Source organism: Escherichia sp. WS568 (genome assembly GCF_046486085.1).
Taxonomy (GTDB): Bacteria; Pseudomonadota; Gammaproteobacteria; order Enterobacterales; family Enterobacteriaceae; genus Escherichia; species Escherichia coli.
Genome location: NZ_JBJQMC010000007.1, coordinates 173,015 through 261,603, shown reverse-complemented (window position 1 = coordinate 261,603; position 88,589 = coordinate 173,015). Strand labels below are relative to the sequence as shown.

Sequence of the window (88,589 nt, the reverse complement as noted above, 5' to 3'; positions counted from 1 at the left end):
TTTAACTTGTTCTTCAAGTTCCCGGATATGTTTAGACTGTCTGTAGATGCTGGTTCTGACAAAGGGAGATAAACCATTTTCGCCATCCTCCAGAATGGCTGGCAGCTCACGGGTTAAATGGTTTTGTCCGGCCGCAATCGTAATACCAAACTCAGCAAGTGTGGCTCTTAAACTATTGGCACAGGCAATCCGCTCACGGATAAGTATTCCCCGTTCAGTGTGTAACGCTAAAACGGCCTGCTGCTCTTCGGTTTTTATCTGAACAAAACGCATATTCGGACGTGTTACCGCTTCGCAGATTGCTTCAGCATCTGTTGCATCCGTCTTGTTCGTTTTCACATAAGGCTTCACATACTGCGGAGGTATGAGTTTTACCTCATGACCATAGCGGGTGAATAATCGCGCAAAATAATGACTGGATGAGCAGGCTTCCATGCCAATCAGACAAGGTTCCAGTTGAATCACAAACTGAACAAACTTAGCCCGGGTGAGCTTTTTACGCAAAATAGTATGGCCTTCATGATCGACACCATGAAGCTGAAAAACGTTCTTTGCCAGGTCGATACCAAGAGTTGATACTTTCATGTGGACGCTCCTAATTTTTCAGGACGTATTGCAACGATCCAGTCTGGTACTTTGATACCGTAAAATCTGGAGCGTCCATCTCATTATCCCTGTAAAACGCGCCCTCAGCCCACATCCATGTGGGCTGCCCCGGCCTTCAGGGAACGCCTCGGCGATTTTGACGCCACCAAACAACCGTGCGGCCTATTGATAAAGAGCTAACACATTGTCAAAAAACATCACTATGTTTCTTAGAGTTTCTCGATATCAATTGCCTGAATAGCCCTTGCAATATCAGGGGAATTATTCAACATCCGAACATGCTGAAATAATTCTGTTGCTTCATCGTATTCTTTACGCAAATAACTCAACCACTGTTTAATCCGCGCTACGTGATATAACCCGGTATCGCCCTGCTTTTCCAGACGGGTATATTTTTGCAGCAAAGCAACTACCTCCGGCCACGGCATTCGCGGTTCGTTATATTTTACCACCCGGCTCAGGTTGGGAATATTGAGCGCCCCGCGACCAATCATCACTGCGTCGCATCCGCTGATCGTCATGCATTGTTGCGCACTCTGCCAGTTCCAGATTTCACCGTTGGCAATCACCGGAATATTCAGCCGCTGGCGAATCTCGCCAATCGCCTGCCAGTCAATATGCTCCGCGCGGTAACCCTGCTCTTTCGTCCGCCCATGCACCACCAGCTCTGTAGCACCAGCCTGTTGAACCGCATCGGCGATTTCAAATTTCTTCTCACCGCTGTCCCAGCCCAGACGCACTTTTACGCTGACGGGCAAATGCGCCGGTACAGCTTCGCGCATCGCTTTTGCACCCTGATAGATGAGTTCAGGATCTTTGAGTAACGTCGCCCCACCGCCGCTACCGTTAACCGTTTTCGACGGGCAGCCGCAATTGAGATCCACGCCCCAGGAACCTAACTCGACCGCACGGGCGGCATTCTCTGCCAGCCATTGTGGGAACTGACCTAACAACTGCACGCGCACCAGCGTACCGGATGGTGTCCGGCTGGCGTTTTGTAGCTCAGGGCAAATGCGATGAAAGACTTTTACCGGCAGCAGTTGATCCACCACGCGGACAAACTCGGTGATGCACAGATCGTAGTCGTTAACTTCGGTCAGCAATTCACGCACCAGAGAGTCGAGTACACCCTCCATCGGTGCCAGTAACACACGCATATCATCACCCGCAAAAAAATGAGGCGCTATGTTAGCGCCTATAGTCAACGGATTAAAGGTCTGCAAAGAGGGATTGCTGCAAACTGCAATCCCTCTCTATGCTTGATGTATGCCTGAGTTCGCTGCGCATTGCGTAATGCCCGGGAGCGAAAAAATAAGCGCTGATTTCTTAATGTGATCGGTAGCACGTTTTACGAATTAATTGTATGATGAATCCATCTCATCTGGGGTGTTGATTATGAGTAAGACACTGAACATTATCTGGCAATATTTACGTGCTTTTGTCCTGATTTATGCCTGCCTGTATGCAGGCATTTTCATTGCTTCCCTGCTACCGGTAACCATTCCGGGCAGCATCATCGGGATGCTGATCCTGTTTGTCCTGCTGGCCTTGCAAATTCTTCCGGCAAAATGGGTCAATCCGGGGTGCTACGTACTGATTCGCTATATGGCGCTATTGTTTGTGCCGATTGGCGTAGGCGTCATGCAATATTTTGATTTGCTCCGCGCACAGTTTGGCCCGGTAGTGGTTTCCTGTGCAGTCAGTACGCTGGTGGTTTTTCTGGTGGTGAGCTGGAGTTCGCAACTGGTGCACGGTGAACGTAAAGTCGTAGGTCAGAAAGGATCAGAAGAATGATGGCGAATATCTGGTGGTCATTACCGCTGACATTGATTGTCTTTTTTGCCGCCCGCAAACTGGCGGCACGGTATAAGTTTCCCTTGCTTAACCCGTTGCTGGTAGCAATGGTGGTGATCATTCCTTTTTTAATGCTGACCGGCATCTCTTACGACAGCTACTTTAAAGGTAGCGAAGTGCTAAACGATCTGCTGCAACCGGCGGTCGTTGCGCTGGCCTATCCTTTATATGAGCAGCTACACCAGATCCGCGCGCGCTGGAAATCGATCATCACCATCTGTTTTATCGGCAGCGTGGTTGCGATGGTGACGGGGACTTCCGTGGCATTGTTGATGGGCGCTTCACCGGAAATCGCCGCGTCAATCCTGCCGAAATCAGTCACCACGCCTATTGCAATGGCGGTTGGCGGCAGTATTGGCGGTATTCCGGCAATCAGCGCAGTTTGCGTGATTTTCGTCGGTATTCTGGGCGCAGTGTTTGGTCATACGTTACTTAATGCGATGCGTATTCGCACCAAAGCAGCGCGCGGTCTGGCGATGGGGACAGCCTCGCACGCCCTCGGTACGGCACGCTGTGCTGAGCTGGATTATCAGGAAGGTGCATTTAGTTCGCTGGCGCTGGTGTTATGCGGGATTATTACTTCGCTGATCGCACCGTTCCTTTTCCCGATTATTCTGGCAGTAATGGGCTAAAATTTGCGATGCGTCGCGCATTTTTGATGTAAGTTTCACGCGTTGCATAATTAATGAGATTCAGATCACATATAAAGCCATAACGGGTTCGTAAACTGTTATCCCATTACATGATTATGAGGCAACGCCATGCATCCACGTTTTCAAACCGCTTTTGCCCAACTTGCGGATAACTTGCAATCTGCACTGGAACCTATTCTGGCAGACAAGTACTTCCCCGCTTTGTTGACCGGGGAGCAAGTCTCATCGCTGAAGAGCGCAACGGGCCTGGACGAAGACGCGCTGGCATTCGCACTACTTCCGCTGGCGGCGGCCTGTGCGCGTACGCCATTGTCGAATTTTAATGTTGGCGCAATTGCGCGCGGTGTGAGCGGAACCTGGTATTTCGGTGCCAATATGGAATTTATTGGTGCGACAATGCAGCAAACCGTTCATGCCGAACAAAGCGCGATCAGCCACGCCTGGCTGAGTGGTGAAAAAGCGCTTGCAGCCATCACCGTTAACTACACGCCTTGTGGTCACTGCCGTCAGTTTATGAATGAACTGAACAGCGGTCTGGATCTGCGTATTCATCTTCCGGGACGCGAGGCACACGCGCTGCGTGACTATCTACCGGATGCCTTTGGGCCGAAAGATCTGGAGATTAAAACACTGCTGATGGACGAGCAGGATCACGGCTATGCGCTGACTGGTGATGCGCTTTCTCAGGCAGCGATTGCGGCGGCAAACCGTTCGCACATGCCTTACAGTAAGTCGCCAAGCGGTGTCGCGCTGGAATGTAAAGACGGTCGTATTTTCAGCGGCAGTTACGCTGAAAACGCCGCATTCAACCCGACTCTGCCACCGTTGCAGGGAGCGTTAATTCTATTGAATCTCAAGGGTTATGATTACCCGGATATCCAGCGCGCGGTTCTGGCAGAAAAAGCCGATGCGCCGTTGATTCAGTGGGATGCCACCTCCGCAACGCTGAAAGCTCTCGGCTGTCACAGTATCGACCGCGTACTTCTCGCTTAAGCCTGGTGCCGGATGCGGCGTGAACGCCTTGTCCGGCTTGCCAGCCCTCTCCTGGTGTCGAAAATCCCGGCAAACAGTTTGCCGTTTCTTGCGCAAAACCAGCGGGTAAAGTAGCCTGATGGAAATTTTCCCTAGATCGAGTCTCCTGCATGTTAAAGCGCGTGTTCCTCAGCCTGTTAGTCCTGATCGGCTTGCTGCTGTTGACTGTGCTCGGCCTCGATCGCTGGATGAGCTGGAAAACCGCGCCTTATATCTACGACGAATTGCAGGATCTCCCCTACCGCCAGGTCGGCGTGGTGCTCGGCACAGCAAAATATTATCGTACTGGCGTAATTAATCAGTATTATCGCTACCGCATTCAAGGAGCGATTAATGCCTATAACAGCGGTAAGGTAAATTATCTATTACTGAGCGGCGATAACGCATTGCAAAGTTATAATGAGCCGATGACCATGCGCAAAGATTTAATCGCAGCTGGTGTCGACCCATCAGATATTGTTCTCGATTACGCAGGCTTTCGTACGCTGGATTCCATCGTGCGTACACGCAAAGTTTTCGATACTAATGATTTCATTATTATCACCCAACGTTTCCACTGTGAGCGGGCATTATTTATTGCGCTGCATATGGGGATTCAGGCTCAGTGTTATGCCGTACCGTCACCGAAAGATATGCTGTCAGTACGTATTCGCGAATTTGCCGCCCGTTTCGGTGCGCTGGCTGACCTTTATATTTTTAAACGTGAACCGCGTTTTTTAGGGCCGCTGGTCCCTATTCCGGCTATGCACCAGGTGCCGGAAGATGCGCAGGGGTATCCCGCCGTCACACCCGAACAGTTACTTGAATTACAAAAGAAACAAGGAAAGTAGTTATGGATGTACAGCAGTTTTTTGTCGTTGCCGTTTTTTTCCTTATCCCGATATTTTGTTTCCGCGAAGCATGGAAAGGCTGGCGCGCAGGCGCGATTGATAAACGGGTTAAAAATGCACCGGAACCGGTGTATGTCTGGCGAGCAAAAAATCCCGGACTCTTCTTCGCTTATATGGTGGCATATATCGGCTTCGGAATTTTATCTATCGGCATGATTGTTTATCTTATTTTCTATCGTTAATATTTTCTCTTTTCTGTTAATTATTGAGAATAATTATTACTTCACTCAATAAGCTGCGGATATAACATTCTGAACCGCAGCTATTTGTGAATCCTTTCACAGTTTAAATTTCCCCACGCGCATAGCCTTAATATCAGCACGCAATATTTATTTAGCGTTCGCCTTAATTACTCATAGCATTAAGGAAGATCACATGCCGCAACAAAATTATCTGGATGAACTCACTCCGGCTTTTACGCCTTTACTGGCGATTAAAGAAGCCTCTCGCTGTTTATTATGCCATGACGCCCCCTGTAGTCAGGCTTGTCCGGCGCAAACTGACCCAGGGAAATTTATCCGCTCAATTTATTTTCGTAATTTTAAAGGTGCTGCCGAGACAATTCGTGAAAATAATGCCCTCGGTGCCGTTTGTGCCAGAGTGTGCCCGACGGAGAAATTATGCCAAAGCGGTTGTACACGTGCTGGTGTTGATACTCCCATTGATATCGGTCGCTTACAGCGTTTTGTTACTGATTTTGAACAACAAACCGGGATGGAAATTTATCAGCCCGGTACTAAAACGCTCGGCAAAGTCGCCATTATTGGCGCGGGTCCTGCCGGATTGCAGGCCAGTGTGACGCTGACAAACCAGGGTTATGACGTCACGATCTATGAGAAAGAAGCACAACCCGGTGGCTGGTTGCGTAACGGCATTCCGCAATTCCGGTTACCGCAATCGGTGCTGGATGCAGAAATCGCCCGTATAGAAAAAATGGGCGTGACCATTAAATGCAATAACGAAATCGGTAACACACTCACCCTGGAGCAGCTGAAAGCGGAAAACCGCGCGGTACTGGTCACCGTGGGGTTATCGAGCGGTTCGGGGCTACCACTGTTTGAGCATAGCGACGTTGAGATTGCCGTCGACTTCCTGCAACGTGCACGACAGGCGCAAGGCGATATCAGCATTCCACAAAGCGCATTAATTATCGGCGGCGGTGATGTCGCGATGGACGTAGCCAGCACGCTGAAAGTTCTCGGCTGTCAGGCAGTAACTTGCGTAGCGCGTGAAGAGTTAGATGAGTTTCCGGCAAGCGAAAAAGAGTTTGCCAGCGCCCGGGAGCTGGGCGTTTCGATCATTGATGGATTCACGCCAGTAGCCGTGGAAGGCAATAAAGTCACGTTTAAGCATGTACGGTTACCGGGCGAACTGACGATGGCGGCAGATAAAATTATTCTCGCCGTCGGTCAGCATGCCAGACTGGATGCCTTTGCGGAGTTAGAGCCGCAGCGTAACACCATCAATACACAAAATTACCAGACCCGCGATCCGCAAGTCTTTGCTGCTGGCGATATTGTTGAGGGGGACAAAACCGTGGTCTATGCCGTGAAAACCGGGAAAGAAGCCGCCGAGGCGATTCATCACTATTTAGAGGGAGCTTGCTCATGTTAACGAAAGATCTTTCGATTACTTTTTGCGGCGTGAAGTTTCCCAACCCGTTCTGCCTCTCTTCTTCGCCGGTAGGCAACTGCTATGAGATGTGTGCCAAAGCCTACGACACTGGCTGGGGCGGCGTGGTGTTTAAAACGATCGGCTTTTTTATCGCCAACGAAGTCTCGCCGCGTTTTGATCATCTGGTGAAAGAAGATACCGGTTTTATCGGCTTCAAAAATATGGAGCAGATTGCTGAACATCCGTTGGAAGAGAATCTGGCCGCCCTGCGTCGGCTGAAAGAAGATTACCCGGACAAAGTATTGATCGCTTCAATCATGGGCGAAAATGAGCAGCAATGGGAAGAGCTGGCGCGTCTGGTGCAAGAAGCTGGCGCGGATATGATCGAGTGTAACTTCTCCTGTCCGCAAATGACTTCTCATGCGATGGGTAGCGATGTCGGGCAAAGCCCGGAGCTGGTAGAAAAATATTGTCGGGCAGTAAAACGTGGTTCCACGCTGCCAATGCTGGCGAAGATGACGCCGAATATCGGTGATATGTGCGAAGTGGCGCTGGCGGCGAAGCGCGGCGGCGCAGATGGCATTGCGGCGATTAACACCGTTAAATCCATCACCAATATCGATCTTAATCAGAAAATCGGTATGCCGATCGTTAACGGTAAATCGAGTATTTCCGGATATTCCGGTAAAGCGGTAAAACCGATCGCCCTGCGCTTCATTCAGCAAATGCGTACCCATCCAGAGCTGCGCGATTTCCCGATCAGCGGTATCGGCGGTATTGAAACCTGGGAAGATGCGGCGGAGTTTTTATTGCTCGGTGCAGCGACGTTGCAGGTGACCACCGGCATTATGCAGTACGGGTATCGGATAGTGGAAGATATGGCGAGCGGGTTGTCGCATTATCTCACCGATCAGGGATTTGATTCGTTGCAGGAGATGGTAGGTCTGGCGAATAACAATATTGTCCCGGCGGAAGATTTAGACCGCAGTTATATTGTCTATCCCCATATCAATCTCGATAAATGTGTTGGCTGTGGACGCTGTTATATTTCCTGTTACGACGGCGGTCACCAGGCGATGGAATGGAGCGAGAAAACCCGTACACCGCATTGTAATACCGAGAAATGCGTGGGTTGTCTGCTTTGTGGTCACGTCTGCCCGGTGGGTTGTATTGATCTCGGAGAAGTGAAGTTTAAGAAAGGCGAGAAAGAACACCCGGTAACGTTGTAGAACCCGCGTCACATCCGGCATTTGGCACCGAATGCCGGATGCAGCGCATCCGGCAATACCCACATTCACATCATTTCTTACGCGCGTATTTCAGTGAATCCAGCGCTACGGCGAAGATAATAATCGCCCCTTTGATGATGTACTGCCAGTATGGGTTTACGCCGATATACGTCAGGCCATAGTTGATGACGGTAAAAATAATTACCCCGGTCACCACGCCAATCACCGTCCCCACACCGCCGCTGAACGATACGCCGCCTACCACGCACGCCGCGATAGCATCCAGCTCATACATAAAGCCGAGGTTATTGGTGGCTGAGCCGATACGTCCGGCTTCTAACATCCCGCCGAAGGCATAGAACACACCAGACAACGCGTAGATCATCAGCAGGTTCAGGCCGACGTTGACACCAGATACTTTCGCCGCTTCCGGGTTACCGCCAATGGCAAAAATGTTCTTACCGAAGCGGGTTTTGTTCCACAACACCCAGACAAACACCACCGCAATCAACGCATAGAAGGTGATGTAAGAGAGACGGAAACTCCCCAGCGCGACAAAGCCCTGAGCAAAGGTAGAGAAGCCACTGTCAAAACCAGAAATTGGCGACGCCCCGACAAAGTCGTAATAGAGCGAGTTGATGCCATAGACGATGATCATCGTGCCGAGCGTGGTAATGAATGGCGTCACGTTGAGATAAGCGATAATCAGGCCGTTAATCAAACCGATCACCGCACCAATGGCACAGACAATCAGAATAACCAGCGCAATCGGCATCGTCGCCATTTCCGGGAACACTTTGTTGGCGTTATCCATGGACTGCAACAACGTCGCCGCTACTACTGCCGCCAGCCCCACCTGGCGACCTGCAGAAAGGTCGGTCCCCTGGGTGACAATTAACCCTGCCACACCGAGCGCGATAATAATACGCACCGATGACTGGGTGAGAATATTACTTAAGTTCAACAGACTTAAAAATGTTGGGTCCTGGAAAATAATAATTGCCAGCAAAACTAAAAGAACGACGTAAATACCGCCTTCTTTCAGGTAAGTAAGAAAACTTTTCTTATTTAACGCACTCATGGGAAGCCCCTAATCTTAAAGGTGCAAAGACGCAAGACGCAGAATTTCGTTTTGCGTTGTTGTTTTTGTATCGACAATTCCGGAAACGAGACCATTGCTCATGACCAGAATACGGTCTGTTATCCCTAACAACTCAGGCATTTCAGAGGAGATAATAATAATCCCCTTGCCTTTCTTCGCCAGTTCGGCAATTAACTGATAAATCTCAAACTTAGCCCCAACGTCAATACCGCGCGTCGGTTCATCGAGCATTAATATTTCTGGTTGCGTTAACAGCCAGCGACCAATAATCACTTTTTGCTGATTACCACCGGAGAGCGAACCTATTTGCGTCCGATGACCTGGCGTTTTTACCCGCATCGAATCAATGACCCACTGGGTATCGCTTTTCATCCGCGAATTATCCAGCAAGCCAACTTTGTTTTTGTAATTGCGAATATTGGAAATTAACGAGTTAAAGCCAATATCCAGATAGGCATAAATTCCCGTTGAGCGGCGCTCTTCAGTTACCAGTGCAAATCCGTGGTTTATGGCTTCGTTGGCATTATGGTTATTGATCTTTTTGCCGTGCAACGTAATGGTGCCAGCCGATTTCTCGCGAATACCAAATAACGTCTCAACAATATCGGTACGTTTCGCTCCCACCAGACCGGCTATACCGAGAATCTCCCCTTTATGCAGATCAAACGAGACATCACGGATCGACGGCTGGCGCAGCGACGTCAGGTTACGCACTTCCAGAATCACTTCGCCCGGCTTGTTTTCTTTGTCAGGGAAACGCTGGTTAAGAGAACGCCCAACCATCATGGCGATGATCTTGTCCATCGTCAGCCCTGCCAGCGGTTCGGTGGCGATCCACTGACCGTCGCGCAATACGGTAACTTCATCACATAACTGGAAGATTTCTTCCATTTTATGTGAGATATAAACAATACCGCAGCCGCGCTCTTTTAATTTACGAATAATAGTGAACAGATGATTGACCTCTTTTTCGGTTAACGAAGAAGTCGGTTCATCCATAATCACAATTTTCGCGTTATAGGAAAACGCTTTGGCGATTTCGATCATCTGCATTTGCGAAACGGATAATGTGCCGACGCGCGCACGCGGATCGATATCAATATCCAGTTCATCAAAAATCGCTTTGGTTTCGCGGTACATTTTGTCCTGATCGACAAACATGCCTTTGGTGGGATATCGCCCCAGCCACATGTTATCCATCACCGAACGTTGTAATACCAGGTTTAACTCCTGGTGTACCATCGAAATACCATTTTCCAGCGCTTCTTTTGCAGAATGGAAATCGATCTCTTTACCCTGGAATAAAATGGTGCCGGAGTCTTTTTGATAAATACCAAACAGGCATTTTAATAATGTTGATTTTCCTGCGCCGTTTTCCCCCATTAATGCATGGATAGAATGTGGCCGGACTTTTAAATTAACGTTATCAAGTGCCTTAACACCAGGAAAAGACTTGTTGATACCGCTCATTTCCAACAAGTATTCCCCGGAAGACGGAGTCGTTGAGCTGACCATATAATTTTACCTTGTTGGCCCTACAATAAGGGCGCAGTAAACGACTGCGCCCAATCAGTCTTATTTCTTGCTGAATTCAGCCAGGTTGTCTTTATCTACGCCAACATAAGGTACGCGGACCACTTTGTTGTCGATTTTCCAGTTGGTGCCATCAGCCGCACCTTTGCCATCGGCCAGGTTTTTCGCCAAATCAAAGGTCGCTTTCGCCTGGTTGTTAGCATCGTTCAGTACGGTGCCCGCCAGTGCACCGGATTTCACCAGCGCCAGCGCTTCTGGCAGCGCATCGACGCCAAACACCGGAATGCTGGACTTGTTGTGTGCTTTCAGTGCTTCTACCGCGCCCATTGCCATCGCATCGTTGTTGGCGATAACCACTTCGATTTTGTTGGCGTTCGGGCCAGATAGCCAGGCGTCCATCTTATCTTTCGCCTGAGCGGTATCCCACATAGCGGTATCTAACTGTAACTGTTCAGTTTTGATGCCTTTGTCGTTCAATTCTTTAATCACGTAAGTGGTACGTGCTTCTGCATCCGGATGGCCCGGCTCACCTTTCAGCAGTACGAACTGAATCTGACCGTCTTTGTTCAGATCCCAACCCTGATTCGCCGCCCAGTGTTTAGCAATCAAATCGCCCTGAATAATGCCGGACTCTTTGGAGTCAGTGCCAACGTAGTAGGCTTTGTCGTAGCTATCCAGCGCCTTACGAGACGGTTCTTTGTTGAAGAAAACCACCGGCACGTTTTGCCCACGCGCTTTCTCAATCACCGTACCCGCAGCTGCCGGGTCAACCAGGTTGATTGCCAGTGCCTTCACCCCTTTCGCCAGCAATACGTCGATCTGATCGTTCTGCTTGGACTGGTCATTCTGAGAATCATTCATCAGCAGCTGAACATCTGGCGCGGCTTTCGCATCTTGCTCAATAGCCTTGCGCACCACAGACATAAAGTTATCGTCGTACTTATAGATTGTTACACCAATGCGAGTATCAGCAGCGTGTGCAGCGGCACCGAATAACATGCTGGCCATCACAGCAGACAGGGTTAACACCTTCTTATTCATGGTATCTCCGGTTTTTCTTATGCAGGGTAGTGCTTGAGATAAATGCTCGGCGGGGCAGTAGAGTTAATGAAGTGTTACTGAACGCCGAAGCTCACTTTTTAAAATTCGTTCTTCCATGCCCGGTAACGCTCCAGAAAACGGCTTTAATTGTTGTTATGACGCTATTACCTCGGTGAAAGTGATTATTCACTGTTACATACGGGTTACAACGTTAAAACGGTGCAATCATAGCTATCACATTGTTAAGATACTGTGAAATCACTCACAGATTGAAAGCGGTTACATCGCCTGATTTGTTGAGTTAGTGATCGCCGCCGCATTCTGGCGCGTTGCGACAGAATGACGACGCACTAACGTTGGCATAAAACAGTGGCTGGCACGAGGATCAATATTGCCTGCTGCCCCCTGCAAGGCCAGTTCGGTGGCTAATTTAGCCATTGAAGCAATGGGATAACGCACGGTCGTTAATTGCGGGTCGGTGTAACGGGCGATGGGAATATCATCGAAACCGATGATTGAGAGATGTAACGGAATCGCAATGCCATTATCTTTTAATGCTGTCAGTGCGCCAGCAGCCATATTGTCGTTATAAGCAAATACAGCGGTAAGTTGTAGATTGCGCCCCAGCAGTTCAACCATCGCCGCCTCACCGCCCGGCATGTCCGGCGTGCCAGTGCCAATCCAGCTTTCCGGCGGAATAATATCCTGCTCTTTCAACGCACTCATCCAGCCTGCTTTACGCATGGCGTCATCTTCAATGCCGTGGCTGGAAGAAAGATAACCAATACGTTGATGACCGTTATTCAGCAACATGCGCGTCGCCATTCGGGCACCGCTGAGATTATCCAGGCAAACGCAACGATGGGCGTACCCCGGCACAACGCGGTTGATTAACACCATACCGGGAATGTTATCCATAAATTGTGCCAGTTCATCATCACTCAATGCTTTTGAGTGAACAATCAACGCATTACAACGCTGGCGAATTAACACCTCAATGGCGTGACGCTCTTTTTCCGCTTCATGATAGCTATTGCCGATTAGCACGTATTTCTGATGCTGCTGGGCGACCAAATCCACCGCTTTTACCAGCGCGCCGAAAAACGCATCAGAAACGTCCATCACCACCACGCCAATGGTGTCGCTAACCTGAGTTGCCAGCGCCTGGGCATTGGCATTTGGTCGATAATCCAGCTCACTCACGGCTTTCATTACTGCTTCACGCGTGTCGGCACTGACCAGCGTGCTGTTATTGAGCACTCGGGAAACCGTTGCCACAGAGACGCCAGCCTGACGCGCTACATCACGAATGGTGATCATATTCACTACCTGTTATGAGATTGCAGTAAATGACTGCTTGCTGGCGGCTATTTTGTCAGCACTGAATACAGGACTTCGTGAATCGAGTCACAGCAATGGAAACGGTTACAGCCGTTTTGTTAACGAATGTGATCCAGATCGTTATCTTGATGTTTTAGATCTTGCCGGCCCAGCTGCACGCAAAGTTAACTGACGCCAGAGCCATTCCACCGGCCCCTGGCGGAAGTAACGCAGCCAGATAACAGAGAAGAGAATATTCGCCAGCCATACCGGAATAACAAACGCCAGCAATTCCAGACGGTCAAACAGCATAAACAAACCGAGGTGGTAAAAAAGCGTGGTACAAATCAGCGTTTGCAATAGATAGTTGGTCAGTGCCATCCGTCCGACACAGGCGATTGCCAGCACCAGCTTAAAGCGGCTTAATTGCGGCCAGAAGCCATAAAACAGCGACGCATAGCCAATCGCCTGAAACGGCGCACTCAGTTCCCGCGGCATTTGAAGTAAGAATGCACACCAGCGATACGCCCAGTCCAGCTGCCATTGCAGGGCGATGGCAGGAAGGTTAATGGTCACCCCAATCGCCACCAGCACAAAACCAGTACGACGATAGTGACGTAAGCTGAACTGCCCTTTCAGCCAGCCGCTGCGCATCAATGCGGCACCAATGAGCATCATCCCTGCCAGTTGCCAGCCATACTGTGCGCCCAGTGCCAGTAAACTGTTGCCAACACCATCGGCACGATTACTGATCGCTTCAACGCCGCCGTGAAGCTTCCAGTATTTTTCATACAAAATAGCCGATGCATCCGGCGTCCAGGCGCGGCTGGTCTGGCTGTCGGAAATCAGCCCCAATAACAGCAAAACGCCAAGCCCCACCAGATAAAGCATGACGCCTGTATTAAACAGGCTTTTTACCGATGGCGCATCGCGCACCAGCCGCCAGCAGATTAAGCCCACCAGCCCGTAAGCCAGCAGAATATCGCCGTCCCAGAACAATAAACCGTGAATAAAGCCCAGCAAGACTAACAGCGTTAACCGCGACTGGATCCAGCGTCTGCCACGGGGCAGCAACATTTGCAGGCCCGCACCAAACAGCAGAGCAAAAAGCGTGAGGAATTTCACCTGGCCGATGAGATCGAGAAATGCCCAGGTCCATGCATCCTGCGACGTAATAGCGCCGTACCAGGCGGGATTGAGATAAGCCGCCTTTGGTAGCCCAAAGGCGCTGATGTTTAATAGCAGGATCCCCAGAATGGCGACGCCGCGAACAAAATCGAGCGTGACGTTGCGCTCCATGGTTCCTGCCTTTTAATCAGTTGTGATGACGCACAGCGCGCAGAAACTCGTGGCGCGTATTCTGACTGGATTTGAACAATCCACCAAGAGAGGTCGTTGTTGTGGCACTGGTTGCGTCGCGGATGCCACGCGCTTTCACGCAGTAATGCACCGCGTCGATAGAGACAGCCACGTTATTGGTGCCCAGCAGCGTTTGTAGCGCAATGAGAATTTGCTGGGTCAGACGTTCCTGCACCTGCGGACGCTGGGCAAAGAACTGCACGATGCGGTTAATTTTTGACAGACCGATCACCGAATCTTTCGGGATATAAGCCACCGTCGCTTTGCCATCAATGGTAACAAAATGGTGTTCACAGGTACTGGTCAGAGTGATATCGCGCACCGTAACCATCTCATCGACCTTCATTTTGTTTTCAATAAGGGTAATTTTCGGGAAATTGGCGTAATCCAGACCGGAGAAAATTTCATCGACATACATTTTGGCAATACGATGCGGCGTTTCCATCAAACTGTCATCAGCCAGGTCGAGATTCAGCAACTGCATGATTTCCGTCATATGACCGGCGATAAGGCTTTTGCGCGTTTCGTTATCCATTTCATGCACGGGCGGGCGCAGCGGTGTTTCCAGTCCTCGCGCAACCAGCGCTTCATGAACCAGGGCCGCTTCTTTACTGAGTGATGGCATTTATTTTTCTCCTGCAGGTGTGACGCCTCTGCCCTGCGTGGGGCAAAGTTATTAAGCTGATTAGCAGCCTGATTATTGTGCGTGAGGCGGCACACATAATCCAGTATTCACCGCGATAATTGTTGTAATTGCCGCTGCCTTACAAAGGTGTAATGTTAAAACACGGTTATGTAAATACGGAAGTGAAAGTTACTCACGACACAATGAATTAACGGTATGATGGAGGAATTGCAAACAACACAACAAGGAGCCACGCATGGAATTGCTCGAAGAGCACCTCTGTTTTGAAGGCTGGCAACAACGCTGGCGACACGACTCCAGTACCTTAAACTGCCCGATGACGTTCAGTATCTTTCTCCCACCACCTCGTGATCACACCCCGCCACCAGTGCTGTACTGGCTTTCCGGATTAACCTGCAATGACGAGAACTTCACCACCAAGGCGGGTGCCCAGCGCGTGGCGGCGGAACTGGGGATTGTACTGGTGATGCCAGACACCAGCCCGCGCGGCGAACAGGTTGCCAACGACGATGGCTACGATTTAGGCCAGGGCGCAGGCTTTTATCTTAATGCCACGCAACCGCCTTGGGCGACGCATTACCGGATGTATGATTATCTGCGCGATGAATTACCGGCGCTGGTTCAGTCGCAATTTAATGTCAGCGACCGCTGCGCCATTAGCGGTCATTCCATGGGTGGTCACGGTGCGCTGATTATGGCGCTGAAAAACCCGGGCAAATACACCAGCGTTTCCGCCTTTGCGCCGATTGTGAATCCGTGCAGCATCCCGTGGGGAATCAAAGCGTTTAGCCGCTATTTAGGTGAGGACAAAAATGCATGGCTGGAATGGGACAGTTGCGCGCTGATGTATGCCAGTAACGCGCAGGATGCGATCCCGACGCTTATCGATCAGGGTGATAATGATCAGTTTCTTGCCGATCAGTTGCAACCCGCAGTGCTGGCAGAAGCCGCGCGCCAGAAAGCGTGGCCGATGACGCTGCGTATTCAGCCGGGGTATGATCACAGTTACTACTTCATCGCCTCTTTTATAGAGGATCACCTGCGCTTCCATGCGCAGTATTTACTGAAGTGAAAGTCCGCCCGGTTCGCCGGGCATCTTCTCATCAGAAGCGATAATCCACTGCCATAAAGTAACGACGTCCGTCTTCGTTATAGCTGTAGTCGTCACGACTGAGATCCTTGTCGCCAAGGTTCAGCACGCCTGCGCGCAGTTTGACGTCTTTAGTCACCTGCCAGGCCGCACCGGTATTCCAGATGGTATAACCGCCCGGTGTTTTAGCCGTCGCGCTGTCGGCGCGTTTCTGCCCGGTATAGTGACCAGAAACATAGAATGACCAGTCTTCCAGCGCCAGCGGTTTCCAGTCCAGCGTACCGTTAGCAGTATGGAACGGCAGATCGGATAGCGGTTTGTTTTCGCCGTTGCTGACATCACGACCATCGTTGTAGGTGTAGTTGATCGACAGTTTCCATTCATCGTTGAACGGAATTTTCAGTTCGGTTTCCACGCCCTGAATACGAGCTTTGTTAACGTTGTAGTAGCTAAATACCGGTATGCGCCGTCCGTTAGCGCCCGTCTCAAAACCGACAAAGTTTTGGTAGCCCGGTGCAGCGTTGACGTCAGACGTACGGCTAATGCTGATACGATCTTTCACATCGTTACGGAAAACGGTAACGCTGGATTCAACCCCTTCCAGCCAGCCTTCTTCGCCCATGTAGTAAAGCCCCAGTTCCCAACTTTCGCTGGTTTCTGGTTTCAGATCCGGGCTACCCACAATCTTACATGCGCCACGGCAGGAATTGCTCGTCCAGTCAGGGCTAAGTTGCAACAGAGAAGGCGCTTTAAATGCCGTCGCCCAGCCCCCTTTCACCGTTACGGTGTCGGTGGCGTTATAAACCAGGTAGGCACGCGGACTCCAGTGTTCACCGTAGGTTTCATGATCGTCCATACGTACGCCGGTCGTCAGCGCCAGCGGCTCGAAGATCCGCCATTCATCTTCCACAAACAGCGCGTACTGGCTGGCAGACGTTTTGGAGCTGGTTCCCCCGGTCAGGTTCACCGCATCGCTAAGTTTGTCGTGACGCCATTCACCGCCAACCGTGAGAAACTGATTAATCGCCGTCAGCGGCAACGTGTATTTGCCGTCGACCGTATTGCTTTCGGAAGTTATCGGGCTGCTGTAGCCAGGGTTTTTGTTCTCGACTTTCTCACCGTAGTATTTCAGTTCGCTGGTGCCGTAATCCCAACGCCCATTATGGCTGACGGAGTAGTTCTGGCGTTCCAGGCGGTTTTTGTCCAGCGAGTCGGAATCACGATCCTGACGGTCGAAACCGTATCCGGCAGTAAAATCGTGATTTTGATTCGGTGTCCAGGCAAATTCGACATTGCCGTCGCGGCTGGAGAATCCTTCAATACGCGGCGTTTCTCCGGTATCGGTGGTCGTTGAGTTTTGCGGGTCATCCTTTTCACGTTTTGCCAGGCTGCCGTAAGCTTTCATTCCCAGCACGCCGTCAATTAATGGTCCGCTGGTAAAGAACTGACCGTTATAGGTATCACCGCGATCGCGATGTTCCTGAACGGTGGTATCGACGGTAACGGTGCCCGACCATTTCTGACCGATTTTTTTGGTGATGATATTCACTACACCGCCGAGCGCATCGGAACCGTACAGCGACGACATCGGGCCACGGACCACTTCAATACGTTCGATGGAATCGACCGGGATCCAGTTCAGATCGAAATCATTGTGGCGGAAGACGGCATTGCGGGAGTTAACGCGTTTACCGTCGACAAGAATCAGGGTGTAGCTGCTGTCCAGACCACGAATACTTACGCCCTTACGGTTATCCCCTTCGTTCGTCAGTTGTACGCCAGGCACTTCTTTGAGGACATCCTTCAGATTCTGTACCGGTTTTCGCTGCAGGTCTTCCTGGGTAATGACGCTGATACTGGCGGGTGCATCTTTAAGGTTTTGCTCAACGGAAGATGCAGTGACAACCATCGTTTCGCCATCATCATCGACCGCTAACACAGGCCATGCACAAGAAATAGCGGACAAACACAGCCCGACCCGTACGAAAGGGTTCAACCTAAACATTCCATATCTCCATGAGGTAACTACGAAAATAAAATGGGTATCGCTCACATCTTCTTTACGTCCCCTTGCGTACGGCAGCATCGCGGTGGACTTATTTGTATGCAGGTGATCATCCCAGAAAGCCGGAACAGCCTCTGATTTGTCAGCCTTTTTTGATTGCGGCGTAACGATAATGCAAACGATAACAATTATCAATCCAAATGTTAAATTTTATATCCGCATGATTTGTCAGGGAAATGGAATTGAAAAAGCCCTCTCGGTTGAGAGGGCTTAGCAAGGAAGGGAGGAAACTTATTTCTTATCGTTCTGCGGGAACTTCATTTCGCTGTAGCGTACGAAGTGAGTTCCTTTAATCAGCTTGTATCCGAACCAAATAATCAGGAACAGCGGGATACCAATATACGTTGCCGCTACGCCGCCCCAGTCAATGGTATCTTTCAGGAACGCTTCGTAGTTCTGGCCCAAAGTGATAATCAGACACAGAATGAATGCGAAGATCGGCCCCAGTGGGAAGAAACCTGAACGGTACGGCAGATCGTTAATGTCGTGTCCCTGCAATACGTACCCGCGACGGAAACGATAGTGGCTAATGGCAATCCCCAGCCAGGCGATAAAACCGGTCATCCCGGAGGTGTTCAGCAGCCACAGGTATACCGTCTGGTTGCCAAACATGGAGGTCAGGAAGCACAGACCTGCAATCACCGTCGTCGCATACAGCGCATTACGCGGCACGCCACCACGCGACAGTTTAGCGAAAATGCGCGGCGCTTTACCGTCACACGCCAGGGTGTACAGCATACGAGTAGACGCATACATACCGGAGTTACCCGCTGACAGCACCGCCGTCAGAATAACTGCGTTCATCACCGCCGCCGCAGAGAGCAGACCCGCGTGCTGGAACACCAGGGTGAACGGACTGACGCTGATGTCTTTAACATCGTTACGCAGCAGGCTCGGATCGGTATACGGAATAATCAGGCTGATAATCAGGATCGCGAACACATAGAACAACAGGATTCGCCAGAATACCTGACGTACCGCGCGTGGAATGTTTTTCGCCGGATCTTCGGACTCGCCTGCAGCAATACCGATCAGCTCGGTTCCCTGGAAAGAGAAGCCGACAATCATAGCTACGCCGATCATCGCCGCAAAACCACCAGCAAACGGCGCTTCGCCGATTGTCCAGTTGCTCCAGCCCGCAGGCTGCGCGCCTTTGAAGATACCGATAATCATCAGCACGCCAACGATGATAAAGACAATAACTGTCGTGACTTTGATCAGTGAGAACCAGTATTCCGCTTCACCAAAGCCACGAACTGAGATGTAGTTCAGCAGGAAGATAACGCCGAGGAACAGCGCACTCCAGATCCAGCCCGGTGTATCCGGGAACCACCAGCTCATGACCAGCTGAGCTGCAACCAGGTCAACGGCGATAGTCACCGCCCAGTTGTACCAGTAGTTCCAGCCCAGCGCGAAGCCAAAGCCTTCTTCAACATAGTTCTGACCGTAAGTGGCAAACGAACCGGAAACCGGCATATATGCAGCCAGTTCACCGAGACTGGTCATCAGGAAGTAAACCATCAGGCCAATCAGCATATACGAGAGCAATGCCCCGCCCGGACCTGCCTGAGAAATCGTTGCGCCAGAGGCAACAAAAAGACCTGTACCGATGGAACCGCCAATGGCAATCATCGTCAGGTGACGCGCCTTTAATTCACGGCGTAAGCCCGGCGCTTCTGTAGTTTTAGTTTCGGAACCCATACAAAAATGCTATCCATCTTAAAAATGAGGCGCGATTGTAGCAGACGATTGGCAATCCTTCCGGCAGAAATACACGGTTATAAGACACCTTCATGATCGCCCAGGGATTATAAGTAAAGCAGCCAATCTCTTTTCTGGCGAATGCATGCTGAGGGCGCTGCGTCACGAAATCGACACAGCACCAGCATGTTCTTGTACAGCACCTTAACGCGGTACATTCGCGGGATCGCAATAGTCCAGGAAGCGCCGTAGCGCGTTGGAAAGGTGTTTTTGCCGATGATGTATACGCCACAACGTACGCATCAGGCGCGGAAGAGGGACCGCAACTTCACTTAATGTGCCTGCCTGCAATTGATCTTCAATCACCCGTCGCGACAGGCAACTAATACCCAACCCATGACGCACCGCATGTTTGATTGCCTCGGAGTTACCTAATTCCATCGCCATCTCAAACTTCGGTAAATGTGACAGCAACAGATAATCGACAATCTCCCGCGTGCCGGAACCGCGTTCACGCAGGATCCACGGCGCAGCGGCCAGCTGTTCTAAGGTGACCGGACCACGAGCCAACGGCGAAGTCGGCGCGGCGAAAACCACCAGCTCGTCTTCCAGCCACGGTTCAGAAATGATTTCAGTGCTGTGGCACGGTCCTTCAATAAAGCCAATATCAACGCGGAAATCCAGCACCGCTTGCATCACGTCCTGGCTATTCCCAACGCTAAGTTCAATCGGCAACTGCGGATAATCATGGCGATAACGGGCGATAACTGCAGGCAGAATGTAGTTACCGATGGTACTACTGGCATAGATACGAATCGCGCCGTTGTCTTCGCGAAACAGTTGTTCGATTTCAACCGCCTGTTCAAGCAGTGCCAACGCGCGCGGATAGAGCAGCCGCCCGTGTTCATTAACAACCAGTCTTTTCCCCACGCGATCAAACAGTTGCACGCCAAGCTGCCCTTCCAGGTCGGTCAAGGCTGCGCTCACTGCTGATTGCGACAACGCCAGCATCACCGACGCCTGGGTGGTTGATCCACTTTTCAATACTTCTGCAAAAACTTCCAACTGCCGGAGGGTGATGTGCATAGTCGCTTACCACTTATAAAGATTAATTATAAATATATAATCAATTTTATTTTTAAACCAGTTAGTCGTAACCTTATGCCCGGTTAAAGGAGAGGGTTATGACGAATATCACCTTACAGAAACAACATCGTACACTGTGGCATTTTATTCCGGGGTTAGCCCTGAGTGCAGTTATCACCGGGGTCGCCCTGTGGGGTGGTTCCATTCCCGCGGTTGCGGGTGCCGGGTTTAGTGCCCTCACCCTCGCAATTTTGTTGGGGATGGTTTTAGGCAACACCATCTATCCGCACATCTGGAAAAGCTGTGACGGTGGCGTGCTGTTTGCCAAGCAATATTTATTACGTCTGGGTATCATTCTTTATGGCTTCCGTCTGACGTTCTCGCAAATTGCCGATGTCGGTATCAGTGGGATCATCATTGACGTGTTGACGCTGTCCAGTACCTTCCTGCTGGCTTGCTTCCTGGGGCAGAAAGTGTTTGGTCTGGATAAGCACACGAGCTGGTTGATCGGTGCCGGTAGCAGTATCTGTGGTGCTGCCGCGGTACTGGCGACTGAGCCGGTAGTGAAAGCAGAAGCCAGTAAAGTAACCGTGGCTGTTGCAACCGTTGTTATCTTCGGGACCGTCGCGATTTTCCTCTACCCGGCGATATATCCGCTGATGTCTCAATGGTTTAGTCCGGAAACTTTCGGTATCTACATTGGTTCTACTGTGCACGAAGTGGCGCAGGTGGTGGCGGCAGGTCATGCCATCAGCCCGGATGCAGAAAACGCAGCAGTTATTTCCAAAATGCTGCGCGTGATGATGCTGGCTCCGTTCCTCATCCTGCTGGCGGCGCGTGTTAAACAGCTGTCTGGGGCGAACAGCGGCGAGAAAAGCAAAATCACTATTCCGTGGTTTGCCATCTTGTTCATCGTAGTTGCCATCTTTAACTCGTTCCACCTGTTACCGCAGAGCGTAGTGAATATGCTGGTAACGCTGGATACCTTCCTGCTGGCAATGGCGATGGCGGCGCTGGGTCTGACCACTCACGTCAGCGCGCTGAAAAAAGCCGGGGCGAAACCTCTGCTGATGGCTCTGGTACTGTTTGCCTGGCTGATTGTTGGTGGTGGTGCGATTAACTATGTGATTCAAAGCGTCATCGCATAAACCACTACATCTTGCTCCTGTTAACCCGCTATCATTACCGTTTTCCTCCAGCGGGTTTAACAGGAGTCCTCGCATGAAATACATTGGAGCGCACGTTAGTGCTGCTGGCGGTCTGGCAAATGCCGCAATTCGCGCCGCCGAAATCGACGCAACCGCGTTTGCCTTGTTCACCAAAAACCAACGTCAGTGGCGTGCCGCACCGCTCACGACGCAAACCATCGATGAATTCAAAGCCGCCTGTGAAAAATATCACTACACATCGGCGCAAATTCTTCCCCACGACAGTTATCTGATTAACCTCGGACATCCGGTCACTGAAGCTCTGGAAAAATCGCGCGATGCCTTTATAGATGAAATGCAGCGTTGCGAACAGCTGGGGCTTTCTTTGCTCAACTTCCACCCTGGCAGCCATCTGATGCAGATTTCAGAAGAGGATTGCCTTGCGCGTATTGCCGAATCCATCAACATTGCGCTGGATAAAACTCATGGTGTGACAGCGGTGATTGAAAACACCGCCGGTCAGGGCAGTAACTTAGGGTTTAAATTCGAACATCTCGCGGCGATTATCGACGGCGTGGAAGATAAATCCCGCGTCGGCGTCTGCATTGATACCTGCCATGCTTTCGCTGCCGGGTATGATTTGCGTACTTCTGCCGAATGCGAGAAAACGTTCGCGGATTTTGCCCGTATTGTCGGCTTTAAGTATCTGCGCGGGATGCACCTTAACGATGCGAAAAGCACCTTTGGCAGCCGCGTTGACCGCCATCATAGCCTCGGTGAAGGCAATATCGGTCATGATGCGTTCCGCTGGATCATGCAGGACGACCGTTTCGACGGCATTCCGCTGATCCTTGAAACCATCAACCCGGATATCTGGGCAGAAGAGATCGCCTGGCTGAAAGCGCAACAAACTGAAAAAGCGGTAGCCTGAAGATGAATAACCGGGAGAAGGAGATCCTTGCAATATTAAGGCGTAACCCGCTGATTCAGCAGAACGAAATTGCGGATATGCTGCAAATCAGCCGTTCGCGTGTTGCAGCGCATATTATGGATTTAATGCGCAAAGGACGGATTAAAGGCAAAGGTTACATTCTCACCGAGCAGGAATACTGCGTAGTGGTGGGGACAATCAATATGGATATTCGCGGGATGGCGGATATCCGTTACCCGCAAGCGGCTTCTCATCCCGGTACCATTCATTGCTCGGCAGGCGGCGTTGGACGCAATATCGCCCACAATCTGGCGCTGTTAGGCCGCGACGTTCATTTGCTTTCAGTGATTGGCGATGACTTTTATGGCGAAATGCTCCTGGAAGAAACGCGCCGCGCCGGCGTGAATGTCTCCGGCTGCGTTCGTTTACATGGTCAAAGCACATCGACGTATCTGGCAATTGCCAATCGAGACGATCAAACCGTGCTGGCGATTAACGATACCCATCTGCTGGATCAGTTGACACCGCAACTACTGAACGGGTCGCGCGATTTACTTCGTCATGCGGGCGTGGTACTGGCAGATTGTAACCTGACAGCCGAGGCGCTGGAATGGGTCTTTACCCTCGCTGATGAAATCCCGGTGTTTGTCGATACCGTTTCAGAATTCAAAGCGGGCAAAATCAAACACTGGCTGGCGCATATTCACACTCTGAAACCCACTTTGTCGGAGCTGGAAATTTTATGGGGCCAGCCGATAACCCGCGATGCTGATCGTAATGCCGCAGTGAATGCGTTGCATCAGCAAGGCGTTCAGCAACTGTTTGTTTATTTGCCCGATGAGTCTGTTTATTGCAGCCAAAAGGATGGCGAACAATTTTTGCTGACTGCGCCAGCGCATACGACGGTAGACAGTTTTGGTGCTGACGATGGTTTTATGGCGGGCCTGGTGTATAGCTTTCTGGAAGGAAGCAGTTTCCGTGACAGCGCCCGTTTTGCGATGGCCTGCGCGGCAATTTCACGCGCCAGCGGCAGCTTAAACAACCCTACCCTGTCTGCCGATAACGCGCTTTCATTAGTGCCGATGGTGTAACAATCTTGCCGGATTCGACGCTTGACCGCGTCTTATCCGGCTCATAACTCGCGCACTACGCTAAGCCAATAAAGAATCCTGCAATGGTGGCACTCATCAGGTTAGAAAGTGTCGCCGCCGCCAGCGCGCGTAAACCAAGCTGGGCGATTTCCGGCGCGCGGTGTGGCGCAACCGCAGAAAATGCCCCAACCACTACCCCGATAGAACCAAAGTTAGCGAAACCGCACAACGCGAAGGAAATAATCGCCACGGTTTTAGCATCGAGCGTGCCAGCTGTTTGCAGATAAGGTGAGAAATTGAGGTAAGCGACAAATTCATTGATCGCCAACTTCTGCCCAATCAAACTCCCGGCAAGATTTGCATCACTCCAGTCAACCCCCATCACCCACGCCAGCGGGGCCAGCAGATAACCTAAAATGGACTCCAGCGAGGCTTGCTCAAAACCAAACCAGCCGCCAACGCCGCCGATAATACCGTTAATTAACGCAATGATGGCAACAAATGCCATCACCACTGTTGCCACACCCGCAGCGATTTTCAGCCCGGTCATTGCCCCTGTCGCAGCGGCCTCAATAATACTTTTTGGCGGTGTTTCGGTGAAAGAGAGGTTATTAAAAGAAACCTGCGAAGATTCCGTAGCCGGGCTTAACAGGCGGGCAAACAAGATCCCGCCTGGGATCGCCATTAACGATGCCGCCAGCAAATATTCCACAGGTACGCCCAGTGCGGCGTAACCAATCATTGTCGAACCAGCAATCGAGGCCATGCCACTACAAATCGCTGTAAATAATTCATTGCGATTCAGCCGATCGATAAAGGGTTTGACGATTGCCGGAATTTCGTTTTGCCCGAGGAAAATGGTAGTGACCGCGACGAATGACTCGATCTTGCTGATATTTAATGCTTTCTGGAAGATACCGCCGAGAATGCGAATTAAGATCCCCATCACACCGATGTAGTAGAGAATACTCACCAGCGCGGTGACGAAGATAATTGCCGGTAATACTCTGAAACCAAAGATAAATCCTGCACCATCAAACAGCGTGTCCATTTTCGGCCCGACCAGCGAACCGAAGATAAATGCGCTACCCGCGTCGCTGTACGCCATCACTTTATGGACGCCAAAAGCGACTTTTTCAGCGACCCAACGCCCTGGCGGTAACCAAAGCATAATGCCGCCAATCACGACCTGTAACACTAACGCCGCGCCAACGGTACGCAGGCTGATCCTCTTCTTGTTTACTGACAGCAAAAATGCAATTGCCAGCAATACCACCATTCCCAGAACACTTCTCATGACATCCATAGTTATTATCTCTTCATGTCATTTTGGGCGACGGCTTTCTGCCCATCAGAAATCGCCGGGCCTGCATCTTGCGATACTGTCCCGGCTTGTTATCAACACTTAATGGGTTTTGATGTAGCCGCGCACGCACTCTTCGACTAATCCCCAGAACCAGTCGGTATCAATAGTGATGCCGACTTTGGTATTGGCGGGCTTGCCAAGAACGCCCAGCTCGTCGCAGACGGTACGCCCATAGCAAGGGCCACTGTTAACATCCACTTCGACGTACATCTCCTGGGTTTTAATGCCATCGGGGTTAATCAGATAACCGATACAGGTGGCGTCATGTACCGGGCCGCCAGCCAGACCGTAGTTTTCGAACTGCGTTTTCAGAGTGAAGTTCATGATGTCGCTGAACAGCTCTCCGGCGGGGCCGCCTGCCCTTTCCATCCTAGCAATCACGTCCGGGGTGCAAACGGTCTGGTTGGTGAGATCGAGGCCCATCATCACTAATGGAACGCCGGAGGTGAACACCACTCGCGCCGCTTCCGGGTCCGCAAAGATGTTGAACTCGGCAGATGGCGTGAAGTTGCCAGTACCATAAGCGCCGCCCATCAGTACAATTTCACGGATTTTTGGCAGGATCGCGGGCTGCATACGCATTGCCACCGCGATATTTGAAAGCGGACCAACCGGCACCAGAGTGATATCGCCATCGCTTGCCATCAGGGTATCGATGATATATTTCACCGCATGAGTGCTTTCTGCCTGGCGGGTCAGCGGCTCGAATACCGGGCCATCCAGTCCGGTTTCACCGTGAATATTATCGGCAACGATTTGTTGCCGCATAATGGGTTGTGGCATCCCCGCATAAACCGGAACATTAATCTCCAGTTTCTGGCAAACATTCAGGCCATTAATTAATGTTTTATCAAGCGTCTGATTACCCGCTACAATGGTGATACCTAATAAATCAATCGCCGGATGTTTCGCTGCCATCATCATTGCAATAGCATCATCATGACCCGGATCACAATCCAGAATAATTTTTCTCTTTTCCATTGTTTATTTCCTCTGTTTCCAGTTGCGTTATTTTTTCTACAGCAAAGAAAATTCGACCGGGCCGATGATTGAATCTTAACAACAGCGTACGTATGCTAAATATGAGAAATCTCATAGCGGATAAATATCGTGAAAGAAATCCACAATAATGATCTTAAGCAGCAATTGATGAGTGAATCCGCGTTTAAGGATTGCTTTTCAACGGATGTTTCAGCCGATGCACGGCTGTTTCATTTTTTAGCACGTGACTACATTGTGCAGGAAGGGCAACAGCCGTCATGGCTGTTTTACCTGACGCGAGGCCGCGCCAGGCTTTACGCCACGCTTGCTAATGGTCGCGTGTCGCTGATCGATTTCTTTGCCGCCCCCTGTTTTATTGGTGAGATTGAGTTAATCGATAAAGACCATGAACCACGTGCGGTGCAGGCGATTGAAGAGTGTTGGTGCCTTGCACTCCCCATGAAACATTACCGTCCGCTGTTATTAAACGACACGCTATTTTTACGAAAACTCTGCGTTAGTTTAAGCCATAAAAATTATCGCAATATTGTTTCTTTAACTCAGAATCAATCATTTCCGTTAGTGAATCGCCTGGCAGCATTTATATTACTCTCACAAGAAGGTGATCTTTATCACGAAAAGCATACGCAAGCGGCAGAGTATTTAGGCGTTTCTTATCGACATCTTTTATATGTTCTCGCGCAATTCATTCACGACGGTTTATTAATTAAAAGCAAGAAAGGATATCTAATTAAAAACAGAAAGCAGTTGTCAGGACTGGCGCTGGAGATGGACCCGGAGAATAAATTCTCCGGGATGATGCAGTAAAAAATAATCTGCAATAGCGCGATTGCCGGATGCAACGCTTAATAAGGCGTACATCCGGCAATGAAACTCAAGCTAAACCAATAAAGAACCCGGCAATGGTCGCGCTCATCAGGTTGGAAAGCGTTGCTGCTGCCAGCGCCCGTAAACCAAGCTGAGCGATTTCCGGTGCGCGTTTTGGCGAAATAGCCGAAAATGCCCCAACGACAACACCGATAGAACCAAAGTTAGCAAAACCACAAAGCGCAAAGGAGATAATCGCAATGGTTTTCACTTCCAGCGTGCCGCCCGTTTGCAGGTATGGGGAGAAACTCAGGTAAGCGACGAATTCGTTAATTGCCAGTTTCTGCCCAATCAGGCTACCCGCAAGGTTGGCATCACTCCAGTCCACACCCATGATCCACGCCAGCGGTGCCAGCACATAGCCAAAAATACTTTCCAGAGAAGCATTGGCGAAGCCAAACCAGCCGCCAATTCCGCCGATAATGCCGTTGATCAGCGCAATAATTGCCACAAATACCATTACCACCGTCGCCACACCAGCGGCGATTTTCAGCCCGGTCATCGCACCGCTCGCCGCCGCTTCGATAAAGCTTTTTGGCGGCGTTTCGCTGAACGATAAATTTTCAAATGTGACCTGCGAAGGCTCGGTTGCCGGGCTAAGAATACGTGCAAACAAAATCCCGCCAGGGATCGCCATCAGCGATGCCGCTAACAGGTAGTCAATTGGTACGCCCATTCCGGCATAACCAATCATCATCGAACCCGCAATGGACGCCATCCCGCTACAAATTGCGGTAAACAACTCGTTGCGATTCATGCGATCGATAAACGGTTTAACGATCGCCGGGATCTCATTTTGCCCGAGGAAAATAGTGGTAACCGCAACAAAAGATTCGATTTTGCTGATGTTGAGGGCTTTCTGGAAAATGCTGCCAAGGATGCGAATCAGCAGCCCCATCACGCCAATGTAGTACAGCAGACTAATGAGCGCAGTGACGAAGATAATCGCCGGGAGTACGCGAAAGGCGAAGATAAAACCCGCACCGTCAAAGAGGACATCCATTTTCGGCCCAACCAGCGAACCAAAAATGAAGGCGCTACCGGCATCACTGTAAGACATCACTTTATGAACGCCTAATGCCGCCTGTTCTACCGCCCATTTTCCTGGTGGAAAATAGAGCATGATTCCGCCAATGGCGATTTGTAGCAGCAACGCGGCTCCAACCGTGCGCAAACTGATGCTCTTTTTATTCACTGACAACAAAAATGCTATTGCCAGTAACACCACCATCCCCACAACACTTCTCATTATATCCATAATGATTTTCCCTTCATGCCAGTAAACCCGGCGTCAGCGCCAGGTTTTGGTATGTATGATCAGTACGGGCGACGGCTTTCTGCCCGTCAGAAATTAACCCGCGAGACGCTGGTATTCTTTGGCAATTTCGCTCGCCAGAATGGCGTTGTTGAACACCAGTTGGATGTTGGATTTCAGGCTGTCACCGCCAGTCAGTTCAGCAACACGAGCCAGCAGGAACGGTGTGCTTTCTTTACCAATAACGCCCTGCTCTTCGGCTTCGGCGACGGCTTGATCTATGGCTGCATTGATAGATTCCTCCGGCATCGCAAACTGTTCCGGGATCGGATTTGCCACCACCAGGCCACCGTTCAGACCGCTTTGCCATTTCACCGCCATTGCACGAGCGATTTCCGTGGCACTATCAAGGCGAATACTAACTTCAAATGGGCTGGTACGGCAGAAAAACGCAGGCAGCGCTTTTGTCTGATAGCCAATTAACGGCACACCGAAGGTTTCTAAATATTCTGTTGTTAATCCTAAATCGAGAATAGATTTTGCACCGGCACAAACAACGGTGACATTAGTATTTGCCAGTTCTTGCAAATCGGCAGAAATATCGAAGGTATGTTCCGCCCCGCGATGCACACCACCAATTCCCCCGGTGGCAAATACTTTAATTCCGGCAAGCGCCGCAATAATCATCGTTGAAGCCACAGTGGTTGCGCCATTTTTTCCGGCGGCAACGACAAAAGGTAAATCGCGACGACTAACTTTGGTCACGTTATGCCCTTCGCGACCCAGCAATTCAATTTCTTCTTTGCTTAAACCCACTTTCATCACGCCGCCAATAATGGCGATAGTGGCAGGTACAGCGCCCTGTTTACGAATAGTTTCTTCAACTTCAATTGCGGTCTGGGCATTTTGTGGGAACGGCATCCCGTGAGAAATAATAGTCGATTCCAGCGCCACAACCGGTTTTTTGTTTTTTAAAGCGTCCTGCACTTCCGGGGAGATTTGTAATAATTCAGGGGAAATTTTTAATTCAGACATTCTACGTTCTCCACTAACGATATAACGTTGGCAATCGATAAATCGGGGTTATTGGTGTATTCACAGGAGAGCGCCATTGACGAACATCCCTGTGCGAAACGAACAGATTCGGCAAACGGCATTCCGTCTACCCAACACGAAGCAAGTCCCGCCATCATGGCATCGCCCGCTCCGGTAACATTAATGACATTGGTTTTGATCGGCGCAGACCAACCACTTTCACCGCTGATATCACTGTAATAAACGCCGTCGCCGCCCATGCTCAATACCAGTCGGTTCAGGCCATGTTGATGGAACCAGGCGGCAACCTTTGCCACATCTTCACGCCCTGACAGCGCAATCCCACTCAGGGTTTCCGCTTCAAGGCGGTTTGGCTTGAGAGTGTGGATTTGATTTAGACGGTCGCGCACTTTGACACATTTCCACGCTGAAACCGGATCGACAAATACGGGTACGTTGGCGGCATTATCCAGAATCCATGCCAGTGCCTCTTCACTGATATTACAGTCCGCGACAATGACCTTTGCCCTCTGAATAAATTCACGGTGCTGTGCGAGATATTCAGCTGTAATAGCGTTGCTAATATTCATGTCATTTATAGCAACCAGCATTTCACCGGTATTATCGAGTAATGATAAATAGCTCGACGTATTTTCTCCCGGCACAATCAGGCATTTATCGACATAAACGCCAGATTGATTGGTTTGCGTTAGCAGCGATTGGCCATAAAAATCACTGCCTACGGCGCTCAGTAGCCAGGCTTTATTACCCAGCAACGCCAGGTTTTGTGCAATATTGCGCCCTACCCCACCAGGCGTAAATTTTATTTTACCTGGATTTGAATCCGCATAATTTAATGATTCATGTGAATATCCGGCGACATCAATATTCGCCGAACCTATAATTACGACATAATCCTTTTCGCGCATAGCACGTCCTCTGGTAAAAAATTACCAACCCTGTCAATCCACAAGAATATTGATACTGCAAAGACGGTTTAAACATGTGTTCATATTTAAACATGTGCTCATAGTATGCATGTTTTACGTAAAGTAAATTACCGCCAGAGAGGCAAAATGGGCAGATTTGAGCAGGCTCACAAAACGCGATTAAATGCCTGAATTATAAAAACGGGGAATTTGTGACGGGATGCACAGAACAGGAACACTAAAAAAGGGCAGAAATTAATCTGCCCTTGAGGAAATAACCTTAGTGTTTGATGAAAGTTTCAGGTTTCCACTAAAAGATAAAACCATTTAAATTCATAAAATTACATTCACAAACCGGTCATTCCCTTTGCGCTCATCAAATGTTACAGGGCAGGAAATTTCTGCCCTGTAACACACCTTTTATTACGCTGCTTTCGCTACTGCGTCCACTTCCGGACGTTTCAGGAAGGCATAGGCCAACCCCGCCACCAGCGTACCGGCAATAATGGCTACCAGGTAACCCAATACCGGCGTAATCGCGCCAGGGATCAGCAGAACAAACAGACCACCGTGCGGTGCCATCAGTTTCGCACCAATCGCCATTGAGATTGCGCCAGTCAGCGCCCCACCCACGATACAGCACGGCAGCACACGCATCGGATCACGGGCAGCAAACGGAATTGCACCTTCCGAAATAAAGCACAGTCCCAGTACCAGAGCAGCTTTGCCCCCTTCCTGCTGCGCCTTGTCGAATTTGCGACGCGCCACCATTGTTGCCAGGCCCATTGCCAGCGGTGGCACCATACCTGCCGCCATAATCGCCGCCATCGGGCCATAGGTTTGAGTACTCAGCAGACCCACACCGAATGCGTACGCTGCTTTGTTTACCGGACCGCCCATGTCAGTACACATCATGCCACCGAGGATCGCCCCCAGCAGAACCGCATTCGCAGTCCCCATGGTCTGCAGCCAGTGAGTCAACCCTTCGAGAATGCCAGCAACCGGTTTACCGATCAGGTAGATCATCGCCAGACCGACCACCAGACTGGAAATTAGCGGAATGATCAGAATCGGTTTCAGCGCCTCCATACTCTGTGGCAGTTTCAATTGCGTACTGATTAACTTCGCAATGTAACCAGCCAGGAAGCCCGCAATAATACCGCCAATGAAGCCAGAACCGGTGCTGACCGCCAGCATACCGCCAATCAGACCCGGCGTGAGACCCGGACGATCGGCAATGGAAAAGGCAATATAACCTGCCAGTACCGGCACCATCAACGCAAAGGCTGAACCACCACCAATCTGCATCAGCGCCGCAGCCAACGTACCCGGCTCTTTAAACGCTTCGATACCAAAAGCAAAAGAAAGCGCGATACACAGACCACCTGCAACGACCATCGGCAGCATGTAAGAGACGCCCGTCAGCAAGTGACGGTAAGCGCCTGCACTCTCTTTCTTACCTTCAGTGGTCGCTGTTTGAGCTTTGCCCGCTGGTTCATACGGCGTTGCTTCAGCAACCGCTTTATCCAGTTCCTGCGCAGTTTTCTTCAGCGCCAGACCGGTAGAGGTGCGATACATCGGTTTACCAGCAAATTTCGCCAGATCCACTTCGATATCTGCCGCCACAATCACCAGATCCGCTGCTGCGACTTCTTCAGGGGTGATTGCATTACCCGCGCCAACAGAACCACGGGTTTCAACTTTCACCCACCAGCCACGTTTTTTCGCTTCGGTTTCAATGGCTTCAGCCGCCATAAAGGTGTGTGCTACGCCAGTCGGGCAAGCAGTCACCGCAACTACGCGTTTCGGACCGCTGGCGGCAACCGGTGCTGTCGCAGCGACCGGCGCAGTGTAAGGTTTCGCATGGCCTTTGGCTTCACTCAGGAACAGCTCAGGGTGCGCAACTGCCCGGGAAATATCGCCCAGCCAGACATTTTTACCGTTCAGCGCGCTGTCATTCGGGATGGAATCACCGAGAACAATCGCCATTTCTGCGTCGTTCGGATTGTCGATGATTTCCAGTTTTGCTTTTCGCGCCGCCGCGCCCAGCAGGGTCTTCGCCATATAGGCGCGTGCCTGACCGAGATTAGCGTCAATAATCAGCAGCGTTTTCATTATGCCTCTCCTGCTGTCAGTTAAAAGGTTGTAAGTCGACGCGCGCCATCATTGCGGCCAACTGCGGACGATCGGTAATACCCACATTGCTTTGACTTACCGCCAGGGCTGCAACAGCTGTCGCCAGACGCAGTGTGTGTTCACTGGATTCACGCATCAGCAAGCCATAAATCAGGCCACCAACCATAGAATCCCCTGCGCCAACGGTGCTTACGACATCGACTGACGGTGGTTTGGCGATCCATTCGCCGGAGGCATTAACCCAAAGCGCGCCTTCGGCACCCAGTGAAATAACGACATGCGCGATACCTTGTTCACGCAGCGCATGCGCAGCTTCAATCACATCTTTCATTTCAGGCAGTTTACGGCCCGCCCAGATTTCCAGCTCGCGGCGGTTAGGTTTCACCAGCCACGGTGCCGCTTTCAAACCTGCTACTAACGCTTCACGGCTACTATCAAAGATAATGCAAGGACACTGACTACGCAGGCGAGTCATCCAGTCGGTGAACGCTTCCGGGCTGACGCCTGACGGTAAGCTTCCGCTGACACAGACCATATCGAACTGACCGAGCCAGCTCAGAGAATCAGTCACAAAGCGTTCCCAGTCGGCGGGGGTGACTTCAAAACCCGAGAAGTTGAAGTCGGTCACTTCGCCGTCTTTTTCCGTCAGCTTAACGTTAATTCGGGTGCGCCCCTGTACAACCTGGAAACGGTTGGCAATGCCCAGCTCGCTGAACAGTTGCTGAAAACCATCCTGATTGTCTTTACCCAGGAAGCCGCCAACGGTGACATCAATTCCCAGGTCTTTTAATACTTTGGCCACGTTGATGCCTTTACCCGCCGCATGCAGACCGGTGGTTTTCACCAGGTTCACTTCGCCGCGTTCAATTTCCGGGCAGAAACCAACAAGGTCATAAGCCGGATTAAGGGTGATCGTAGCAACACGTCTGCTCATTATGCGCCCTCCCCAAGACCAGCAGCGATAGCGTCGCCAATGGCTTTCAGCGCCTGTTCAGCATCTGCACCCTGGGCGGTAAAGCGTAGGCGATGACCTTTCTTAACGCCAAGTGCCACAACTTTCATCAGACTACGTCCGTTTGCCGGTTTGCCGGTGCCATCAAGGTTTGTCACGGTAATATCACTGTTAAATTGTTTAATGGTATTGACCAGCATGGTACCTGGACGAGCATGCAGGCCGTGTTCATTGCGCACCACAAACTCCGCGCTTAACACGTCGTCGGTCGGCGCATCATCGCTGGTCAGCAGCGCCAGCAACGTTGCCGCATCCGCTTTCAGCAAGCGGTCAGCTTTATTATCGAGCAACAAATCAGCGAGACGCTTAAGAACCGCAATGGGCTGATCGTCATTCATCGCCACACTCACCAGCATGGCTGCCGTTTCGCCGTCCACATCAAAAGCATTTGCCGCACGGCTTACCGCAATCGCGCTACGCAGATTGCCTTCAGCGCTATCGCTCAGCCAGATGCCCTGTCCGAGGTTCAGCGGTTGTTCATTGATGGCTTTAGTGACGAAGGTGGCGTCAACTGCCCCTGCTTCTTTCAGACGCGCAGCGTTAAGCGCCTGAAGCGTCAGCAGATCGCTGGCGACAATATCCAGCGTCAGCATTTCGTTATCGAGCTTCAGCTGCTCACTCTGCTTTTCGCCCATCAGCAATGCGCGAAGTTCTTCTGCTGTCGTTGCTGACTTCAGCTGTTCAGCAACGGAATCATCGCTTAGTACGTGGGTCAGCTGGCGTAACAGACCCAGATGTTCATCCGAGCTGGCAGCAATACCGATCGCCACGTACGCTACCTGGCCGTCACCCCAGGTGACGCCTTCCGGGAACTGAAATACCTGAACGCCGGTTTTCAGCACCTGATCGCGGGTGTCGGTAGTGCCGTGTGGAATAGCAATACCATTGCCGAGGAACGTAGAGGTTTGCTGTTCGCGCGCCAGCATGCCATTGACGTAGCCTTCAGCTACATTACCGGCCTGCACCAGCGCCGCAGCGACCTGGCGAATCGCCTCTTCTTTGTCTCCGGCCTTTTCGCCCGGATGGATGTCCTGTACGGATAACTGGAACATAGTTCTCCTCTCTTGCTGAATTGAAACGATTCAGCTTCTATGAGAAAAAAAGCGCCAACCTGGCTTAGGGTTAAAGACAAGATCGCGCTGAAACGTTTCAAGAAAGCATAATACTTCTGTTTCAGCACGCAAGGAAAGCCGCAAACTAATGAGCAAAAGTTTGATGTGCTGCACAATTTTTTGTCATTTTTCCTAATTGCTGATGGGAAAATCCGTTATCAGCAATTTCATTTCAGCAGCGTCAGCAGCCAATCAGCAACAGTGAAATGGCATTTTGATTATTCGTGGCGCTTTTGATTTCGCTGTCTGTTTATTTTCTAACAAGCAGCGTAAACTCCGCGTCTTCCTCTTCCAGTGATCGACCAGCATGCATAACTCCCCCGCAGTCTCCAGCGCGAAATCGTTTGATCTGACCTCGACGGCGTTTTTAATCGTTGCCTTTCTCACCGGTATTGCGGGCGCTTTGCAAACCCCGACACTCAGTATTTTCCTTACCGATGAAGTACATGCCCGTCCGGCGATGGTGGGATTCTTCTTTACCGGCAGCGCTGTCATTGGGATTCTGGTCAGTCAGTTTCTCGCCGGGCGCTCTGATAAGCGCGGCGATCGCAAATCGCTGATTGTCTTTTGCTGCCTGTTAGGCGTGCTGGCCTGCACCCTTTTTGCCTGGAATCGCAACTACTTTGTTTTGTTATTCGTTGGCGTCTTTCTTAGCAGCTTTGGCTCGACCGCTAACCCGCAAATGTTTGCCCTTGCACGTGAACATGCCGACAAAACCGGACGTGAGGCGGTGATGTTCAGCTCTTTTTTACGCGCTCAGGTTTCACTGGCATGGGTCATTGGCCCGCCGCTGGCTTATGCCTTAGCGATGGGTTTCAGCTTTACGGTAATGTATCTGAGCGCAGCGGTAGCGTTTATTGTTTGCGGCGTGATGGTGTGGCTGTTTTTACCGTCGATGCAAAAAGAGCTTCCGCTGGCGACCGGCACGGTTGAAGCGCCGCGCCGTAACCGTCGCGATACGCTGCTGCTGTTTGTCATTTGTACATTGATGTGGGGCTCGAACAGCCTGTACATCATCAACATGCCGCTATTTATTATCAACGAACTGCATCTTCCCGAGAAACTGGCAGGCGTGATGATGGGGACCGCCGCCGGGCTGGAAATCCCGACCATGTTGATTGCCGGATATTTTGCCAAACGTCTGGGTAAGCGTTTCTTAATGCGCGTTGCTGCCGTGGGTGGCGTCTGTTTTTACGCAGGAATGCTGATGGCGCATTCACCTGCCATTCTGTTGGGCTTGCAGCTGCTAAATGCTATTTTTATTGGCATTCTGGGCGGCATCGGGATGCTTTATTTTCAGGATTTGATGCCCGGTCAGGCAGGTTCAGCCACCACGCTCTATACCAACACGTCGCGCGTGGGCTGGATCATCGCAGGATCTGTGGCGGGCATCGTCGCCGAGATCTGGAATTATCACGCTGTGTTCTGGTTTGCGATGGTGATGATTATCGCCACTCTGTTTTGCTTACTGCGGATTAAAGATGTTTAAGGCGCGGTCAGCATTTCCAGATCGATAAGCCAGGTCATTGCCTGCTGACGCGAGTTACCGCACATTTCAGCGCTGGCTTGTAAGCCTGCACAGACTTTCGGCCGCAGTGGCGAGGTGAAAATTTTACAGCGTTGCTGTTCATCAAGCTGAATGCAGGGCGTATTGGCGGGCTTGCCATCTGGCATACCGGGAATAGGGCTGGAAATTGAAGGGGCAGTGCAACACGCCCCGCAACCCGGACGGCATTCCATACGTTGTTCTCTTAAGGTTAACCACCGGATTGATGAGCGCGCACAGTACCACCTTTTTTGCACCAGCAAAAGTGCGAATACCACTTGCCCGAAAGGCCCGTCGCGAGTACTTTGTCGCGATATTTTTGACATTTTCGACTACAGGAATTTTTCGATGCCAAGAGCGAACGAAATTAAAAAAGGTATGGTACTGAATTACAACGGCAAACTGCTGCTGGTTAAGGATATTGATATTCAGTCGCCCACTGCCCGCGGTGCCGCTACGCTGTACAAAATGCGTTTTTCTGATGTCCGTACCGGGCTGAAAGTAGAAGAGCGTTTCAAAGGTGATGATATCGTTGACACCGTGACGCTGACCCGCCGTTACGTTGACTTCTCCTATGTCGATGGCAACGAATATGTCTTTATGGATAAAGAAGACTATACCCCGTATACCTTCACCAAAGATCAGATTGAAGAAGAGTTGCTGTTTATGCCTGAGGGCGGCATGCCGGACATGCAGGTGCTGACCTGGGACGGTCAACTGCTGGCGCTTGAGCTACCGCAGACCGTTGATCTGGAAATCGTTGAAACCGCACCTGGCATCAAAGGGGCATCTGCCAGCGCCCGTAACAAACCGGCGACATTGAGCACTGGTCTGGTGATTCAGGTACCAGAATACTTAAGCCCGGGCGAAAAAATTCGTATCCATATCGAAGAACGCCGTTATATGGGTCGTGCTGACTAACTTCAGCCGCATGCAGAAAAGGGATAGCTCAGGCTGTCCCTTTTTTAATTTATTATACCAATCTTCTATTTTGCGCTTCCTGAACACCTTACGCCCGCAATTTTCACTCGTTGATTGATCGCCCTCACACTTCATCGCATTAACAATCCAGACCAATTTCAATTGCTGTCATATAACTTTACACTGTCATTGTTAATTAATCGTTACTAAGACGTGACTCCTATGAATACAATCGCCTCCGTTACGCTCCCGCATCATGTACACGCTCCACGCTACGATCGCCAGCAGTTGCAATCACGTATCGTTCATTTTGGCTTTGGAGCCTTTCACCGCGCTCATCAGGCGTTACTGACCGATCGTGTGCTGAATGCCCAGGGCGGCGACTGGGGGATCTGTGAGATCAGCTTGTTCAGCGGCGATCAACTGATGAGCCAGCTCCGCGCACAGAACCATTTATATACCGTGCTGGAGAAAGGTGCGGACGGCAATCAGGCGATAATTGTCGGTGCCGTTCACGACTGCCTGAATGCAAAACTGGATTCCTTAGCGGCAATTATTGAGAAATTTTGCGAGCCACAGGTGGCAATTGTTTCCCTGACGATTACCGAAAAAGGCTATTGTATTGACCCGGCCACCGGTGCACTCGACACCAGCAATCCGCGGATTATTCACGATCTTCAAAATCCTGAAGAACCTCACTCCGCGCCGGGTATTCTCGTCGAAGCACTGAAACGACGCCGTGAACGCGGCCTTGCACCGTTTACCGTACTCTCCTGCGACAATATTCCCGACAATGGCCATTTGGTGAAAAACGCGGTGCTGGGGATGGCGGAAAAACGTTCACCAGAACTCGCCGGGTGGATAAAAGAACACGTCAGTTTTCCGGGAACCATGGTCGACCGTATTGTTCCGGCAGCAACCGACGAATCACTGGCGGAAATCAGCCAGCATCTGGGGGTGAATGATCCCTGTGCGATTAGCTGCGAACCGTTTATCCAGTGGGTGGTGGAAGATAACTTCGTCGCTGGGCGTCCTGCCTGGGAAGTCGCAGGTGTACAAATGGTGAATGATGTCCTGCCATGGGAAGAGATGAAACTGCGTATGCTTAATGGCAGCCACTCTTTTCTCGCTTATCTGGGTTACCTCTCAGGATTCGCCCATATCAGTGATTGCATGCAGGATCGCGCATTTCGCCATGCCGCCAGAACATTAATGCTGGATGAGCAAGCGCCGACACTGCGGATTAAAGATTTCGATTTAACACAATATGCGGATAAGTTAATTGCACGTTTTGCTAACCCGGCGCTGAAACATAAGACCTGGCAAATCGCGATGGATGGCAGCCAGAAATTACCGCAACGTATGCTGGCAGGTATTCGCATACATCTGGCGCGCGAAACGGACTGGTCGTTGCTGGCATTAGGCGTTGCAGGCTGGATGCGTTACGTCAGCGGCGTTGATGATGCCGGAAATGCCATTGATGTTCGCGATCCGCTTAGCGATAAAATTTGCGAACTTGTTGCGGGCAGTAACAGTGAACAACGCGTAACCGCCCTGCTTTCTCTGCGTGAAGTTTTCAGTGATGATCTGCCAGATAACCCGCATTTTGTGCAGGCAATCGAACAAGCCTGGCAACAAATCGCACAATTCGGCGCGCATCAAGCGCTATTAAACACCCTCAAAATTTAACGATTTCTGCGGTTAAAGCGGATGAAGCTCGCCTTCGTCCGCTCTCCCCTTCTCTTTTCTGCCTTTTTTAGCCAGGATTAACGCTCAGTTAACTTTTAAGAGTATTGCGGAGCCGTTGTGACCAGAACCAACCTCATCACCGGTTTTCTCGGCAGCGGGAAAACTACGTCGATTCTTCATCTGTTAGCCCATAAAGATCCCAACGAAAAATGGGCGGTACTGGTTAATGAATTTGGGGAAGTCGGAATTGATGGTGCTTTGCTCGCCGATAGCGGCGCATTGTTGAAAGAGATCCCCGGCGGCTGTATGTGCTGCGTTAATGGTTTACCCATGCAGGTAGGGTTGAATACCTTACTGCGTCAGGGAAAACCAGACCGCTTGTTGATAGAGCCGACCGGGCTGGGCCATCCGAAACAGATCCTCGATCTCTTAACCGCGCCCGTGTATGAACCGTGGATAGATCTGCGCGCCACGTTGTGCATTCTCGATCCACGCCTGCTGCTGGACGAAAAAAGCGCCAGCAATGAAAACTTCCGTGACCAGCTGGCTGCCGCAGACATTATTGTCGCCAATAAATCCGACCGTGCGACGCCCGAAAGTGAGCAAGCGCTACAGCGCTGGTGGCAGCAAAATGGTGGCGATCGGCAATTAATTCACAGCGCGCATGGGAAAGTTGACGGTCATCTTCTGGATTTGCCGCGTCGCAATTTAGCCGAGTTGCCCGCCAGCGCCGCGCATTCTCATCAGCATGTCGTGAAAAAAGGGTTAGCAGCGTTAAGCCTGCCAGAGCATCAACGCTGGCGTCGCAGTCTGAACAGCGGGCAAGGATATCAGGCCTGCGGCTGGATATTCGACGCTGATACGGTATTCGACACCATTGGCATTCTGGAATGGGCGCGACTTGCACCGGTAGAACGCGTCAAAGGCGTGCTGCGTATTCCCGAAGGGCTGGTGCGAATCAACCGTCAGGGCGATGACCTGCACATTGAAACGCAAAACGTTGCGCCACCGGACAGCCGTATTGAGCTGATTTCCAGCAGCGAAGCTGACTGGAATGCCTTGCAGAGCGCGCTGTTGAAGCTTCGTTTAGCGACTACCGCGTAAGGTTGCCTGCGTTTTTCAGTAAGATAATTAGAGAAAATATGATTAAAAATTTGCCGCAAATAGTGTTGTTGAATATTGTCGGCCTCGCGCTGTTTCTTTCCTGGTATATTCCCGTTAATCATGGATTCTGGTTGCCGATTGATGCGGATATTTTTTATTTCTTTAATCAGAAACTGGTCGAAAGTAAGGCCTTTTTGTGGCTGGTTGCATTGACCAACAATCGCGCCTTCGACGGTTGTTCACTGCTGGCGATGGGTATGTTGATGCTGAGTTTCTGGCTGAAAGAAAACGCCCCTGGCAGACGACGTATCGTGATTATTGGTCTGGTCATGCTATTAACTGCAGTAGTATTAAACCAGCTGGGTCAGGCATTAATTCCTGTAAAACGGGCCAGCCCAACATTGACTTTTACCGATATTAACCGCGTCAGCGAACTGCTCTCTGTTCCCACGAAAGATGCCTCACGAGATAGCTTTCCCGGCGATCACGGTATGATGCTGCTTATTTTTTCGGCATTCATGTGGCGTTATTTCGGCAAAGTTGCAGGCCTTATCGCCCTTATTATTTTTGTGGTTTTTGCATTTCCCAGAGTAATGATTGGCGCACACTGGTTTACTGACATCATTGTTGGTTCGATGACCGTGATATTGATCGGTTTGCCCTGGGTGTTGCTGACGCCATTAAGTGATCGATTAATCACCTTTTTTGACAAATCACTACCGGGAAAAAACAAACATTTCCAAAACAAATAACTCACAGTAATTAACATCATCAGGGTTATTTTTATAGTGAGGATAATCCTGATGATGCGCACCGTGCTTTCATCTATCGAACGCAAAAATCATTCTCTAAGTAAATGAATGTATTGCATGCGTTTCACTCAATCGTACTTTAATTGACCAATCCCGCTTATTAACTTTCTGTATCACTTTTTCTTATAAAAAATCATGTAAAACCGCTCGCCAAGACCGCACCAATCGGGTAATCTCGAACTCGTTTTGCCTCGGCGGTAGATTATCCTCACAGCATATAATTTTGTGCGTTAGTCCACAGATTTGGCCTTAAGGAATTGTTTCAACATGCCCAGGTAATTAGTCTCGTGTCGCTTGGCATTTTTTTATAACGATATTTGTCGTTAAGGACTTCAAGGGAAAACAAACAACATGGTCAAATCTCAACCGATTTTGAGATATATCTTGCGCGGGATCCCCGCGATTGCAGTAGCGGTTCTGCTTTCTGCATGTAGTGCAAATAACACCGCAAAGAATATGCATCCTGAGACACGTGCAGTGGGTAGTGAAACATCATCACTGCAAGCTTCTCAGGATGAATTTGAAAACCTGGTTCGTAATGTCGACGTAAAATCGCGAATTATGGATCAGTATGCTGACTGGAAAGGCGTACGCTATCGTCTGGGCGGCAGCACTAAAAAAGGCATCGATTGTTCTGGTTTCGTACAGCGTACATTCCGTGAGCAATTTGGCTTAGAACTTCCGCGTTCGACTTATGAACAGCAGGAAATGGGTAAATCTGTTTCCCGCAGTAATTTGCGTACGGGTGATTTAGTTCTGTTCCGTGCCGGTTCAACGGGACGCCATGTCGGTATTTATATCGGCAACAACCAGTTTGTCCATGCTTCCACCAGCAGTGGCGTTATTATTTCCAGCATGAATGAACCATACTGGAAGAAGCGTTACAACGAAGCACGCCGGGTTCTCAGCCGCAGCTAATAAACCGTTTGGATGCAATCCCTTGGCTATCCTGACGAGTTAACTGAAAGCACTGCTTAGGCAGTGCTTTTTTGTTTTCATTCATCAGAGAAAATGATGTTTCCGCGTCTTGATCCAGGCTATAGTCCGGTCATTGTTATCTTTTAAATGTTGTCGTAATTTCAGGAAATTAACGGAATCATGTTCATACGCGCTCCCAATTCTGGACGTAAGCTCCTGCTTACCTGCATTGTTGCAGGCGTGATGATTGCGATACTGGTGAGCTGCCTTCAGTTTTTAGTGGCCTGGCATAAGCACGAAGTCAAATACGACACACTGATTACCGACGTACAAAAGTATCTCGATACCTATTTTGCCGACCTGAAATCCACTACTGACCGGCTTCAGCCGCTGACCTTAGATACCTGCCAGCAGGCTAACCCCGAACTGACCGCTCGCGCGGCGTTTAGCATGAATGTCCGTACGTTTGTGCTGGTGAAAGATAAAAAAACATTCTGTTCATCTGCGACTGGTGAGATGGACATTCCACTAAAAGAATTGATTCCGGCGCTCGACATTAATAAAAATGTCGATATGGCGATCTTACCCGGTACGCCGATGGTGCCGAACAAACCCGCAATCGTCATCTGGTATCGCAACCCTTTGCTGAAAAATAGCGGCGTCTTTGCCGCTCTGAATCTCAACCTGACGCCTTCACTCTTTTATAGTTCACGGCAGGAAGATTACGATGGCCTCGCCCTCATTATTGGTAATACTGCGCTATCTACCTTTTCTTCACGTTTGATGAATGTTAATGAATTAACCGACATGCCGGTCCGTGAAACTAAAATTGCGGGCATTCCTCTGACCGTTCGGCTTTATGCGGATGACTGGACATGGAACGATGTGTGGTACGCATTTTTACTGGGTGGCATGAGTGGAACTTTCGTTGGACTTCTCTGCTATTACCTGATGAGTGTGCGTATGCGCCCAGGCAGAGAAATCATGACCGCCATCAAGCGCGAACAATTTTACGTGGTATATCAACCGGTGGTTGATACACAAGCTTTGCGGGTAACGGGCCTGGAAGTACTGCTACGCTGGCGGCATCCAGTAGCAGGAGAAATCCCCCCGGATGCCTTCATTAACTTTGCCGAAGCGCAAAAGATGATTGTGCCACTGACTCAGCACCTGTTTGAGTTGATTGCCCGCGATGCCGCAGAATTAGAAAAAGTACTGCCGGTAGGCGTCAAATTTGGCATTAACATTGCGCCGGCCCACTTGCACAGCGAAAGCTTTAAAGCGGATATCCAGAAACTGCTCACTTCCCTGCCCGCACACCATTTCCAGATTGTGCTGGAAATTACCGAGCGCGATATGCTGAAAGAGCGAGAAGCCACACAACTCTTCGCCTGGCTGCATTCGGTCGGCGTAGAAATTGCTATTGATGACTTCGGCACCGGGCACAGCGCGCTTATCTATCTTGAGCGTTTTACGCTCGATTATCTGAAAATTGATCGTGGATTTATCAACGCCATCGGTACGGAAACGATCACTTCACCCGTACTTGACGCGGTGCTGACGCTGGCGAAACGTCTCAATATGCTGACAGTTGCTGAAGGGGTCGAAACGCCAGAACAGGCACGATGGCTAAGCGAACGCGGCGTTAATTTCATGCAAGGCTACTGGATTAGTCGCCCGTTACCGCTGGACGATTTTGTTCGCTGGCTGAAGAAACCGTATACGCCGCAGTGGTAAGGTGTGCTTACGTCCCTTATTATTCATAGTGAAAGCATGCCGGATTGCGGCTAATGATGAGTAAAAGGAAATCCGTTGCAGATGATTGTGCGCATACTGCTGCTGTTTATCGCTCTGTTCACCTTTGGTGCGCAGGCGCAGGCTATCAAGGAAAGCTATGCCTTTGCCGTACTGGGCGAACCCCGGTACGCATTTAATTTCAACCATTTTGATTATGTGAACCCCGCCGCGCCAAAAGGTGGGCAAATAACGTTGTCCGCCCTCGGCACCTTCGATAATTTCAACCGCTATGCACTACGCGGCAACCCGGGCGCACGCACCGAGCAGCTGTACGACACGCTATTTACGACTTCCGATGACGAACCAGGCAGTTATTACCCGCTGATTGCTGAAAGCGCACGCTATGCTGACGATTATTCCTGGGTGGAGGTCGCTATTAATCCGCGCGCCCGTTTTCATGATGGTTCGCCCATTACTGCCCGCGATGTAGAGTTTACTTTTCAAAAATTTATGACCGAAGGCGTGCCGCAATTTCGTCTGGTCTACAAAGGCACCACCGTCAAAGCCATTGCGCCGTTAACCGTGCGCATTGAGTTAGCTAAACCCGGCAAAGAAGATATGCTGAGTCTGTTTTCGCTGCCGGTATTTCCAGAAAAGTACTGGAAAGATCACAAACTTAGCGACCCGCTCGCCACGCCTCCGCTTGCCAGTGGTCCGTACCGCATTACGTCCTGGAAAATGGGGCAAAATATTGTCTATTCCCGCGTAAAAGATTACTGGGCAGCAAACTTACCGGTAAACCGTGGACGCTGGAATTTCGACACCATTCGCTACGATTATTACCTCGATGATAATGTCGCCTTTGAAGCGTTTAAAGCAGGTGCCTTTGATTTGCGTATGGAAAACGACGCCAAAAACTGGGCCACGCGCTATACCGGTAAAAATTTCGATAAAAAATACATCATCAAAGATGAGCAAAAGAACGAATCAGCCCAGGATACGCGCTGGCTGGCGTTTAATATCCAACGTCCGGTATTCAGCGATCGCCGGGTGCGGGAAGCGATCACTCTCGCCTTTGACTTTGAATGGATGAACAAAGCGTTGTTTTACAATGCCTGGAGTCGCACGAACAGTTATTTTCAGAATACCGAATACGCGGCCAGAAATTACCCCGACGCCGCGGAGCTGGTGCTTCTGGCACCAATGAAAAAAGATCTACCGCCAGAAGTCTTCACGCAAATCTACCAGCCGCCGGTATCCAAAGGCGATGGCTACGATCGTGACAACCTGTTAAAAGCCGACAAACTTCTTAACGAAGCAGGCTGGGTGCTGAAGGGTCAGCAACGCGTTAATGCCACAACGGGTCAGCCACTCAGCTTTGAATTATTGCTTCCCTCAAGCAGTAATAGTCAGTGGGTATTGCCGTTCCAGCACAGCCTGCAACGTCTGGGTATCAACATGGATATTCGCAAGGTGGATAACTCTCAAATCACCAACCGCATGCGCAGTCGCGACTATGACATGATGCCGCGCGTATGGCGGGCGATGCCGTGGCCCAGTTCCGATTTACAGATTTCCTGGTCATCGGAATATATCAATTCCACTTATAATGCCCCCGGCGTGCAAAGCCCGGTTATCGACTCGCTGATCAACCAAATTATTGCCGCGCAGGGAAATAAAGAAAAATTACTGCCGTTGGGGCGAGCACTGGATCGCGTATTAACGTGGAATTATTACATGCTGCCAATGTGGTATATGGCGGAAGACCGTCTCGCCTGGTGGGATAAATTCTCCCACCCCGCTGTACGCCCTGTTTACAGCCTGGGTATCGATACCTGGTGGTATGACGTTAACAAAGCGACGAAACTGCCGTCAGCCAGACAACAGGGAGAGTAGATGGGCGCTTATCTGATTCGCCGTCTGTTGCTGGTGATCCCAACGCTATGGGCGATTATCACTATCAACTTTTTCATCGTGCAAATTGCGCCTGGCGGTCCGGTCGACCAGGCCATCGCCGCCATTGAGTTTGGCAATGCCGGAGTATTACCCGGCGCAGGCGGTGAAGGTGTTCGCGCCAGCCATGCGCAAACGGGCGTCGGCAATATCAGCGACAGTAATTACCGTGGCGGACGCGGATTAGATCCAGAAGTGATCGCCGAGATCACTCATCGCTACGGTTTCGATAAGCCGATCCACGAACGTTACTTCAAAATGCTCTGGGACTACATCCGTTTTGATTTTGGCGACAGCCTTTTTCGCAGCGCCTCGGTGCTGACGCTGATTAAAGACAGTCTGCCGGTTTCCATCACCCTCGGATTGTGGAGCACGCTGATTATCTATCTGGTGTCGATTCCGTTAGGCATTCGCAAAGCTGTTTATAATGGGAGCCGCTTTGACGTCTGGAGTAGCGCATTTATCATCATCGGCTACGCCATTCCGGCCTTTTTGTTTGCCATCCTGCTGATTGTCTTCTTCGCGGGCGGCAGCTATTTCGACCTGTTCCCTCTGCGCGGCCTGGTTTCCGCTAACTTTGATTCGCTGCCGTGGTATCAGAAAATCACCGATTATCTGTGGCATATCACGCTGCCGGTGCTGGCGACTGTGATTGGTGGCTTTGCAGCGCTGACCATGCTGACAAAAAACTCATTCCTTGATGAAGTGCGCAAGCAATACGTGGTGACCGCGCGCGCGAAAGGGGTAAGTGAAAAAAATATTCTCTGGAAACATGTGTTCCGCAACGCCATGCTGCTGGTGATTGCCGGTTTTCCGGCGACGTTTATCAGCATGTTTTTTACCGGCTCGCTGCTGATTGAGGTGATGTTTTCACTCAATGGTCTTGGTTTACTGGGCTACGAAGCGACCGTCTCGCGCGATTATCCTGTAATGTTTGGTACCTTGTATATTTTCACCCTGATTGGCCTGCTGCTGAATATTGTCAGTGATATCAGCTATACGCTGGTCGATCCGCGTATAGATTTTGAGGGACGCTAATGCCGCGACTCAGCCCCGTCAATCAGGCCCGTTGGGCGCGTTTTCGCCATAACCGTCGCGGCTACTGGTCGTTATGGATTTTCCTCGTCTTGTTTGGTTTGAGTTTGTGTTCTGAACTTATCGCCAACGATAAACCGTTGCTGGTACGTTATGACGGCAGTTGGTATTTCCCGTTGTTGAAAAACTACAGCGAAAGCGATTTTGGTGGCCCGCTGGCAAGTCAGGCTGATTATCAGGACCCGTGGCTGAAACAACGGCTGGAAAATAACGGCTGGGTACTGTGGGCACCGATTCGCTTTGGTGCTACCAGTATCAACTTTGCTACCGATAAGCCCTTCCCTGCTCCACCCTCCCGGCAAAACTGGCTGGGAACGGATGCCAATGGCGGCGATGTGCTGGCGCGCATTCTCTATGGCACGCGGATCTCAGTTCTGTTTGGCCTGATGCTGACCCTCTGCTCCAGCGTGATGGGCGTGTTGGCGGGGGCGCTACAAGGCTATTACGGCGGTAAAGTCGATCTCTGGGGGCAACGTTTTATTGAAGTATGGTCGGGGATGCCGACGCTGTTTTTGATTATTTTACTTTCCAGCGTCGTACAGCCTAACTTCTGGTGGCTGTTGGCAATTACGGTCTTGTTTGGCTGGATGAGTCTGGTCGGCGTGGTGCGGGCGGAGTTTTTACGTACCCGTAATTTCGACTACATCCGTGCGGCGCAGGCGCTTGGCGTCAGCGATCGCAGTATCATCCTGCGTCATATGTTGCCAAATGCCATGGTCGCTACCCTCACCTTTTTACCGTTTATTTTATGTAGTTCGATCACCACCCTGACCTCACTCGATTTCCTCGGCTTCGGTCTGCCGCTCGGTTCACCGTCACTCGGCGAACTGCTGTTACAAGGGAAAAATAACCTTCAGGCCCCGTGGCTTGGGATCACCGCCTTCTTGTCGGTGGCGATATTGTTGTCTTTGCTGATCTTTATTGGTGAAGCCGTCCGCGACGCATTTGATCCTAATAAGGCGGTGTAGCATGACGCAAACTCTGTTAGCGATTGAAAATTTGTCGGTGGGTTTTCGCCATCAGCAAACCGTACGTACAGTAGTCAATGATGTTTCACTTCAGATTGAGGCTGGCGAAACGCTGGCGCTGGTGGGTGAGTCAGGTTCAGGCAAAAGCGTTACCGCGCTGTCAATTTTACGCCTGCTCCCTTCCCCGCCGGTTGAATATCTCTCCGGCGATATTCGTTTTCATGGCGAATCGCTGCTTCATGCCAGCGATCAAACGTTACGCGGTGTACGCGGTAATAAGATTGCCATGATTTTTCAGGAGCCGATGGTGTCATTAAATCCATTGCATACCCTGGAAAAACAGCTTTATGAAGTGCTTTCACTCCACCGCGGGATGCGTCGGGAAGCGGCTCGTGGCGAAATTCTTAACTGCCTTGATCGCGTCGGTATCCGCCAGGCGGCAAAACGGCTAACAGATTATCCGCATCAGCTCTCCGGCGGCGAACGCCAGCGGGTGATGATTGCGATGGCGCTGTTAACGCGACCGGAATTATTAATTGCCGATGAACCGACCACCGCGCTGGACGTCTCTGTCCAGGCGCAGATTTTACAGCTGTTGCGCGAACTGCAAGGCGAGCTGAATATGGGCATGCTGTTTATTACTCATAACCTCAGCATTGTCAGAAAACTGGCCCACCGCGTGGCGGTAATGCAAAACGGTCGCTGTGTCGAGCAAAATAACGCTGCTACGCTATTTGCCTCACCCACTCATCCTTACACACAAAAGCTACTCAACAGTGAACCATCTGGCGACCCGGTGCCATTGCCAGAACCTGCCTCTACGTTGCTGGATGTTGAACAGCTTCAGGTTGCCTTCCCCATTCGCAAAGGGATTTTGAAGCGCATTGTGGATCATAATGTGGTGGTGAAAAACATCAGTTTTACGCTACGGGCGGGTGAAACACTGGGTTTAGTGGGCGAGTCCGGTTCCGGGAAAAGCACGACGGGACTGGCGCTGCTGCGACTGATTAATTCTCATGGCAGCATCGTCTTTGACGGTCAGCCACTGCAAAATTTAAATCGCCGCCAGCTGTTACCTATTCGTCATCGCATTCAGGTGGTATTTCAGGATCCAAACTCCTCACTCAACCCACGACTCAACGTTTTGCAAATTATTGAGGAAGGCTTACGGGTTCACCAGCCGACGCTTTCTGCCGCACAACGCGAACAACAAGTGATAGCCGTGATGCATGAAGTGGGATTAGATCCTGAAACACGCCACCGTTATCCGGCGGAGTTCTCTGGTGGTCAGCGGCAACGTATTGCGATTGCCAGGGCGTTAATTCTTAAGCCCTCGCTGATCATTCTTGATGAACCAACATCATCACTCGACAAAACGGTGCAGGCGCAAATATTGACGCTATTGAAATCATTGCAACAAAAGCATCAACTGGCCTATTTGTTTATCAGTCACGATTTGCACGTTGTCCGCGCGTTATGTCATCAGGTTATCGTACTGCGACAAGGGGAAGTAGTGGAACAAGGACCGTGCGCGCGCGTGTTTGCCGCACCGCAGCAGGAGTATACGCGTCAGCTACTGGCGTTGAGCTGACGCTTAAAAAGGATTGTAGTTTGAGAAGGGTTCGGCAATTGCCACACCAAAATTTTTCAATCGGCATGTTGCAGCAAACTCGTCCTGGCGATTTACAAACAGGCACGGCTCACCTTCACACTCCAGTACCGAGCATGGAACTTCGATGTCGCTTAACGCCTGGCTTAGTTTGTACATCACCGACCATGCATTATCACCATCCGGGCTAAGCAATTTAAGCGCCACCAGGCTGTTGTCACCGCACGGTCCATTTTGCGGAATCGGTTCAACCTTCGAACCTGCGAAACCAGCAGACCAGCGATAGTTCTGCGGCAGTCGATGGACGATTGAGAGTTGTAATGAAGTCACTTATTTTCCCCGGAAGCATATTTTAATTCACAATTTATTTACATCAATTTTAACACATCATCAACAATCCGTCTTTATACAGATCGTAAAGATTGATGCCTCGCCTGCGTGGCCTCTATGGCTCTGATTTAAATAATATCTGCGGGCGTGGTCACGTTTGCGGGGCTATATGTACCCGTTTCTGCGATCTAACTCAACCTTTTTAACTACAATGATGTGACTTTTTACATAAATTGATTTTACATAAAATAAACATATATCGGGGGAATGATAGATTTGTGGTTGACATGCATCAACAAAGGAAGCCTTTTAGCTTCCTCGTTGTGCAATAGATCACCGTTTTTTCGGCCGACTGGCGTACAGACAGAAGAGAATGGAACTGGTTGCGCAGAATGCAATTGACCAAATCATCGGCCATGCAGAGTTAAAGGTCGCAAGAGAAAGTAATGCGCCAACAATTGCCCCTATGCCGAAACGGAAGGTTCCTGCCAGCGAAGATGCCGTTCCCGCCATATGGGGAAACTCATCAAGAATGACCGCCATCGCATTGGATGACACCATCGACACGCAGCCCACAAACGCCGCAACGCCAACCACCAGCGACCAGAATCCCAGCCCCAGCAGCGCACTGATGACCATCCACGCCGCCATAATAAACTGTATCCACAACCCCGAGCGGAACATATTTAACGCGCCAATACGGCGAACGAAGCGGCTGTTAAAGATAGTCATCACGAACAGAAAAACAATGTTTAGCGCAAAGTAATAACCAAAGTTTTCCGGCGCGACGTGGTTAATTTCAATGTAGACAAACGGTCCGGCGCTTAAGAACGAGAACATCCCGGCAAAGCTGAAACCACTGGCAAGCATATAACTCAGGACACGCTTATGACGGAACAGCGCCGCAAAGTTACCAATAGTAGTACGAATGTGAAAAGGCTGGCGACGCTCCGGTGGTAAGGTTTCTTTGATCAGAAAGAAGATCATTGCCGAAGCCAGAATCGCCGCCACAGCGAGGATCCAGAAGATGTAATGCCAGCTCAGCCACACCAGCACCCAGCCGCCAACTATCGGTGCCATCAGCGGTGCAATGGTCGTCACCAGCATGACAAACGACATCATCCGCGAGAACTCTTCTTTCGGGTAGATATCACGCATCAAAGCGTTGATAACCACGCTGGCCGCAGCCGCAGCCAGCCCGTGGAAGAAACGCATCACAATCAGCTGATCGATGGTTTGTGCCAACGCACACGCCACCGCGGCGGCGGCAAACACCAGCGTACCGCCAAGAACCACCGGCTTACGCCCGAAGCTGTCTGCCATCGGCCCGTAGATTAACTGCCCCAACGCAAAGCCCAGAATATAAGTACTGAGGGTCATCTGCGTACTGCCCGCCGGTACACCAAACTGCGCTGAAATTACCGGTAGCGCAGGCAGATACATATCAATCGACAGCGGCATCAACATGGCCAGCAGGCCAAGGATAAAAACAATAGCAAACGACGAATGCTGTCGGGTGGTCACAACGGGCTCCTGAAAGTCATTGAAAAGTTAGACGACGCTGGCAATTTCTTCTTCAGTTAACGGACGATATTCACCGGGGGCTAAATCAGCATCCAGCGTAATGCCGCCAATACGTTCACGATGCAGCTCAACCACATGGTTACCCACGGCGGCGAACATGCGTTTCACCTGATGATAACGCCCTTCGCTGATGGTCAGACGAACCTGCGTTGGGGTAATCACTTCCAGCACCGCCGGCTTAGTGAGATCTTTTTCGTTATGCAGTTGCACGCCTTTAGCAAATTGCTCTGCCGTATCGTCAGCTACGGGTGATTCCAGCGTCACCAGATAGGTCTTCTCGCAATGATGGCGCGGGGAAGTAATGCGGTGCGACCACTGACCATCATCAGTCATTAGTACCAGACCGGTGGTATCGATATCCAGCCGCCCTGCGGCGTGCAGTTTCCACGCCACTGGTTCATCAAGAAAATAGAGCACCGTTGGGTGATCAGGGTCGTCCGTGGAGCAAACATAGCCCTGAGGCTTATTGAGCATGAAGTAACGTGGACCGTGTTGCTGCGCCAGCGGATTGCCATCGTAAGCGACATCATGTTCAGGGAGCAGTTTGAACGCTGCATTACGGACGATTTCGCCATCGACGGTGACACGATTGCCGCGGATTTCACGCCCGGCAATAGCACGGCTAACGCCGAGTTGCTGTGCGATAAATTTATCAAGTCGCATGTGTGTGATTTTGCCTGTAAAAAACGGAGGTCGGGTAATGACCCGAAAATCTGAACTGTTGTCTGCCCAGTATAGCGGTCTAATAACTTCCCTCAAGGGAAAAAGATCCGTGGCATACTATTAGCAGAATAATCTACCTACGCGAGACCATGATTTTTACACTCCGCCCATATCAGCAAGAAGCCGTGGATGCCACGCTCAACCATTTTCGTCGTCATAAAACCCCTGCCGTAATCGTGCTGCCCACCGGTGCAGGTAAAAGCCTGGTGATAGCGGAACTGGCGCGGCTGGCACGTGGTCGCGTGCTGGTGCTGGCACACGTTAAAGAACTGGTGGCGCAAAACCATGCAAAATATCAGGCGCTGGGGCTGGAAGCCGATATTTTTGCCGCCGGGCTAAAGCGCAAAGAGAGCCACGGTAAAGTGGTATTTGGCAGCGTGCAGTCGGTCGCCCGTAATCTTGATGCCTTTCAGGGTGAATTTTCGCTGTTGATTGTCGATGAATGTCACCGTATTGGTGACGATGAAGAGAGCCAGTATCAGCAAATCCTCACTCACCTGACCAAAGTGAATCCCCACTTACGCCTGCTGGGGCTGACTGCCACGCCTTTTCGACTGGGCAAAGGCTGGATTTATCAGTTCCATTATCACGGCATGGTACGCGGCGATGAGAAAGCCCTTTTCCGTGACTGCATTTATGAGCTGCCGCTGCGTTATATGATTAAACACGGCTATCTGACGCCGCCAGAACGACTGGATATGCCAGTAGTGCAATACGATTTCAGCCGCTTGCAGGCACAGAGTAACGGGCTGTTCAGCGAAGCCGATCTCAACCGTGAGCTGAAAAAACAACAACGTATTACCCCGCACATCATCAACCAGATTATGGAGTTTGCTGCAACGCGCAAAGGGGTGATGATTTTCGCCGCCACCGTTGAACACGCAAAAGAGATTGTGGGATTACTACCCACCGAAGATGCTGCACTGATTACTGGCGACACCCCCGGCGCTGAGCGCGATGTGTTAATTGAAGATTTTAAAGCCCAGCGTTTTCGCTATCTGGTCAACGTCGCGGTACTGACCACCGGATTTGACGCCCCGCACGTCGATCTTATCGCCATTCTGCGCCCTACCGAATCGGTGAGTCTTTACCAACAAATTGTCGGGCGAGGTCTGCGTCTCGCTCCTGGCAAGACTGATTGCTTAATTCTTGATTATGCGGGTAATCCTCACGATCTCTACGCGCCGGAAGTTGGTACACCGAAAGGCAAAAGTGACAACGTTCCGGTACAGGTTTTCTGCCCTGCCTGCGGTTTTGCCAACACCTTTTGGGGGAAAACGACCGCCGACGGGACATTGATTGAACACTTTGGTCGCCGCTGTCAGGGATGGTTTGAAGATGACGACGGTCATCGCGAACAGTGTGACTTCCGTTTCCGTTTTAAAAATTGCCCGCAATGTAACGCAGAAAATGATATTGCCGCCCGCCGTTGCCGCGAGTGTGACACCATTCTGGTTGACCCGGATGATATGTTAAAAGCGGCGCTACGACTGAAAGACGCGCTGGTATTACGCTGTAGCGGCATGTCTTTGCAGCATGGGCACGACGAAAAAGGCGAATGGTTGAAAATCACCTATTACGATGAAGACGGCGCGGATGTGAGTGAGCGTTTCCGTCTGCAAACGCCCGCCCAGCGAACTGCCTTCGAGCAGCTTTTTATCCGCCCGCATACGCGCACACCGGGCATCCCGCTGCGCTGGATCACCGCCGCCGATATCCTCGCCCAGCAAGCCTTATTGCGACACCCGGATTTTGTCGTTGCCCGCATGAAAGGTCAGTACTGGCAAGTGCGTGAAAAAGTGTTCGATTACGAAGGTCGTTTTCGTCGGGCGCACGAATTACGCGGTTAATGGTAGTTTTGATTGATGTATAAGGCGATTGAGTATAGAATCTCGCCCGCTTTTGCATACGCAAAGCAGATCACTTACCTGTTGCTGGGTCGCCTGTAGCAGGATTAATTTAAGAGAGAAAGAAATGTTTACTATCAACGCAGAAGTACGTAAAGAGCAGGGTAAGGGTGCGAGCCGCCGCCTGCGTGCCGCTAACAAGTTCCCGGCAATCATCTACGGTGGCAAAGAAGCGCCGCTGGCTGTCGAACTGGATCACGACAAAGTCATGAACATGCAAGTTAAAGCTGAATTCTACAGCGAAGTTCTGACCATCGTTGTTGACGGTAAAGAAATCAAAGTTAAAGCTCAGGACGTACAGCGTCACCCGTACAAACCGAAGCTGCTGCACATCGACTTCGTTCGCGCTTAATTGCTGAATAAGTTGTAAAAAACCCCGCTCCGGCGGGGTTTTTTGTCTCTGCAAATTATGCCTGATTACGGTATTGCTATTTTTTGCAGGCCAGATAAGGCGTTCACGCCGCATCTGGCATTCAGAACACAAAACCGATTAATTGCCGCCAGACGTCCGGCGCTGCAATTGGTCACGCAGGTTCGGCGGCGTGCCTTTAATGGTCAGGGTATCGGTCGCCGGATCCCAGAAGATGCGTTCACCTAACAGCATCGCATCAAAGTTAATAGTCAAGCCACCGCCGCTACCGGCAAACTTCGTCAACTGACGCAGTGTGCTACGGTCTGCCGGGAAGCTCTCTTCCAGTTCGTAGCCTTTTTCAGCCGCAAACTCCGTGAAGCTCACTTCGCTGACGCCAGCCAGCTCTTTCGACAGCGATTCCAGTTCAATCTCTTCACCTGCCTGCAGCTGCTCATTACAGTAGCTATAAACCTGCTGGCGCACGTTCTGTCGCTCTGCTTTATCCAGTTGTGCTTCGGCAGTGAAATCATCGACCGCTTGCAACAGCCCACGGTTTTGCGCTTTCGCGTTTAACCCTTCGCTGGCACCGAGGAAATCCATAAAGAAATCCGCCACTTTGCGCCCTACTCGCCCTTTCAGGAAAGTGAGATAGCGGGTCGACTCTGGATTGGTTTCCCACTCGGTTAAATCGATACGCGCAACAATATCCGCATGATTGATATCAAGATAATGAGTTGGGTTGATGTCGAGATTTTCGTTAACGCGCATACTGCTCAGATTGCTCAGAACTGCCACCAGCAAATACTCCACCGCCAGATAGCGATAGTGGCAAAACAGCACGAATCCACCGTCAGCAAAAGGATATTTCGCTAATTCGTCACGCAGGCGACCGGTTGCCGCGCGGCTAAATGCCAGAAAGTCCTCTTCGCCCTGACGCTGTAAGCGCAGCGTCTGCGCCAGTTCACTCTCTTCGCTAAACAAGCCGTAAGCTTTATTTTTGGCGCTATAGACCCGATGCAGTTCTGCCACCATCTCAACGACGGTTTCTGTCGGTTCCAGCAATGAATCGCGCAACACCAGCTCAAGGTTCTGCTCATCACGCTTGATAAGCTGGTGCAGAGCAATCTGGTTGATATCCAGACTCATGATAAACTCTCCTTTAAGACCGGGCGGTATTCAACCACCGCCGGTTAAGCGACGCAATAAAAGATGGCGGTCATTTTACAGAAGGCAGCGTAACGAGAATGATTTAACGCATAAAAAAGCAGAAAAAAAACCGTTGCTACGGTAATATGTTGCCCTTTCATCAACTAACTGATTTCGATTTATGCCACAAATTTCCCGCTACAGTGATGAACAGGTTGAACAATTGCTCGCAGAGCTGCTCAACATACTGGAAAAACATAAGGCTCCGACCGACCTTTCCCTGATGGTGTTAGGCAACATGGTCACTAACCTTATCAACACCAGCATTGCCCCGGCCCAACGCCAGGCAATTGCCAACTCTTTTGCCCGCGCCTTACAGTCCTCTATCAACGAAGACAAAGCGCACTAAGGGAAACAGATAACAGGTTATGGTAACTCATCGTCAGCGCTACCGTGAAAAAGTCTCCCAGATGGTCAGTTGGGGGCACTGGTTTGCACTGTTCAATATTCTGCTTTCGCTCGTCATTGGCAGCCGTTACCTGTTTATCGCCGACTGGCCGACAACGCTTGCTGGTCGCATTTATTCCTACGTAAGCATTATCGGTCATTTCAGCTTCCTGGTGTTCGCCACCTACTTGCTGATCCTCTTCCCGCTGACCTTTATCGTCGGCTCCCAGAGGCTGATGAGGTTTTTGTCCGTCATTCTGGCAACGGCGGGAATGACGCTATTACTGATCGATAGCGAAGTCTTTACTCGTTTCCATCTCCATCTTAATCCCATCGTCTGGCAACTGGTTATCAACCCAGACGAAAATGAGATGGCGCGCGACTGGCAGCTGATGTTCATCAGCGTGCCGGTTATTTTATTGCTTGAACTGGTGTTTGCGACGTGGAGCTGGCAAAAGCTGCGCAGCCTGACGCGTCGTCGACGCTTCGCGCGCCCGCTGGCCGCATTCTTATTTATCGCCTTTATCGCCTCGCATGTGGTGTATATCTGGGCCGATGCCAACTTCTATCGCCCGATCACCATGCAACGCGCTAACCTGCCGCTTTCGTACCCGATGACGGCGCGACGTTTTCTTGAGAAGCATGGTCTGCTTGATGCGCAGGAGTATCAACGCCGTCTCATTGAGCAAGGTAATCCTGACGCCGTTTCCGTTCAGTATCCGTTAAGCGAACTGCGCTATCGCGATATGGGCACCGGGCAGAATGTGCTGTTGATTACTGTCGATGGCCTGAACTACTCACGCTTCGAGAAGCAGATGCCTGCGCTGGCAGGTTTTGCTGAGCAAAATATTTCGTTCACGCGCCATATGAGCTCCGGCAACACTACAGACAACGGCATCTTTGGCCTGTTCTATGGCATCTCGCCGAGCTATATGGATGGCATTCTGTCGACCCGTACGCCTGCGGCATTAATTACTGCGCTTAATCAACAAGGCTATCAGCTGGGATTATTCTCATCAGATGGCTTTACCAGCCCGCTGTATCGCCAGGCATTGTTGTCAGATTTCTCGATGCCGAGCGTACGCACCCAATCCGACGAGCAGACCGCCACGCAGTGGATCAACTGGCTGGGCCGCTACGCACAAGAAGATAACCGCTGGTTCTCGTGGGTTTCTTTCAATGGCACTAACATTGACGACAGCAATCAGCAGGCATTTGCACGGAAATATAGCCGGGCGGCAGGCAATGTCGACGACCAGATCAACCGCGTGCTCAATGCACTGCGTGATTCTGGCAAACTGGACAATACGGTGGTGATTATCACTGCCGGTCGGGGTATTCCGCTGAGCGAAGAGGAAGAAACCTTTGACTGGTCCCACGGTCATCTGCAGGTGCCATTAGTGATTCACTGGCCAGGCACGCCGGCGCAGCGTATTAATGCTCTGACTGATCATACCGATCTGATGACGACGCTGATGCAACGCCTGCTACATGTCAGCACACCTGCCAGCGAATATTCGCAAGGTCAGGATTTGTTCAACCCTCAACGCCGTCATTACTGGGTTACCGCCGCGGATAACGATACGCTGGCAATTACCACCCCGAAAAAGACGCTGGTGCTGAACAATAACGGTAAATACCGTACTTACAACTTACGTGGTGAAAGAGTGAAAGATGAAAAACCACAGTTAAGTTTGTTATTGCAAGTACTGACAGACGAGAAGCGTTTTATCGCTAACTGATTAATTATAAATCAGTTAGCAAAATATCTTACTTGCAATCGGTGTGGAAAACGGTAGTATTAGCAGCCACGAGTCGGCACGTAGCGCAGCCTGGTAGCGCACCGTCATGGGGTGTCGGGGGTCGGAGGTTCAAATCCTCTCGTGCCGACCAAAAATCCCAAGAAAAAACCAACCATTACGGTTGGTTTTTTTATATCTGCAATTAATTCGATAAACAGACCGTGACACATCACAGCCTGTTTATTTTCTGTTATCAGAACGTCCAGACCACACCCGCCTGAGTATTCCACGGCGATTCTACCCCTGCGCCATTGCCATAACTGACTGACAAATGACCGCTTAACGTCGGGGTAAACGATGACCTTATCCCAGCCTGATAAACGCCACGGGTTCCAGCCACATCATTATTAAATTTGCCATCGTCATTAACTTTCACCTGGTTAGAATCGGCGTATTCCTGACGTACGGCGGCTTTCAGCCAGGGTTCCAGCGTCGTACCGTTTTGCAGGTCCATGTGATAGCTTACCGCCGTTCCCGCTTCAGCCCGTAATATGCGGGTATTTCCCACATCCGCGCGCATGCCGTTTGATAACGTGTAGTCCTGACCATCTGTGGTAAAGCCGGTAAAGGCCAGATAAGGTCTAACACTCCACAATCCGTCAACCCAACGGAACCCGCTCTCGACATGAGCACCCGCGCCGTTACTATTGTAATCGCCAAACGCTGTTGCCCCATTACTCATCTTGCCATGGATGGTGTTGGCAAAACGGTCAACTTTCACCACCCCATCAACATAGGCACCGTTCTGATGCTCCCAACCGGCATAAGCCCCCAGGGTATAGCTATCGATATTGCCTTTGCCGCCGCGATCAAAACCAATATCAGAATGAGAGTAACCAAAGAACAAGCCGCGAATTGTACTGCTTTCTTCACGGGAGAAACGGCTATCGATACCGAGCGTCAGCCCCGTCAATGTTTGCTCAAAGCCAGCTCCCGCATCAGTGGTCACGTTGTTGCGGGTGTTAATTGCCGAACTCCACATCGCCGTATCGTAATTAACGCCTTTTACGCTACCAAGACGCTCACGCACGGTGTCCAGTTCTGCATCAAATACCAGCGGTTGTGCTGCCGCCATATTCAGCACATCAGTGGTTGAAGGGGTAATTTGCGCGCGATTCTCTGCCAGACTCCAGCTATGGTTGCCATTATCCAGCAAGGTATATTCATACGTACCGATATCAACAACGCCTCCGGCATTGCCCAACGTAAATGCAGCATCACCGCCGCCCGTCGTTACCAGTGTAAGGCTATCTCCTGCTGCCGGGCTGGCACCGGTGTCCGTAACGAATATTTTGAAATCACCTGTTGCCTGACCGGTGACGTTGAGCTGATCGCTCTGATGATTAGCCATATCGGTACGCATATAAAAATTGCCGTTTCCCGACAGGGTATTGGTGGTCAACGTAATGAAATTTTCCGCACTTGCCGTCACTGATGAACGAGTCACTGGCTCATCCATCATAATCACATTTGCGTCAGACATCGCAAGGTTGGCTAAGTTGAGGAGGGTGTTTTGGTTCGTCGTAGTGATATCGGCAATGATGGTCCATGAGCTACCATCGAGCGAAACATCCGCTTTGCTGGTATCCACGGCACCATGCGTTCTTAAAGAAGCGCCCTCAGAAACCACGACACTACCCACCAACATAGCGGGTGCATAATTTATTTGCGGCTTCATGACCTCAAGAATGCCATCATTCCCTCTGACTGAAACGTTAACCATTGTGCCAGCCCAGACATTAGCGCGGCCATTGTTGATAACCATATTTTCAGAGATGGCTTTAGAGGAATACGTGATACTTCCATTCTGATCTGATCGACCGAGATCATATACCGCATTTGCCTGCACTCTCGTACCAGTATCCTTTCCCAGCGATTGCATAGTGGCATGCTCATCAAGGATAGTATCAATGGCCTGCGTGTCCTCCATAACAATGAGCCCGGAACCATCATCCAGTTCATAATTTTTTGACACACCATCTTTTATACTAAATTGGCCTTTACTGTTTGTACCACTCACTTCCAGCGCATTCGTTGAGACAATTAATTTTCCGCCTGCTTTTTTATCAACGCCAGTTGCAGTCCCGCCATCCATAACCTCCAGTAAGCCGCCATTATCCACAGTGGTATTATAAGCGAAGTCATTTTCTTCAACTCGCAAACTTCCGCCGTTTTCCAACAGCATATTATTAGCAATACCATTCTTGATATCGAACTGACCGAGACGGTTTGTTCCGAATACCTCCATGGCCCGCGTGGTTGTTTTAATCGCACCGCCTGCTTTCTGATCTACCGCAAGCGCAAATCCCCCCTCTTTAACCTCCAGTAGTCCTCCCTTTTCGATAGCGGCAAAGACGGTCCCCCCATCTTTTTCAACGATTAAGCGCCCGCCTTTAATCGTAGGTTCATTCGCCGCGCCATAAACCTGTAGCACACCATTATTGAGGGTAGTCTGGTTTGCCGCGCCACCCATTTGAACAATTTGATAACCATCATTTAATACTGAGTATTCTGCGGTGCCATTCATTTCAATGTACTGATACCCGCCGTTAATTTCAGTATTACTACTTATACCAAATTCTTTAATATGCTGTTCTCCGCCAGGATTGATTTTCGTATTATTGGCGGTCCCATAAACCAGCTGGATATCTTTTTCCAGGACAACACCATCAACTGTCTCACCATACTCAACTGTTGATGCCAATGCTATGGGTGAATATAACGCTGTAGCCACCAGAACAGATATTGCGGAACGACAAAGAGAAACAGAACCAGATTGATGCATTGAGCTTTCATCCTATGAAATTAATTGCTGTTAAAAGCATTGGGTAAAGAAAATACCCATAGCTCCATACCCGGAGTCAGTTTTTAAAAACTGTTTAAAGAAATGCACAAGTATTGTGATTGATTTTTTAGTTGTTTTTCTTGATGAGAAGCTGATGCAAAATTCCGTCTTTATAATGAAAATGATGCCAAAGCGAACGACAAGGTTGTAGTTTTCACTACATGTCCATACATAAAATGGGGTAACATTCACGCGCCTGGTAGCGTTACCAACGCTACGCTCAAACATAATGATTCTAATAAAACCTCAGGAGACTACTATGCCTGAAGCAACGCCTTTTCAGGTGATGATTGTGGATGATCATCCACTTATGCGACGCGGTGTTCGTCAGTTACTGGAGCTTGATCCTGGCTTTGAAGTGGTCGCCGAAGCGGGCGACGGCGCGAGCGCGATCGATCTGGCGAATAGGCTGGATATCGACGTGATCTTACTGGATCTCAATATGAAAGGTATGAGTGGCCTGGATACCCTCAATGCCTTGCGCAGGGATGGCGTTACCGCGCAAATTATTATCCTGACCGTATCAGATGCCTCCAGCGATGTCTTTGCGCTGATAGACGCAGGCGCAGACGGTTATCTGTTGAAAGACAGCGACCCGGAAGTGTTGCTGGAAGCGATTCGTGCCGGAGCGAAAGGCAGCAAAGTCTTTAGCGAACGCGTCAATCAGTACTTACGTGAACGTGAAATGTTTGGCGCAGAAGAAGATCCCTTCAGCGTGCTGACGGAGCGCGAGCTGGATGTTCTGCACGAGCTGGCACAGGGGCTGTCAAATAAACAGATTGCCTCGGTGTTGAATATTTCCGAGCAGACAGTAAAAGTACACATTCGCAATCTGCTGCGTAAACTCAATGTCCGCTCACGCGTGGCGGCCACCATTCTGTTCCTGCAACAACGCGGGGCACAATAAAAATAGCCCGATGGCATCACCATCGGGCCTCTTTTTATTTACTCTCCTGCGGCGACAAATGTTGCATCGCCTGCGCGATACTACGTTCAATCACCGCACGGCGAGTATCATTGGCAGGTAAGAGTTTCAACATCATCTCCCACGCGGCAACGGCTTCGCCAAATCGCTGCTGCTCAAAGGCATTAAACGCATACATGCTTAACACACGGATATTGCTGTGGTCAGTTCTCACCAACTGGCGTAGCAGTTCACCACCCAGGCGGTTGTCGTTGGGATCAGATGAACGTGTCAACGCTTCAGCGTATCCGAGCGCCGCATCACTGTTCTTCGGATCGAGGCGATATGCAGTAGCGTATGCATCGGTGGCAATACTGGCGTTACCCAGCGCCATGCCAACGCGGCCCAACATAATCCAGCCTTCTATATCTCCCGGATTTTTTTGCAGTTGAGTACGCATCCCCAGCGCCAGGCGCGACATCTCTTCTTCGTTGAGCGGATCGGCTTTCGGATCCAGCGCCCTGTCCAGTAACGCCGGAGCCTGTGCCGTGGCCTGCTGCCAGATTTTCACCTGCTGATAATTGCCCGTCTGGTAGTAGCTGACGCCAGCCACAATTAACGCCACCACAATACCCGGCAGATAAACAATATATCCGGCACGCTTACCTTCCGGCACGCTTTGTTCAGGAAACGCGTCCGGCACCACGCGTACCCGACGCCGCGAACGGGCGTAAATGACCCAACCGCCAATGCCAATAGCCACTACCGGAAGCACCCACAGCAGCACGGTCAGCGGCGTTAACGGCGGATCGTAAGTGACGAAGTTGCCGTAACGCGCCACCATATAATCGACAATCTCTTTCTTACTTTTACCTTCCTGCATCAGTTCATACACTTTCTGGCGCAGGTCGGTGGCAATCATCGAGTTGGAATCGGCAATGCTGTTGTTCTGGCATTTCGGGCAGCGTAGTTCTTCAGTGAGTTGGCGGAACTGCTGCTCCTGCGCTTCATCCTTAAACTGCAACACGTCGATGGTCGCCAGCGCTGAGCCGGAGATCATCAGCATCAGCACGCCCAATAAAAACCTCATTGTGCGGCCTCCTTACTGTATTTCTCCCACAGCGGCTTGATCTCTTCTTCCCAGACGCGAGGATTGAGATCGCCCGCATGGCGATAGCGAATGATGCCGTTGCCGTCGATGAGGAACGTTTCTGGCGCGCCATAGACACCGAGATCCAGCCCTAACATGCCGTCGCCATCAAACAGGCTTAGTGCGTAAGGATTGCCCAGCTCTTTCAGCCAGCTGATTGCCTTCTGGCGATCGTCTTTATAGTTCATGCCGACCACGCGAATGCCCTGCGCAGAAAGCTGATTCAGATATTGATGTTCCGCACGGCAGGTCGGACACCAGGTCGCCCAGACGTTAAGCAGCACAGGTTTGCCCTGAGTCAGCACATCCGCCTGATAAAACTGCCCCGGATTGTCCAGTGATTCGAGGCGAAACTTCGGCACTGGCTTGCCAATGAGCGCCGATTCCAGATTGGTCGGATCATCCCCTTCGGCATTACGCGCCAGCTGCCACAGCAGCGCCGCGGCAATCGCCAGGAAGATAATCAACGGAATTAACAATACTTTGCGCTTCATACAGCCTCCGGCGCAGTTTTTTGCGGACTCACGCGCTTACGATAGCGAGGATCAAACAGACACAGCAGTCCGCCCAACGCCATCATCAGCCCGCCCGCCCAAATCCAGCGAACAAACGGTTTGTAGTAAAGACGCACGGCCCACGCGCCGTTTTCCAGCTCTTCACCGAGCGCGGCGTACAGGTCACGCGTGATGCCGCCGTCAATCGCCGCTTCGGTCATCATCGACCCGGCAGTGTTGTAATAACGTTTTTCCGCATACAGCACCGTTTCCGGCTTGCCATCGCGCGTTACGCCGATAGTCGCCACACCGCCACGCCAGTTCGGGCCAGTCACCTCTTTGACATCACGGAAGGTGAAGCGATATTCATGGATATCGACACTATCGCCGGACTTCATGCGCACATCACGCTCAACGCTATAGTTCTGGCTAAAGGCAATACCAACAATTGTCACTGCCAGCCCCAGGTGAGCCGCCACCATTCCCCAATAACTGAAGGTGGTTTTCGTGCCGCGTGAAATACGCAGCGCAGCTTCCGCAATTGCCAGCACCGCAATCCAGCAGGCCATTGCCAGGCCGAGCACCGTCATCGCCACCACTTTGCTTTCGAACAGCCACGGCAACAGCAGCGACAGCACCAGCGTAGAGATGAAGGCGATAATCAACAAATTGCGGATTTTACGTGGGCGATCGCGCCCCCAGCGCACCAGAGGACCGACACCAAGCAGCAGCGCAAACGGCACCATCAGCCAGGTAAACATGGTGTTGAAGAACGGTTCGCCAATCGAAATACTGCCCAGTCCCAGTTGCTTGTGCACCAGCGGCAGCAGCGTCCCCAGCAACACCACCAGCATCGCGGCGACCAGCAAAACGTTGTTCGCTAACAGCAGAGATTCCCGCGACCACAGCGCATTGTTTACGCGTGAGCGAACTTTGTGTCCACGCGCGGCAAACAGCAGCAGCGAACCACCAATCACCAGTACCATAAAGGCGAGGATAAACATACCGCGTGCCGGATCAGAGGCAAACGCGTGTACCGATACCAGCACGCCGGAACGCACCAGGAAAGTCCCCAGCAGACACAACGAGAAGGCACTGATTGCCAGCAGTAATGTCCACGCTTTGAAGCTGGCGCGTTGTTCAGTGACCGCCAGTGAGTGCATCAGCGCAGTCCCCACCAGCCACGGCATAAACGAGGCGTTTTCTACCGGATCCCAGAACCACCAGCCGCCCCAGCCGAGTTCGTAATAGGCCCATGCGGAACCGAGCACAATGCCGAGCGTCAAGAAGATCCACGCCGCCAGCGTCCACGGACGAGTAAAACGCGCATAAGTGCTGTCCAGACGCCCGCTCAACAAAGAAGCAATGGCAAAAGCAAACGCCACCGAGAAGCCGACGTACCCCATATAAAGCAGAGGCGGATGGAAGATCAGCCCCGGATCCTGTAACAGCGGGTTAAGATCGCGACCTTCAATCGGGAAGTTCGGCAACGTGCGTGAGAACGGGTTAGAGGTAAAGAGAATGAACAGCAAAAAGCCGACGCTGACCATCCCCATTATCGCCAGTACGCGGGCCACAATATCCAGCGGAATACGCTGACTAAAAATCGCTACCGCAAAGGTCCAGCCGCTCATCAGCAGCACCCACAGCAGGAGCGAGCCTTCATGCGCGCCCCAGGTGGCCGCCACGCGATACCACACCGGAAGCTGGGTATTGGAGTTGCTGGCAACATAGGTGACGGTGAAGTCGTTGACCACGAAGGCATTGACCAGTACCAGAAATGCGCCAGCCACAGACATAAACAGCAGCCAGGCAAACAAGCGGGAAGATGCCATCATGCGCGCATCTCCGCGCGCTACGCCCCATAGCGGATACACGGACAGCAGCAGCGCAATTCCTAGCGCCAGACACAGCAGCCCGTTACCAATTTCCGGCATCATGATGCTGGGTCCTTATAAACACTCGCCGGGCGACGGTGATTGGCTTCCATCGCTTTCTCAACTTCTGGCGGCGTGTAGTTTTCATCGTGTTTCGCCAGCACTTCTTTCGCGAGGATATGATTGCCTTCTTCCAGTTCGCCCTGCACCACAACGCCCTGCCCTTCACGGAACAGATCCGGCAAAATGCCTTCGTAAGAGACATCTACTGAACCTTCAGCGTCGTAAATGGTGAAAGTTACTTTTAGCGAATTGGGATCGCGCTGCACACTACCCGGCATCACCATCCCGCCAACGCGCAGACGCTGACCGACTTCCGGCATTTGCTGAGTTTCACGCTTGCCGTAGAGAATTTCCCCCGGCGTATAAAAGAGATCGATATTCGAGCGCAGCGCATATAGCACCAGACCGATAGTCAGCGCCAGCCCCGCCAACACGGCACAGGCAATCCACAAGCGGTTTTTACGGCGAATATTCATGCAGCCTCCTGCTGTTGCGCAGCACGTAAACGCGCCTCACGCGCCCGCTGTTGCGCCACGCCACGCAGAATTGCGCGATGCTGCATCACCGAGTGCACGACCAAAACCACCAGCGGAATGACGGTCATCACCACCGCCAGCCAGACAAAAAAGGCGTAACCGCCCATTGCGAAAAATTCATTCCAGGAAGCAAATGCAGGGGTCATTTACGGCCTCTTTTCAGTATCAGTTCACTCACCCACGGACGGCGTTTTTCCATCAGCAAAATCAAATTACGCATCCGCATCAGCGTCAGCGTGGCAGACAGGAGCAGGAAGCCAAAAATCGACCAGCGCAGCGGCGAACGCATCGCCGGATCGATACTTTGCTGCATCCGCGTTGATCCCTGGTGCAGGGTGTTCCACCACTCCACGGAGTAATGAATAATCGGCAGATTCACCACGCCAATCAGCACCAGGATACCTGCCGCACGGCCCGCCAGACGGCGGTCGTCGAAGGCGTGCCACAGGGCAATCACACCCACATACAAAAACAGCAGCACCAGTTCAGAAGTCAGACGTGCATCCCATACCCACCAGGTGCCCCACATCGGTTTTCCCCATGCAGAGCCGGTAACCAGGGCAATAAAGGTAAACACGGCACCAATGGGGGCCATCGCCGCCACCGCCAGGTTGGCCATTTTCATCTGCCAGACAAGGCCAATAAACGCCGCCACCGCCATTGATGCATAAATGCCCATCGACCAGATCGCCGCAGGCACATGCAGGTAGATAATGCGGTAGCTATTTCCCTGCTGATAATCAGCCGGAGCAAAGCCGAATCCCCAGATCCAGCCGACGGTAAGCACGACCACACTGGCAATTGCCAGCCACGGTATAAACCAGCCACAGATTTGATACAGCCGTGGTGGGATCGCCAGTTGATGCAGTGTTTTCCACATAGTTTCGATACCAGACTCGAACAAAAATCAGTAATCCAGCGTTATTGAATGCTGATTCGTAACGCTGCCGCCGTCGCAAAAGGACTTAATGTCGCGGTGCCTGCCAGCAACGCGCCTAAAATTGCCAGATACCCATCAACGGGCAAATGCATAGAAGCCGCGTCCATCGCGGCGGTGGCAAAGATGAGTAATGGGATAGTCAGCGGTAACACCAGTATGCTGAGCAGCACACCACCGCGCTTAAGTCCCACTGTCAGCGCCACGCCCGGTGCACCGAGAAAGCCAAGCGTAGGCGTTCCCAGCAGCAGCGTCAGCGCCATCACTTGCCAGCCATAAACATCCATTCCCAGTAGCATTGCTACCAGGGGCGAAAGGATGAGTAACGGCAGACCGGTTACCATCCAGTGCGCCATCACCTTCGCCAGCACAACGGCGGGCAAGGGTAACGGCAACAACATCAATTGTTCAAGACTGCCGTCCTGCAAATCGTCACGGAACAGTCGCTCGAGTGCCAGCAAGGATGAAAGCAGCGCGGCAACCCAGATAATGCCCGGTGCAATACGCGCCAGCAGTTGCGGCTCCGGACCGATACTGAGCGGAAAAAGGGTAATGACAATCAGGAAGAACCACAGCGGGTTGGCGATTTCGGCGCTGTGGCGAAACGCCACGCGCAGCTCAAGACGGAAAATGCGCCAGAACATCATGCGGCCCCCGTTTGCGTCAGTGAAATGCGGCGAATTTTACTTTCAGCAACGTTGAGCGGCTGGTGGGTAGTCAGAATCACAGTCCCCCCCTGCTCCGTATGCTGCGCCATACGCTGGGTCAGACGATCGACGCCGTTAACGTCAATCGCGGTAAAAGGCTCGTCGAGGATCCATAACGTGGCACGGGTCAGCCACAGACGCGCTAAAGCGACGCGGCGTTGTTGCCCGGCAGAAAGTTGATTTACCGGAATATCTTCGAATCCGGCAAGCCCAGCCTGCGCCAGGGCTTCCAGACATTGTGCGGTATCGCCATCGCGATGATAAAAGTGCAGATTTTCTAACGCCGTCAGCCGGGTTTTGATCCCCGGCTGATGGCCTATCCATAACAGGTTTTGATGGTAGCTGTCGCGTACCTGATGCAAGGGCTGCCCTTGCCAGAGAACGTCACCCGCATCAGGGCGAGACAACCCCGTCAGCAAACGGAGAAGCGTTGTCTTCCCCGCGCCGTTGCTACCGGTGATTTGTACCCACTCTCCTGCGTTCAGCGTAAATGACAAGCCACTAAATAAGGTTCGTTCATCCCGCTCGCAAAGTAACTCTCTGGCTTCAAGCATACCCACGCAATAACCCTGTTAAAAACCTGGCTCGACTTCGCGCATATCGGGCAGCTTGTGCGCTATCCCTTTATGGCAATCAATACAGGTTTGCCCATCTTTCACCGCCTGGTCATGCATCTTCGCGGCAACCGATTTCTGGGCGGTTGTATCCATATACTCGAAGTTGTGACAGTTACGGCACTCCTGCGAGTTATTGTCCTTCATGCGCCGCCACTCATTCTGTGCCATCGTCAGGCGATGAGCTTCAAATTTCTGCGGCGTGTCAATAACGCCAAAAATTTTACCATACAGCTCTTTACTTGCTTTGAGCTTGCGTATCATCTTCGGCACAAACTCGTGCGGAACGTGACAATCCGGACAGGTCGCACGAACGCCGCTACGGTTGTTGTAGTGCACGGAATCCATGTATTCCTGATACACCGTGTTACGCATTTCGTGGCAGCTAATGCAGAACTCTTCGGTATTGGCTTTTTCCATCCCGGTGTTAAAGCCGCCCCAGAAGACGATGCCGCCGACAAAACCGATCAACAGTAGCGTCCCCAGCGCCAAACGGCTGGGGGTACGCCACCATTTCCACAGGCGCTTAATCAGACCAGGCTTACGGTCAGAATTTCCCATAATAACCTCTTATTTCCCGTAACCTTTTGATGGGGTAAAGGTATTCCCCACGATTGGCGCGGTATCGGCCTGCGGTACGTGACATTGCAGACAGAAATAACGACGCGGAGCCACTTCCGCGCCCACTTTGCCGTCGCTGTCCATAAAGTGAGTAGGACTGATGCGCGGCGCGCCAGTGGTGCGATAGCTTTCGACACCGTGGCACTGCAAGCAGCGGTTGGTATTGGTCGTTACCTGATAACCTTCAACGCTATGCGGGATCATTGGCGGCTGATTCACATAGTTCAGCGGCATCCGTTCCTGCTCTTTTGGCATCCGAATGGCCCCTTCCTGCGTCCCGGATACTTCCGGCGACTGGCTAAAATCGACGCCATTAGCCGCCCAAACCGCGCCGCTCACCACCAGGGCCAGCATCGCCGTCCATTGACACAGCGCTTTCTTCAGGTCATGGCTTTTCATGATTTCGCTCCCGAACTCCATCGTGTAGTTATTGTAAATACATCCTCAGAACAGACATCCACGCAGCGACCGCACGTCATGCAATCGCGGCTGGTGACCTGCACCGGGCTTTGTTCATCCAGCACCGGGGCACGTAGCACATGCGGTTCCGGGCAAACATGAAAACAATCCATACAGCGGTTACATTTCTGCCGATCGCTGGCCGCAACGGTAATCACACCTTTGCTACCCAGTACGCCATACAGCGCGCCAACCGGACAAATGTGACCGCACCAGCCGTGTTCAACGACCAGTAGATCAAATAAAAACAGCGCGAGAATAAGCAGCGCGCCGCTACCGAAGCCCATTACCAGGCTGCGCCCCATCAGGGAAACGGGGTTGATCCATTCCCAGATGAGCGTGCCGGTTAAGGCCGATCCCAGCAGAATGACCACCAACAGCACGTAGCGAATGTGGCGAGGGATCGTCGCAGACTGATTGAGGTCAAAGCGCCTGCGTAACCAGTTCGCTAAGTCGGTAATCGGGTTCAGCGGGCAGACCCAGCTGCAAAATAATCGCTTTCCTGCCAGGGCGTAGAGCACGGTGATAATTACCGCACCAGTCAGTGCTACCGTGGCAGGCAGATGACCGCTGGCAAGGCTTTGCAGCGTCATCAGCGGATCGGTCAGCGGAACGGTGTCGAATAACAGGCTACTGCTGTAGTTGCCGTGCAAGATCCACACACCAAACCACGGACCGCTCAAAAACATCCCCAGCACGAAGAACTGACAAAGGCGACGTAACACTAACCAACGGTGACTGCGCCACCAGCCTTTTTTCTCCAGCGCCTCGCGCCCGGCGTCACGTTTACGATTTGCCATTGTTCCCCTCCAGCCAGCCGAAGCGGTAATGGTGACCTAACTCCCCTTTCGCTAGTGACAGCGGTAACACCTTGATTGCCGGTTGTTCCAGCACGCACACTTTTTCGCACTTACCGCAACCGGTACAGGCGTCGCTGTGAACCGTCGGCAGAAAGCGGGCGTGCTTACCGGTACGCGTGTTGCGCTCCAGCTCCAGGGTGATGGCCTCATCAATTTTCGGGCATTCGCGATAACAAACATCGCAGCGCAGCCCCTGAAAGTTGAGACAGTTTTCCTGGTCCACCAGCACCGCCAGCCCCATCCGCGCGTCGTCGATCGATTCGATCTCACGATCCAGCGCACCGCTCGGGCACACTTTGGCGCACGGAATGTCCTCACACATTTCGCAAGGAATATCCCGCGCAACAAAATATGGCGTGCCCGCCGACAGGCCAGAAGCCAGCGTCGCCAGTTTTAAGGTGTCGTAAGGGCAAGCCTGAACACACTGACCGCAACGCACACAGGCACTGGCAAAGGCGTTCTCGTTTATGGCTCCGGGCGGGCGCAACCGCACACCAGATGCGCGTGCGGTTTGCTGTTGTAACCCCAGCGCCACACCCACGGCAGCCAGCCCGCCTGCTGTGCGAACGACATCGCGCAGAAAGCGGCGGCGACCATTTTGAGGTTTCGCTGACCGGGACATAATGGCTTACACCTTCTCCAGTTTGACCGCGCACTTCTTGAAGTCCGTCTCTTTCGAGAGCGGATCGGTCGCGTCCAGCGTCAGTTTGTTAACCAGCTGTGCGGCGTCGAAGAACGGCATGTACACCAGGCCCTGCGGTGGACGGTTACGGCCGCGCGTTTCGACAATCGAGATCACTTCGCCACGGCGAGAAACCACTTTCACTTTGTCGCCACGACGCAGATCGCGCGCTTTCGCATCCAGCGGGTGAATAAACAGGACCGCTTCAGGGAAGGCGCGGTGCAGTTCCGGTACACGGCGAGTCATACTGCCGGTATGCCAGTGCTCCAGGACGCGTCCGGTAGAGAGCCACAGGTCGTACTCTTCATCCGGTGCTTCCGCCGCAGGTTCGAACGGCAGCGCGAAGATCACCGCTTTGCCATCCGGTTTACCGTAGAACTTGTAGCCTTCGCCCGCTTTCACGTACGGGTCGTTACCTTCGCTGTAACGCCACTGCGTTTCTTTACCGTTCACCACCGGCCAGCGCAGACCGCGTGCTTTGTGGTAGTCATCGAACGGCGCGAGATCGTGACCGTGACCGCGACCAAACCATGCGTACTCTTCGAACAGCCCTTTTTGCAGATAGAAGCCCAGCTCGCGGGATTCATCGTTCAGCTGATCTTCCGCCAGTTCGGATAGCGGGAATTTGCTCACTTCCGGAGTGGCATACAGAACCTCATACAGCGTTTTGCCACGCAGTTCAGGTTTCTTCGCCAGCAACTCTTCCGGCCACACTTCTTCAGTTTTGAAGCGGCGGGAGAACTGAACTAACTGCCAGAGATCCGATTTCGCTTCACCCGGTGCCTGTACCTGCTGACGCCAGAACTGAGTACGGCGTTCGGCATTACCGTAAGCGCCCTCTTTCTCTACCCACATTGCGGTCGGCAGGATCAAGTCCGCTGCCAGCGCACTGACCGTCGGATACGGATCGGAAACGATGATAAAGTTGCGCGGATCGCGCCAGCCCGGCATACGCTCTTCATTAATGTTCGGTCCGGCCTGCATGTTATTGGTACACATGGTCCAGTAAACATTCAGTTTGCCGTCTTTCAGCGCACGGTCTTGTGCCACCGCGTGCAGACCGATTTTCGCCGGAATGGTGCCACTCGGGATATTCCACTTCTTCTCGCAAATATCACGATGTTTCTCGTTAGTCACCACCATGTCCGCAGGCAGACGGTGAGCAAAGGTGCCCACTTCACGCGCAGTACCACACGCGGAAGGCTGCCCGGTCAGGGAGAACGGACCGCAACCCGGCTGGGAAATTTTGCCGGTCAGCAGGTGCAGGTTGTAGACCAGGTTGTTGGCCCACACACCACGGGTATGCTGGTTGAAGCCCATCGTCCAGTAGGAGATGACTTTCTTGTTCGGATCGGCATACAGCTGCGCCAGTTGTTCTAACTGGTCTTTCGGCACGCCGGTCATTTCGGCGGTTTTTTCCAGCGTATATTCAGCAACGAAGGCTTTGTAATCTTCAAAGCTCATCGGTTCGGAGGCGTCAGAACCCGGATTCTTCGCTGCTTTTTCCAGCGGATGGGTCGGACGTAAACCGTAGCCGATGTCCGTCGCCCCTTTGCGCAGGTTAACGTGTTTGCTGAAGAAGTCCTGATTTATCGCATTGTTTTGAATGATATAGTTGGCGATATAGTTCAGGATCACCAGGTCAGATTGCGGCGTAAAGATGATGCCGTTATCCGCCAGCTCGAAGCTACGATGCTGGTAGGTAGAAAGCACCGCCACGGTAACGTTCTGGTTAGAGAGACGACGGTTAGTGATGCGCGACCAGAGGATCGGGTGCATCTCCGCCATGTTTGCGCCCCACAGCACAAACGCGTCAGCCTGCTCGATGTCGTCGTAGCAGCCCATCGGCTCATCCATACCAAAGGTACGCATAAAGCCAACTACTGCCGACGCCATACAGTGACGCGCGTTCGGGTCGATGTTGTTCGAACGGAAGCCCGCTTTGAACAACTTGGACGCGGCATAACCTTCCCAGATAGTCCACTGACCAGAACCGAACATACCGATCGATTCCGGCCCTTTTTCTTTCAGGGCAGTCTTAAATTTCTCTTCCATCACATCGAAGGCCTGATCCCAGGTGATTGGGGTAAATTCGCCTTCTTTGTCATATTTACCGTTTTTCATACGCAGCAGCGGCTGCGTCAAACGGTCTTTACCGTACATGATTTTGGGCAGGAAATAGCCCTTAATGCAGTTCAGGCCACGGTTAACCGGTGCGTCCGGGTCGCCCTGACAGGCCACCACACGCCCCTGCTGCGTTCCGACCAGAACGCCGCAACCCGTACCGCAGAAACGGCACGGCGCTTTATCCCATTTAATGGCTTCCTGCTGACCAACAACGGCGCGGGCAACGCCCGGCACGCTGAGACCGGCAGCCGCCGCAGCGGCCGCAACGGCGTTAGCTTTCATAAAGCTACGACGACTGAGTTTCATGGTGTTTCCTCACCTTGCTCTTCCTGCTGGTGATAAACCAGCGACACCGCCAGCACGCCCTCTACGTTGCGTACTGACTCAATGGTTTGGATCAGCGTTTCGCTGTCTTCTGCTTCCACCACCACAATCAACTGACCGCTCGGCGCGTCGCTGACAGCAACTTCACAGCCGGTAAAGGCGTTCAGTTGGGTGCTGATGTCTGAAATTCGTTCGCTTTTGGCCTGCACGACCAGGCTGCAAACTTGCCAGTTAGTGTGCATGGAGATACTCCGCAGTTATGGCTGATACCGGACAGCTGGCTGCACATGCTCCACATCCGTTGCAAAGTTGGCTATTAAGTTGCGGCTGGTAGATCCCGGAGAGCGTCGGGCGAAAGATAATTGCCATTGGCTCACAGCTATCCTGACAGCGGCGGCATTCAACTGACTGATACGCCAGGCACGCGTCCCCAATGGTGAACTGCAAATCCCAGGCCCTGGTGTGGCGCGGAGAAAATAGCGATTCGGGGCAAGCCTGCGCGCAGGCGTAACAGAAGCTGCACTCGTTATTTTTGAAATTAACGCTCGGATAGCCACCCGCGCCGCGTTGCAGAATGTTGTTTTCACAAGCATTAATACAGACATCACAGCGGGTGCAATGGGTCAGAAAATGAGATTCATCACCGGACCAGGGCGGACGGATACCGTTACTGGCTTTGCGCCAGCGACCAGTGAGTATGCCCCGACGGGATGCATCAATCTTCACATTGACCTTCCATCATTAACGCGCTCTGAAAATTGAGAGCGACCAAATAAACCGCATAATTAATAAGCCATTTTTATAGCCGCTAAGATATTAAAGGATGTGTCAAAGATGCATACCCCGATCGGGGTAAAACCTGTAGCAGGATCAAAAGAGTGGCGGGAAGCGTGGCAAAAACGGGCTTTTGCTCACATTTCAAATGGTTATAAACATATTTATATAGCGATTAATTCGCCAGAGATATTTCTGCTGGTTTGTTTTCTCATCAGAATTTAACACTAAAAGAGCAGGTAAAATTATCTGAATGTTCTTTAAGTTATTCATAAAGCAAATTAATAAATCTGATGAATATGTTAACCTTCAGCGACATCATCGGTGAAAACCTATAAATGAAGAAGGAAAGCAAAAAAATGAAGACCATTCTACCTGCAGTATTGTTTGCCGCTTTCGCCACCACTTCCGCCTGGGCGGCAGAAAGCGTCCAGCCACTGGAAAAAATCGCACCTTATCCACAAGCTGAAAAAGGCATGAAGCGTCAGGTGATTCAGTTAACTCCGCAAGAAGATGAATCTACCCTGAAAGTAGAACTGTTAATCGGTCAGACGCTGGAAGTCGACTGCAATTTGCATCGTCTCGGCGGGAAGCTGGAAAGCAAAACGCTGGAAGGCTGGGGCTATGATTATTATGTCTTTGATAAAGTTAGCTCGCCGGTTTCCACGATGATGGCTTGCCCGGATGGCAAGAAAGAGAAGAAATTTGTCACCGCGTATCTGGGCGATGCTGGAATGCTGCGTTACAACAGCAAGCTGCCGATCGTGGTGTATACGCCAGACAATGTGGATGTGAAGTACCGTGTCTGGAAGGCGGAAGAGAAAATTGACAACGCGGTTGTCCGCTAAACTGCTGTGAAGTGCTGCAACCTGTAGGCCGAATAAGGCGGTTACGCCGCATCCGACATCTAACGCCCGAGCCGGTTGCCTGATGCGACGCTGACGCGTCTTATTAGCATACGCCACATCCGGCAAACCATGCCGGATGTGGCACATCATTACAACGCAATATCCGCCACTTCTTTTTGAACGGGTTGCGGTTTCAACTGCGGTTTCGGCGTACTATCTGCTGCCTGCGGCTTGTCGTATTTCAGCCCCAGCACTTCGCTGGTGTACTGCAACTCGCGTTCTGTTGCCGCTACATCACCGTTCAGCTTGCGTCCATAAGACGGAACGGTCGCCTTCAACGTTGCCTGCCATTGCGGGCTGGAAACGCGATCGCCAAATACTTTTTCCAGCAGATTCAACATAATCGGCGCGGCGGTTGACGCACCTGGCGATGCCCCCAGCAGCGCGGCAATGGTCCCTTGCTGGTCGCTGACCACTTCGGTACCCAGACGCAGTACGCCACCTTTCTCGGCATCACGCTTGATAATCTGTACGCGCTGCCCCGCTTGCCACAAACGCCAGTCCTCTTTTTTCGCCTGCGGATAGTACTCTTTCAACGCTTCAAAACGATCCTCTTCACTCAACATCACCTGACTCACCAGATATTTCACCAGATCGAAATTATCCAGCCCGACGTGCATCATCGGCATCACGTTAGAGGTGGTGGTGGAACTCATCAGATCCCACAATGAACCGTTTTTGAGGAATTTGGTTGAGAAGGTGGCAAATGGCCCAAACAGCACGACGCGTTTACCGTCCAGAACACGGGTATCGATATGCGGAACCGACATCGGTGGTGCGCCAACGGATGCTTTACCGTAAACCTTCGCCAGATGGTGATTAACCACGTCCGGGTTTTCCGAAACAAGGAACTGTCCGCCCACCGGGAAACCGGCGTAGTCTTTCGCTTCCGGAATCCCCGATTCCTGTAACAGCTTCAGCGCCGCACCGCCCGCGCCGATAAAGACAAATTTGGCGCGGATGTTCTGTGCAGTGCCATTTTTCAGATCGGCAACGGTAACGGTCCAGGTGTTATCGTCATTACGCTTTAGGGCGCGGACTTCGCTGCTGAGTTGCAGCGAAAAATTAGATTTCTTCTGCAAGGAAGCAATTAACTGGCGGGTGATCTCGCCATAGTTCACATCAGTACCAATTTCCGTACGCGTGGCTGCCACTTTCTGTTGCGGATCGCGCCCTTCCATCACTAACGGTGCCCACTCTTTGATCTGCGCGTGATCTTCAGAGTAACGCATACCGCGAAACAGCGAGCTTTGTTGCAACGCGGCGTAACGGGCGCGCAGGAAATTAACATTATCCTCGCCCCAGACAAAGCTCATATGCGGAACGGTATTGATAAATGAACGCGGTGTACGCAGCACGCCGCGCTCGACCTGGTGCGCCCAGAACTGGCGCGAAATCTGAAATGCTTCGTTAATGGCGACTGCTTTTTCAATACTGATGCTGCCATCGGCGTTTTGCGGGGTGTAGTTCAGTTCCATCAGTGCAGAATGCCCGGTTCCGGCGTTGTTCCAGCCGTTCGAACTCTCCTGCGCGACACCCTCCAGGCGCTCCACCATGGTCATCGACCATTCAGGCTCCAGCTCGCGTAAATAGGTCCCCAACGTGGCGCTCATAATGCCGCCGCCAATCAACAGTACATCAGTTTCCTGCTCCTCGGACGCTTTCGCTTTTGCCGCCATCGAAACGGCATTAAGCCCCACGGCCATCGAGAAGAGCATGGCAGTCACTTTTTTCATCTTGTTAATGCCTTACTTTTAGTCGCTTTATTGCAGGTGAGATTTGCGCGGCACCAACGGTAACACTTAAGTAACAACATTTAAATAATGTTTATAAATTATATTCTAATTTTAGAAACATTATAATTTCGTTGATTAATTATAGGGTTATTAGAAACGAAGGGATTTTTAGCATATTGACCTGGCGGCAGCAGTCCGCCAGGTCAGCGTCGAAATATTATGCCGTCCGGGCAACGGCATCACGCGAAGCAGCATCGCGCTCTTCGCCTGTCAGCTCGCTAAGTTGCCCGTTGCGCATTTCCAGCAGGCGGTCAGCGTGGATAAAGTAATGATCATCATGACTGATGGCGAATATGGTTTTACCCATCTCCTGCATCAGCGGCAGCAGCACCTGATAAAACTCACGGCGGAAGTGTGGGTCCTGATCCGCCGCCCATTCATCCAGCAGGATAATATCGCGTTCTTCTGCCAGCGCCAGCAACAGCGCGACGCGTTTTTTCTGCCCTTTTGATAACTTCAGGTTAACAATACGCCCGTTGCTTAACTCAAGCTTATGAGCCATTTTCAGTTGCGCCAGCCACTTCTCAATCAGTTGCGGGTTAGCGGGTTGACCCTCCGGCCCCAGCAGTTGATCGAACAGCCAGACATCGGTAAACACTGCCGAAAACAGTTTGCGATAATCTTCCGGTTGTTCGCCGCTGACAGGTTTGCCATCCAGCAAGATTTCGCCGCTTTGTGGCTGATACAAGCCCGTCAGCAACATCGCCAGCGTCGATTTTCCACTACCGTTGCCACCAATCAGAAACAGCAGTTCGCCACGTTTGATGGTGAGGTTAATCGGCCCAACGGAAAACGCGTTATCCTGATAAGCAAACGTAACATTGCGCAGCTCCAGCGTTTGCCAGTTGGGAAACGTCTGCGGACGCGGAAACTCTGCTTTGAAAGGCGCGAGCGCGAATTTGTTCAGCTTGTTAAACGCCACCTGCGCCGTCAGCAGCGTCGGTAATGCGCCAACCGCCGAAAGCAGCGGCGTACGCAGGAACAACAGCGTCAACGAATAGGTCGCGGCAACGTTGGTATCAGCCCAACCGAGACTGTTCGCCATCCAGAACACCAGGCCGATAGCGCCCAGCATCATGATGTTTGACCAGTTCACGGCACTAAGATGGAAGGTGTCTGCGCGGATAATATGATGGCGATACTCTTGCGCATCAGGAATGTAGAGGTTGTTAAACACATACTCGGCGCGTTCCCGGTTCAGAGTCAGCTCTTTGCGCCCTTCGAGTACGGTTTGAAAATCCGTGTACAGCTTATCTTCGGTTTCACGCAGGGTCGCCATATGTTTGTACACCCGCGCCACCAGCACAAAACCGCCCCAGATGGTGACTGCCATCCAGATAGCCGTTACCAGCAACATTTTGCCCGACAGCATCCACAAATACGCCGCGGAACCGATAGTGAGAATGATCCCCTGCACCAGTTCCGGCAGACGCACAAAAGCAATGGTGATATTGCGCACATCGCTGGTTAACCCCGCCAGCAACGAAGCGCTACCAAGTTGTTCAATGCGCTCGACGTGGGTATCCAGAATCCGCTTGATAAATTCACTACGCAGTCGGTAAACGAAGTGATGCCCCAAAGTGGTGAGCGCCAGTTGCGATCCGAGAGTGACTGCCATCAACAGCAACAATAATCCCAGAAACTCCGGCAACACCAGCAGACTGGTATCCGCCGTTTCGATAAGGCGCTGATTGATAAAAGCAATTAAGCCAATGCCTAATGCCGCACTGGCGAGGCTTAGCGCCATCACACTGATAAATGGCCAGCGATACTGCCGCCAGACAAGTACAAGAAGTTCCATGCAGAAAACCCGGACAATGAATTACAGCCCGCAGTTTAAACATCTTCGCGCGCACAGCAATAATAATTCTTATTTTTATTCTTTTTTACCTGCCTGACGGAATGTCAGGTTGTAGCGGCAGTCGCCGGCGAGTGGATGAAACCCCGCTTTCAACGGTTGAATGCCATGATAAAACAGCCGCGATTCACCGCCCCATACCACCACATCGCCATGTTCCAGCAACAATCTTTTTAGCGGATCATTTCGTTTCAGGCCGCCAAATTGAAAAATCGCGGGTAAGCCCAGAGAAACAGAAACAATTGGCGCGCGCAGATCCGGTTCGTCTTTATCCTGATGCAGCGACAGTTTCGCGCCAGGAACGTAGCGGTTGATCAAACAGGCATCTGGCTGGAAATCTGGATAGCCCCCCGCCGTAGCCGCACGTTGACATAAATGATGAAAACTCTGCGGCATGGCGGGCCACGGTTTATTTGTTTGCGGATCAATGGGCGAATAGAGATAACCTTGCCGATGGGTCGTCCAGCCCAGATGCCCACAGTTGGTCATCGCCACCGACATGGTATATCCGCCTGGAGTGACCATCTGGCGAAACGGCGACTGGCTGGCAACGTCATTAATATCGCGGATTAGTTGCTCCGCAGCGTTAAAAGCGAAACGCCGTAAAATTACCGCACCAGCCGCCAGTGGCTCTTGCCACGGTTCAGCATCGGCAAACAGATCCAACATTACCTCTCCTCATTCTCAGCTTCGCGGCGCAGCAGTTGCGCTTTGCGCGACACGCCCCAGCGGTAACCGGAAAGTGTGCCATCACCACGGACCACCCGATGACAAGGTATAACGATAGCTAGCTTGTTGGCGGCACAGGCGCTGGCAACAGCCCGTACCGCTTTCGGTTTGCCGATGGCATTAGCCAGTTGCTGATAACTGACGGTTTCACCGCAAGGTATCGTGCGCAGTGCCTGCCAGACTTGTTGCTGAAAAGCAGTGCCGCGAATGTCCAGCGGTAACGTCAGCGGCGTATCGCGTTGATTGAGGCTGGCGATCACTTCACGCACATGTTGCTGAAACGTCAGATCGGCAGGCGCGCTGTCGGCAGCGGGAAACATCTGCTGTAACTCGCTGATTAGTGTCGCGTCATCATCGCCCAGTAATATCGCGCAAATCCCCCGCTCACTTTCTGCCACCAGGCAACGGCCCAGCTCACAATCAGCCAGCGCGTAACGCACCGCCAGATTTTCGCCACCGTGACGGAATTGTTTAGCCGTCATGCCCAGCGTTTCGTCAGCTTTGCGGTAGTAACTGCTGCTGTCGGGGAATCCGGCGTTAAGAATAGACGTCGTCACGCTCTCCCCTTTCGCCAGCGATTCGCGCAAACGGCGAGCGCGCCAGGCCTGTTGCCAGGCTTTAGGCGTCATTCCGGTAGTCGCTTTAAACAACCGATGCAGATGGAACGGACTCATCGCCACATGGTCGGCTAAGGCTTCCAGCGTTACAGGCGTTTCCTGTTCCAGAAGTCGGCAGGCGTGGGTAATTTTATCAAGGCGATGTTGCTGGGCATTGGCTTTGTCTGGCTGACAACGTTTGCAGGGGCGAAATCCGGCGGCGAGTGCCTCGCTGGCATTTGCGTAGAAGGAGACATTTTCCCGCAAGGCATGTCTGGCGCGGCAAGACGGACGGCAAAAGATACCTGTGGTGCGCACGGCGAAAACGAATTCGCCGTCGGCATTCGGGTCGCGGGCTAAGACAGATTGCCAGCGTTGATCGTCTGTTAAGCATGTGGCGTTTTTCATAATCAGCTCCCTGGTTAAGGATAGCCTTTAGTCTGCCCGGTCACCATCGCGCAAAAACCAACAATCTTGCGCTTTAATTTTTTTCGCTGATAAGGAAGCTTTTAAACTGCGGCGACATCCAGGTTTTAAAGCTATCGCCCTCTTTGGTGATCATATAGACCGCCAGCCCTTCCCGGCGAACAACTTCTTTGGCTTTATCCGGCCCGAGCACCATCAAACCTGTGTCCCAGGCGTCGGCTTCCAGCGCCGTCGGGGCAATCACCGTCACGGATACCAGATTATGTTCAATGGGACGCCCGGTTTGCGGATCGATAACATGAGAAAGACGTTTGCCGTCCAGTTCGTAATAGTTGCGATAGCTGCCGGAGGTGCTGATACCGTGGCCGTTGATATCCACCACCGCCTGAACCGCGTTTTCTTTATCGGTTGGTTTTTGAATCGCCACTCGCCACGGCTGGCCTTCACCGTTCATACCACGGCTGTTCAGCGCGCCGCCCACCGACACCAGATAGCGGGAAATCCCTTCCTGCTCCATCAAGCGTGCCAGATGATCCGCCGCATAACCTTCACCGACGGTAGAGAGATCGACATATAAATCCGGCAGGTCTTTTTGCAGATATTGCTGGTGGGACTGATTAATCACCGTCAGGTGCTGTAAGCCGGTTTTGGCTTTCATCGCATCGATCTGTTCCTGACTCGGAATTTGAACCGGCTGTTGTTCCGGGCCAAAGCCCCACAGATTCACCAGCGGCCCGACGGTTATATCCATCGCACCATCGGTCCTTGCGCCAATGCGCAGCGAGGTGGTGACGATATCGGCCATCGCTTCACTTACCGGCCACGGCGACAAACTTTGCGAGTCGTTAAAGCGCATCAGCGCGGAATCTTTTTTATAGGTCGAAAGCAGCTGATCGTCGGCGTCCAGCTGGGTCTGAATCTTTTCTTTAAGTTCGGCACTGCGTTTGGCATCAATGCCCGGGATGCTGGCACGCCAGAAGGTACCCATGGTTTTGCCTTCAAGAACGGTAACTTCAGTAGCGTGGGTTTTGGCGGGTTGTGGTTTTTGATCGCAACCAACAAAGAAGAGCGCGGCAGCCAGCAGTGCCACGCGGGTAAAGCTTATTTCCATACGTGATTATCCTCATGCGAACGGTCGCAAGAGTACACCAAAAAACTGTGTTTGTACGCTGAAAACAATGAAAAAAGGGCCCGCAGGCCCTTTGTTCGATATAAATCGAGATTAGAACTGGTAAACCAGACCCAGAGCTACGATGTCATCAGTGTTGATGCCAGCAGCGCGGGTGAACTGGTTGTCGTCCAGCAGGTTGATTTTGTAGTCAACGTAGGTGGACATGTTTTTGTTGAAGTAGTAGGTCGCACCAACATCAACATATTTCAGGATATCTTCGTCGTCGTAGCCACGACCCAGGTTTTTACCTTTAGACTGCAGGTAAGCCAGGGACGGACGCAGACCGAAGTCGAACTGGTACTGAGCAACAGCTTCGAAGTTCTGTGCTTTGTTCGCCCAACCCAGGGAACCTACGCGAGTTGCGTTGTAGGTCTGGGTGTACTGAGCAGCCAGGTAGATGTTGTTAGCGTCGTATTTCAGACCACCAGTGTAGGTTTCAGCACGGTCGCCAGTACCGATCAGGCCAGTGTTGTTCTGATCCCAGGTACGTTTGGAGCTGGAAACTGCAGCACCGATACCAAAGCCTTCATAATTGTAAGTAATAGAACCACCAACACCGTCACCGTTCTGCTCAAATACATCATCACGGCCATTAGTGGTCATACCTTCGCCATGAGCACTACCGTTTTTACCCTGATACTGAACAGCAAAATCAAGACCGTCAACCAGACCGAAGAAGTCGGTGTTACGGTAGGTCGCGAAACCGTTACCACGCTGCTGCATGAAGTTATCAGAATCGTAGGTATCACCACCGAATTCTGGCAGTACGTCGGTCCAGGAAGTAACATCGTAAACAACGCCGTAGTTACGACCATAGTCAAAAGAACCAACGTCCTGGAATTTCAGACCAGCGAATGCCACACGGGTCCAGGAACTATTGTCACTTTCAGGTTCGTTACCTTGAATCTGATATTCCCACTGACCATAACCGGTCAGTTGATCAGTAACCTGAGTTTCACCTTTGAAGCCAAGACGCATGTAGGTCTTGTCGCCATCTTTAGAGTCGTTATCGGAGAAATAGTGCAGGCCGTCAACTTTACCGTACAGATCTAATTTGTTGCCGTCTTTGTTGTAAATTTCAGCAGCGTTTGCTGCGCCTGCTACCAGCAGAGCTGGGACCAGGAGGGACAGTACTTTAACTTTCATGTTATTAACCCTCTGTTATATGCCTTTATTTGCTTTTTTATGCCACTGCATACTGATTAACCCTCATTAATCAGTCGGCAGGTCCATTCTCCCCAAAAATGCAGAATAATCCAACACGAATATGATACTAAAACTTTTAAGATGTTTCATTTATCGCTATAGATGTTTCAAAATGTAAATGCAAGGGAACTTTTTAAGATTATTGCGGAATGGCGAAATAAGCACCTAACATCAAGCAATAATAATTCAAGGTTAAAATCAATAACTTATTCTTAAGTATTTGACAGCACTGAATGTCAAAACAAAACCTTCACTCGCAACTAGAATATCTCCCGCTATCATCATTAACTTTATTTATTACCGTCATTCATTTCTGAATGTCTGTTTACCCCTATTTCAACCGGATGCCTCGCATCCGGTTTTTTTTACCCTTCTTTACACACTTTTCATTATTCTGTGCTACCACAGAAAAACTATAACGCTTGTTAACTATTTCACAAATAATTAACATCAGCATAATTTCCAGCAATCTTCGTTTATTTGCAATTAATTTCATTGGGCTTTTTGTAGGTTATTTGTACAGCAAAATGGCGCTTGTACATCTATTTCCCCCAATGCAGGATGATAAATATCACGGGAGAATAGAGAATCATCAATCAGGTAAGAGTCTGGAATTTCACACTGTACCCTTTATACTGCCCTATCACTTCGCGAAGTTTTAACAGGTCATAAACACGAATGCGTCAGAAAGAGACAACGGCCACGACCCGCTTTTCACTCCTACCGGGGAGCATTACCCGCTTCTTTTTACTGTTGATCATTGTGTTACTGGTGACGATGGGAGTAATGGTACAAAGCGCTGTTAACGCCTGGCTGAAAGATAAAAGTTACCAGATTGTCGACATTACCCACGCTATCCAAAAGCGCGTCGATACCTGGCGTTACGTGACCTGGCAGATCTACGACAACATTGCCGCGACGACCTCCCCCTCCTCCGGCGAAGGTTTACAAGAGACGCGCCTGAAACAGGATGTCTACTATCTGGAGAAACCACGCCGCAAAACGGAAGCGTTAATCTTTGGCTCTCACGACAACTCAACGCTTGAGATGACTCAACGGATGTCCACCTATCTGGACACATTGTGGGGCGCAGAAAATGTACCGTGGTCGATGTATTACCTGAATGGTCAGGATAACAGTCTGGTGCTGATCTCAACCCTGCCCCTCAAAGATCTCACCTCCGGATTTAAAGAATCGACCGTCAGCGACATTGTTGATTCACGTCGTGCAGAGATGTTGCAACAGGCCAACGCCCTCGATGAACGCGAAAGCTTTTCTAACATGCGCCGCCTGGCCTGGCAGAACGGTCATTACTTTACCTTACGTACCACCTTTAACCAGCCGGGACATCTGGCAACGGTTGTGGCTTTTGATCTGCCGATTAATGATTTGATCCCACCGGGCATGCCGCTGGACAGTTTCCGCCTTGAGCCAGACGCGACGGCAACGGGAGACAATGATAATGAGAAAGAAGGGACGGATAGCGTCAGTATCCACTTTAACAGTACGAAGATTGAAATCTCCTCGGCACTCAACTCTACCGATATGCGACTGGTCTGGCAGGTTCCTTATGGCACCTTATTGCTGGATACGTTGCAAAACATTCTGCTGCCACTGCTGCTGAACATCGGTTTGCTGGCGCTGGCGTTATTTGGCTATACCACATTCCGCCATTTCTCCAGCCGCAGTACAGAAAGCGTCCCCAGCACGGCGGTCAATAACGAATTGCGCATTTTACGGGCAATTAATGAAGAGATAGTCTCACTGCTGCCGCTCGGCCTGCTGGTTCACGATCAGGAATCGAACCGCACAGTCATAAGTAACAAAATTGCCGATCATTTGCTGCCGCATTTGAATCTGCAAAACATCACCACCATGGCGGAACAGCATCAGGGGATTATTCAGGCGACGATCAATAACGAGCTGTATGAGATCCGCATGTTCCGCAGCCAGGTTGCGCCGCGCACACAAATTTTCATTATTCGCGATCAGGATCGCGAAGTGCTGGTAAACAAGAAACTCAAGCAGGCGCAGCGTCTGTATGAGAAAAACCAGCAGGGGCGGATGACCTTTATGAAAAACATTGGCGATGCGCTGAAAGAACCCGCACAGTCCCTGGCGGAGAGCGCGGCTAAACTCAACGCCCCGGAAGGCAAACAACTGACGAATCAGGCGGATGTGCTGGTGCGGCTGGTCGATGAAATACAGTTAGCGAACATGCTTGCGGACGATAGCTGGAAAAGTGAGACGGTGCTGTTCTCCGTGCAGGATTTAATTGATGAAGTTGTGCCTTCAGTGTTGCCTGCCATCAAGCGTAAAGGTCTGCAACTGCTGATTAACAATCATCTGAAAGCACACGATATGCGCCGCGGCGATCGCGATGCCTTACGACGTATTTTGCTGCTACTGATGCAATATGCCGTGACCTCAACGCAATTGGGAAAAATCACCCTTGAGGTTGATCAGGATGAGTCCTCCGAAGACCGCCTGACGTTCCGCATTCTGGACACGGGAGAAGGCGTAAGTATTCATGAAATGGATAATTTGCACTTCCCGTTTATCAACCAGACCCAAAACGATCGCTATGGCAAGGCGGACCCGCTGGCATTCTGGCTGAGCGATCAACTGGCGCGTAAACTGGGCGGTCATTTAAACATCAAAACGCGGGATGGGCTTGGTACACGCTACTCTGTGCATATCAAAATGCTCGCAGCTGACCCGAAAGTTGAAGAGGAAGAAGAGCGATTACTGGATGATGTCTGCGTAATGGTGGATGTTACTTCGGCAGAAATTCGGAATATTGTCACTCGCCAGTTAGAAAATTGGGGTGCAACCTGTATCACACCCGATGAAAGATTAATTAGTCAAGATTATGATATCTTTTTAACGGATAATCCGTCTAATCTTACTGCCTCTGGCTTGCTTTTAAGCGATGATGAGTCTGGCGTACGGGAAATTGGGCCTGGTCAATTGTGCGTCAACTTCAATATGAGCAACGCTATGCAGGAAGCGGTCTTACAATTAATTGAAGTGCAACTGGCGCAGGAAGAGGTGACAGAATCGCCTCTGGGCGGAGATGAAAATGCGCAACTCCATGCCAGCGGCTATTATGCGCTCTTTGTAGACACAGTACCGGATGATGTTAAGAGGCTGTATACTGAAGCAGCAACCAGTGACTTTGCTGCGTTAGCCCAAACGGCTCATCGTCTTAAAGGCGTATTTGCCATGCTAAATCTGGTACCCGGCAAGCAGTTATGTGAAACGCTGGAACATCTGATTCGTGAGAAGGATGTTCCAGGAATAGAAAAATACATCAGCGACATTGACAGTTATGTCAAGAGCTTGCTGTAGCAAGGTAGCCTATTACATGAACAATATGAACGTAATTATTGCCGATGACCATCCGATAGTCTTGTTCGGTATTCGCAAATCACTTGAGCAAATTGAGTGGGTGAATGTTGTCGGCGAATTTGAAGACTCTACAGCACTGATCAACAACCTGCCGAAACTGGATGCGCATGTGTTGATTACCGATCTCTCCATGCCTGGCGATAAGTACGGCGATGGCATTACCTTAATCAAGTACATCAAGCGCCATTTCCCAAGCCTGTCGATCATTGTTCTGACCATGAACAACAACCCGGCGATTCTTAGTGCGGTATTGGATCTGGATATCGAAGGGATCGTGCTGAAACAAGGTGCACCGACCGATCTGCCGAAAGCTCTCGCCGCGCTGCAGAAAGGGAAGAAATTTACCCCGGAAAGCGTTTCTCGCCTGTTGGAAAAAATCAGTGCCGGTGGTTACGGTGACAAGCGTCTCTCGCCAAAAGAGAGTGAAGTTCTGCGCCTGTTTGCGGAAGGCTTCCTGGTGACCGAGATCGCTAAAAAGCTGAACCGCAGTATTAAAACCATCAGTAGCCAGAAGAAATCTGCGATGATGAAGCTGGGTGTCGAGAACGATATCGCCCTGCTGAATTATCTCTCTTCAGTGACGTTAAGTCCGGCAGATAAAGACTAATCACCTGTAGGCCAGATAAGACGCGTTAGTGTCTTATCTGGCATTTGCACTGAATGCCAGATGCGGCGTAAACGCCTTATCCGTCCTACGATTCCCGCGATTTCCTGACCCTCTCGGCATATACCGTCAGCGTCTGTTTTATCACATCCAGCGTTACCGGCTTCGACAGGCAGCTGTCCATACCGGACTCCAGACACCGCTGCTTCTCTTCAGCCAACGCATTAGCAGTTACTCCGATTACCGGCAACGTCAGTCCCAACTGACGAATGCGTTGCGTCAAGCGGTAACCATCCATATTTGGCATGTTGACGTCGCTAAGCACGATATCAATATGATTCTTGCTAAGTACATTAAGCGCATCGACGCCATCATTCGCGGTTTTACATTGATAGCCCAACGATCCCAACTGATCTGCCAGAAGACGCCGGTTAATCGGATGATCATCCACGACCAGAATCATCATATCGTCGTTATCGCTGACCGCTTTGTCCGTCGACGGCAGAGCGTTAGCAGGATCATCGCTCTCCATCTCGATCAAATAAATACGCGCCAACAATGCCGGTAGCTCATGCGGGGCCGCCACACTGTGTACCCACTCCCCTGGCGCTTTCTCCAGCGGAATACCAATATGGCGACGACAGAAGGTCACTACCGCTCTACCCTGCCATTTTTTACTCACTACCTCGTCAGTAATTAACACATCTTCGGGAGTCGGTTCCTGCCCTTCGTATGTTGTAACGACGATGCCGCTGCGCTGCAAACTGGTTTCCAGGAACTGACAGAGCGACGCATTGCGGACCGCCAGCCAGCAGCGTTTACCACTCAACCCTTCCACGCCTTTTTTCTGCGGGTACTGAGCGCCGTACAACGGAATACGCACGGTAAACTGGCTGCCCATTCCCGGTTCTGAATCTACCGAGATGTCGCCGTCCATCATGCTGATCAGTTTTTCACAAATCGCCAGACCCAGACCGGTCCCCTGGAAGTTTCGCTGTACGCCCGTTCCGACCTGGAAGAAGGGATCAAACAAGCGCACGACTTCTTTCGCCGGAATCCCCACGCCGGTATCGCGAACACGGATAGAGAGATAATCGCCATCAGCGCGAACTTGCAAAACTATACAGCCGGTATCGGTGAATTTTATGGCGTTACTCAACAGGTTGGAGATGACCTGCTGTAAACGCATCGGGTCGCCATTTAAGGCCACTGGCACATCCGGTTCAATAAAGCAGTACAAGCCTAACTGCTTGCGTACCACCAGCGGTAAATAGTTGGCGGTGATGTGGTTCATCACTTCACGCGGTGAAAACTCACGCGGTTCGATCTTCAACTGTTCTGATTCAATCTTCGAGAAATCGAGAATATCGCTGATAATTTTCAACAACAGGCTGGAAGAGTTGTTCATTGCCGTCACCAGACGATCGACGCCTTTCGGCAACTCTTTGGTTTGCAATAGATCCAGGTTACCGATAATGCCATACAGCGGCGTTCGCAGCTCATGACTGACGGTGGCAAGGAACATCGATTTTGACTGACTCGCCTGTTCCGCTGCTTGTGCCATCTCCTGCAACGACTCTTCCATCTTCACGCGCGAAGAAACATCCACCAGCACACAAATGGCCACGTTTTCATTACGATAGCGCGAATGGACGAAGCTGATTTGCAGATTGGTATTGTTGCTGGTCAGGACATCAACAAAATTGACCTGCTGCCCACAGATAATTTGTGTCAGCCGTTGGCGATCCTCATGCGTAAGCATATTGAGATAGGTATGCGCCAGTTCGTTACTTAAAATATTGACGCCATCAGCGGTACGCAAAATGCAGATACCCACTGGCGCGGAGGCGACAATCTTGCGATTAAACTGCTCATGTTCTTCCAGTCGCAGGGCGTCGCTTTCCGCCGGAATGAAAATACGTCGCTCGTACATCCGCGCGAGAGTAAACAATGCAGCTCCGGCAAGCACATTCAGCAAAATTGCGTTAAGGATCAACATGCGAATGCGTTCCAGCACCTTATCAACCGGCACCGAATACACGATGCTTAGCGATGAGGGTGGCAGATTTTTCTTCAGCACCAGCTCCCGGAACCCTTCCGTATAGCCAAACCAGGAGCGTTCCTGCATCCAGCGAGGATCGCCCTTAATTTTGCTTTCTGGTCCGGTAAGCGAAATCAGGGTATGACCATTTTCATCAAGAATGGTAACCCCCATCGGCAACGTACCAGGCAAGAAAAAGTTCTCCATCCGGATGGTCTGCTCGACACCCAAAAGCGCCTGCAACCGGTTCGCCAGATAAACTGGCGTCAACGCGTAAAAATACCCGACGCCAGGGCGCGGACCTTCGCTGATCCAGTAGAGGTTACTGCCACTATCATCTTGTGGTGCATTTCGATATTTATTAATGCGTTCATGCAAAGCTTTTAGCGCGGTATCGCGTTCCACTGGCATATCACGCAGACCGAAATTGGCCATGCAGAGGTTATCGCTGCCGATTAAAAATACCCGGTTGAGATCGTAAGCCGCAGAAAAATTATCGCGCCAGTAGCGCATAAACCACG

79 protein-coding genes and 1 tRNA gene (1 of these 80 cut by a window edge) are annotated in these 88,589 nt (G+C 51.2%); 33 read left to right on the top strand and 47 right to left on the bottom strand.

The features are described 5' to 3' along the window. Together ACJHWR_RS10785 and dusC are read right to left on the bottom strand one after the other, a co-directional pair. On the bottom strand, positions 1-585 hold a 585-nt coding region (locus ACJHWR_RS10785; protein WP_410224059.1), incomplete at its 3' end, for an IS110 family transposase. A 230-nt stretch (positions 586-815) separates the two neighbouring features. After that, positions 816-1,763 carry a tRNA dihydrouridine(16) synthase DusC gene (gene dusC, locus ACJHWR_RS10780; RefSeq protein WP_001264877.1) on the bottom strand — a complete coding sequence of 316 codons (948 nt, stop codon included), beginning with the start codon at positions 1,761-1,763 and terminating at the stop codon, positions 816-818. 238 nt (positions 1,764-2,001) lie between these two features. Between dusC and ACJHWR_RS10775 the strand changes: the two genes are divergently transcribed. From ACJHWR_RS10775 to preA, 7 genes are all read left to right on the top strand, one after another. Next, the gene (locus ACJHWR_RS10775; RefSeq protein ID WP_001295452.1) at positions 2,002-2,400 is read left to right on the top strand and encodes a CidA/LrgA family protein; all 399 of its coding nucleotides are present in this window, start codon (positions 2,002-2,004) and stop codon (positions 2,398-2,400) included. Beyond that, positions 2,397-3,092 (top strand): CidB/LrgB family autolysis modulator, encoded by a 696-nt coding sequence (locus ACJHWR_RS10770; protein WP_000968208.1) that lies wholly within the window; start codon positions 2,397-2,399, stop codon positions 3,090-3,092. The genes ACJHWR_RS10775 and ACJHWR_RS10770 overlap by 4 nt, the downstream gene beginning before the upstream one ends. 129 nt (positions 3,093-3,221) lie before the next feature. Further along, the gene (gene cdd, locus ACJHWR_RS10765) at positions 3,222-4,106 is read left to right on the top strand and encodes a cytidine deaminase (protein ID WP_000553555.1); all 885 of its coding nucleotides are present in this window, start codon (positions 3,222-3,224) and stop codon (positions 4,104-4,106) included. A 149-nt stretch (positions 4,107-4,255) separates the two neighbouring features. Next, positions 4,256-4,975, top strand: a complete 720-nt coding sequence (gene sanA, locus ACJHWR_RS10760; RefSeq protein ID WP_000920064.1) for an outer membrane permeability protein SanA — start codon at positions 4,256-4,258, stop codon at positions 4,973-4,975. 2 nt (positions 4,976-4,977) lie between these two features. After that, positions 4,978-5,217 (top strand): DUF2542 family protein, encoded by a 240-nt coding sequence (locus ACJHWR_RS10755; RefSeq protein WP_000383096.1) that lies wholly within the window; start codon positions 4,978-4,980, stop codon positions 5,215-5,217. Positions 5,218-5,410: 193 nt separating this feature from the next. Then, on the top strand, positions 5,411-6,649 hold the full coding sequence (gene preT, locus ACJHWR_RS10750; RefSeq protein WP_001136381.1) for an NAD-dependent dihydropyrimidine dehydrogenase subunit PreT: 1,239 nt from the start codon (positions 5,411-5,413) through the stop codon (positions 6,647-6,649). Then, positions 6,643-7,878: an NAD-dependent dihydropyrimidine dehydrogenase subunit PreA gene (gene preA / locus ACJHWR_RS10745; RefSeq protein ID WP_000956073.1), complete on the top strand. Its 1,236-nt coding sequence runs from the start codon at positions 6,643-6,645 to the stop codon at positions 7,876-7,878. The genes preT and preA overlap by 7 nt, the downstream gene beginning before the upstream one ends. A 70-nt stretch (positions 7,879-7,948) precedes the next feature. On the opposite strand, the gene mglC is transcribed toward preA, so the two are convergent. The 6 genes from mglC to folE all read right to left on the bottom strand — a co-directional run bounded on the left by mglC (position 7,949) and on the right by folE (position 14,858). Further along, positions 7,949-8,959, bottom strand: a complete 1,011-nt coding sequence (mglC, locus tag ACJHWR_RS10740) for a galactose/methyl galactoside ABC transporter permease MglC (protein ID WP_001275119.1) — start codon at positions 8,957-8,959, stop codon at positions 7,949-7,951. A 15-nt stretch (positions 8,960-8,974) separates the two neighbouring features. Then, positions 8,975-10,495, bottom strand: coding sequence for a galactose/methyl galactoside ABC transporter ATP-binding protein MglA (gene mglA / locus ACJHWR_RS10735; RefSeq protein WP_000255032.1), 1,521 nt, complete (start codon positions 10,493-10,495; stop codon positions 8,975-8,977). Positions 10,496-10,555: 60 nt separating this feature from the next. Continuing rightward, positions 10,556-11,554 (bottom strand): galactose/glucose ABC transporter substrate-binding protein MglB, encoded by a 999-nt coding sequence (gene mglB / locus ACJHWR_RS10730; RefSeq protein WP_001036964.1) that lies wholly within the window; start codon positions 11,552-11,554, stop codon positions 10,556-10,558. A 279-nt stretch (positions 11,555-11,833) separates the two neighbouring features. After that, positions 11,834-12,874 carry an HTH-type transcriptional regulator GalS gene (gene galS / locus ACJHWR_RS10725; protein ID WP_000628659.1) on the bottom strand — a complete coding sequence of 347 codons (1,041 nt, stop codon included), beginning with the start codon at positions 12,872-12,874 and terminating at the stop codon, positions 11,834-11,836. Between the two features lie 141 nt (positions 12,875-13,015). Beyond that, positions 13,016-14,173 carry a DUF418 domain-containing protein YeiB gene (gene yeiB, locus ACJHWR_RS10720; protein WP_000440933.1) on the bottom strand — a complete coding sequence of 386 codons (1,158 nt, stop codon included), beginning with the start codon at positions 14,171-14,173 and terminating at the stop codon, positions 13,016-13,018. A 16-nt stretch (positions 14,174-14,189) separates the two neighbouring features. Then, on the bottom strand, positions 14,190-14,858 hold the full coding sequence (gene folE / locus ACJHWR_RS10715; RefSeq protein ID WP_001139613.1) for a GTP cyclohydrolase I FolE: 669 nt from the start codon (positions 14,856-14,858) through the stop codon (positions 14,190-14,192). Positions 14,859-15,114: 256 nt separating this feature from the next. Between folE and yeiG the strand changes: the two genes are divergently transcribed. Beyond that, on the top strand, positions 15,115-15,951 hold the full coding sequence (yeiG, locus tag ACJHWR_RS10710) for an S-formylglutathione hydrolase (protein WP_000421369.1): 837 nt from the start codon (positions 15,115-15,117) through the stop codon (positions 15,949-15,951). 31 nt (positions 15,952-15,982) lie between these two features. On the opposite strand, the gene cirA is transcribed toward yeiG, so the two are convergent. The 3 genes from cirA to yieE all read right to left on the bottom strand — a co-directional run bounded on the left by cirA (position 15,983) and on the right by yieE (position 20,821). Further along, positions 15,983-17,974 (bottom strand): catecholate siderophore receptor CirA, encoded by a 1,992-nt coding sequence (cirA, locus tag ACJHWR_RS10705; RefSeq protein WP_000489281.1) that lies wholly within the window; start codon positions 17,972-17,974, stop codon positions 15,983-15,985. 291 nt (positions 17,975-18,265) lie between these two features. Continuing rightward, a complete protein-coding gene (gene lysP / locus ACJHWR_RS10700) occupies positions 18,266-19,735 on the bottom strand; it encodes a lysine-specific permease (RefSeq protein ID WP_000534384.1) in 1,470 nt (489 codons plus the stop codon). Positions 19,736-19,939: 204 nt separating this feature from the next. Then, positions 19,940-20,821 carry a DNA-binding transcriptional regulator YeiE gene (gene yieE, locus ACJHWR_RS10695; RefSeq protein ID WP_000548294.1) on the bottom strand — a complete coding sequence of 294 codons (882 nt, stop codon included), beginning with the start codon at positions 20,819-20,821 and terminating at the stop codon, positions 19,940-19,942. A gap of 98 nt (positions 20,822-20,919) precedes the next feature. Between yieE and ACJHWR_RS10690 the strand changes: the two genes are divergently transcribed. The 3 genes from ACJHWR_RS10690 (at position 20,920) to ACJHWR_RS10680 (ending at position 23,991) form a co-directional block, all read left to right on the top strand. Then, positions 20,920-21,969, top strand: a complete 1,050-nt coding sequence (locus ACJHWR_RS10690) for a YeiH family protein (protein ID WP_000182053.1) — start codon at positions 20,920-20,922, stop codon at positions 21,967-21,969. A 73-nt stretch (positions 21,970-22,042) separates the two neighbouring features. Further along, on the top strand, positions 22,043-22,900 hold the full coding sequence (gene nfo, locus ACJHWR_RS10685; protein WP_000873886.1) for a deoxyribonuclease IV: 858 nt from the start codon (positions 22,043-22,045) through the stop codon (positions 22,898-22,900). A 2-nt stretch (positions 22,901-22,902) separates the two neighbouring features. Then, positions 22,903-23,991, top strand: coding sequence for a sugar kinase (locus ACJHWR_RS10680; RefSeq protein WP_001064992.1), 1,089 nt, complete (start codon positions 22,903-22,905; stop codon positions 23,989-23,991). A gap of 55 nt (positions 23,992-24,046) precedes the next feature. Here the strand turns inward: ACJHWR_RS10680 and ACJHWR_RS10675 are convergent, their stop codons facing one another. Together ACJHWR_RS10675 and rihB are read right to left on the bottom strand one after the other, a co-directional pair. Further along, positions 24,047-25,297 (bottom strand): NupC/NupG family nucleoside CNT transporter, encoded by a 1,251-nt coding sequence (locus ACJHWR_RS10675; protein WP_000382954.1) that lies wholly within the window; start codon positions 25,295-25,297, stop codon positions 24,047-24,049. A gap of 99 nt (positions 25,298-25,396) precedes the next feature. Beyond that, complete coding sequence (gene rihB, locus ACJHWR_RS10670; RefSeq protein WP_000415455.1) at positions 25,397-26,338, bottom strand: ribosylpyrimidine nucleosidase; 942 nt, start codon at positions 26,336-26,338, stop codon at positions 25,397-25,399. A gap of 129 nt (positions 26,339-26,467) precedes the next feature. Here rihB and ACJHWR_RS10665 point away from each other — a divergent pair, with 129 nt between their 5' ends. Next, on the top strand, positions 26,468-27,166 hold the full coding sequence (locus tag ACJHWR_RS10665) for a transcriptional regulator YeiL (protein ID WP_000658592.1): 699 nt from the start codon (positions 26,468-26,470) through the stop codon (positions 27,164-27,166). Positions 27,167-27,233: 67 nt separating this feature from the next. Here ACJHWR_RS10665 and ACJHWR_RS10660 read toward each other — a convergent pair whose 3' ends face one another. The 6 genes from ACJHWR_RS10660 to fruB all read right to left on the bottom strand — a co-directional run bounded on the left by ACJHWR_RS10660 (position 27,234) and on the right by fruB (position 34,645). After that, a complete protein-coding gene (locus ACJHWR_RS10660; protein WP_012311781.1) occupies positions 27,234-28,484 on the bottom strand; it encodes a NupC/NupG family nucleoside CNT transporter in 1,251 nt (416 codons plus the stop codon). 93 nt (positions 28,485-28,577) lie between these two features. Continuing rightward, positions 28,578-29,516 carry a pseudouridine-5'-phosphate glycosidase gene (gene psuG / locus ACJHWR_RS10655; protein WP_001292462.1) on the bottom strand — a complete coding sequence of 313 codons (939 nt, stop codon included), beginning with the start codon at positions 29,514-29,516 and terminating at the stop codon, positions 28,578-28,580. After that, positions 29,504-30,445: a pseudouridine kinase gene (locus ACJHWR_RS10650; RefSeq protein ID WP_001208139.1), complete on the bottom strand. Its 942-nt coding sequence runs from the start codon at positions 30,443-30,445 to the stop codon at positions 29,504-29,506. The genes psuG and ACJHWR_RS10650 overlap by 13 nt, the downstream gene beginning before the upstream one ends. A gap of 423 nt (positions 30,446-30,868) precedes the next feature. Beyond that, complete coding sequence (fruA, locus tag ACJHWR_RS10645) at positions 30,869-32,560, bottom strand: PTS fructose transporter subunit IIBC (RefSeq protein ID WP_000854446.1); 1,692 nt, start codon at positions 32,558-32,560, stop codon at positions 30,869-30,871. 16 nt (positions 32,561-32,576) lie between these two features. Continuing rightward, complete coding sequence (gene fruK / locus ACJHWR_RS10640) at positions 32,577-33,515, bottom strand: 1-phosphofructokinase (protein ID WP_000091263.1); 939 nt, start codon at positions 33,513-33,515, stop codon at positions 32,577-32,579. After that, positions 33,515-34,645 (bottom strand): fused PTS fructose transporter subunit IIA/HPr protein, encoded by a 1,131-nt coding sequence (gene fruB / locus ACJHWR_RS10635; RefSeq protein ID WP_000487246.1) that lies wholly within the window; start codon positions 34,643-34,645, stop codon positions 33,515-33,517. The genes fruK and fruB overlap by 1 nt, the downstream gene beginning before the upstream one ends. Positions 34,646-35,012: 367 nt before the next feature. Between fruB and setB the strand changes: the two genes are divergently transcribed. Beyond that, positions 35,013-36,194: a sugar efflux transporter SetB gene (setB, locus tag ACJHWR_RS10630; RefSeq protein ID WP_000551973.1), complete on the top strand. Its 1,182-nt coding sequence runs from the start codon at positions 35,013-35,015 to the stop codon at positions 36,192-36,194. On the opposite strand, the gene ACJHWR_RS10625 is transcribed toward setB, so the two are convergent. Beyond that, positions 36,191-36,445 carry a YkgJ family cysteine cluster protein gene (locus tag ACJHWR_RS10625; RefSeq protein WP_000389030.1) on the bottom strand — a complete coding sequence of 85 codons (255 nt, stop codon included), beginning with the start codon at positions 36,443-36,445 and terminating at the stop codon, positions 36,191-36,193. The genes setB and ACJHWR_RS10625 overlap by 4 nt on opposite strands. Before the next feature lie 154 nt (positions 36,446-36,599). On the opposite strand from ACJHWR_RS10625, the gene yeiP reads away from it, so the two are divergent. The 10 genes from yeiP (at position 36,600) to yejF (ending at position 49,039) form a co-directional block, all read left to right on the top strand. Further along, on the top strand, positions 36,600-37,172 hold the full coding sequence (yeiP, locus tag ACJHWR_RS10620; RefSeq protein WP_001136827.1) for an elongation factor P-like protein YeiP: 573 nt from the start codon (positions 36,600-36,602) through the stop codon (positions 37,170-37,172). A gap of 222 nt (positions 37,173-37,394) precedes the next feature. Continuing rightward, positions 37,395-38,861 (top strand): mannitol dehydrogenase family protein, encoded by a 1,467-nt coding sequence (locus ACJHWR_RS10615; RefSeq protein ID WP_012311624.1) that lies wholly within the window; start codon positions 37,395-37,397, stop codon positions 38,859-38,861. A 117-nt stretch (positions 38,862-38,978) separates the two neighbouring features. After that, positions 38,979-39,965 (top strand): zinc-binding GTPase YeiR, encoded by a 987-nt coding sequence (gene yeiR / locus ACJHWR_RS10610; RefSeq protein WP_000198803.1) that lies wholly within the window; start codon positions 38,979-38,981, stop codon positions 39,963-39,965. 38 nt (positions 39,966-40,003) lie between these two features. Next, positions 40,004-40,717 (top strand): Kdo(2)-lipid A phosphotransferase, encoded by a 714-nt coding sequence (lpxT, locus tag ACJHWR_RS10605; protein ID WP_000594599.1) that lies wholly within the window; start codon positions 40,004-40,006, stop codon positions 40,715-40,717. A gap of 411 nt (positions 40,718-41,128) precedes the next feature. Then, positions 41,129-41,695, top strand: a complete 567-nt coding sequence (mepS, locus tag ACJHWR_RS10600) for a bifunctional murein DD-endopeptidase/murein LD-carboxypeptidase (protein WP_000241011.1) — start codon at positions 41,129-41,131, stop codon at positions 41,693-41,695. A 180-nt stretch (positions 41,696-41,875) separates the two neighbouring features. Then, the gene (locus ACJHWR_RS10595; RefSeq protein ID WP_000470582.1) at positions 41,876-43,432 is read left to right on the top strand and encodes a cyclic di-GMP phosphodiesterase; all 1,557 of its coding nucleotides are present in this window, start codon (positions 41,876-41,878) and stop codon (positions 43,430-43,432) included. Between the two features lie 81 nt (positions 43,433-43,513). Next, positions 43,514-45,328, top strand: coding sequence for an extracellular solute-binding protein (locus ACJHWR_RS10590; RefSeq protein ID WP_012311712.1), 1,815 nt, complete (start codon positions 43,514-43,516; stop codon positions 45,326-45,328). After that, positions 45,329-46,423, top strand: a complete 1,095-nt coding sequence (locus ACJHWR_RS10585) for a microcin C ABC transporter permease YejB (RefSeq protein WP_000501604.1) — start codon at positions 45,329-45,331, stop codon at positions 46,421-46,423. It abuts the gene before it with no gap. After that, on the top strand, positions 46,423-47,448 hold the full coding sequence (locus ACJHWR_RS10580) for an ABC transporter permease (RefSeq protein ID WP_001137750.1): 1,026 nt from the start codon (positions 46,423-46,425) through the stop codon (positions 47,446-47,448). The genes ACJHWR_RS10585 and ACJHWR_RS10580 overlap by 1 nt, the downstream gene beginning before the upstream one ends. Before the next feature lies 1 nt (position 47,449). Next, positions 47,450-49,039, top strand: a complete 1,590-nt coding sequence (gene yejF / locus ACJHWR_RS10575; protein ID WP_000194913.1) for a microcin C ABC transporter ATP-binding protein YejF — start codon at positions 47,450-47,452, stop codon at positions 49,037-49,039. Positions 49,040-49,042: 3 nt separating this feature from the next. Here yejF and ACJHWR_RS10570 read toward each other — a convergent pair whose 3' ends face one another. The 3 genes from ACJHWR_RS10570 to rsuA all read right to left on the bottom strand — a co-directional run bounded on the left by ACJHWR_RS10570 (position 49,043) and on the right by rsuA (position 51,634). Beyond that, a complete protein-coding gene (locus ACJHWR_RS10570) occupies positions 49,043-49,387 on the bottom strand; it encodes a YejG family protein (RefSeq protein WP_000202798.1) in 345 nt (114 codons plus the stop codon). 333 nt (positions 49,388-49,720) lie between these two features. After that, positions 49,721-50,911, bottom strand: coding sequence for a multidrug efflux MFS transporter Bcr (gene bcr / locus ACJHWR_RS10565; RefSeq protein WP_000213385.1), 1,191 nt, complete (start codon positions 50,909-50,911; stop codon positions 49,721-49,723). A 27-nt stretch (positions 50,912-50,938) separates the two neighbouring features. Beyond that, positions 50,939-51,634, bottom strand: coding sequence for a 16S rRNA pseudouridine(516) synthase RsuA (rsuA, locus tag ACJHWR_RS10560; RefSeq protein WP_001234850.1), 696 nt, complete (start codon positions 51,632-51,634; stop codon positions 50,939-50,941). A gap of 149 nt (positions 51,635-51,783) precedes the next feature. Between rsuA and ACJHWR_RS10555 the strand changes: the two genes are divergently transcribed. Both ACJHWR_RS10555 and rplY read left to right on the top strand, forming a co-directional pair. Next, positions 51,784-53,544, top strand: a complete 1,761-nt coding sequence (locus ACJHWR_RS10555) for a DEAD/DEAH box helicase (RefSeq protein ID WP_000578049.1) — start codon at positions 51,784-51,786, stop codon at positions 53,542-53,544. 124 nt (positions 53,545-53,668) lie between these two features. Continuing rightward, the gene (gene rplY / locus ACJHWR_RS10550; protein ID WP_000494186.1) at positions 53,669-53,953 is read left to right on the top strand and encodes a 50S ribosomal protein L25; all 285 of its coding nucleotides are present in this window, start codon (positions 53,669-53,671) and stop codon (positions 53,951-53,953) included. Positions 53,954-54,091: 138 nt separating this feature from the next. On the opposite strand, the gene yejK is transcribed toward rplY, so the two are convergent. Next, positions 54,092-55,099, bottom strand: a complete 1,008-nt coding sequence (gene yejK, locus ACJHWR_RS10545) for a nucleoid-associated protein YejK (RefSeq protein ID WP_000050789.1) — start codon at positions 55,097-55,099, stop codon at positions 54,092-54,094. A 181-nt stretch (positions 55,100-55,280) separates the two neighbouring features. On the opposite strand from yejK, the gene ACJHWR_RS10540 reads away from it, so the two are divergent. The 3 genes from ACJHWR_RS10540 to ACJHWR_RS10530 all read left to right on the top strand — a co-directional run bounded on the left by ACJHWR_RS10540 (position 55,281) and on the right by ACJHWR_RS10530 (position 57,439). Continuing rightward, positions 55,281-55,508, top strand: a complete 228-nt coding sequence (locus ACJHWR_RS10540) for a YejL family protein (RefSeq protein WP_001135664.1) — start codon at positions 55,281-55,283, stop codon at positions 55,506-55,508. A gap of 19 nt (positions 55,509-55,527) precedes the next feature. After that, the gene (gene yejM, locus ACJHWR_RS10535; RefSeq protein ID WP_000256203.1) at positions 55,528-57,288 is read left to right on the top strand and encodes an LPS biosynthesis-modulating metalloenzyme YejM; all 1,761 of its coding nucleotides are present in this window, start codon (positions 55,528-55,530) and stop codon (positions 57,286-57,288) included. Positions 57,289-57,362: 74 nt separating this feature from the next. Next, positions 57,363-57,439, top strand: a tRNA-Pro gene (locus tag ACJHWR_RS10530). A gap of 102 nt (positions 57,440-57,541) precedes the next feature. On the opposite strand, the gene yejO is transcribed toward ACJHWR_RS10530, so the two are convergent. Further along, complete coding sequence (gene yejO / locus ACJHWR_RS10525; RefSeq protein WP_024175761.1) at positions 57,542-60,133, bottom strand: autotransporter YejO; 2,592 nt, start codon at positions 60,131-60,133, stop codon at positions 57,542-57,544. Between the two features lie 319 nt (positions 60,134-60,452). On the opposite strand from yejO, the gene narP reads away from it, so the two are divergent. Beyond that, entirely contained in the window at positions 60,453-61,100 is a 648-nt protein-coding gene (gene narP, locus ACJHWR_RS10520; RefSeq protein WP_001113637.1) for a nitrate/nitrite response regulator protein NarP, read from the top strand. A gap of 34 nt (positions 61,101-61,134) precedes the next feature. Here the strand turns inward: narP and ccmH are convergent, their stop codons facing one another. The 15 genes from ccmH to napF are packed head-to-tail and all read right to left on the bottom strand — an operon-like array spanning position 61,135 to position 73,274. Next, the gene (gene ccmH, locus ACJHWR_RS10515; protein WP_001211558.1) at positions 61,135-62,187 is read right to left on the bottom strand and encodes a cytochrome c-type biogenesis thiol:disulfide oxidoreductase CcmH; all 1,053 of its coding nucleotides are present in this window, start codon (positions 62,185-62,187) and stop codon (positions 61,135-61,137) included. Further along, a complete protein-coding gene (dsbE, locus tag ACJHWR_RS10510) occupies positions 62,184-62,741 on the bottom strand; it encodes a thiol:disulfide interchange protein DsbE (RefSeq protein WP_000824439.1) in 558 nt (185 codons plus the stop codon). The genes ccmH and dsbE overlap by 4 nt, the downstream gene beginning before the upstream one ends. Next, on the bottom strand, positions 62,738-64,681 hold the full coding sequence (gene ccmF, locus ACJHWR_RS10505; protein WP_000982447.1) for a cytochrome c-type biogenesis heme lyase CcmF: 1,944 nt from the start codon (positions 64,679-64,681) through the stop codon (positions 62,738-62,740). The genes dsbE and ccmF overlap by 4 nt, the downstream gene beginning before the upstream one ends. Then, complete coding sequence (gene ccmE, locus ACJHWR_RS10500) at positions 64,678-65,157, bottom strand: cytochrome c maturation protein CcmE (protein WP_001026412.1); 480 nt, start codon at positions 65,155-65,157, stop codon at positions 64,678-64,680. The genes ccmF and ccmE overlap by 4 nt, the downstream gene beginning before the upstream one ends. Then, positions 65,154-65,363, bottom strand: coding sequence for a heme exporter protein CcmD (gene ccmD, locus ACJHWR_RS10495; RefSeq protein ID WP_000186540.1), 210 nt, complete (start codon positions 65,361-65,363; stop codon positions 65,154-65,156). Before ccmD ends, ccmE begins: the two co-directional genes overlap by 4 nt. Further along, entirely contained in the window at positions 65,360-66,097 is a 738-nt protein-coding gene (gene ccmC / locus ACJHWR_RS10490) for a heme exporter protein CcmC (RefSeq protein WP_001295447.1), read from the bottom strand. Before ccmC ends, ccmD begins: the two co-directional genes overlap by 4 nt. A 41-nt stretch (positions 66,098-66,138) precedes the next feature. Beyond that, entirely contained in the window at positions 66,139-66,801 is a 663-nt protein-coding gene (ccmB, locus tag ACJHWR_RS10485) for a heme exporter protein CcmB (RefSeq protein WP_000971730.1), read from the bottom strand. Beyond that, a complete protein-coding gene (ccmA, locus tag ACJHWR_RS10480; RefSeq protein WP_000525569.1) occupies positions 66,798-67,421 on the bottom strand; it encodes a cytochrome c biogenesis heme-transporting ATPase CcmA in 624 nt (207 codons plus the stop codon). Before ccmA ends, ccmB begins: the two co-directional genes overlap by 4 nt. 12 nt (positions 67,422-67,433) lie before the next feature. Beyond that, a complete protein-coding gene (napC, locus tag ACJHWR_RS10475; protein ID WP_000528376.1) occupies positions 67,434-68,036 on the bottom strand; it encodes a cytochrome c-type protein NapC in 603 nt (200 codons plus the stop codon). 9 nt (positions 68,037-68,045) lie between these two features. After that, entirely contained in the window at positions 68,046-68,495 is a 450-nt protein-coding gene (napB, locus tag ACJHWR_RS10470) for a nitrate reductase cytochrome c-type subunit (protein WP_000835177.1), read from the bottom strand. After that, on the bottom strand, positions 68,492-69,355 hold the full coding sequence (gene napH, locus ACJHWR_RS10465; RefSeq protein ID WP_000013503.1) for a quinol dehydrogenase ferredoxin subunit NapH: 864 nt from the start codon (positions 69,353-69,355) through the stop codon (positions 68,492-68,494). Before napH ends, napB begins: the two co-directional genes overlap by 4 nt. Beyond that, entirely contained in the window at positions 69,342-70,037 is a 696-nt protein-coding gene (gene napG, locus ACJHWR_RS10460) for a ferredoxin-type protein NapG (protein ID WP_000091291.1), read from the bottom strand. The genes napH and napG overlap by 14 nt, the downstream gene beginning before the upstream one ends. Before the next feature lie 6 nt (positions 70,038-70,043). Further along, positions 70,044-72,530, bottom strand: a complete 2,487-nt coding sequence (gene napA, locus ACJHWR_RS10455; RefSeq protein ID WP_000778064.1) for a periplasmic nitrate reductase subunit alpha — start codon at positions 72,528-72,530, stop codon at positions 70,044-70,046. After that, positions 72,527-72,790, bottom strand: a complete 264-nt coding sequence (napD, locus tag ACJHWR_RS10450) for a chaperone NapD (protein WP_000557384.1) — start codon at positions 72,788-72,790, stop codon at positions 72,527-72,529. Before napD ends, napA begins: the two co-directional genes overlap by 4 nt. Further along, on the bottom strand, positions 72,780-73,274 hold the full coding sequence (gene napF / locus ACJHWR_RS10445) for a ferredoxin-type protein NapF (RefSeq protein WP_000686745.1): 495 nt from the start codon (positions 73,272-73,274) through the stop codon (positions 72,780-72,782). The genes napD and napF overlap by 11 nt, the downstream gene beginning before the upstream one ends. Positions 73,275-73,382: 108 nt before the next feature. On the opposite strand from napF, the gene ACJHWR_RS10440 reads away from it, so the two are divergent. Together ACJHWR_RS10440 and eco are read left to right on the top strand one after the other, a co-directional pair. Continuing rightward, complete coding sequence (locus ACJHWR_RS10440) at positions 73,383-73,547, top strand: hypothetical protein (RefSeq protein ID WP_001296243.1); 165 nt, start codon at positions 73,383-73,385, stop codon at positions 73,545-73,547. A 113-nt stretch (positions 73,548-73,660) separates the two neighbouring features. Further along, positions 73,661-74,170, top strand: a complete 510-nt coding sequence (gene eco, locus ACJHWR_RS10435) for a serine protease inhibitor ecotin (RefSeq protein ID WP_000712252.1) — start codon at positions 73,661-73,663, stop codon at positions 74,168-74,170. Positions 74,171-74,319: 149 nt separating this feature from the next. Here the strand turns inward: eco and mqo are convergent, their stop codons facing one another. From mqo to ACJHWR_RS10405, 6 genes are all read right to left on the bottom strand, one after another. Next, complete coding sequence (gene mqo, locus ACJHWR_RS10430; RefSeq protein WP_000758078.1) at positions 74,320-75,966, bottom strand: malate dehydrogenase (quinone); 1,647 nt, start codon at positions 75,964-75,966, stop codon at positions 74,320-74,322. Between the two features lie 217 nt (positions 75,967-76,183). Further along, entirely contained in the window at positions 76,184-77,827 is a 1,644-nt protein-coding gene (gene yojI, locus ACJHWR_RS10425; protein ID WP_000422219.1) for a microcin J25 efflux ABC transporter YojI, read from the bottom strand. Between the two features lie 75 nt (positions 77,828-77,902). Continuing rightward, positions 77,903-78,553: a DNA oxidative demethylase AlkB gene (gene alkB / locus ACJHWR_RS10420; RefSeq protein WP_000884967.1), complete on the bottom strand. Its 651-nt coding sequence runs from the start codon at positions 78,551-78,553 to the stop codon at positions 77,903-77,905. Next, entirely contained in the window at positions 78,553-79,617 is a 1,065-nt protein-coding gene (ada, locus tag ACJHWR_RS10415; protein WP_000786351.1) for a bifunctional DNA-binding transcriptional regulator/O6-methylguanine-DNA methyltransferase Ada, read from the bottom strand. The genes alkB and ada overlap by 1 nt, the downstream gene beginning before the upstream one ends. A 73-nt stretch (positions 79,618-79,690) precedes the next feature. After that, a complete protein-coding gene (gene apbE, locus ACJHWR_RS10410; protein ID WP_000406083.1) occupies positions 79,691-80,746 on the bottom strand; it encodes an FAD:protein FMN transferase ApbE in 1,056 nt (351 codons plus the stop codon). Positions 80,747-80,857: 111 nt separating this feature from the next. After that, entirely contained in the window at positions 80,858-81,952 is a 1,095-nt protein-coding gene (locus tag ACJHWR_RS10405; RefSeq protein WP_000865538.1) for a porin OmpC, read from the bottom strand. A 738-nt stretch (positions 81,953-82,690) separates the two neighbouring features. Between ACJHWR_RS10405 and rcsD the strand changes: the two genes are divergently transcribed. Both rcsD and rcsB read left to right on the top strand, forming a co-directional pair. Beyond that, positions 82,691-85,363: a phosphotransferase RcsD gene (gene rcsD / locus ACJHWR_RS10400; protein WP_001249113.1), complete on the top strand. Its 2,673-nt coding sequence runs from the start codon at positions 82,691-82,693 to the stop codon at positions 85,361-85,363. Positions 85,364-85,379: 16 nt separating this feature from the next. Then, complete coding sequence (rcsB, locus tag ACJHWR_RS10395; RefSeq protein WP_001061917.1) at positions 85,380-86,030, top strand: response regulator transcription factor RcsB; 651 nt, start codon at positions 85,380-85,382, stop codon at positions 86,028-86,030. 85 nt (positions 86,031-86,115) lie between these two features. On the opposite strand, the gene rcsC is transcribed toward rcsB, so the two are convergent. Beyond that, a protein-coding gene (rcsC, locus tag ACJHWR_RS10390) for a two-component system sensor histidine kinase RcsC (protein WP_000876060.1) crosses the window boundary here: on the bottom strand, positions 86,116-88,589 show its 3' portion. Its footprint extends 376 nt past the window's final position; 2,474 of the gene's 2,850 nt are visible here — the last part of the coding sequence; the start codon falls outside the window, past its right edge — the gene reads right to left on this strand; it ends in the stop codon at positions 86,116-86,118.

Coding starts and splice junctions, on each gene's coding strand:
- dusC (WP_001264877.1), bottom strand. CDS start 1,763: ATGCGTGTGTTACTGGCACCGATGGAGGGTGTACTCGACTCTCTGGTG.
- ACJHWR_RS10775 (WP_001295452.1), top strand. CDS start 2,002: ATGAGTAAGACACTGAACATTATCTGGCAATATTTACGTGCTTTTGTC.
- ACJHWR_RS10770 (WP_000968208.1), top strand. CDS start 2,397: ATGATGGCGAATATCTGGTGGTCATTACCGCTGACATTGATTGTCTTT.
- cdd (WP_000553555.1), top strand. CDS start 3,222: ATGCATCCACGTTTTCAAACCGCTTTTGCCCAACTTGCGGATAACTTG.
- sanA (WP_000920064.1), top strand. CDS start 4,256: ATGTTAAAGCGCGTGTTCCTCAGCCTGTTAGTCCTGATCGGCTTGCTG.
- ACJHWR_RS10755 (WP_000383096.1), top strand. CDS start 4,978: ATGGATGTACAGCAGTTTTTTGTCGTTGCCGTTTTTTTCCTTATCCCG.
- preT (WP_001136381.1), top strand. CDS start 5,411: ATGCCGCAACAAAATTATCTGGATGAACTCACTCCGGCTTTTACGCCT.
- preA (WP_000956073.1), top strand. CDS start 6,643: ATGTTAACGAAAGATCTTTCGATTACTTTTTGCGGCGTGAAGTTTCCC.
- mglC (WP_001275119.1), bottom strand. CDS start 8,959: ATGAGTGCGTTAAATAAGAAAAGTTTTCTTACTTACCTGAAAGAAGGC.
- mglA (WP_000255032.1), bottom strand. CDS start 10,495: ATGGTCAGCTCAACGACTCCGTCTTCCGGGGAATACTTGTTGGAAATG.
- mglB (WP_001036964.1), bottom strand. CDS start 11,554: ATGAATAAGAAGGTGTTAACCCTGTCTGCTGTGATGGCCAGCATGTTA.
- galS (WP_000628659.1), bottom strand. CDS start 12,874: ATGATCACCATTCGTGATGTAGCGCGTCAGGCTGGCGTCTCTGTGGCA.
- yeiB (WP_000440933.1), bottom strand. CDS start 14,173: ATGGAGCGCAACGTCACGCTCGATTTTGTTCGCGGCGTCGCCATTCTG.
- folE (WP_001139613.1), bottom strand. CDS start 14,858: ATGCCATCACTCAGTAAAGAAGCGGCCCTGGTTCATGAAGCGCTGGTT.
- yeiG (WP_000421369.1), top strand. CDS start 15,115: ATGGAATTGCTCGAAGAGCACCTCTGTTTTGAAGGCTGGCAACAACGC.
- cirA (WP_000489281.1), bottom strand. CDS start 17,974: ATGTTTAGGTTGAACCCTTTCGTACGGGTCGGGCTGTGTTTGTCCGCT.
- lysP (WP_000534384.1), bottom strand. CDS start 19,735: ATGGGTTCCGAAACTAAAACTACAGAAGCGCCGGGCTTACGCCGTGAA.
- yieE (WP_000548294.1), bottom strand. CDS start 20,821: ATGCACATCACCCTCCGGCAGTTGGAAGTTTTTGCAGAAGTATTGAAA.
- ACJHWR_RS10690 (WP_000182053.1), top strand. CDS start 20,920: ATGACGAATATCACCTTACAGAAACAACATCGTACACTGTGGCATTTT.
- nfo (WP_000873886.1), top strand. CDS start 22,043: ATGAAATACATTGGAGCGCACGTTAGTGCTGCTGGCGGTCTGGCAAAT.
- ACJHWR_RS10680 (WP_001064992.1), top strand. CDS start 22,903: ATGAATAACCGGGAGAAGGAGATCCTTGCAATATTAAGGCGTAACCCG.
- ACJHWR_RS10675 (WP_000382954.1), bottom strand. CDS start 25,297: ATGGATGTCATGAGAAGTGTTCTGGGAATGGTGGTATTGCTGGCAATT.
- rihB (WP_000415455.1), bottom strand. CDS start 26,338: ATGGAAAAGAGAAAAATTATTCTGGATTGTGATCCGGGTCATGATGAT.
- ACJHWR_RS10660 (WP_012311781.1), bottom strand. CDS start 28,484: ATGGATATAATGAGAAGTGTTGTGGGGATGGTGGTGTTACTGGCAATA.
- psuG (WP_001292462.1), bottom strand. CDS start 29,516: ATGTCTGAATTAAAAATTTCCCCTGAATTATTACAAATCTCCCCGGAA.
- ACJHWR_RS10650 (WP_001208139.1), bottom strand. CDS start 30,445: ATGCGCGAAAAGGATTATGTCGTAATTATAGGTTCGGCGAATATTGAT.
- fruA (WP_000854446.1), bottom strand. CDS start 32,560: ATGAAAACGCTGCTGATTATTGACGCTAATCTCGGTCAGGCACGCGCC.
- fruK (WP_000091263.1), bottom strand. CDS start 33,515: ATGAGCAGACGTGTTGCTACGATCACCCTTAATCCGGCTTATGACCTT.
- fruB (WP_000487246.1), bottom strand. CDS start 34,645: ATGTTCCAGTTATCCGTACAGGACATCCATCCGGGCGAAAAGGCCGGA.
- setB (WP_000551973.1), top strand. CDS start 35,013: ATGCATAACTCCCCCGCAGTCTCCAGCGCGAAATCGTTTGATCTGACC.
- ACJHWR_RS10625 (WP_000389030.1), bottom strand. CDS start 36,445: ATGGAATGCCGTCCGGGTTGCGGGGCGTGTTGCACTGCCCCTTCAATT.
- yeiP (WP_001136827.1), top strand. CDS start 36,600: ATGCCAAGAGCGAACGAAATTAAAAAAGGTATGGTACTGAATTACAAC.
- ACJHWR_RS10615 (WP_012311624.1), top strand. CDS start 37,395: ATGAATACAATCGCCTCCGTTACGCTCCCGCATCATGTACACGCTCCA.
- lpxT (WP_000594599.1), top strand. CDS start 40,004: ATGATTAAAAATTTGCCGCAAATAGTGTTGTTGAATATTGTCGGCCTC.
- mepS (WP_000241011.1), top strand. CDS start 41,129: ATGGTCAAATCTCAACCGATTTTGAGATATATCTTGCGCGGGATCCCC.
- ACJHWR_RS10595 (WP_000470582.1), top strand. CDS start 41,876: ATGTTCATACGCGCTCCCAATTCTGGACGTAAGCTCCTGCTTACCTGC.
- ACJHWR_RS10590 (WP_012311712.1), top strand. CDS start 43,514: ATGATTGTGCGCATACTGCTGCTGTTTATCGCTCTGTTCACCTTTGGT.
- ACJHWR_RS10585 (WP_000501604.1), top strand. CDS start 45,329: ATGGGCGCTTATCTGATTCGCCGTCTGTTGCTGGTGATCCCAACGCTA.
- ACJHWR_RS10580 (WP_001137750.1), top strand. CDS start 46,423: ATGCCGCGACTCAGCCCCGTCAATCAGGCCCGTTGGGCGCGTTTTCGC.
- yejF (WP_000194913.1), top strand. CDS start 47,450: ATGACGCAAACTCTGTTAGCGATTGAAAATTTGTCGGTGGGTTTTCGC.
- rsuA (WP_001234850.1), bottom strand. CDS start 51,634: ATGCGACTTGATAAATTTATCGCACAGCAACTCGGCGTTAGCCGTGCT.
- ACJHWR_RS10555 (WP_000578049.1), top strand. CDS start 51,784: ATGATTTTTACACTCCGCCCATATCAGCAAGAAGCCGTGGATGCCACG.
- rplY (WP_000494186.1), top strand. CDS start 53,669: ATGTTTACTATCAACGCAGAAGTACGTAAAGAGCAGGGTAAGGGTGCG.
- yejK (WP_000050789.1), bottom strand. CDS start 55,099: ATGAGTCTGGATATCAACCAGATTGCTCTGCACCAGCTTATCAAGCGT.
- ACJHWR_RS10540 (WP_001135664.1), top strand. CDS start 55,281: ATGCCACAAATTTCCCGCTACAGTGATGAACAGGTTGAACAATTGCTC.
- yejM (WP_000256203.1), top strand. CDS start 55,528: ATGGTAACTCATCGTCAGCGCTACCGTGAAAAAGTCTCCCAGATGGTC.
- yejO (WP_024175761.1), bottom strand. CDS start 60,133: ATGCATCAATCTGGTTCTGTTTCTCTTTGTCGTTCCGCAATATCTGTT.
- narP (WP_001113637.1), top strand. CDS start 60,453: ATGCCTGAAGCAACGCCTTTTCAGGTGATGATTGTGGATGATCATCCA.
- ccmH (WP_001211558.1), bottom strand. CDS start 62,187: ATGAGGTTTTTATTGGGCGTGCTGATGCTGATGATCTCCGGCTCAGCG.
- dsbE (WP_000824439.1), bottom strand. CDS start 62,741: ATGAAGCGCAAAGTATTGTTAATTCCGTTGATTATCTTCCTGGCGATT.
- ccmF (WP_000982447.1), bottom strand. CDS start 64,681: ATGATGCCGGAAATTGGTAACGGGCTGCTGTGTCTGGCGCTAGGAATT.
- ccmE (WP_001026412.1), bottom strand. CDS start 65,157: ATGAATATTCGCCGTAAAAACCGCTTGTGGATTGCCTGTGCCGTGTTG.
- ccmD (WP_000186540.1), bottom strand. CDS start 65,363: ATGACCCCTGCATTTGCTTCCTGGAATGAATTTTTCGCAATGGGCGGT.
- ccmC (WP_001295447.1), bottom strand. CDS start 66,097: ATGTGGAAAACACTGCATCAACTGGCGATCCCACCACGGCTGTATCAA.
- ccmB (WP_000971730.1), bottom strand. CDS start 66,801: ATGATGTTCTGGCGCATTTTCCGTCTTGAGCTGCGCGTGGCGTTTCGC.
- napC (WP_000528376.1), bottom strand. CDS start 68,036: ATGGGAAATTCTGACCGTAAGCCTGGTCTGATTAAGCGCCTGTGGAAA.
- napB (WP_000835177.1), bottom strand. CDS start 68,495: ATGAAAAGCCATGACCTGAAGAAAGCGCTGTGTCAATGGACGGCGATG.
- napH (WP_000013503.1), bottom strand. CDS start 69,355: ATGGCAAATCGTAAACGTGACGCCGGGCGCGAGGCGCTGGAGAAAAAA.
- napG (WP_000091291.1), bottom strand. CDS start 70,037: ATGTCCCGGTCAGCGAAACCTCAAAATGGTCGCCGCCGCTTTCTGCGC.
- napA (WP_000778064.1), bottom strand. CDS start 72,530: ATGAAACTCAGTCGTCGTAGCTTTATGAAAGCTAACGCCGTTGCGGCC.
- napD (WP_000557384.1), bottom strand. CDS start 72,790: ATGCACACTAACTGGCAAGTTTGCAGCCTGGTCGTGCAGGCCAAAAGC.
- ACJHWR_RS10440 (WP_001296243.1), top strand. CDS start 73,383: ATGCATACCCCGATCGGGGTAAAACCTGTAGCAGGATCAAAAGAGTGG.
- eco (WP_000712252.1), top strand. CDS start 73,661: ATGAAGAAGGAAAGCAAAAAAATGAAGACCATTCTACCTGCAGTATTG.
- mqo (WP_000758078.1), bottom strand. CDS start 75,966: ATGAAAAAAGTGACTGCCATGCTCTTCTCGATGGCCGTGGGGCTTAAT.
- yojI (WP_000422219.1), bottom strand. CDS start 77,827: ATGGAACTTCTTGTACTTGTCTGGCGGCAGTATCGCTGGCCATTTATC.
- alkB (WP_000884967.1), bottom strand. CDS start 78,553: ATGTTGGATCTGTTTGCCGATGCTGAACCGTGGCAAGAGCCACTGGCG.
- ada (WP_000786351.1), bottom strand. CDS start 79,617: ATGAAAAACGCCACATGCTTAACAGACGATCAACGCTGGCAATCTGTC.
- apbE (WP_000406083.1), bottom strand. CDS start 80,746: ATGGAAATAAGCTTTACCCGCGTGGCACTGCTGGCTGCCGCGCTCTTC.
- ACJHWR_RS10405 (WP_000865538.1), bottom strand. CDS start 81,952: ATGAAAGTTAAAGTACTGTCCCTCCTGGTCCCAGCTCTGCTGGTAGCA.
- rcsD (WP_001249113.1), top strand. CDS start 82,691: ATGCGTCAGAAAGAGACAACGGCCACGACCCGCTTTTCACTCCTACCG.
- rcsB (WP_001061917.1), top strand. CDS start 85,380: ATGAACAATATGAACGTAATTATTGCCGATGACCATCCGATAGTCTTG.